Genomic DNA, 114,407 nt, shown 5'->3' on the forward strand with positions numbered 1-114,407 from the left:
GATCAACAAACCGGCGCTTGCGAAAGTGCAAAAGCATGTAGACGACGCGCTCGAGCATGGCGCGACAGTTCTGACAGGCGGCCGGCCGCACTCGCTCGGCGGGACGTTCTACGAACCGACCGTCCTCACGGACGCGAACGAAGACATGCTCATCGCGCAGGAGGAAACCTTCGGTCCGGTCGCCGCGTGCTTTCGCTTCGAGACCGAAGCGGAAGTCGTCGAACGCGCCAACGACACGCCATTCGGCCTATCCGCGTATTTTTACACGCGCGATCTCGGCCGGGCGTGGCGCGTCGCGGAAGCGCTTGAAAGCGGCATGGTCGGCATCAACGAAGGAATCATTTCGACGGAGGTCGCGCCGTTCGGCGGCGTCAAACAGTCGGGCCTCGGCCGCGAAGGATCGAAGTACGGGCTCGATGAATACGTCGAACTGAAATACATGATGATCAGCGGTCTCGGCCGCTAAGTGATCCACGGCTGGCGCCGCGCAGCAATGCGCGGCGTCCGTCGCATGAACGCAATATAAGGAGACGCCGATGCGCCAACAAGACATACCAGTCGCCACGCCAGGAATGGTCGCCCAGCCGTCAATCGCCACGTTTGACCCGCAACGGTTGCCGGAGCCGCATCATCCAACCGATTCCGTCGCGCTCGACGATCTGCCGCTCAACCGTTTTCACCTCAAGATCGCGGGATTGACGTTCGGCGCGCATTTCACCGAAGGTTACGCGCTCGGTACCGTCGGCTATGCGCTGGCCTCGCTGAACCGGCAGATTCCGCTCGATTCGTTCTGGATGGGCGCGATCGGCAGTTCCGCGCTGATCGGCATCTTCCTCGGCAGCTTGCTATTCGGCTGGCTTTCCGACCGTCTGGGGCGGCAGCGCATCTTTCTGACGAGCTTCGTCATCATCACGCTGGCAGCGTTTTTGCAGTTCTTCGCCACCTCGCCAGTCGAACTGTTTTTGCTGCGCGTCCTGATCGGTATTGGCATGGGCGGCGATTTCACGGTCGGTCACGCGATCCTCGCGGAATTCTCGCCGCGCAAGCATCGTGGCGCGCTACTGGGTTCGTTCAGCGTCGTGTGGACGATCGGCTACGTGGCCGCGAACGTGCTCGGCCTGCACTACAGCGACGCCGTTCCGGACGCGTGGCGCTGGCTGCTGGCATCGGCGGCGGCGCCCGCGCTGATCGTGCTTCTGTTGCGCTTCGGCACGCCGGAGTCACCGCGCTGGCTGCTCGGCAAGGGACGCGCCGCCGAAGCGAACGACATCGTTCGCAAGCACTTCGGCCCCCACGTCACGCTCGACGCAGACAGCCCGCACCCCGAGCACAGCAGCAAACGCGGTTATGCGCGCCTGTTCGGCCGCGATCTGATCCGCCGTACCGTGTTCAACTGCGCGTTTTTCGTGTGTCTCGTGATTCCCTATTTTGCGATCTATACCTTCCTGCCGGCCATTCTCAAGGTCGTCGGACTGAGCGAAGGCTTCGGCGCCGACCTGCTGCTCAACGCGATCCTCGTCATTGGCGCGGTGCTCGGCATCTGGCTCACGATCAAGCTGCCGCGCAGGCACTTTCTGATCGGCTCTTTCGCCGTGACGTGCGCGATGCTCGTCGCGCTGAGCGTGTTGCCGTCGACAGCCGCGCTGGCGATGATTCTTGCGTTCGCTGTCTTCACGCTTACGATGTCGGCGTTCAGCAATCTCGTCGGCGTGTTTCCGCCCGAATGCTTCCCAACGGAAGTGCGTGCATGCGGCGTCGGACTGGCTATCGCATGCAGCAGGCTCGGCTCCGCGATCGGCACGTTCCTGCTGCCGGTCGGCATCGCACGATTCGGCTTTCACGCGACGATGATGGCGCTGGCCGGAGTCCTGTTGATCGGGATGATCGTGTCGATTGCGTGGGCGCCGGAGACGAAGAACCTGACGCTGCGGGATGCGAGCCACGGCTGAGCCGGTGAAATGGCGGGCGCCAACAGCGCCGCCATTCAATCCACCTCAGTTCATTTCATTCTTTAGGGATTTGGGAAAGCAGCCACGCGGCCACGGCGTTCACATGCGGCGAATCCATGTTCCGCGCCGGCACGTCAAGCCAGTAACCGAACGGTCCGCTCACCTCGACATCCGACATTTTCACGAGAACGCCTTCAGCGAGTTCATCGACGATCATGTTCAAATCGACGACAGCGAGCCCGACGCCTCGTTTCGCCGCCTGGATCGCCTGTTCGAGGTTGGAGAATTCGATGCCGTTCTCCGCGAGTCGCTGTGGGGAATGCGCCGCAGCGAGCCAATTGGGCCAGAGTTCGAGGCGGATATCGTCGTGAAGAACATGCAGCGCGGGCAGACGTTCGAGCAGCATGTCGACGTGCTCTCCCGCGAGCGACGCGGAACCCACGAGCGCGTGGCGCTCTGTCATCAGCAGTTCGGAATGCCCTTCCGTGAGCGGGTTGCGCCCGAACCGGATCGCGCAATGACACGCATCGCTCGGCTGCGTTCGCAGCGATAGCTCGACGCCCGGCAATTGCACGGCCAACAAGTTGAGGCGTGGCGAAAGCCACTGCGTCGCGAAAGTGGGCGGCAGGCACATGATGAGGCGCTTCCGGCCCGACGTACCGGCAAGCGCGCGCGTGCCGCGCTCGATGGCATCGAATGCTTCCGCGACGGATGCGTTCAGCACTACCCCGGCGGGCGTCAACCGAACGCCTCGTTGATTGCGTTCGAACAACTTCACGCCAAGCGATTGCTCCAGTTGCCGAATCTGCCGGCTGACCGCGCCCTGCGTGACGTAGAGCGCGCGCGCCGCGCGATTGAAGCTCAACTGGCGTGCCGATTCCTCGAAAAAACGCAACCCGACCAATGATGGCAATTGCCGCATGTTTCTCCCACCCTCCGCCGGTCTGACCTTGTTTCGTGAACTGCAGCTTCGCACGGCCGAGCGCAGGTGTCGCCTCGTCCGAACGGCCAGCGCACCGTCTCGCGACGTGCAGCGCCGAGCCGAAACGATACCGGCTTAATCAACCATTCAGGTAAATTTTATTCCAAACAGGATAAATTCGGGCGAGCGGCTACATAACTTCCCGGCCAGGCGATGCGAGAAACGTCAGTCGAACGCGAGCGCCCGCGCGGCGTCGAGCGCATGCCGCGCCTGCACGAGCGACGTGCGCGCGGCGCGCGCATCGGAGGCGAGCCGCAGCAGCGCGCCGAGTTGAGACGGCTGGCGCAGCAATTCCCGCAGAATCGGCGCGATGGCCGTGTGGCCGTCGTCGCGCAAGCCCACCGTCGCCGCGCTCGGCAAGGTGCGCCACGCCGGATCGACGATCGAGCGGCACACGGCGAAGGGCAGTCCGCGCGCCGTCGCGATCGCGCCCGCGATGTGCGATTCCATGTCGACGGCGAGCGCGCCCGTCGACTGGTACAGCGAGCGCTTCGCCTGCTCGCTCGTGACCGGCGCGGTGACGGCGGCGATCGTGCCGCGACGCGTCAGGGCCGCGAGCGGCGTGCCGGCGAAAGATTCGACGATGCGCTCGGACCAGTCGATGTCGGTGACGAGCCGGCCGAACGGACCCGAAACCGCATCCGCGACGACGAGCGTGCCCGGCTGCAGGTCCGGCGCGAGGCCGCCCGCCGTGCCGAAGCTCACGATGCCCGAGCAGCCGCGCGCCACCGCTTCGGAAAGCGCGCGTTCGAGCCAGTCGGCGCGCGCCGCGAACACGACATCGACGCCGCGTCCGCGCACGATCTTCGCCTCGAACGCCATGCCAGTGACCGCGACGACGGGCACGCCGCCCGGGCCGCGCGCATCGCGAAAGCGGCGCACGTCGCGCGCGCTCACATCGCCGCCGTCACGCGCGAGAGGCCTTCGCGCGTCAGGTTGCGATAGCGCGCGAGCGCCCACAGCGGGAAGAACTTGCGATAACCGTGGTAGCGCAGATAGAACACGCGCGGAAAACCGGTCGCGGTGAAGCGCGTTTCGTCCCAGAGGCCGTGTTCGCGCTGGGTCGCCTGCAGATACGCGACGCCGCGCGCGACCGCCGGATGATCGACGACGCCCGCCGCCATCAGTCCGAGCAGCGCCCACGCGGTCTGCGACGCCGTGCTCGGCGCCTGCTCGTAGCCGCAATAGTCGAGCTTATAGCTTTCGCCGTCCTCGCCCCAGCCGCCGTCCGCGTTCTGAATGCCGATCAGCCATTCCGCCGCGCGCCGCACGCGTGAATCGGTCGGCGGCAGGCCGGCCGCGTTGAGCGCGCAGAGCGCCGACCACGTCCCGTAGACGTAATTCAGGCCCCATCGGCCGTACCAGCTTCCGTCGCGCTCCTGCCCGCGCAGGATGTAGTCGAGCGCGCGCCTTGCCGGCTCGCTGTTCGATGGCGTCTCGCCGAGTTCGGCCAGCATCGACAGACACCGCGCCGACACGTCGACCGTCGGCGGATCGAGCAGCGCACCGTGGTCCGAAAACGGGATGTTGTTCAGGTAATACTGCGTGTTTTCCGGCTCGAAAGCGCCCCAGCCGCCGTCGCTGCTCTGCATGCCGACGACCCACTCGCGACCGCGCGCGATTGCTTCGTCGTACAGGGCGGTGCCGTTCTCGCGGTCGGCCCGCTGCATCGCCATCGCGACGACCGCCGTATCGTCGACGTCCGGGTAGTGCGGATTCGCAAACTGGAATGCCCAGCCGCCAGGACGCACGTTCGGACGACGCGAGATCCAGTCGCCGCGCACGTCGAGAATCTGCAGCGGGCGCAGCCATTCCAGCCCGCGCGACACCGCCGCGCGCGCCTTCGGCATGCCGGTTTCGAGCAGCGCGTGCGCCGCGAGCGACGTGTCCCACACTGGCGAAAGGCACGGCTGGCAATACGCTTCGCCGTCGGGCGATGCGTCGACGACCAGCAGCTTCTCCAGCGAACGGCGCGCAATTGCGCGATTCGGGTGGTCTGCCGGATAGCCGAGCGCGTCGTACATCATCACGGAATTCGCCATCGCCGGGAAAATCGCGCCGAGGCCGTCCTCGCCGTTCAGCCGCTCGTCGACGAAAGTTACCGCCGCCTGGATCGCGCGTTCGCGACTGTCGTGCGGAAGCAGGCCGTCGACGGCGCGCAGCAACGTATCGACACAGCGAAAGAACGCGAACCAGCCCTTCTTCTGATGCGGCGCGCGGGCGAGCAGGCCGACGTTGACGGGCGCGTCGTCGAAAAGCTCGTCGATGCGCACGCCGCGCGGATTGCGCGCCGCCGGCCGCCGCGCGTTCAGCACGAGCAGCGGCACGATCACCGTGCGCGCCCAGTACGACACCTTCGACAGGTGGAACGGGAACCACATCGGCAGCAGCATGATTTCGACGGGCATCATCGGCACCGCGCGCCACGGCACCACGCCGAACAGCGCCAGCAAAATGCGCGTGAACACGTTCGACTGCTCGGCGCCGCCCGCAGCCAGAATCGCGCGGCGGGCGCGCTGCATGTGCGGCGCCTCGGGCGAATCGCCGATCATCTTCAGCGCGAAATACGCCTTGACGCTCGCGCTGACGTCCATCGCGCCGTCGGCGAACAGCGGCCAGCCGCCGTCTTCGCGCTGGATACGTCGGAGATAGCGCGCGATCTTCGCCTCGAGTTCGACGTTGGCCGTCTCGCCGAGGTAATGCACGAGCAGCACGTATTCGGCGGGAATCGTGGCGTCGGCTTCGAGTTCGTACAGCCAGTAGCCGTCGGCGTGTTGCGCGGCGAGCAGCGCGTCGGTGGCTTTCGCGACCGCCGCTTCGAGCGCGGCGGGGGAAACCGGCCGGGGCCGGTCAGGGCCCGGCAGGGAAGTATCGTTCATCATCTATCCATCGATGGGTTCATCAGCGCGTCCGCGGCCTTCTGGCCGGAGCGGATCGCGCCTTCGATCGTCGCGGGGAGGCCCGTGGCCGTCCAGTCGCCCGCGAGCATCAGATTCGGCCAGCGCGTGCGCGTAGCCGGGCGCAGCCCCTCTTGCGCGGGAAGCGCGGCCAGCGTCGCGCGCGGCTCGGCGGCGATCTGCCAGGGCGGCATCGGCGCGGCGGCCATGCCGGCGGCTTTCGCCGTCTCGGCCCACAGCGTGCGCGCCAGTTCGTCGTGCGGCGTGTCGAGGAAGCGGCCCGCGTCGCAGACCGTCACCGAAAGACGACCGTCGAATGCGAAAAGCCAGTTGGCCGTGCCGTTCAGCAGGCAGGTCGCGGGCGCGAAACCGAACGGCGGATCGACGGCGAAGTGCGCCGTGACGATCGCCCGGTATTCGGTCGGCGCGGTGAGCCCCGGCACCAGCATTCGCGCGACGTCGGGCGGCACCGCGAGCACGACGCCGTCGCTCGGCGCCACCGCGATCGGGCCGTCGGCGAAATCGAGCGCACTCACGCGCTGTTTCGAATCCGCGCCGTTAAAGCCGATGCCGGACAGGCGCGCGCCGAGCCGGATGTCGGCGCCGCCGTATTGCAGATGGCGCAGCGCCGGATCGACGAACGCATGGCCGAGGCCGCTGCCCGCCACGAGCGGGCGGCACGCCTGCCCGCCCGCGACCAGCGTCTCGCGCAGCAGGTTGCCCGCGACGAGCGCGCTGGCTTCGGCCGGATCGGTGTTGAGCGCGGAGAGCAGCAGCGGCCGCAGCAGCGCGTCCCAGACGCGGCCGTGCGCGCGCAGCGACTGCGCGATCGTGCGGCCGGGCTTCGCCCAGAGCAGCGACGCGAGCGACAGATAATCGGCGGGTTGGGTGCCGGGCACGCGCGACGCGGGATCGAACACCCACTTCGGCAGCCGGCCCGACGACAGCCGCACGGTCCAGCGCGCGTCGTTTTTCAAGTCGACGAACGGGTAGTCGGGGCGCGTCGGGCCGAGGAGATCGTCGGCGGCGCCGATCGCGCGCGCAAAACCGAGCATCGCATGATTGCCCGACAACACGAGATGGTTGCCGATGTCGACGGTCGCGTTGAGCTTCCCGTCGAAATACGAGCGGCAGCGCCCGCCCGCGTGCGGCGCCGCTTCATGCAGCACGACCCGCGCGCCGCGACGCTGCAATTGGACCGCCGCGGCGAGGCCGGAAAGGCCCGCGCCGATCACATGAACGAGCCGGGACATCAGAACACGTTGCGCGCGACAATCCACAGCAGGCGCGAACGCGGCGTACGGACTTTCGTGCGAGGCTGGTCGAAGCCGCGTCTGAGATTGGCGTCGAGCACGCACCGGTACGCGCCCGCCATGATGCGCGGCGCGCGAACCTGCGCGCGCGGCGAGGCCGCCATGATCGCGTCCGACTGCGCGAAGTGGCCCTTCGCGCGTTCGGCGAGGACGGCGCACACGCGCGGCAAACGCGCGTCGGCGACGATCGAGGCGGGATCGGTCGTGGAAATGCCTTCGCGCGACAGCAGTTCGCGCGGCAGGTACACGCGGCCGATGGCGGCGTCTTCGTCGATGTCGCGCAGGATGTTGGTCAGTTGCAGCGCGCGGCCGAGATGGTGCGCGAGACGGCGGCCGGCGTCCTCGTGCATCCCGAATATCCTCACCGATAGCCGTCCGACCGCGCTCGCGACGCGATCGCAGTAGGTGTCGAGCGTGGCTTCGTCGGGCGCGACGATATCGCCGGCGGCGTCCATCGCCATGCCGTCGATCACGGCGTGAAAGTCGTCGCGCGAAAGGTGGAACGCGTGGATATGGCGCGTGAGCGCTTCGAGCGATTTTTTCGGCGTGCCGGCGTAGCAGGCGTCGATGTCGGCGCGCCAGCGGTCGAGCGCCACCGCGCGCTCGCGGCGCGGCAAGGTGCCTTCGTCGGCGATATCGTCGACCGCGCGGCAGAACGCGTAGATCTGGTACATCGCGTCCCGCTGCGCGGCCGGCAGGATGCGCATCGCGAGGTAAAACGAGCTGCCCGACGTCACCTTCGCGGCATCGGGTTCGGCATCGTCGACGATCAGGTTGGAAACGGCCAAGACGGACTCCGCTGTGGCGCCCCCAAGGGCAATGTTAGGGATTGGCGCCGGCTGTCGGGCGGGCCGCAAGCGGCGCGCGTGGGTGGCGCACCGCACGGTCAAACCGGCGCTCGCCGGCTCTGTACGGCCGGAAGCGGCAAAAAGTATAGCAATCTTTGGCATCCGCCGCGCTGACGGCCGCGGGGCAAGGCGGACCGGGCGGCGTCAGTTGAAGCCGATCGAGCGGTTGCGCCCCTGGCGTTTCGCGCTGTAGAGCGCGGCGTCGGCTTCGTTGATGAGCGCCTCGTAGGACGACGTGACGTCTTTCTTCGCCTGCGCGCCGCCGAAGCTCGCCGTGACCGGCACGCGGGCGCCCTGCACGTCGATCGGCGTCTCGCAGATCGCCCGCCGCACCTTCTCGGCGACGGCCATCGCGTCCGGAAAGCCGGTGCATGGCAACAGAAGCGCGAATTCCTCGCCGCCGAAGCGGCCGAACAGGTCCTGCACGCGGGTGGTCTCCGCGACGCGCCCGGCCGTCACGCGCAACACCGTGTCGCCGACCAGGTGGCCGAATTCGTCGTTGATGCGCTTGAAGTGGTCCAGATCGAAGAGCACCAGCGAAAGCGCGCCGCCGTAGCGCTGCCAGCGCGCGAATTCGTCGGCGAGGCGCAGTTCGAAATAGCGGCGGTTGGCGATGCCCGTCAGGCCGTCGCGGTCCGCGTATTCCTGCAGTTTCGCGACGGCTTCGTCGCGGGCGCGCTGCATCATGCTCGCGTGCGTGACGTCCGAAATCGTGACGCACACGGCGACCACTTCGCGCTCACGCACGAGCGGCATGAACGTGCAGTCCTGCTGCATGTAATCGACGCCGCCCGTGATCGGCCGGTCGTGATCGAATTTGAAGAGATACGGGCGCTGCTCCCACGAACTGAACGCGAAGCTGCCGAGCTGGAACACGCTTTCGACCTTGCGCGTGAGCCACACGCGCGGCAGTTCGGGAAAGCTCATGAAGATCGAGCGGCCGATCACCTGCTCTGCCGTCTTGCCGCTGTGGTCCTGCATGAAACGGTTCCACATCACGACGTTCAGGTCGCGGTCGAGCACGAAAATCCCGAACCCGACGCGTTCGACGACCAGTTCGGAGAGCACGTGCCGCAAGTCGTTCATAAGCTGGAGAGGAGCGCGTCGAGCGCCTCGTTCATGCGCAGGATCGAATCTTCCGCCATCAGCATCACGAGATGCGCGCGGAAACTGTGGTCTTCGAGCGCGAAGTTCACTTCCAGCAGAAGCGCCGTCTTCCACGCGAGCGAGGCGGGATGGAACACGTCGTCGAGCGCGAGCGCCGTGCCGAGCATGCCCGGCGGCGAGAAGATCGGCGTGCGCCCGAGCCGGTCGAAGATGCATCCGACGCACGCGCCCATCAGCACGTTCGCGACGTCGAAAATCAGCTCGGCCTGCGACGTCGCTTCGTAGGTCGATTTGGTGTACGGGTCGTCGACGAGCGCGCAAAGTTGCTCGACGCTGCCGCTGCGGCACAGCACGATCGCCTCGCCCTTGATGTCGGAGCGAAAGCCCTGACGCACGGCGGTCACGGTATCGGTGATGCCGGTCATCGCGGCGAGCGCACTGGACGCCTCCGCGACGCTGACCACCCGCACGCGCGGCACCGACAATTCGATGAACGTGCCGAGCAGCTTCGACAGGCGCGTCGCGGCCTGCCCCATCGCCATGTTGGCGACTTCCTGCAGCGCGTCGCGCTGATCTTCGTTCATGGCTGGTTCAGACATAAAGACCGAACTCCTTCAGGACGGGGCGCAAGGCCTCGGGCGACACGGGCTTCGGCAGGAAGGCGATTGCGCCGAGCGCGCGCACGCGCTCCTGCGCCATCGGCTGCACGTCGGCCGAAACGACGATCACGAACGTGTTCAGGTCCTCGTGCTGGAGGGCGTCGAGCACCTGATAGCCCGTCATGTCGGGCATCGTGAGATCGAGGAACATGACCGCCGCGCGGCCTGCGCGATAAAGCTCGAGCGCTTCCCGGCCGTTGGTCGCGTAGGAAATCTCGACGTCCCAGTCCTCGGGCAGCGCGCGCGTCAATACCTTGCGTGCAAGCAAGGAATCGTCGGCAATAACAATCGGCAAGGGCATGGTCGGCGGGATCGAATAACGGTTTATCGGGCTGTGCGCACCCGAACGACGCGTTTTACGCATTCGTTTACGGCGCAATGGCGATGTTCTTTACAGGAATCGAATGAAAAAACGCGAATCGAAACGCCTAAAAATGCGCCGGAAACGCCGACAACGGCCGCTCGTGGGAATTGCGCAGATTCAGCGGGACGCCTGAATAAACTCGTCGCTGTCGTGCGCAGGTGGTCGCGCGCGCATCGGTGAAAGCGCGCTGCGTGCGGCGCAAATGCGCATATGCGCGCCATGCGGCAGGCGTGCGCGGCGTGGTCGGCGCGCGCGCAGCAATGACGGTTTCGTTCGGCATCATGGAAGCCAGCCCCGTACAGGATTCGCGCCTTGCGGCCGAATCGTTTCTCGTTTTCCCTCGCGCTGGCGCGGCGCTGGCGGTTCGAACCGCTTCTAGCCGTAATTTCCTCGGAACGCCCGCGCGAAGTCCTCGCCCTGCGGTGTGCGCTCTCTCAGGCGCATGACCATCAGACGAATCAATTGTCCGGCCAAAGGGATGTCAAAGCAACTCACCAAAACCCCAAGATCATCCATTTTTCATCATCTCGGCGGGATCTTGAGTGAATTTTTTTCGTAAGATCAATTGTCGTATATTTTTCATTCTTTTGTGTACGTTTGCGCTTCCGGAAATCTCGCTGATTTCATTTTTTACAGCAGTTGGTATTTTATTTGCGCCAAATCAGAATCTCGTTTTTCGGCACGCTTTATGCGAACCAATAAAATCCCGCTCTTCCGACTGCAGTATTTTTCGCGAAAATCAGAGCCAAACGTTTGCTTCGCGTTTCTAATCGGTGCGTATCGGCTTTGCGTTTAAGATGACACGCCCGAATTTGAATAAAACCTGCACCCATTTCCAATGACGCCGCCACGTGACGAGCCTGAGGCCGGGCCTGCCGCCGAGTCCTGGGAGGACGAACCGCCGTTTCCGGTGGTGCCCGAGCGCAACTTCGCGGCCCAGCGGCTCACGCTCTATGCGCTTCTCGTCGCGGCCATCGTGCTGCCGTGCATCTATGTGGCGATGACGGCTTACAACGACTACCGCGGGCGCATCGCCGCGGCGACGGACGTCGTGTCGCGCAATGCACGCGTCGCGGAAGAGCACGCGCTCAAGGTCTTCGACATGAACGTGATGCTCAACGAGCGCGTGCTCGATCTGGTCGACGGCCTCGACGACGCCGCCATCCGCCACGACGACGTAGCAATCTACAAGCGGCTCCGGGCGATGGGCGGCACCTATCCGCAGGTCGCGGCGGTGTCGATCTTCGGCGCCGACGGCAGCCTCGTCGCGACGAGCCGCACCTATCCAACGCCGTCCGTCTCGATCGCGAATCGCGAGGATTTCGCCGGCATGCAGCGCGGCCATCCGATAGAGCAGTTTTCACGCGTGATGCAGGGCCGCGTCGCGGGCGAAAGCGTGTTCAACACCGCCGTGACGCGCCGCAAGGTCAACGGCAACTTCAACGGGATCGTGTCGATCGCGCTGCGTCCGGCGTACTTCAGCGCGTTCTATCGCGAACTGCTCGGCGACCAGCCGACCGTCACGCTCGGCCTCACGCGCGCCGACGGCGAAGTGCTCGCGTGGTATCCGCCGCGCCCGGCCGGCAGAAACTCGCTTTCGCCGACCTCACCGCTGCGCGCGGCCTACGCCCAGGGAATGCGAAACGGCATCGTCCAAATGCGCTCGGGGCTCGACAACGAGATGAAGATCGTCGCGTTCCGGCGCGTCGGCGTCTATCCGGTGTATGTGTCGAGCGGATATCCGATTTCGACGGTCTGGGCCGAGTGGTATCGCCACGTGAGCGTGCTCGCGCTTTCCGTGTTCGCGCCGTGCATCGTGCTGTGGGGCGTGATCTGGCTGTCGTTGCAGCGGCTCGCCACCGAAGAGGACGCGTGGGAGCGCTGGCAGGCGGAAGCGTCGATGCGCCGTTCGATCGAATCGGCCTATCGCCAGGCCCGCAAGATGGAAGCGCTCGGCAATCTGGTCGGCAGCGTCGCGCACGACTTCAACAACCTGCTGATGATCGTGTCGACCAACGTGCAGATTGCGCGGCGGCGCGGTGCCGCCAGCCTCGAACGCGAACTCTCCGCGATGGAACGCGCGCTCAAGAGCGGCCAGTCGCTCACGCGCCAACTGCTCGGCGTCGCGCGCAAGCAGCCGCTGCGTATCGAGAACATCGCGATCGGCAAATGGGTACCCGCCGCGCGCGAACTGCTGCGGGCGTCGCTCGGCGCGAAGGTCGCGCTCAACGTCGAAGTCGAGGCCGACATCTGGCCGATCCGCGTCGATCCCGCCGAACTCGAACTCGCGCTGATCAACATCGCCGTGAATGCGCGCGACGCGATGCCCAATGGCGGCACCTTCACCGTTCATGCCGACAACATCAGCTTCCGTCACGAAGACGGCTTTCCGATCGTCGGGGACTTCGTGCAGCTCTCGCTGGAGGACACCGGCGCCGGCATGAATTCCGACGTGCTGAACCGCGCGTTCGAACCGCTCTTCACGACCAAGCCGAAGGGACTGGGCACGGGTCTCGGGCTGCCGCAGGTCTTCGCTTTCTGCGAGCGCGCGGGCGGTCTCGCGACCATCGACAGCGCGATCGGCGCGGGCACGTCGGTGCGGCTCTATCTGCCGCGCACGGGCGCGGCGACCGCGCCCGCCGCGACGGTCAAGGAAGAGGCCGCCGTGCCCGTCGAATCGCACGCGTTGAACGTGCTCCTCGTGGAAGACAACGAGGAAGTCGCCGCCGGCACCGAGGCGCTGCTCACGATGATGGGCCATCGCGTCACCTACGTATTCAACGCCGACGCCGCGCTCGCACTGCTCGAAACCCATCGCAACGCCTTGCCGCCCGGCAGCACGCTGCCCTTCGACGTCGTGCTGTCCGACATCCACATGCCGGGCAAGCTGAACGGCATCGACCTCGCTGAAATCCTGCAGTCGTTCGAGCCGCGCGTGCCGGTGATCCTCGTCACCGGTTACGCGGAGGAACTCGACCGCGCGCGTCACGTGGATGCGCGCGTGCTCTCGAAACCCTTCGACATCGCGCTGCTCGACGCCTTGCTTCAGTCGATCAAGGAAGGCGGCACGGCGGCAAAACACGCGTCGCGTTCCGCCGACCGCGCGACGGGCAGCGCCGCGCTCTGACATCCGGCCGCGTTTCACCTTTCTACCGGTTTTGTAAAAACAGCGCATTTTGCGAAATCCCGCCCGACGCGGCGCCCGCGCACGGCCGTGCCGCGCCTGGCGTCCGGCACGCGAGTTGCGTGAGAGCATTGACATACGCCGCACCGGTTCGCGCGTGCTGCGTCCAGAGATCTCACCCATTCGAAGGAGGCAACCATGCGGCATACCGTCATCGGTGTTTTCGACACTTACGTGCAAGCCGAGCAGGCGCGCTCGGCGCTCACGGCCGCGGGCTTTTCGCACGGCGACATCGAATTGCAGGCGAACCCGAAACGCGACGACGCCGCCGAACCGTCGCTCGCGCCGGACGCCGAGACGCATGCCGAACCGGGCGTGCTCGCGAATATCGAGCGCTTTTTCTCGATGCTGTTCGGCGGCCGCGATCAGCCGCCCGAAGTCGCGCATTATTCCGAAGCGGTGCGGCGCGGTGCCGTGCTCATCGCGGTGGATACGAACACCGAAGCCGAAGTCGATATCGCGCGCACGACGCTCGCGGATCAAGGCGCGGTCGACATCGACGAACGCGCCGCGAGCTGGGGTGCGCTCGCGCACGGCGCAACGGCCACGGAGGACGACCGCGATCATTCCATTCTCGACGAACTCGGTCTCGGACGCGGCAGCGCCGTGCCGGGGCGCGATCCGCTGGATACGGAGCGGTCCGCCGCGCGCGCCGACCTGAACCGGGCGCGGGCTTATCCGCGTGCGGACGTCGGCGATCCGGCCGTCGAACCGATGCTCGATCCGCTAGGAGACCCGCTCGGCAATCCGCTGCGTCCGCAGGACCCGGCGACGCTCTCGTCGCGCGACATCTTCACCGAAACGCCTGCCGAGCCGCTCGGACCGCTCGACATGCCCGCCACCCGCGAAGACTCGCTCGCGCGCGGCACGGCCGGCCGCGATCCGCTCACGGCAGAAAATATCGGCTCCCCCGCGCAGCGCGACTCGCTGTCACCGACGTCGCTCTCCGAGCGCGATGCGCTCGTCGGCGCCGATCCGCTCGCGCCGCTCAAGCCCGCCACGCCGGCCAGCGACACCCTCGCACGCGACGCGCTCGGCGAACGCGATGCGCTGACGGGCCGCGATCCATTGTCTGCGGGCAACGTCGGTACGCCGGCGCAGCGCGATCCGATATCGCCGGCATCGGGTTCGCCCGCGACGCCCGCGAGCGACGCGCTCGGCGGCCGCGACGCGACATATCGCTACGACCCGCAAGCCCAACGCGATATGCCGGGCGCGTCCGGTCGCTCGATGGAGGGCGGTTCCGTTCCAGGCGGCCCGTTGCCGGGTACGAGCGCGGAGTCGGCGCGCGACTGGCGTCCGGTCAATTCGCTCGACGAAACCGATGCGGCCGCGAACGATGCCTTCGCGCCGCGCGTATCGGAGCCCGACGCGCCGGATGCCGCGCGCATGGGGGCGCCCTCGGCCTCGGGCCGTGCGCCCGGAGCGCTCGGTCCGCAGACCATTCCCGACGAATACATGGAGTATTCCGACGACTTCCGCAGCGATTACGACTCGAAGTATGCGACGACGGGTTCGCCCTACGAGGATTACGAAGGCGCCTATCGCTATGGCGCGAATCTCGGCAACGACGAGCGCTTTCGCAGCCGTCAGTGGGACGATCAGATGGAGTACGAGTTGCAGCGCGACTGGGAAAGCCGTCATCCGGAAGGCGGCGATACCTGGGATCGCTTCAAGGCCGCGATCCGTCATGGCTGGGATCGCGTGACCGGACATCATCACGTTTGATCCTGCTTTGCAGCTTGTGTCGTGCAACGGCCCGCTCGCGCGGGCCGTTTTTTTGGGCGCGCGCCGGACGCCGTTTCAGACGTTCGCGTGGTCCCTCACCCACGCGACGTACTTGTCCATGAAGCCTTGCAGATACTTGCGCGTGTCTTCGCTGACGATCTTCCCGCTCGCATCGATACGCTTCTCGTCGTGCTTGATGTACATCTCCGGCTGCCCGAGCAACGCGATGTCGAGGTAGGCGCACACGACGCGCAAGTGCGATTGCGCGAGCGCCGTCCCGATCGCTCCGACCGACGTGCCGATGACCGCGCCGGGTTTGCCGCCCCAGGCGCTGTGTCCCCACGGCCGCGAACCCCAGTCGAGCGCGTTTTTCAGCACGCCCGGCATCGAGCGGTTGTATTCGGGCGTGACGAAGAGCAGCGCGTGCGCTTCGGAAATCTTCTGCTTGAGCGTGCGCGCGGCTTCGGGGAAATCGGCGTCGTAGTCCTGGCTGTAGAGCGGCAGGCTGCCGATGTCGAGGAATTCGAACGAGAAATCGCCCGGCGCGAGCGAGATGAGCGCGTGCGCAAGCCGCCGGTTGAACGACTCACGACGAAGGCTTCCGACGACAACCGCAACTTTGTAGGTCATGGCGTGTTCCCCTAATTGAGTGGAGACGAGGCATCGATGGACTGCTGTCCGCCAGCGGGCGGCGCAAAAGGACGGGCCGCCGGCGCCGTCGTCATCGCGATCCGCCCATCATAGGCGCCGGATTGCGAACCTGCCACGCACAGACGCCCGCCCGATGCGCAAGCGCGGTGCAACCCGGTCGATAGCGCGAGCGCGCGCCCTTGAGCCATCGATTTCCACACAGTTATGCACAGAAAATGTGGATAACTTGGGGAGATGTCTGTGCATCGTTTAGTTCTGGATCGGTAAACGCAAGCGAGAGCGCTTGCGGCCGCTTTCGCATTTTTCCGTGGTCGAACCGGCGGATATGGCGCGTCTTACTGTCCGAAAAACACGTTGCATTGCGATGCCGGACCTTGGCAGCTCTGCCGCTGCGAATCGGCGGCTTGAGCGGTGCCTGCGGCGGCCAGCAGAGCGATGGAAGCGATATTCGCAGCAACGGGCTTAGCGTGCGCGTTCTGCGCGTTGCCGCGTGCCAGCATTTCGCGCCAGCCGCACAACAATCTGTTGGCTCAATCGCCATTAATGTTCGATAGCTTCTCTCCTACACTCCGTCCATCGATGCATTCAGGAGAGTTCGACATGAAACGCGCACTGATCAACGGATTGCTGATTTCCGCGCTCGTCGCGGCCGCTCCCGCCTTCGCCGGCGATGTCGTTCAATCGTCCGGCACGGACACTGCAAATGTCACCGGTAAAACTCGCGCAGAAGTCAAAGCCGAACTGGCGACCGCGCGTCGCAACGGTGATCTCGAAGCGGTCAACGAGCGCACCTATCCGCAATTGCTGCCGTATCAGCAGCGCCGCGCTCAACTCGTCGCGAGCCGCGTCACGAAGACACAGTAACGCGGAACGAAACCGGCCTCCTCCACCCATCGTTTCGATGGTGGGTTCGCCCGACGCATCGCGCCGGGCGTTTTTTCGCCGGACACGCGCTTCAGAGCATCGCCGCCAGACACAGCGTCACGGTGACGAGCGACACGAGCGTCGAAAACAGAATCGCGCTCGATGTCACCGCCGCCTCCCGCCGATAAAACTCGGCGAGCATGAACGGTCCGGTGCCCGTCGGCAGCGCGCTCAGGATCACCGCCGTCTTCGCCCACAACGGCGGCAGCGCGAACACGTGAAACGCGAGCCACCACGTCAGCAGCGGCTGCGCGACGAGCTTCAGCGCGACCAGCGCGCTCGCGGTCTTCGCGTGGCGCACGCCGGCCTGCTCGCCGAGAAAAAGCCCCAGCGCGACGAGCGCACCCGGGCTCGCCGCGCCGCCCAGCAACTTGAGGAACGCTTCCGCGCCGCCCGACACATGCATCCCCGCGCCGCTCCACAACGCGCCCGCGAGCGGCGCGACGAGCAGCGGATTCGTCGCAAGCGACTTCGCCACCCGGCCGAGCGTCGCACCGATATGCCGCTCGGTCTGCAAGCCGAGTTCGATCATCACGATGGCAACCGCGAACAGCACGCACACGGTCATGATGGTTGCGATGACGGCCGGCGCGAGGCTCGGCTGGCCGAACGCGAGCAGACACAGCGGCAAGCCGACGAAGCCCGTATTCGGATAGGCCGCGTTGAGTCCGTCGATGCTCGCATCGGCGAGATGGCGCGACTGCCTGAGCCGCACGAGCACGGTCGCGGCGAACACGACCCCCGAACCGATGCCGAAGACCGCGATGAACGCGGGCTGGTCGAGCATGCTCCACGGCGTTTTCGCCATGATGTCGAAGAGCAGCGCGGGCAGCGCAAGATAGACGACGAAACGGTTCAGTTCGGACGATGCGCTGGGTCCGAGCTTGCGCAATCTCGCGGCGGCGAAGCCCGCGAAGATCAGCCCGAAGATCGGCAGGATGATGGTAAGAAGCGGCGTGAACAGCGATGAAACCAATGGCGGCATGAAGGGAAACGGCCAGGCGGCGGATGGTTGGGTGAAGGCAAGGATACCGTCTGATGCAGCCGGCCGCAGGTCGAGTCGCGGCCAAAGGTGAGACGTTTCGGGAGCCGCCGCAGGGTGAGTCGCCGAGACTCACCGAAGCTCACGATTACGCGATTCACAGTATTTCTAAGCATCCGCGCGAGCCGTCGACGGTTTGTTTAGTTTTCCCTCAAGCCCTTGTTCCATAAGGCTTTGCGCGATTCGACAGAGCTCGCTCGACACGCTCACGCATGGATCGTTGCATACGCAACGGTTTCTTCGACGCCGCGCATGCGATCGCTTATGGACGCTTCAGGTGAGCTAATACGGGACCCGCGTTTGATTGCCGGACTCGCCCATCGCATGCGAGAAGAAGCGTTCCTCGCGCAGATGCGTAAATTCAATTGCATCAATGATTTGCACGATTCATTCGAAGTGCTTTACGCAGATTGAACGTGCGGTCGCGCACACACTCCGGACAGCCCGCACGCCGCAAAGGTGAGCGCTTTCGGGAGGTCGGAACGAAGCTTGCTGCACCGACATTCCCTTCGTCCATCAGCGCGGAATAACGATGACCCTGAAACGTCCCTGGCTTTATGGCGCCGCGGCAGTACTCGCGATCGGCGCCGTCGGCCTTCTTGCTGCCTGCGCCACGCAAGGCGCCAACAAGAGCGGCAACGCAAAGGTGCCGGAACCGGCGAAGCCCGTCGATCTCGATCGCTACCTCGGTCAGTGGTATGAGTTCGCGCGCTATGAGAACCGCTTCGAGCGCAACTGCGAAGCCGTCACGGCCAACTATGCAAGACGCGACGACGGCCTCGTTTCCGTCGTCAACGCATGTCGCGTGGGCGGGCTAACCGGACCGTACAAAGCATCCGAGGGACGCGCGAAGATCGTCGCGGGGTCGGAGAATGCGAAGCTGAAGGTGTCGTTCTTCGGACCGTTCTATGTCGGCGACTACTGGGTGCTGGATCACGCCGACGACTATTCGTGGTCCATCGTCGGCGAGCCGAGCGGCCGCTATCTGTGGATACTGACGCGCGAGGCGCGGCCCGCTGCCGCCGAGCGCACCGCGCTGATCGAGCGGGCACGCAAACTCGGCTACGACGTGACGATGCTGCGCGAGACGCGGCACGACTGACGGCCTTCGCGCGCTCGCACCGGCGCTATTCGATGAGGAAGCGTTCCTTGTTCTTGCCCGCGAGCCATGCGGGCGTGCGTCCGCGTCCGCTCCACGTTTCGCCGGTCTTCGGGTTGCGGTATTTCGGCGGCAGCGGCGCCTTTTTGGCAACGGCTGCGCCCCGGCCGCGCGTCGCGCGAAAGCCGAGTTCCTCGGCGGTCAGCCCGTATTCGGCGATCTTCGTTTTGATCTCTTCGATAGCGTCGGCGACTTCCTTTTCGCGCGCCGCCGCGACTTCGGCTTGCAGTTTTTCGAGTTGTGCCGTGAGTTGCCTGTAGGTCGCCATGAATCCTTGCTCCGCAGTATTCGGATGATCAGCAGACCGCAAGCGGCTCAAAAAGTGCCGGGATTCATCAGTTCTTTTGGTTTAATCGTCGATGGCGTCGTAAAGCAGATGTTCAAACTGCTGCGCCATCGGGAACGGCTCCTCGGCGCGCCGCTGGATCATGAAGATGCCGATCATGTCTTCCACCGGATCGGCGAACCAGCTCGTGCCGAGGGCGCCCGGCCAGCCGAAGGTGCCCGGCGAACGATAGCCGGCGCGCAGTTGCCGCGCGGCGTCGTCGACGATCGCGAGGCCCAGGCCGAAACCCTGGCTCGCCCAGACGGGATAGCCGAACGCCGGAATGCGGCGCTGCTCGGCGCTGAGAAAGTTCGAGCGCATCAGGTCGATCGACTTGTGCGAGAGCAGGCGCGGGCCGCGCATGCGTTCGCCGGCATCGCCTTGCAGCCGGCCGCGCCCGAGCAGCATGCGGGCGAATCGCAGATAGTCGTCGGCGGTCGAAACGAGCCCGCCGCCGCCGCTCTGGAAGCGCGCGGGGTCGATCCAGCGGCTCGTCGCGGGATGATCCTCGGGTGCCTGCCGGCGGCTCGCGGTATCGACGACGTAAGAGGTCGACAGCCGGCCGACCTTCTCCTGCGGCACGACGAAGCCGGTATCCGGCATGCCGAGCGGCTCGAAGATGCGCGTGCGGAAGAAATCGTCGAGCGACATGTCCGCGACGCGCTGGATCAGCACGCCGAGCACGTCGGTCGTGATGCCGTAATGCCAGCGCGCGCCCGGCTGATACATGAGCGGAAGCTCAACGACATGTTCCAGCCAGCGCGCCGGATCGACCATCACGTCGAAGCCGTTGAAGACTTTCTCGTAGGCGTCGGCGAGCGCGCCTTCCGCGGTGAAGTGATAGGCGAAGCCCGCGCGATGCGTGAGCAGGTCGAGCAGCGTGATCGGCGCGGCCAGCGGCTCGGTGCGGTCGAGCGGCGCGTCGGGCGTGGCGAGCACCGCGAGCTTGTTGAGTTCCGGCAGCCACTTCGACACCGCGCTGTCGAAATCGAGCCGCCCTTCTTCGATCAGCATCAGCGCGGCGACGCTCGTGACAGGCTTGGTCATCGACGCGATGCGAAAGAGCGTGTCGCGCGTCATGGGCGTTTGGGTGTCGAGATCGCGCCAGCCGAGCGTGTCGGCGTGGGCGATCTCGCCGTGCCGCCACGCGAGCGTGACGATGCCGGCGACATCGCCGGAGTCGACGAAGCGTTGCAGCGCGCCGGTGAGGCGCGCGAGGCGTTCTGGGGCAAAGCCGGCTTTCGACATCGGTTCTCCTGTCGTTTGCTATCGACCCTTACTGCGGCTTGCAGGCGATCAGCAGTCCGTTCTGGCCGTTGTCGAGCGACTGTTCCAGCACGTCGTAGTTCGCGCCCTGACAGGTGGCGCGCGCGTTTTGCGTGCACAGACTCCAGCCGCCGGCAGCCGGGCACTGGATCAGCGTAGTCGGACGGCCGTCGGCGGAAAAGAGAGGCGGTGCGCTGCTGCACGCGGCAAGCACCGATGCCATCGCCGCAAGCAAAACCGAAACGCCGAGCCGTATCCCGATCTTCATGCCAACCCCTTGTTCTCGCTGTATTTTTTGATCCCCGGAGTATGCCACGCGGATATCGAACTGCGCGGCGCTACACGTCGATCCCGAGCGCCACGATCTTCTTGTAAAGCGTCGCCCGGCCGATACCGATCCGCTTTGCCGTCTCCGTCACGCGGCCGCCGCTCGCGCGAAGCGCATCGACGAGAAAGGTCTTTTCGAAGCCCGCCATCGCGTCCGCGTAGGACGTGACGGGTTCTTCGACGCTCACCGACTGCTCGCCCGCAGGCTGCACGCGCGCCGAGCCGATGAACGGCGCGAGCGCGCGGGCGTCGATATGCTCGCTGTCCGACAGCATCAGCGCGCGTTCGAGCGTGTTGCGCAACTCACGCACGTTGCCGGGCCACGGATACGCGCAGAGGAGCCGCAGCGCATCGTCCTGCAGCACGGCGTGGCCCGCGTGGCCGGGGCGCGCCTCGGTCGCGAGTTCTTCGAGGATCGCGTAGGCGAGCGCTTCGATGTCGCCGAGCCGTTCGCGCAGCGGCGGCGCGTGAATCGTCAGCACGTTCAGGCGATAGAACAGGTCCGCGCGAAAGCGGCCCGCCGCGACCAGCGCGGGCAGATCGGCGGAGGTGGCCGCGATGATCCGCACGTCCGCGCGCACGATGCGGTTCGAGCCGAGCGGCTCGAACTCCTTGTCCTGCAACACGCGCAGCAGCTTGCCCTGAAGCGGCAGCGGCATGTCGCCGATCTCGTCCAGAAAGAGCGTGCCGCCGTCGGCCAGTTCGAATTTTCCCACGCGCCCCTTGCGATCCGCGCCCGTGTAAGCGCCCGGCGCCGCGCCGAAGAACTCGACTTCGAGCAGCGTGTCGGGAATCGCCGCGACGTTCACGGTGACGAGCGGCCGGGCGGCGCGCGTCGAGGTGCCGTGGATCGCGTGCGCGAGCAGTTCCTTGCCGGTACCGGTTTCGCCGAGCAATAGCACGGGCGATTCGACCTGCGCGGCGCGGCGCGCCTTGCGCTTTACTTCGAGGCTCGCCGCGCTCGTGCCGACGAAACTCGCGAAGGTGTACTTCGCCCGCCGCGCCTGTGCAAGCGACTGACGCGTCGCGATCAGTTCCTGCTGAACGCGCGAGTAATGCGCGAAGAGCGGCGTGAGCGCCTTCATCTCGTCGAAGAGGGCGAAGCCGATCGCGCCGACCGTCGCGCCGTTGTCGTCCTTGAGCGGCAGGCGCGTGACGACGAGCGGCTCGCGGTCGGTTTCCAGCACGTCGAGCAGGATCGGCTTGCCGGTCGTCACGACTTCGCGCATCAGGCTGTGCGGAATCACGGCTTCGCAGTCGCGGCCGATCGCCTGCGCTGGATCGGAGAAGCCGAAGCGCGCCGCATAGCGCTTGTTGATCCAGACGACGCGGGCGTCCGCATCGACGATGAAAGTGCCCTCGCTCAGGTTCTCGAAGGTCTTGAAAAGCGAGTCCATCGCGCGCCGCAGCACGTCGCTGTAATTCGCCGGCACGGTGGTCCAGTCGTTGTGCATCGATGCGTGTCCCATGTTTATCGTTAGAGCGATCTCTTTATTGAGACAGAATATCTCATAACGGAGACAGCGCGCAATGCCATGTTCATGCTTTGAATGGAGCATTCACGGATGATATTTCGTCACGCGCGGCTGTCTCGCTTCGTGGACATTTCAGTACAATCGCTCATCGATTCGCGCGGGGTCGGGCCCGCGAGGCGCGCGAAACCGACACTGGCACGGAACCTGCCTACGGTGACGCCCGTCGCGTCATCGTCCGCACACACTGGCTTTCACGAGAAGCCGCCCACAACAACATCAACGGAGACTCAATGTCCTTCATCATCGTGCTCGCCGCCCTGGCGTTCCTGATGCTGGCCGCCTATCGCGGCTACAGCGTCATCCTCTTCGCGCCGATCGCAGCACTCGGCGCGGTGCTCCTCACGGAACCCGCCGCCGTCGCGCCGGTCTTTTCCGGCATCTTCATGGAGAAGATGGTCGGCTTCGTGAAGCTGTATTTCCCCGTCTTCCTGCTCGGCGCCGTGTTCGGCAAGGTGATCGAACTGTCGGGATTCTCCGAGTCGATCGTCGCTGCCGCGATCCGCTACATCGGCAGGTCGCGCGTGAATGCGGTGATCGTCGTGGTATGCGCGCTGCTCACCTATGGCGGCGTGTCGCTGTTCGTGGTCGTGTTCGCGGTCTATCCGTTCGCGGCCGAGATGTATCGCCAGAGCAATATTCCGAAGCGCCTGATGCCCGGCGCGATCGCGCTCGGCGCGTTCTCGTTCACGATGGATTCGCTGCCCGGCACGCCGCAAATCCAGAACATCATCCCTACGACCTTTTTCAAGACCACCGGCTGGGCCGCGCCGTGGCTGGGCGTGATCGGCTCGCTGTTCATCATCGTGGTCGGGCTGACGTTCCTCGAATGGCGCCGCCGTTCCGCGATGGCGAAGGGCGAAGGCTACGGCACGTCGCTCGTGAACGAGCCGGAGCGCGTCGAGGCGAAGTCGCTGCCGAATCCGCTGCTCGCGATCGCGCCGCTGGTTCTCGTCGGCGTGGCGAATTTCGCGCTGACCAAATGGATTCCGACGTGGTACGGCGCGAGCTACACGGTCGCGCCCGACGTGCTGCCGGGCGTCCACGCGCCGGTGACGACGGCGGTGAAGACGGTCGTCGCGATCTGGGCCGTCGAGGGCGCGCTCCTGCTCGGCATCGTGCTCGTGCTGCTGACGGCGTTTGGCCGCGTGAAGGAGCGTTTCGCGGTAGGCACGCGCGCGGCGGTTTCGGGCGCGTTGCTCGCGGCGATGAACACGGCGTCGGAATACGGCTTCGGCGGCGTGATCGCGGCGCTGCCGGGGTTCATCGTCGTGAGCGATGCGCTCAAGAACATCCCGAATCCGCTGGTGAACGCGGCGGTGTCGGTGAGTTCGCTCGCGGGCATCACGGGATCGGCGTCGGGCGGGATGAGCATCGCGCTCGCGGCGATGTCGGATACCTTCATCAAGGGCGCCGAAGCCGCGCACATTCCGCTGGAGGTGCTGCATCGCGTGGTCGCGATGGCGAGCGGCGGCATGGACACGCTGCCACACAACGGCGCGGTCATCACGCTGCTCGCGGTGACGGGGCTCACGCACCGCGAGTCTTACCGCGACATCTTCGCGGTGACGATCATCAAGACGCTGGCGGTGTTCTTCGTGATCGCGGTGTATTACATGACAGGGCTTGTTTGAGCTGAACGTGCGCCGGTTCGTCGATGCTGGCGCACGCGGCGTTTGGTAACGTATGCCGGCCGTGATCGCCTGATTCATCCCACTACAGGAACCGCCCATGACCATCGCAGCAAACCCGTCCCTCAGCGGCAAGACCGCCCTCGTCACCGGCTCGACGAGCGGCATCGGACTCGGCATCGCGACCGCGCTCGCCGCGGCCGGCGCCAATCTCGTGCTCAACGGCTTCGGCGATTCGCAAGCCGCGCTCGCGCAGATCGAAGCCCTCGGCGTGCAGGTCGCCTACCACGGCGCCGACATGTCGAAACCCGACGAAATCGAAGCGATGATCGCGTTCGCGGCCGAGCGCTTCGGCGCCGTCGACGTCCTCGTGAACAACGCCGGCATCCAGCACGTCGCGACCATCGACACCTTCCCGGTCGAGCGCTGGGATTCGATCATCGCGATCAACCTCAGCTCCGCGTTCCACACGATGCGCGTCGCGTTGCCCGCGATGCGCGAGCGCGGCTGGGGCCGCGTCATCAATATCGCCTCGGTGCACGGGCTGGTCGGCTCGGCGGGCAAGTCGGCGTATGTGGCGGCGAAGCACGGCATCGTCGGGCTGACGAAGGTCGCCGCGCTCGAAAACGCGCGCACCGGCGTGACCGTCAACGCGATCTGCCCGGGCTTCGTGCTCACGCCGCTCGTGCAGAAACAGATCGACGACCTCGCCGCCCGCGAATCGCTCTCTCCCGACGACGCGCGCGCGAAGCTGCTCGGCGAAAAACAGCCGTCGGCGCAGTTCGTGACGCCGCAGCAGATCGGCGAGATGGCCGTGTTCCTCTGCTCGAACGCCGCCAGCGAAATGCGCGGCGCGGCGCTGCAGATCGACGGCGGCTGGAGCGCGCAGTGACCATCGCGCAAGACTGAAGCCTCGTTTACCCGAGCGCGTTAGTCGGATTCCCCTCAAGATTGTAGGGTTAATCGCCGTTATGCCTTGTATGCAGATACCGGCGCGCCGCGGTCGCGGCGCGCCAGAACGACGATACAAGGACACGCGCATGCGCAATAACCAGCCCGTCAGCCAGCACGAATACGACTATCCCGCGTCGCAAATGCTCGTCTCCGCGACCGATCTCTCCGGCAACATCGAATACTGCAATCCGGCCTTCGTCGCCGTTTCCGGCTATTCGAAGGAAGAACTGACCGGCCAGCCGCACAACATCATCCGCCATCCCGACATGCCGCGCGAAGCGTTCGCCGATCTCTGGTCGACGGTGGGCATCGGGCGCTCGTGGACCGGGATCGTCAAGAACCGGCGCAAGAACGGCGATCACTACTGGGTGCGCGCGAACGTCACTCCCGTGATGCAAAACGGCAAGGCGGTCGGTTATCTGAGCGTGCGCGTGAAGCCGAGCCGCGACGAAGTGAAGCAGGCCGATGCGCTCTACGCGACGATGCGCGCGGGCGCGCTGCGCGGCGCGCGGCTCGAACACGGCGTGCTGAGGCGAACTGGCGTCGCGGGAGCGTGGCAACGACTCAGACAGATGCCGTTTTCGGCGCGGTTGGTCGCGAGCCACGCGGCCGCGCCGCTCGCGCTCGCGGTGGCGGGCATGGCGGAGTGGGGCGGCGCACCGCCGCTGCCGTTCTGGATCGCGCTCGCGGCGGGCGCCGCCGCCGCCGCGTGCGGCTGGCTGTCGCTCTCGCGCCAGATCGGCACGCCCGTGCGCGCCATGTCCGGTTTCGCCGCGCGCATGGCGTCGGGCGATCTGACCGTCGAAACGCAGGCCGGCGCCGAAGGCGATCTCGGCGACGTGCAGCGCGCGCTGAACCAGTTGAAGGCGAATCTCTCGGCGATCGTCTTCGACGTGCGCGGCCAGATCGGCGGATTGCTCGACTCCGCGCGCGAAATTTCGAGCGGCAACACGGAACTGTCGCGCCGCACGGAATCGCAGGCGCACTCGCTGCAGGACACGGCCTCCGCGATGGAGCAGATCACCGCCGCCGTCGAGGGCAATGCCGACGCCAGCGCGCGTGCGCTCGACGTCGTGAGGGAAGCGCTCGCCGCGGCCGACGACGGCGACCGGATCGCGAGCCAGGTCGAAGAGAAGATGGCGGGTATCAACGCGGCCGCGCGGCGCATCGCGGACATCACCGACGTGATCGACGGCATCGCGTTCCAGACCAACATCCTCGCGCTGAACGCCGCCGTCGAGGCCGCCCGCGCGGGCGAGGCGGGCCGCTCGTTCGCGGTCGTCGCGAGCGAGGTGCGCAATCTCGCGCAGCGTTCGGCGGCGGCGGCGAAGGAAATCGAAGGCGTGGTGAAGGCGAGCGCCGCGCAGATCGAGGCCGGAACCGGGCTCGTCGCGCGCACGACGAGCCAGATGCGCGCGATCGACGCCGCCGTCAACCGCGTCTCGGCGATCATTCTCGAAGTGGCGAACGCGAACAGCGAACAGGCGCTCGGCATCCGGCAGGTGAATCAGGCCGTCGCGAATCTCGACGACGCCACGCAGCAGAACGCCGCGCTCGTCGAACAGGCGGCGGCGACCGCGCAGAGTCTCGTCGACCGCGCGGGCGTGCTCGACGCGGCCGTGCGCCTGTTCACCGTCAAGGAGATCGAGGAGCGCCCGCGCGTCGGCGCGTAGCGGAAGAGGAAGAGGAACGGCAGCGCAACGCAGAGCCGGAGTCGGCATCGCTTGGTACTATCGGAGCATTACCACCGAGGAGTATTCGATGAGCGCTGAAAATAATCGCGTAGAAGAAGCGCGGGCGATGGAACGCATCGTGAACGCGACGAAGCAGGTGCAGACGGCATTCACCGCGCTTCAGACGCAGTTTCCGCCGGAAGGCGACGGCCGCCCGTCGCAGATGGCGCTGCAGACGTTCGACGCCGCGCTTCAGGAACTGGAAGAAGCGCAGGCGGCGTTCGACACGATGCTGAACGATCTCTTCGACGGCAACCGCTGAACGCGCGCCCGGCGGGCGCCGAGTTCAGGCGCTGAGTTCAGGCGCCGCGCAGCACGGGCACGCGCGGCGCGTCCTGCGGTTTGTCCTCGACCGCTTCGTCGGGCGGATTGAGCCCGGCCCACGACACGCCGTCGTTCGACTGGCGGCGTGCGGCGGCGACACAGGCATCGACGAGTTCCTTGAACGACGTCGCCGCCGAACTGGTGCGCACGAGCGCTTCGCCTTGCAGCGAGCTTTCCGGCACCACGAGCCCGACGATCAGCTCCGCCGACGGCGCCCGCTGATGCAGCCGCCGCAGCAGATTGCGCAGATACGGCGGCGATTCGGCGGCATCGAACGAGACGACACACATGATCGACACGCCGCTCAGGTCCACGTCCGCAAAGCGGTTGCGCGAGAAGCGCTCGTAGGGCGCGAGGTCGGCGCTCATGCCGTGCTTCCTGAAAAGCTGCACGGCGATGGTCGCGGCGAGATCGTCGAGTTCGCCGCGTCCCGCGATGCACAGCACCGACGCCGTGTGCCCTTCGCGCGCGGCATCGAAGCGCTCGGAAGGCGATTCCGAAGCGATCCCCGTGCGCTCGCTCGCGCTTTCGAGACTCGCGGGCAGCTCCTCCTCGGGCGCGCGCGCGGTCACGAGATCTTCGGCGTCTTCCAGACCTTCGACGATGTCGAGCGCCGATTCGTTGATCCGCCGCAACTGGTCCACCGTCACCACGCCGCGCATCACGTCGTTGTGCGCGAAACGCAAACCTTCGAGCGCGACTTCGTCGTAATACGCCGTGAGCGAGCGCTCCTTCAGCAGCGACTCCGCCTGAATCAGCGCTTCGTCGGGATCGTTCGCCAGCAGGCGCTGATAGAAGTTTTCGGCAGGCGTGAGCGCGGGCCGGTCGCCGAACAGCACGTCGAGGAACTCGAGCCGGTCGACGTGACGTCCCAGAATCACGAGGCAGAGCGTGAGCGGCGTCGAGAGCACGAGGCCGATCGGCCCCCAGATCCAGCTCCAGAAAATCGCCGCGACGATCACCGCGAACGGCGAAAGCCCCGTGCTGTGGCCGTACAGCAGCGGCTCGACCACTTGCCCCGCGAGCACGTCGGTGACGCCGAACAGGACGATGGTCCAGATCAGCATCGACCAGCCGGGCCCGACGGCCGCCGCGAACACCACGGCGATCAGCGCGGCGATCCACGTGCCGACATACGGCACGAAGCGCAGCAAGGTCGCGATCACGCCGAACAGCAGCGCGCCGGGCACGCCGATGATCGCAAGCCCGATCGCGACAACGATTCCCACGCCCAGATTGATGCCGAGTTGCGCGAGAAAATAGCGCGAGAGACGGCGCGCGGCTTCGTCCATCGCGGTGGTCGCGCGGTGCAGATCGCGCGAGCCGAAGAGCCGGATCAGCCGGTCGCGCAGGTCCTCGCGCTGCAACAGGATGAAGATCGCGACGACGAGCACGATGCCGGTCGTCTCCAGCGGACTGATCACGGGCGAGAGGAAACGCTGCGCGAGTTCCAGCGGCGACGGCGACGGCTCGTGCACTTCGACCGGCATCGGCTGGTCGATCGGCGAGACGGTCTGATCGTTTTCGTCCTTGCGCGCTTCCTGCTCGCGCGCGGGCGAGAGACGCTTGAGCGCATGCGAAGCCTTGCCGAGAAACTCGTCGGCGCGACCGACCGTGATCTTCTGCACCGCTTCGATCTTGCGCTCGACCGCGACCTGATATTTCGGCAAGTCGCCGGCGAGCTGCGCGATCTGCGCGCCAATCAGCGCGCCGACCGCCGTCAGCACCGACAACGCCAGCAGCACCGCGACGATCACCGAAGGCACCTGGCCGAACTTGAAGCGCCGCAGCAGATCGACGAAAGGCGCGAGCAGGAAACTCAGGAGCACGGCGAGAATGATCGGGATCATCACCGCGCGCCCGAAGTAAAGCGCGCAGATCACGACGACGCCGGTCATGAGCGACGTCAGCGCCCGGATGCTCGGCACCTCGGGCGGCAGGACCTTGGCGGGCGGGCGGCGCGAGCCGGGCAGTTGCGGCATGGAGTCGTCCTCGTAGGGCGGCGGGAAGTCGCGGCACAAGCAGTGAAGCAAGCAACGTGCCGCTTCGTCGACAAGGTGAGCGCCTGCGGGAGAGCGACGGTGAGGTAATCCGGGAGCCGCGTCGCCCCGCGTTACTGCGGCGCGGGCGTCGCGACGATGCGCCGGATGCGGCTCGCCATCGATTCCAGCGTGAACGGTTTCGTGATCAGTTCCATGCCGGCGTCGAGGAAGCCGCTGCCGCGCGCCGCCGCTTCGGCGTAGCCCGTCATGAAGAGCACTTTCAGCGACGGCCGCGTGGCGCGCGCGGCGTCGGCGAGCTGGCGGCCGTTCAGGCCCGGCAGGCCGACGTCGGTCACGAGCAGGTCGATGCGCGCGGGCGAATTGAGCACGGCGAGGCCGGCCGGTCCGTCGACGGCTTCCATCACTTCGTAGTCGAGGTCGCGCAGGATTTCGCAGACGAGCTCGCGCACGGAAGCATCGTCCTCGACGACGAGAATCGCGTGCCGCTCCTGCGCGCGATGCGCTTCGCTCAGTTCCCCCACGGCTTCCACGCGCGCGGCGCCGCCCTGATGGCGCGGCAGATAGAGCCGCACCGTGGTGCCGGCGCCGGGTTCGCTGTCGATCGTCGCGATGCCGCCCGACTGCCGCGCGAAACCGTAGGCCATCGAGAGCCCGAGTCCCGTGCCCTGCCCGAGCGGCTTGGTCGTGAAAAACGGGTCGAACGCGCGCTCGCGGACGTCGTCGGGCATGCCGCCGCCCGTGTCCGACACCGACACTGCGACGTAAGACCCCGGCAGCACCTCCGGATGGCGCGCGGCGAACTCGGCGTCCAGTTCCGCGTTGGCGGTTTCGAGCGTGAGGCTGCCGCCGTCGGGCATCGCGTCGCGAGCGTTGATCGCGAAATTGAGCAGCGCGTTTTCGAGCTGGTTGGCATCGCAACGGGTGAGCCAGAGTTGCTCGTTGCGGATCACCTTGACGTCGATCGCCTCGCCCATCGTCCGGCGCAACAGGTCGTCGATGGAATGCAGCAGCTCGTCGGCGTTGACTGGCTTCGGGTCGAGCGGCTGGCGCCGCGAGAACGCCAGCAGCCGATGGGTGAGCGAAGCCGCGCGATTGGCCGCACCCATCGCCATCGTGATGAAGCGGTCGATTTCGTCGATGCGGCCCAACTGCACGAAGCGGCGAATCAGTTCGAGCGGCCCGGTGATGCCTTGCAGCAGGTTGTTGAAATCATGCGCGATGCCGCCCGTCAGTTGCCCGAGCGCTTCCATCTTCTGCGCCTGCCTGAGCACCTCTTCGGTCTGCCGCAGCGCGCGCTGCGTCTCCTTCTCGCGCGTGATGTCGCGTCCGTTGCCGTAGAGCGCGCCGCTTTCGCGCATCACGACCCACGACACCCACCGATACGTGCCGTCCTTGTGCCGGTTGCGGTTCTCAAAGCGCGCAAAGCCCGCGCCGATCGCGATTTCGAGCGCCGTGCGCGTCGCGTCGGCGTCTTCGGGATGCACGATCGCCTCGAACGTGCGGCCGACCAGTTCGTCCTCGGTGAAACCGAAAATCGACGTCCATGCCGGATTCACCGCTTCCAGCACGCCGTCCTCGCTCGCCACGAGGAAGAGATCGCGCGAATTGCGCCAGATGCGGTCGCGCTCGCGCGTGCGCGCCTCGACTTCGGTCGCGAGCGAATCGTTCAGGCGCCGCAACTGCGCTTCGCTCACGCGCAGCCGCTCCTCGACGCGCTTGTGCTCCGTGATGTCGTAGGACACGCCGAGATAGCGCTTGCCGAGCGCGCCGTCGATCGCCTCGCCGCGGCGCCCCATCCAGCGTTCCTCGCCCGTATCGGGACGGCGAATGCGGTATTCGAGATAATCGAGCGCGTGGTTCGGCACCTCGGGCGTGCCCGTCAGCACGTGCGCGCGATCCTGCGGATGGATCAGCGCGATCAGCTCGGTGATGTCGAATTCGGCGAGCACCGGCAGGCCCCACTGCCGGCAGAATTCCTCCGACAACGCGACGCGCCCGCGCTCCGGAAACAGCTCGAAGGTGCCGACGCGCCCCGCCTGCTGCGCGATGCGCAGCCGCTCCTCGCTTTCGCGCAGCGCGCGGTCGCCGTTATAGCGCTCGATGGCGAGCGCGGTCACGCTCGCGACGAACGCGATCTCTTCGAGATCGTCGTTCGACGGGCTTTTCGGAATCGGATAGTAGTTCGCGAAAGTGCCGAGCACGCGGCCATCGGCGGCGCGGATCGGCGCCGACCAGCACGCACGCAGACCGTGACTCAGCGCGAGATCGCGGAACGGCTCCCAGAGCGGATCGGTCTCGATGTCGTCGACGATTACCGGCACCGCGTTGTATGCCGCCGCGCCGCAGGAACCCGTCATCGGGCCGAATTCGAGGCCGTCGATCGCCTGGCTGTAGCTCGCGGGCAGGCTCGGCGCGGCGCCGTGCACGAGGTGCTTGCCGCTTGCATCGACGAGCAGGATCGACGCGTACATGCGCTCGCCCGAGAGCGCCTCCACGCGGTGGATCACGTGCGCGAGCACCTCGGCGAGCGGCATGCCGGCCACGACACGGCCAAGCACCGCACGCTCGAATTCGAGCCGGCTCAAGGTTGAAAAGACAAGTGGTCGCCGCATGTCATGAAGTGCCAGAGCGCACCAGCCGCGTTGGATCGCGCGTTATCACGCGATGATGATGCGCGCATCTTAGCATCGGAGAAAACGGCTTACCTGCGCTCGCGAAGGCCCGACCGGCCGCCCTCGCCTATGGATGCCATTGAAACAATCAGTTGGCCGGGCGGGCACGCGGCGTGCGAGATTGACCGTCCCGAAGCCGACCATCCGAGTGAACCGTTCATGGCCGTGGAATCGCCCTGCATCAGCATCTGCAAGTTCGACGAGAAGACGGGCTTTTGCATCGGCTGCCTGCGCACGAAGGACGAATGCAAGCAGTGGAAGAAGATGAAGGACAAACACCGGACAAGAATCATCGACGAACGCGGCAAGCGCAAACACAAGCTCAAGAAGCACGGGAAATGAAGGCGCGCGCACGAATTGCCGCGTTCGCCGGGACCGTGGACTAGACTGGTCTCAATGACCACGCCGCGGCAAGCCCGACGACACGACGCGTGGACCGGACACGAACCTCGTCATCTCCAGGGAGTTCAGTCATGAACGCTATCGTGCGCACGGCCATCGCCGTGTCGATGTCCACTGTTGCCTGCCTGTCGCTTCAGGTCGCGAGCGCCCAGTCGCTGTCGCGGCCCAATCCCGAAACCGACATGTCCGCGCCCGAGAACAACCCGAAGCTTCAGCCGAACGCGGCGCTCGGCAGCCAGTATCCTTCGCATGGCAATCAGCAGGCCGGCGAACTCAACCTGAATCCGACCGATCCGCGCGCGCAACTCGCCAACGGGCTGCCGAACAACGCGCTCGGCGGCGGTTATGGATCGCCGCTCGCGGGCAGCAAGGTGAACGTCAAGCCCGACGGACAATCGCCGGACTAACGAGGGGGCGTACTCTGCCCGCATCGTTCACCGTTCTCGTTTCGAGAATGGTGAATTGAATTTCGCTGGTATTCAACAACGCGCGCCGCGACCCCACACTTCGATCCAGCGCCAGGGAAAACGCCCCGGCCGCTCCACCGATCGAAGGAGTCGCACATGAAGCTCTATCACCACCCGCTGTCCGGCCACGCTCACCGCGCCCGTCTGTTTCTGTCGCTGCTCGGCGTGCCGCATGAAATCGTGCACGTCGATCTGGCGGCGGCCGAGCACAAGTCGCCCGAGTTCCTGCGCCTGAACCGCTTCGGCCAGATTCCCGTGCTCGTCGACGGCGACACGGTCATCGCCGATTCCGCCGCGATCCTCGTCTATCTCGCGAAGAAGTATGCGAAGGAAGACTGGCTGCCGACGGCACCCGCCGAAGCCGCCGCCGTGCAGCGCTGGCTGTCGGTCGCGGCGGGGCAAATCGCTTTCGGCCCGGCGGCCGCGCGCCTCGTCACCGTGTTCGGCGCGCCGTTCAACGCGAAGGAAGTGATCGCCCGCGCGCACGCCGTGCTCAAGCTGATCGACGAAGAACTGGCCGGCCGCGAATGGCTCGCGGCCAACCATCCGACCATCGCCGACGTCGCGCTCTACAGCTACATCGCGCGCGCGCCGGAAGGCAATGTCGATCTCGCCGGCTATCGCAACGTGAATGCGTGGCTCGCGCGCGTCGAGGCGCTGCCGGGCTTCGTCGAGTTCCAGCAGACGCCCGCCGGGCTCACCGCAGCCGCCTGAGCGCGTCTGGCCGTTTCAGTTTCATTCACGTCGAAAGGCGAATCATCATGTCCAGCACCTTGGCAGCGAGTCTGCGTTCACCGTGGCACGAAGGCGAACTCGCGTTGCAGCGCAGCGCGGGTGTCGTGGAGCGGATGGACGGCCCCGGGCGCCGCTTCGTGCGCGATTATCTGCTCGACCAGCATCGGCAGTTCTATCCGCTGCTGCCGTTCATCGTGGCGGGCTCGGTCGATGCCGAGGGCGATGCCTGGGCGACCGTGCTTGCGGGCAAGCCGGGCTTCCTGCAGGCGCCGACCCCCGCGATGCTGGACGTGAACGCCGCGCGCGATCCCGACGACCCCGCCGACGCCGGTTTCGGCGACGGCGCCGCGATCGGCCTGCTCGGCATCGACCTCGCGACGCGGCGGCGCAATCGCCTGAACGGCGTGATCCGGCGCGACAGCGACGCGGCGTTCGGCGTCGAAGTCGTGCAGAGCTACGGGAACTGTCCGCAGTACATCCAGTTGCGCGACTTCGAGTCGGTTCGCGATCCGGCCGTGCGCACGTCGACTGCGCCTGAACGGCTCGACCGGCTGTCCGCACGCGCCGCGCACATGATCGCAAACGCGGACACGTTCTTCGTCGCGTCGTACGCGGACCGCGAGAACGGCGAACGGCAAGTCGACGTTTCGCATCGCGGCGGCAAGCCGGGCTTCGTGCGTCTCGCGCAAGACGGCGTGCTCACGATCCCCGATTTCGCGGGCAACCTGTTTTTCAATACGCTCGGCAACATCCTGGCGAACGGCAAGGCGGGTCTGCTTTTCGCCGATTTCGAAACCGGCGATCTGCTGCAACTCTCGGGCGACGCCGAAGTGATCCTCGATTCCCCGGAGATCGCCGCGTTCCAGGGCGCGGAGCGGCTGTGGCGCTTCACGCCGCGCCGGATCGTCTATCGCGCTGACGCGCTGCCGCTGCGCTGGCATGCCGACGTCGCCGGCCAGTCGTCGAATTCGCTTCTGACCGGAAACTGGGACGAAACCGCCGAGCGCCTGAAGGCGGCCGCACTCGCCCGCGCGTGGCGGCCGTTTCGCGTCGCGAAGATGTTCGACGAGAGCGACGCGATCCGCTCGTTTTATCTGGAACCGGCCGATGGCGCGGGCATCGTCGCGCACGCGGCCGGCCAGCATCTGCCGATCCGCGTGACGCCCGCGGAAGGCGGCCCGCCCGCGATCCGCACGTACACGCTGTCCGTCGCGCCGTCGGACGGCTTCTATCGCATCAGCGTGAAGCGCCAGGGGCGCGTGTCGGCGCATCTGCACGACACGCTGCGCGCGGGCGGCATCGTCGAGGCGCGCGCTCCGGCGGGCGACTTCACGATCGACGCCAGCGAGACGCGCCCGGCCGTGCTGCTCGCGGCGGGCGTCGGCGTGACGCCGATGCTCGCGATGCTGCGTCACCTCGTCTATGAAGGCGAGCGTAAGCGGCGCGTGCGGCCGGTGTGGCTCTTCCACGCGGCGCGTTCGCTCACGGAGCGCGCTTTCGCCGATGAAATCCGCGGCCTCGCCGAACGCGCGGGCGGCGCCGTGCGCGTGATCCGCTCGCTGACGGATACCGAGGGCGCGCGCGAAGGCGCCGACTACGACATCGAAGGCCGCATCGACATCGACATGCTGAAGGGCATACTTCCCTTCGACGACTACGACTTCTATCTGTGCGGCCCCGCCGCCTTCATGCAGTCGATCTACGACGGCCTGCGCAGCCTGAACGTCGCCGATGGACGCATTCATGCCGAAGCGTTCGGCCCGTCCGGGCTCGTGCGCAAGCGGGACGAAGGCGCATCGAAGGCGCCTGCCCGCCTTCCCGCGACCGAATCCGTGCCGGTGGCGTTCGTGAAGTCGTCGAAGGAAGCGCGCTGGACGCCCGCCGCCGGCACGCTGCTCGAACTCGCCGAAGCGCGCGGCCTCGCGCCCGAATTCAGTTGCCGCGGCGGAAGCTGCGGGACGTGCAGGACGCGCGTCGTCGAGGGCGAAGTCGCGTATCCGGTCGCGCCGTCGTTTCAGGTCGGCGACGACGAGGCGCTCATCTGCTGCGCCGTGCCCGCCGCGTCGCACGCGGGCCCGCTCGTGCTCGATCTGTAAAAGCGCCTCGCCATTGCTCGGCGGCGTCGCATGTCTGAGAATGCACGTCACCGCGGGCACAGAGAGAGCGAGATGGACCGATTCCAGGCGATGGCGACGTTCGTGACCGTAGTCGAAACCGGCGGCTTTGCGTCCGCCGCGCGCAAGCTCGACGTCTCGCCCTCGGTGGTGAGCCGCGTCGTGACGGAACTTGAAGAGCGGCTCGGCGTGCGGCTCCTCACGCGCACGACGCGCGTCGTGCGGCTGACCGAGGTCCGCACGGCCTATTTCGAGGACTGCCGCCGCATCCTCGGCGAAGTCGACGACGCCGAGCTCTCGGCGACCGGCACGCACTCGACGCCGCGCGGCCAGTTGACCATCACCGCGCCGATGCTGTTCGGCAAGTACTTCGTGATGCCGGTCGTGATCGACTATCTGTCGCGCTATCCGCAGGCCGATGTCAACGCGTGGTTCATCGACCGCGTGGTGAATCTGGTCGACGAGGGCATCGACGTCGCGGTGCGCATCGGCGAGATGCCCGATTCCACGCTGCAGGCGATCCGCGTCGGCCGCGTGCGGCGCGTGCTGTGCGCGTCGCCGGCCTATCTGAAGGCGCACGGCACGCCGCGCCGCCCCGAAGACCTGAGCGGCCACACGACGATCCTCGCGAGCGGCATCTCGACGACGCCCGAATGGCGTCTCTTCGATGACGGCAAGCAAACGGTCGTGCGCCTCCAGCCGCGCCTCACGACCACCACCAACGACGCCGCGATCACGGCCGCCGTCGCGGGCTTCGGCATTACGCGCCTCTTGTCGTATCAGATCGCGCAGCATTTGCGCGACGGCACGCTCGACATCGTGCTGCCGGATTTCGAGCCGCCCGCGCTGCCGATCCACGTCGTGCATCGCGAAGGTCGGCATGCGACGCAGAAGGTCCGCGCGTTCCTCGATCTCGCCATCGATACGCTGCGCGCCGACCCGTCGCTGAATTAACCGGACGCGGAGTCGGTCGCGACATTTTGAAAGACGGGGCCGGCCCACGGCCGCGCCACGCGGCGCGCAGGAGGTGTTGCGTGCAAAAAGACCGCAAAGCATGCAACATAGCAATCTTCGGACCGTTCTGAGCTTGCCTCTTCAATCGGCCTTTCGCGGCCCCTTCAACCGGCGACCCTACGCACCATGACGACACAGAACCCATCCGCCACCGACCGTCCCGTCGACATGATCATCTTCGGCGGCGGCGGCGACCTGTCCGCCCGCAAGCTGCTGCCCGCGCTCTACATGGCGCATCTGCACTGCAACCTGCCGCCCGAGACGCGCATCATCGCGATCGGCCGCAAGGACTGGTCGCGCGACGACTACCTCGCGTTCATGGAAGAGCACTCGCGCCCGTTCGTCGACGCGAAAGCGCTCGACCATCAGGCGTGGGACAAGTTTCTCGCGCTCTTCGACTACGTGCGCATCGACATCGACAGCGCCGCCGACTTCGAGCGGCTCGCGCAGGTGTCGCGGCCGAACGCGCTGCGCGTCTTCTATCTCGCGACCGCGCCCGATCTCTTCACGACGATCTGCGACAACCTCGCGAACGCGGGTCTCGTCGACGAGCATTCGCGCGTCGTCCTCGAAAAGCCGCTCGGCCACGATCTGGCCTCGGCGCAGGCGATCAACGCATCGGTCGGGCGGCATTTCAAGGAAGCGCAGATTTATCGCATCGACCACTATCTCGGCAAGGAGACCGTGCAGAACCTGATGGTGCTGCGCTTCGGCAACGCGATCTTCGGGCCGCTCTGGCAGGCGCCGTACATCAAGAGCGTGCAGATCACGGTGTCGGAGACGGTGGGCGTCGGCAGCCGCGCGGGCTTCTACGATCAGACGGGCGCGCTGCGCGACATGGTGCAGAACCACTTGCTGCAACTGCTGTGCATCGTCGCGATGGAGCCGCCCGTGTCGCTCGATCCCGACGCCGTGCGCGACGAAAAGCTGAAAGTGCTGCGCTCGCTCAGGCCGATGTCGGTGGCCGACATCGCGCGCGATACCGTGCGCGGCCAGTACGCGGCGGGCGCGATCGGCGGCGAGCCGGTGAAGGGTTATCTCGAAGAGGCGAACGTGCCGCAGGACAGCCGCGCCGAGACTTTCGTCGCGATCCGCGCGCATATCAACAACTGGCGCTGGGCCAACGTGCCGTTCTTCCTGCGCACCGGCAAGCGGTTGCAGAAGCGGCAGTCGGAGATCGTGATCGATTTCGCGGACCTGCCGTTTTCGATCATCCCGAGCGGCCCGCGCAACTACGGCAACCGGCTCATCATCCAGTTGCAGCCGGAAGAGTCGATCCAGCTTCAGATGCTCGCGAAGGAACCGGGCAGCGGCATGCACATGTTGCCGGTGAACCTGAATCTCGACTTGCAGCAGGCGTTCACCGAGCGTCGCGCGGAAGCCTACGAACGTTTGCTCATCGACGTGATTCGCGGGCGTCTCACGCACTTCATGCGGCGCGACGAACTCGAAGCCGCGTGGGCGTGGGTCGAACCGATTCTGGGCGGCTGGAAGGAGCTGAACGACCGGCCGCGCACCTACACGGCGGGAACGTTCGGGCCGGCGGCATCGTCGGCGCTGATGGCGCGCGAGAACATGGCCTGGGCCGAAGAGGCCTGAGCCACGTTCTGCGGCGGCGGCAACTACAGATATTCGACGTTGCCGTCCACGCTGATCGCCTGCCCCGAGATGTTGCGGCCCGCGGGCGATGCCAGAAACAGCGTCATCGCGGCGATGTCGTCGACGCTCACCATGCGCCGCAGCGAGATCTTTTGCAGATACGCGTCGCGCATGGCGTCGACTGAAATGTCGAGCGATTGCGCGCGCGCCGCGATCACGCGGTCCATTCGCTCGCCTTCGACCACGCCGGGAAGGATCGCATTCACGCGGATGTTGTCCGGCCCGAGTTCCACGGCGAGCGACTTCACCAGGCCGACGATCGCCCACTTGGTCGCGGCGTAGGGCGTGCGAAACGCGTAGCCGAGACGGCCCGCCACGGAAGACATCGCGATGATGGCCGGCGCGTCGGAGGTCTCCTTCAGCACGGGCACGGCTTGTCGCAGGAAGTAATACTGGCTGTTGAGATTGGTCGCGACCGTGCGCTCCCACTCGGCGGGGTCGATCGACTCGACCGCGCCCGTCGGACCGGCGATGCCCGCGTTGTTTACGAGAACGTCCAGTCCGCCGAGCGTGCGGCGCGCATCGTCGATGACGGCGTCCACCTGCTCGCGATTCGCCACATCCGCGACGCCCGCGCGAAGACGCGGATGACGCGCCTTCGCGCGCTCGACGGCGGCCGCGTCGACGTCGCAGATATAGACCGCTGCGTCCGCTTCGAGGAAGGCCTCGGCGATGGCCGCGCCGATGCCCGTGGCGGCGCCCGTCACGAGAACCCGAAGGCCCGGCGCCGGCTTGAGAAGATCGAGTACGCTCATAGCGACATGCCTCCCGATGCCTCGATCACCGCGCCGTTGATGTAGCTGGCCTCGTCGCTTGCGAGGAACGCGTAGATGCTGGCGATTTCCTCGGGTTTGCCCAGACGGCGCAGCGGAACCTGCTCGCGCATCTTCGCCATGACTTCTTCGGGCACGGTCGCGAGAATGGGCGTGTCGATGAAACCCGGCGCGACAGCGTTCACGCGAATGCCCTTCGGCCCGAGTTCGCGGCTCCACGTTTTCGTGAAGCCGATCACGCCGAACTTGGCCGCCGCGTAGTTGGTCTGGCCGTAGTTGCCGTAAATCCCCACCACCGAGCTTGCGTTCAGGATGACGCCGCTTCGCTGCTCCACCATCGTATCGACTACCGCTTGCGCCGCATGAAAGACGCCGCGCAGATTGACGTCGATGACGTCGTCGAACTGTTCGAGCGTCATCTTCTGGAGCCGGGCATCGCGCGTGATGCCGGCGTTGTTCACCAGCACGTCGATCCGGCCATGCGTCGCGAGCACGCGTGCCACCATCTCGTTGACCGACTTCCGGTCCACGACATCCACGACGAAGGCGTCGGCTTCGCTGCCCGCTTCACGGCCCGCTTCACGGCAGGCTTCGACCACGTTCGACAACGCCTCGCGATTCACGTCGCATGCCGCGACCACCGCCCCTTCTCGAGCAAACTTCAGTGCCGTCGCCGCGCCGATTCCCTGGCCCGCGCCGGTCACGATCGCTACCTTGCCTTTCAGTCTCATTCCCTGCTCTCCACTCATTTTTGAATTTGAACTCCGCACGCCTCGTCACGCATCCACTTCGAGCGCGGGCTGGCCGAGCGCGTCCGGGCGCGCTTCGAGCCGGATCGCCTTCGCGAGCAGCGGCACGAGCACGAGGCCCAGCACCGCCGCCGCGACCACCACGGTGAAGCCGGAGGCGCTTTTGCCCGACGCCGTCTCGGCCATGCCGAAGACATACGGACCCACGAAGCCGCCGATCAGCCCGATGGTATTGATGAACGCGAGCCCCGCCGCGGCCTGGATGCCTTGCAGCCGTTTCATCGCGATGGCCCAGTAGGAAGGCAGCACGCCGCCGCCGAAGAAGGCGGTTGCCACGAAGAGCGCGATCTGGACCACCGGACTCGTCGACGCGATGAACGCCAGGCCGCTCGCGACCAGCCCGGCCGTCAGCACGCCGAGGTACAGGCAGTCGCCCTTCATGCGGCGATGGATGCGCGGAAGGATCAGCACGCCCAGCAAAAAGCCGATGCCGACACTGCTCGACAGCAGCCCGACGACGATCGGCGTTTTCACGTGCATCTGCTGGATCATGGCCGGCGTGAAGAACACGAGGCCGACGAACGCCACCTGGTTCAGAAAGTAGATCAGCCCGATGAGGATGGTGCTCGGACGCTTGAGCGCCGCGATCCAGTTCGCGGACGACAGGTCGGCGTCGCCGTGCGTGTCGATGACCGCGTGCGTTTCAAGCGAGCGCGCTTCGGCCGGGGAGAGCCAGCGGGCGTCGCGCGGCCGCTCGGGCAGCTTGAAGTACAGCAGCACGCCGACGACGATCGTCGGCAGGCCTTCCAGCAGGAACATCCACTGCCAGCCGTGCAGACCGCCCGTACCGTCGAGCTGCATCAGCGCGCCGCCCAGCGGATTGCCGATCACGAGCGCGATGGCCGGCGCCGTGTAGATCCAGCCGACGGCCACCGGACGGTCCTTCGGCGCGAACCAGAGCGTGACCATGTACATCAGCGCGGGAAACAGACCCGCTTCGGCGATGCCGAGCAGCACGCGGATCGCGTAGAACGAATACTCGCCTTTCACGAACATCATCGCGGCGGAGAGCGCGCCCCACGTCACCGCGATGCGCGCGATCCAGCGGCGCGGCCCGACCCGGTGCGCGGCCAGATTGCTCGGCACTTCGAGCAGCGCGTAGCCGATGAAGAAGATGCCCGCGCCGAGCCCGTAGGCGGCGGCGCTGATGCCCAGATCGGCCGCGAGTTGCGCCTTGGCGAGCGCGACGTTGGTCCGGTCGAGATACGACATGAAATAGATGGCGCACATCAGCGGGATGAGCTTCTGCATCGCCTTGAGCGTGGCGATCCGATGCGTGTCGTCCGTGCCGTGTCCGGTGGAATGCGTAGTCATGGTGTCTCCTGCAAGGAATCTGCTTGTATGCAGCTTGTTTGTATTGAGCGGCGGATGTCAGAGCGCGGTCTTGCCCGCGCCCTTCAGGCCGAGCATCTGGCGGGCGTCGGCGGGCGTCGCGATCTCGAACGAGAGCTCTTCGAGGATTCGCCGGATCTTGCGGACCTGTTCCGCGTTGGTCTTCGCCTTCACGCCCTTTTCGAGGTACACGCTGTCCTCCAGCCCGACGCGCACGTTGCCGCCGAGAATCGCGCCCATCGTCACGAGCGACATCTGGTGGCGGCCCGCGCCGAGAATCGAGAAGTGGTAGTTCTCGCGACCGAAAAGCCGGTCGGCGGTCGAGCGCATGAGCGCCACGTTTTCGGGATCGGGGCCGAGGCCGCCGAGAATCCCGAACACGGACTGGATGAAGAACGGCCCCTTGATCAATCCCTGATCGACGAAATGCGCCAGGTTGTACAGATGCCCGACGTCATAGCATTCGAACTCGAAGCGCGTGCCGTACTCCTGAAACTCCGCGAGAATATTGCGGATGTCCCGGAAGGTGTTGCGGAAGATCATGTCCTCCATGCCTTCGACGTAGTCCTTTTCCCAGTCGAAGCGCCACGATTCGATCTTCGCCGCCACCGGATGCAGGGAAAAATTCATCGATCCCATGTTGAGCGAACACATCTCGGGCCGCGCGATGCGCGCATAGGCGAGCCGCTCGTCGAGCGTCATGCGCGTGCTGCCGCCCGTCGTGATGTTGATGACGGCGTCGGTCGCCTGCGCGATCGCGGGCACGAACTCGCGGTAGACGTCGGGGCTCGGCGTCGGCCGGCCGTCGCGCGGATCGCGCGCGTGCAGGTGAAGGATCGCGGCGCCGGCTTCGGCCGCTTCGATCGCCTGTGAGCGGATGTCCTCCGGCGTGATCGGCAGATAATCCGACATCGACGGGACATGCGCGGAACCCGTCACGGCGCAGGAAATGATGACCTTGCGGCTGGTAGTGCTCATGGCTGAATGCTGTCTCCGGTGTTTTCTATGAGAGGTGGCGTGGCATGCGGACCGCTCCCTTGTGATACCGATGGTAGTGGGATAGCATGGCGTCGGTAAGGTCATTTCCGGACAGATGGATAGCTGCCGGGGACATTCTCGGAGGCAGGCCGTGTCGTCGAAATATCCGCTGCTCAACGAGCGCATCTACGCGCCCTACAAGATCGCGGCGCTGGTGGAAGTGCTTGCGGAGCAAGGCATCGCCCCGGAGGACAGCCTGAAAGGCAGCGGCGTGAAGGCCGAAGAAATTGACGACGCCGCCACGCTCACTTCGGTGCGCCAGTACGCGGCCGTGTGCAAGAACGCGATCCAGTTGTCCACCGATCCGGCCACGCCGTTCGAAGTGGGCTCGCGCCTGCACCTGTCCGCCTACGGCATGTACGGCTACGCGCTGATGTCGTGCCTGTCGTTGCGCGATTACTTCAGGCTCGGCGTGAAATACCATCGGCTCGCGACGCCTACCGTCACCATCGCCTGGACCGAATATCCCGATAAGGGCGTCTGGACCTTTCCCGACGCGTTCATCTCCAGTCCGTCGCGCGAACTGCGCGAGTTCGTGATCGAGCAGCAATTCACGCAGCACGTCACGCATTTGCAGGACGTCGCCGGCCGAAGCTGCCCGCCCGTGAAGGCCTGCTTTTCCTATCCCGCTCCGGCCCACGCCGATCTCTATCCGAAGTATCTTGGCTGCCCGTGCGAGTTCGATCAAGACCAATGCGAGCTGATCTACGACAGCGCCATCCTCGGCCAGAAGCCGCAGCTCGCGCATCTGCATTCGGCGGCGCTGCTCCAGGAAACCTGCGACCGTCTGATCGGGCAGGCGAAGACGTCGGTCGGCGCGTCCGGCGAGGTCTATCAGGTGCTGATGCGTGAACCCGGCGTCTTCCCGAGCATGGAAGAGGTCGCGCAAGTCCTGAAGATGACGAGCCGCACGCTGCGGCGCCGTCTGGAGGCGGAGGGAACGTCATTCGTCGCGATCGTCGACGACGTGCGCTGCTCGCTCGCGACGGAATATCTGAAGACGACCAAGATGAGCACCGACGATATCGCGATGCTGCTCGGTTTCAGCGATGCGGCGAACTTCCGGCGGGCGCTCAAGCGCTGGACGGGGAAAGGACCGGGGGAACTGCGTCACTGATTCGCGCGGGCCGTCTGGAAGCAGTATTTAACAATGACGCCGTGCTTGTCGATCGCATTGATATGTCATACTTAATATCTCTCCGTCACGTCTCTATGCTCCGCAAACATGGTCCGAAAACTCCGCAGGCAAGCGATCGCCTTCTGCTTCGTGGCGCTGGCGCCCTGGGCGGCCGCGCAGGCGCAAAACGTGTCGTCGGGTGCGGGCTGTCATCTGGATACCGAAGCAAAGCTGCCGCTGACTGACATCGGCAAACACTACGCCGTGCCGGTCGGCTTCAACGGCGAAACGCGTCTGTTCATCGTCGATACCGGTTCGGACAAAACGCTGCTTTCCGCCGACGCGGCCGACGCGCTGCAATTGCCGCGCAATATCGCGCATACCGAGCAAGTGAACGGTCTTGGCGAAAGCGCGGAGCATGACTATCCGCGCATCGTCGATTCGCTGAAGCTCGGGCCGGTGGAATGGACCCGTCTCGTCACGCCGACAGCAAAAATGAGCTTTCCCACGCAAGGCAGGACGACCTCCGTGATCGGCATCCTTGGGAACGATGTCCTGTCGCGTTTCGACGTCGAACTGGATTTCCCGGCGAAGACGATGACGCTCTATTCCGCGCGCAACTGTCGCGGCCGCTTCGCGCCGTGGAGCAGTGACTACCAGGCGTACTCGGCGGAATACACGTCGCGTCATCGTTTCATCCTGACGCTCGGGCTCGATCGTCACCGGATGCGGGCGCTGCTCGACACTGGCGCGGAATCCACGGTCGTGTCGCGAAAGGCGGCACTCGACGCCGGCGCCGACATCACCGCGAACGATCCCGCAAGCTCGGGCCGGGCCATCAACGGTAAGCCGTTGGACGTGCGCGTTCACCAGTTCAGGGAGATGACGGTGGGAGACCGTGCATTCGGAAATGCACGTGTCGGCGTGATCGACACGCCCATGTCGACCGACATGCTGCTGGGCATGGATTTCTTGCAGTGGCGCCGCATCTGGTTGTCTTATTCGACCGGATGGGTCTTCATGCAGTTGGGCTCGGCCCGCGGCGAGATCGGCGCGGTGGCGGCAAAGCCCGAACCATCGCCGTCCGTGCCGCTCTACATGCCGGGTCAATTGGCGGCAATCAGCAAGGACGACGCCGCTTCGGATGCGCTCCCGGCCGATCGCCTGCGCGCGTTTTCAACTCACTCGCACATCACGTATCAGGTGATGCCGCGCGTGGTCGAAGTGCCGCGCCTGTCGCCCGAGGCGCATGCGCCCGTGTCCTTCGTGCCGATCCATTAGTCGCCGCGTTCAGAGCGCGTCGCTGCTTTCGCGGGCGAGCGGCAGCCGGCTCATCGCGAGCATCACGGCGGTGAGCACGACGACGCCCATCAGGATGCCCGACAGGCGCATGAGCGCCGGCAGCGGATCGGCCGACCAGCGATGGTCCTGCACGAACACCATGATGAACGCGATGGTGAACTGCCGCCCGACATAGCTCGCGCCTTCCTTCCCGGTCTGCACATGGCAACCGGACCACACACCGGCCGACAGCGCGATCATCGAAAGCCAGGCGTGATCGCCCAAAAGCGGCAAAAGCGCCACGCCGATCAATCCCGCGAGCAGACAGCCCGCGAAGCGCTGGACCATCCGTTCGGCGACGGGTCGTCGCGTGTGACCGGCCAGCGACGCCGCCGGCAGAATGAGCACGGCCATCGCGGTGACCATCGCCTGCGCGAAACCGGGCAGCTTCAGGATATAGATGAGCGCCGCCAGGATCGCGATCGATGCCGCGCCCTGCCACGCGAGCAGCTTGCGCGCGGCGCGAATCGACTCCGGCGACGGCTGCGCGACCGACGCGGCGAGCGCCTCGACGGCGGCCAGCGGACGATACCGGCGATACTGCCGCTCGCCGGCGTGAAAGACGCCCGACACCGGCACGCAGGCCAACGTCCCGACGACGACTTCCGACACGCGCAGCGTCGCGAACGAGGCGGTCGCCGCGAAGGTGGGGAGCGTGTGCGCCTCGAAGATCACCATCAGCGCGGTGGCGCCGCCGAGCACCCACGCGTAGCTGAATTCCGACGCGAGCGCCCGGTACACGGCGACGCCCCCGATCGCGCCCATCGCCGGCACAAAGAGCCACGGCAGACCGCCGAGCGCGGGACCGGCCAACGCGCCGAGCAGGCCGCCGAGCACCGTGCCGAGGATCCGATGCAGCCCGCGCCGCGCGGACGCGGCGAAGCTCGTCTGCATGACCGCGAAGCCGCTGATCGCCGCCCACCAGGTGTTGGACAGGTCGAACGCCCGCGCGAGCGCCACCGCGAGGGCGACCGACGCCACCGCCTGCGCGGCGAAGCCGGCGCGCTCCGCCGAGGGCTTCCATGCCGCCAGTTCGCGGCCGAGCGCCGTCAAGGCGTCGCGGGTGATACGGATGAGCGTCGCGAACGGCGAAGGGCGCGGGTCGGGCGGGCGAGCGTTCATGGTCAGCGTGCGTCGATCGACTTTCACCGAAGGATGGAAAACGCAAACTCTGCGCACGGGATGCGACTCGGCCTTACATCATCGTCAGCGCCGCCACCGCGACGTAGCGTCCCGTCTTCGCGATGGCGACGATCAAGAGGAACGACGGCAGCGGCTCGCGCAGCACGCCCGCGATCATCGTGAGCGGGTCGCCGATGACGGGCGTCCATGACAACAGCAGCGTCCAGCGCCCGTACCGACGATACCAGCGTTCCGCGCGATCGAGCGCGACCGGCTTGATCGGAAACCATCGGCGGTCGCGGAACCGCTCGATCGAGCGCCCGAGTACCCAGTTGATTGTCGAGCCCGCGATGTTGCCGACGCTCGCCACCGCGACCAGCAGCCACGCCGGATGCCCGCCGTGCAGCAGCAAGCCGACGAGCAGCGCTTCGGACTGGAGCGGAAAAATCGTCGCGGCGACGAGCGCGACGACGAAAAGCCCGCCGTATATCGACAGATCGGTCATGGGGCATGGCGGCGTTCGCGGAACATGCACGATACACGCGTTCGCGGCGTCGTTCGGGGTTAACTCCAATTAGCCGAATATGAAAGACATCGCCATTGGCGACGCCAACGTTTGCGTAAAAGATCGACCAGTTTCGTAGAGGAATTCTTACCGGACTGCGTTTGTTACCCAACGAAATCGCATGTTGGATTTACTCCGCTGCGATATGGCAGTGCTATTCTTGGCGCACAGTTCCTGGTATCGCACGCCGTACGCAAATTCCAACAAGCCTAATTGATTAGGAGTCACGCGATGTTGCGAAAGGTGGTAGATCGGGTGAGACAATTCCGGCGCAGCGAAGGATTCAAGCATTCCGTCGCCACGCCGATCCGGTTCTCGCTGCATGCACGCCAGCGTTTGAACCGCAGCGTATTCGCCATCGAGATCAGGGAAAACTCCGGCTTCTTTTCCGTGATGCAGATGGTCCTGTTCATTCTCATGCATTGCGACGAAAAGCGGCTGACACCGCGCATCTCGGCGCGCGGCGGGCTTTACGGCGATCCGGAAGGCAAGATCGACTGGTTCTCGGCGCTCTTCGAAACCGTGCGGCCGTCCGCCGGTGCGCCCTCGCCGCGCAAGGTCCGCACATCCACCGTGCGCGATCTGGTTCAACTGGGTTTTCGCCAGCGTTATGAGGCGGGACTTCGCCTGCACGGCGCGAGCGAACTATTCCGGTCTTATTATCGGCCGGCGGCGTCTGTTCGCGAAGAAGTCGAATCGATATGTAAAAGACTCGACATCGGCGAATCGACTTTGGGCGTGCATTTCAGAGGCACCGATAAAAAGATCGAAGCCATGACGGTGCCGTGGGGCGATTTTTGCCGGCTGGTCGAACAGACGCTCGCGCTCAATCCGCAATTGACGAATATATTCGTTTCAAGCGACGAACAGCCGTTCATCGATTTCTTTTGCGCGTGGCCTTTTAGCCGCCCCGTTAAAGTGGCGCCCGCGAAACTGCTTTCGAACGGCGATAAGCCGATTCATTTCAGCGGTTATCCAGGACTCGAAATCGGACGCGAAGCGCTGGTATCGAGCCTGCTGCTTTCGAATTGCGGTTATCTCGTGAAAATGCCGTCGTATTTATCGGCGTGGTCGAAGATATTCAATCCCGATTTACCGGTCACGCTCGCCGCGCCGCCGAGGCCGGACGCCTTCTGGTTTCCCGACAGCCAGATCTGGGCCGGGCAGGACGTCGGCGGCAAAGCGGCCTGAAGCGCGCTAAACGAAGCCGAACAATTGCGCGGGCGTGGTCGCCAGCACGGCGCGTCGCTCGCGCGCGTCCGGAATGAGCGTGTGCAGGACGCGCAGCGCGTCGCCGAAACGCTCCGCCCGCTCGAACTGCGTGTGCGGCCAGTCGCTGCCCCACACGAGACGGTCCACGCCGAACGCCGCTTTCAGCGCGTCGGTTGCCGCTCGCGCCGGCGCGAGCCCGCCGATCCGGTAGACGCCGGACACCTTCACCCAGACTCTCCCCGTGCGTCCGAGCGAGAGCAGATCGCGAAAACCCGGATCGCCGACGCCCAGCGACGGCTCCGGCCGCCCGAAATGATCGACGACGATGCGCACCTCGTAATCCAGGAGCGGCCGGACGATGCCCGCGAGCCGCGCCGCCTCGACATGCAATTCGACATGCCATCCGAGCCGCGCGATCTGCGCGAGCGTCGCCCGCCATGCCGGATCGTCGAAATGCGGGTCGGGCGCTTGCAGGAGATTCAGCCGGATGCCGACGACGCCCGCGCGATCCATCGCCTCGAAAGTCGCGGGCTCGCACGACGGATCGATTACGGCGACCCCGCGCAAACGCCCGGGCGCGCGCGCCAGCGCGTCCAGCAGATAGCGGCAGTCGGTGCCGAGGAAGCTCGGCTGCACGAGCACGCCGTGCGAGATGCCGTGGGCGTCGAGTCTCGCAAGATAGTCCGCGAGCGTCGCGTCGTAATCCGGCGCGTAGCGGCGCCGCGCCGCCAGCGGCAGTCCGCGCTCGAAGACATGCGCGTGCGCATCGATGGCCGTGATCGCCGCGTCGTGTTCCTGCTGGTTCGCCATGTTGCGTCGGCCCGCTTCAGCGCCGATGCGCGCGCGGCAGCGGCACGATCGTCTCGGGTTCCGGAAAGTCGTCGGCGAGCGTCCTGCCGCGCGTTTCCGGCAGCATCAGCACGGCCACGACGACGATCGAATACGCGATCGCCGCGTCGATGCCGATCGCCATGCCGAGCGACATGTTCGCGGACATATGCCCGACCAGCACCGGAAAGCCCGCCGAGACGACGCGCCCGACGTTGTAGCAGAAGCCCACGCCGGTGCCCCGCGTGCCGCGCGGATAAAGCTCCGAGAAGAGCGCGCCCATGCTCGCCGGGATGCCGGCCGCGAAGAAGCCGAGCGGAAAGCCGAGCACGAGCATCGCGGCATTGCCGAGCGGCAGAAACAGATAAACGACGACCGTCGCCACGCAGCAGATCGAGAACAGCAGGATCGTCGCGCGCCGGCCGATGCGATCGAGCAGGTGCGCGCTCACGAGACACCCGCAAAAGAACGCGACGATGATCACCGCGAGATAGCCGCCGGTGCCGAGCACGGAGAGATGGCGCTCGGTCTTGAGGAAGGTCGGCAGCCACGTCATCAGCGCGTAATAGCCGCCGTGCGCGCCGACGCCCAGCAACCCGCCGACGAGCGTCATGCGCAGCATCTGCGGCGCAAAGATGCTGAAGAGCGGCATGCCTTTCGCTTGCACGTCGCGGCGCGCCACCGGCTCTTCGACGCCGCGCCGCACATAGAGGATCAGCAGCGCCGGCAGGATGCCGATGCCGAACATCACGCGCCATGCGGTGTCGGCGGGAACGAGCGAGAACATGAGCGCATAAAGCAGCACGGCCGCCGCCCAGCCGACCGCCCACGCGCTCTGCACGGTGCCCATTGCCTTGCCGCGATGCTCGGGACGAATCGCTTCGGCCATCAGCACGGCGCCGGCGGCCCACTCGCCGCCGAAGCCGAACCCTTGCAGGCTCTTGAGCACGAGAAACATCGGATAGGTCTGCGCGAACGCGCAAAGGAACGTGAAGACCGAGAAGAACGCGACGGTCCACTGCAACGTCTTCACGCGGCCGATGCGGTCGGCGAGCATGCCGGCGACCCATCCGCCGATCGCCGATGCCACCAGCGTCGCGCCGCCGACCAGCCCCGCCTGCGTGCGGCTGATCGACCATTCCGCGATGATCGCCGGGATCACGAGGCTGAACATCTGCACGTCGAGCGAGTCGAGCGCCCAGCCGCCGAAGCACGCCCAGAACGTGCGCTTCTCGTTGCCGGATATTTCCCTGAACCATCGGAACATCGTTGACTCCTGGCTGCGCCCGCGCTGGATCAGCGGATCTCGGCGGTGTAGATGAATTCGCTCGCCGGACCGCGCGAGCGTCGCCATTCCAGCGGCTGGCGATCGTAGCCGTAGGCAAGACGCTCGATGACGACCGTCGGCGTGCCCGGCTCGATGCGCAGCAGGCGCGCATGCAACGGCCCGATGGACTCGACGGTCAGCGTCTCCGTCGCCGATGCGATGACCTGGTTGCACTGCGCCTCATAGACCGGATAGAGCAGGTCGCCGATGTCGTCGATCGGCAGTTGCGCGAAGGCCGCGAAGCGCTCGAACGGCAGCCAGATTTCCTCGGCGAGCATCGGCACGTCGTCGATCAGGCGCAGCCGCGACAGGCGGATCACGCGTGCCTTCGGCGCGATTTGCAGCGCGGCCGCGACGGCCGACGGCGCCTCGGTGATTTCCCGCCGCAGAATCCGACTCTCGGGGATGCGCCGCTCGCCTTGCTTCGTCTGAAAGCGGAAGAAGCGGAACAACGAACTGTCGAAGCTCGCGCGCCGCACGAAGGTCCCGCGGCCCTGAAAGCGTTCGAGCAAGCCTTCGTTCACCAGGAGATCGACCGCCTTGCGCACCGTGCCGACGGCGACGTCGTAGCTCTTGGCGAGCGCCTGTTCGGTCGGGATGGCTTCGCCCGGACGCCAGTGGCGCGCGGCGATCTGCGCGATGAGTTCGTCGCGCAGACGCTGGTAGCGGGGGAGTCGGTTGTCGGCTTGCATGTCGGTTCGTGTCGTGAATTCATGTATATGTTTGCATGTTTTTACCGTCGAGGTCACGTTAAGACAAACCCTAAAAAGCAACTTCGCCGGGTAATTACTGATTGTCGCGCCGTCGGATTCAACCAAACATATATATGAATTTCACGGAGAGACCGCATGACCCCGACGACTTCCCTCAGCGAACAGCAGGTCGTGACCAAGACCGCATGGCGATTGATGCCTTTGTTGATCGTCATGTTCCTGATCGCGTTCATCGACCGGCAGAACGTCGGTTTCGCCAAGTTGCAGATGGTGCACGACCTCGGCATGACCGAGGCATCGTACGGGCTGGGCGCCTCGCTGTTCTTCATCGGCTACCTGCTGTTCGAGGTGCCGAGCACGCTCGCGCTGCATCGATTCGGCGCGCGGCTGTGGCTCGCGCGGATCATGCTGACATGGGGCGTCATCACGGTCCTGATGGCCTTCACGCATTCGATGGGCCTCTTCTACGTCTTTCGCTTTGCGCTCGGCGTGGCCGAAGCGGGCTTCTATCCGGGCGTGATTTTTTACCTGACGCTGTGGTTTCCGCAGAGCCATCGCACGCGCATGCTCGGGTTCTTCACGCTCGGCAGCGCGCTTGCCAACATGCTCGGCTCGCTCGCGGGCGGGTTGCTGCTCTCGCTCGACGGCAACTTCGGCCTTGCGGGCTGGCAATGGGTGTTCGTCGCGACGGGCGCGCCGGCGATCCTGGTCGCGGGCGTCGCGTTGCGCTTTCTGCCGAACTCGGTGGACGACGCGCCCTTTCTCTCCGACGACGAAAAGCGCGTGATGAAGAGCGCGTTGTTGCGCGAGGCGTCACCCGAGGCAACGTCGACCCATCCGTGGCGCGCGCTGATCGATCCGCGCGTCCTGATGTTCGCCGCCGCGTACATGCTGATGTCGACGTCGCTGTACGGCGTGACCTACTGGATGCCGACGCTGCTCAAGAGCGGCGGTGTACCGTCGTCGCTCAATGGCTTGTTGAACATGATTCCGTGGGGAATCGGCGCGCTGCTGCTGCTGTGGCTGCCCGCGAAACTCAAGCGTGAGGGCGTCGTGCTGAAGGCGATGGCGATCGTCGCGGGCGTCGGGGTGGTGGGTTTCGCGCTGAGTCTGGCGTTGCCGACGCTGCCGCTGCGCTTTGCCGCGCTCGTGCTCGGCGGGGCGTGCATTCCGCTCTTGTATCCGTGCTTCTGGTCGCTGCCGCCGCGCTTCTTTTCCGGCGCGCGGGCGGCGGCGAGCGTCGCGGCGATCAATTCAATCGGCAATCTCGGCGGGTTCTTCAGCCAGAATCTGATGCCGTATGTCGGGAAGGTCGCGGGCAACGCGGGCGCGCCGATGGTCGTGCCGATGGTGTGCCTCGCGACGCTCGGGATCGGGATGACGGTTGCGTGGGGGATGTCGCAGCGTCGGGGGATGGTGCGGGCGGCGGCGGGGCGGTGAGTGTTTGGGCCGGTCTTTCACCGGCCCAAACCGAACACCCTCCGCGGCGTGTCCCACCACACGCGCCGCCGTTCCCCTGCATCGGGAACAATGTGCGCGAACAGTTCCAGCAACGGCCCATAATCCAGCCTCGACGTCGCGCGCAGAAACGGCCAGTCCGATCCCCACACGCACGCATCCGGCCCGAACGCGCGCAGCAGTTCCCTCACATAAGGCTGCGCGTCTTCGTAGGGATGATCCTGCTTCGAGAACTTTTGCCATCCCGACAGCTTGACCGTCACGCGCCCGCCATCCGCAAGACGCAGCAGCGCCTGAAACCCCGGCTGGTTCAAGCCGTGCTCGACTTCCGGCCGCCCGCAATGGTCGATCAAAACCCGCATCCGCGTGCGTTTAATCATCGGCAGCAACGCCACCAGTTGATCGCCGACGACCTGAATCTGCGCGAACATGTCGAAGTCGGCGAGCATGTCGAGGAGCGCGCCGGCATCGTTGAAAACCGACGCGCCTTCCATCGCCGGATTGAACGCGACGCCGACCACACCCGCCGCCTTCAGCGCTTGCAGTTCGCTGCGGCCGATATCGTTATCGACCACCGCGATCCCCTTGAACCGCCCCGCTCCCTGCACGATCGCATCGAGCATGCAGCGATTGTCCGTGCGATAACCGCTCGTCGGACCGACGAGCAGCGCGTGACGCACGCCGTGAGCGTCCATCACGCGCAGGAACTGGCTGGCCGTGCCGATCTCCTGGCCCGAAGGCCGGTAGACCGTGTCGTCGCGATAAGCGAAGCGCGCCGGATCGAAGATATGGTTGTGGCAGTCGATCTTGTCTTCTTCGTGGATAGCCATGCTCACGCGCCCATCACCTCCGGCGGATGCTTCGCCACGTAGCGCCCCGGCGCGGGCTCGATCGGCTTGAACTTGGCGTTGCCGAGCTTCTTCGGCGCGGCGACCTGCTTGCCCGCATGCGACTGCAACCAGGTGCTCCAGTGCGTCCACCAACTGCCCGGCTGCGACGTTGCCGACGCGAGCCACGCTTCGGCATCGTCGTCGAGCTTGCCGTCGGTCCAGTAGGAGCGCTTGTTCTTCGATGCCGGATTGATCACGCCCGCGATATGCCCGCTTGCGCCGAGCACGAACTGCGTCTCGCCGCCGACGAGTTGCGTCGAACGATAGGCGCCCTTCCACGGCACGATGTGATCCTCCTGCGTGCCGAAGATGTAGCTCGGCATGTCGATGCGCGAAAGATCCACCGGCGTGCCGCACATCGTGAGTCGTCCGGCCTTGCACAAGTTGTTTTCGAGGTACATGTTGCGCAGATACCAGGCGTACATCGGTCCAGGAAGATTGGTGCCGTCGGCGTTCCAGTAGAGCAGGTCGAACGCCTGCGGCGCGCCGCCCTTCAGATAATTGTTCACGACATACGGCCAGATCAGGTCGTTGGCGCGCAGCGTCTGGAACACGAAGCCGAGTTCGCTGCCGGCATAGATGCCGCCCTTTCCGATGCTCTGCTCGCGCTGCGAAACGCCCTGCTCGTCGATGAACACGCCGAGATCGCCAGGATCGCTGAAATCGAGCATCGTCGTGAGGAGCGTGAGGCTCGCCACGGTGTCGTCGCCGCGCGCACGCAGCACCGCGAGCGCCGACGACAGAATCGTCCCGCCGACACACCAGCCCACCGCGTTCACCTTGTCGGCGCCGCTGACCGCGCGGCCCACTTCGAGTGCCTTGAGCGCGCCCTGCTCGACGTAGTCGTCCCATGTGATGTGGCCGAGGCTCGCATCGGGATTGCGCCACGAGACGAGGAACACGGTATTGCCCTGTTCGCACGCGAAGCGCACGAACGAGTTCTCCGGCTGCAGGTCGAGGATATAGAACTTGTTGATGCACGGCGGCACGATCACGAGCGGCCGCTCGGCGACCTTGTCCGTGAGCGGCGAGTACTGGATCAACTGGAACAGATCGTTTTCGAAGACGACCGAGCCCTTGGACACCGCCACGTTGCGGCCCACTTCGAAGGCCTTTTCGTCGGTGATGGAAATGCGTCCGCGCTTCAGGTCTTCCAGCAGGTTCGCAAAGCCCGCGCGCATGCTTTCGCCATGCGTTTCGACGGCGGTCTTCATCGCCTCGGGGTTGGTGGCGGCGAAGTTGGCGGGGCTCATGGCATCGATGAACTGACGCGCGTAGAAGCGCAGCTTGTGCTTCTCCTTCGCGCCGACGCCCGCTGCCTCGACCATGTCGTTGATGAGCTTCGAATTGAGCAGATAGGTCTGCTTGAGCAGGCTGTACCACGGGTTGTCGCGCCATGTGTCGGCGGAAAAGCGGCGGTCGCCGCGCTCGGGCTGCACGGCGGGCTCGGCGGCCTGCCCGGTGGCGCTCGCCATCATGCCCATATAAAGCGCCATCTGCTGCTGCCAGTAATGCGCCTGCGCCTGGGCCAGCGCGAGCGCCGGCATCTTCGGGGCGGCCGCAGGCTGAACGCCGGTTTCTCCGGCTGCGCCCGTATAGGCTTGCAACAGCGTCTGCCCCGATTTGAAGAAACCCCGGACGAACTCGTCCGGCATGTTGAACGGCGCGGTCATGCTTTCTCCTTGGGATTGCAGAGTCAAAAGGCCTCCGGCGCGTCGCTCGCGCGACGCGCTTCGCCACCGGCGCCGGCTCGCCTTTAGCGCGACGCCGGCGTGGGCCCGCGCTATTTGCGCTGCAGCATCTTCTTGATCTCTTCCATGTGCTCGTTGGCGCGCTGCGTGATGCTCGTCATCGCATCGGTCTGCGATTTGCGCGCGATCTCGGCCAGATCCTTGATATCTTCGAGCGCCTTGACACACGCGTTGCGCGCCACTTCAGTGTGTTTAGTCGGATCGGCGCCGGCGGTCGCGGCGGCCTGGATGTCTTGCATCGCGCGGGTCAGCATCTCGGTCTGCTTGCGCGCCACCGCCTGCATCGAGTCATAAGCGGACTTGTTCGCCTCGACGATCGCCTCGATGTCTTTCTTGCGCGACTCCATCAGCGCGGACATGTCGACGCCGGGCACCTTGAACTGTTCGAGCATCTTGGTCAGATCGCCAAAGGGATTCGTTTGCTCAGCCATGACTGTCTCCTGGGTTCTCGCGTGGGCCGCGAGCGATTCGCGTGGGATGATGCATTCGAGCAACACTCATGCCGCTCGCCGGGCGTCGCGGGGCCGCGTCACGAACGCGGTGCCGCGCCAACACTTTACCCCGGCCGCGCGAAGCATGGTCGGCGCGGTGCGGCGTTTTTTCCGCTTGCACGGCAGCCGCGCCGATGATGGCGCGCCGGCTGTTCAGTAGCTGCTGGGGTCGGCGGTGAGCAGAATGGTCTGTTCGATCGCCATGCGCCTGAGCAATTGCTCGTGATGCGCGAGCATTTCCTTCAGCAGGTCGCCGATGGAAAGCATGCCGATCACCTCGCCGTCCGCCACCACCGGCAGATGCCGGATGCGCTTGCCGGTCATCAGTTCCATGCATTGCGGAACCGTGTGCTCGGGGCTCACGAAATGGACCTCGGCGGACATCACGTCGGCGACCGGCGTCTCTTTCGATGTCTTGCCGGTCAGCACGATCTTGCGCGCATAGTCGCGCTCGGAGAACACGCCGACGAGCTGCCGCCGGTCCAGCACGACGAGCGCGCCGACATCCTTATCCGCCATCGTCTGCAAGGCGGACAGCACGGACGCGTCCGGTGCCACCGTGTAGGCGCCGGGCGGCTTGCCCGCCAGCAGTTCGCTAAGCGTTTTGTAGCGCAGCAATTGCTCGGGGCTCGTAACAGTCTGCTTCATGATGCCGGGTCCTCCGGGCGCGCAAACGCCCCGCGTGGCCCGCGCGCGCGTGGGACTGCGCTTATCGTCAAAGGAATGGCGATGCGGGCGGTCATGCATCGACATTAGACCATCGGTGCACGACTTTCCATCCGAGGAAGCCTCATGAACCGGCCGCCGGCGCGCTGCGCAAGCCGTGCATCCACACCGCGAGTCCGCGCGCGCCGCTGCGGTTGCCCACCGATAACACGGCGCGATGCCGCCGCGCGATCCGCGACGCGATCGCGAGGCCCAGCCCGCTGCCCTGTCCCTGCGCGCCCGCGCCGCGATAAAAGCGGTCGCAGACGCGCTCGATTTCCTCGGCGGGAATGCCGGGGCCGTCGTCGAGCACCGCGAGCGCGATGCCGCTCTCCTCGCGCCGCAACGTCACGTCGACGCGCCCGCCGCGCGGCGTGTGGCGGATCGCGTTGTCGAGCAAGTTGTTGAGCAGCACCGCGAGCGCGTGCGCGTCGCCGATCACCCTGTAATCGTCGGCGGGATCGCTCGCCTGTTCCAGTTCGAGGCCGAGATCGATCGCCTTCGTTTCGGCCAGCATCGAGAAATCGCCGACGCAGAGTTCGCACAGACGCCGCAAGCTCACGGGCTTCATCGACGTTTCGCGCTCGGCGTCCTCGCGCGCCATCGTCAGCAACTGCTGCGCGAGATGGATGATGCGATTCAGGCGCCCTTCGATGCGCGCGAGCGTGTCGCCGCTGCCCGCGAGCGAGCCGTCGCGCACGGCGGCCTGCATCTGCAGCTTGAGCGCCGCGAGCGGCGTGCGCAGTTCGTGCGCGGCATCGGCGACGAACGTGCGCTGCGCCTGCGAAGCGCCCGCAAGACGCAGCAACAGTTCGTTGAGCGCATCGACGAGCGGACGGATTTCGGTCGGCACGGGCTGTTCCAGCCGCACCGGTTCGAGCGATTCGAGTGCGCGGCTTTCGAGCGCCCGCGACAGCCAGCCGATCGGCGCAAGCCCGCGCGCAACGACGAAGAGCACGAGCCCGATGGTGACCGGCACCAGCACGGCGAGCGGCCAGAGCGTGCGCAATGCCAGCTTGAGCGCGAGTTCGTCGCGCACGAAGTACGGCTGCGCGACCTGCACGAAGCGGTCGCGCTGCTCGATGCCGAACACGCGCCACCGATAACCTTCGCGATCGACCGAGCGAAAGCCCTCGCCGATGCGCGGCAGCGCCGGCTCCTTGAGCGGGTGATAGACGAGCCGGCCGGTCTTGTCCCAGATGTCGATGACGAGACGATCGTCGGCGATGCCCTTGAAGTCGTGGCTCGCGTGATCGCTGCTGTCGGCGGACGTGATGTTGGTCGGCAGCGAAATCGCGACGGTGCGCAGTTCGTAGTCGAAGAGTTCGCTCGCTTCCCCGCGCGCCGTGTGAAAGATCCCGTAGCCCGCGACGAGGCACGCGGCCGCAAGACCGAAGATGAGCCAGCCCAGCAGCCAGCGGCGGATCGACGTCATCCGGGCCTCTTCAGCCGGTAGCCGACGCCGCGCACGGTCACCACCTGCTCCGCGCCGATCTTGCGGCGCAGGCTGTGCACATGGACTTCTATGGTGTTGCTGCCGACCTCATCGCCCCAGCCATACAGCTTCTCTTCCAGCTCCGCGCGCCGGAATACGCGGCGCGGCTCTTCGATGAGCGCCTGCAGCAGCGCGAATTCGCGCGGCACGAGATTGAGCGCGACGCCGCTCTTCTTCGCCTCGTGCGCGGCGGGATCGAGCGTCAACTCGCCGTGCGTGTAGACCGGGTGCTTCTGTCCCGTGCGGCGCCTGAGCAGCGCGCGCACGCGGGCCGCGAGCTCGTCGAGGTCGAAAGGCTTCATCAGGTAGTCATCGGCGCCGGCATCGAGGCCGCGGATGCGGTCGTCGACCGCATCGCGCGCGGTCAGGATCATCACGGGCGCGTCACCGCCCGTTCGCCGGTAAGCGTTCAGCACGTCGATGCCGTCGCGCTTCGGCAAGCCGAGGTCGAGCAATACCAGATCGTAGACGCCGTTGCTGAGCGACAGCTCGGCCGCGCGGCCGTCCTGCGCCCAGTCGACCGCATAGCCCGTGCGCCTGAGCGATTCGAGCACCGTCTCCGCGATCATGTCGTCGTCCTCCACCAGTAAAAGACGCATGGTTTTCTCCGCTTTTTTGGCCGCCGAGGCCCTGTAGGAACGCCGATTGTCCCGCCCGCAAGCTTAAGCCTTACTTAAGCGTTCCTTAAGCGTTCCTTAAGCTCGCGCTCCATAGAATCGGTCGCTCCTCGACGTGCGCGGCACGCCTTCGCCGCATGCATGTATTCGATTATCTCCACGGAGCCCCGCTTGCACCCTCGCCCAACGCTTGAGCGCCTGCGCTATGTCGCGGTCATGGCCGCGTGTCTGTCGATGCTCGCGAGTTGCACATGGTACCGGCGCGAGCCGCTTTCGCCGCGCGACACGTCGACGACGCTCGAATCGCTCGAACGCATCCGCATCGATCCCGCGACGATGCCGCTGCCCGAACTTGCCGCGCATCGCTTCGATCCATCCGATGGACTCGACATCGAGGAAGTCGCGATGCTCGCCGTCGCCAACGATCCGGACCTCACGCTCGCACGCGCCGATCTCGGGATCGCCCGCGCGCAGGCGTTCTCGGCGGGCCTCCTGCCCGATCCGCAAGTGGCGATATCGAGCGACTATCCCGGCGCCGAAGGCACGACCCGCGCGTTCAATTATGGCTTGAGCATGGACGTGATGGCGATCGTCACGCGCGGCGCGAACCAGGCGTCCGCCGATGCGACGGTCGTCAAGACCGACCTCGGTCTGCTCTGGCAGGAGTGGCAAGTGATCGCGCAGGCGAAGCAGCTCTTCCTGAAAGCGAGGTTGCAGGCGACCACGCTGCCGCTTCTGCAACAACAGCGCGACCTTTCGCGCACGCGCTACGAGCGCATGGCCGAAGCGCAACGCGAAGGCAACCTGACGGAAGACTCGCTGACCGCCGCACTCACCGCCTACAGCGACGCGCGCAAGCAATATACCGACGCCGAGCGCGCCGCCGAGCAGACGCACCACGATCTCAACGCGCTTCTCGGCATCGCGCCGGAAGTGACACTGAAGCTCGTGGCGGGCATCGACGGCACGGCTTCGGCGCCCGACGACGCGCAGATCGACGCCGCGCTCGCCGCGTTGCCGAAGCGGCGGCCCGATCTGCTTGCGCTGCAGGCCGGCTACGAGGCGCAGGAGCAGAAGTATCGCGCGGCGATCATGAGCCAGTTCCCGAGCCTCACGGTCGGCTTCAACCGCGCGCGCGACACGTCGAACATCTACACCACGGGCTTCCAGATCAGCCTGAGCTTGCCGATCTTCAACCGCAATCGCGGCAACGTCGCGATCGAATCGGCGACGCGCGCGCGCATGCGCGACGAATACCAGATACGCCTCAATCAGGCGCACGCGGACGTCGCGCACCTGCGCGCGGACGCCGCGATCCTCGCGCGGCAGCTCGCGCAGGCCGAATCCGCGCTGCCCGGGGCGCAACAGGCCGCGCTTCACGCACGCGAAGCCTACGACCAGCACGACCTCGCACTCGGCGCCTACACCGACGCGCAGGCGGCCGCACTCACGCGCCGCGTCGACATCGCGACGCTCGCCGAGTCACTCGCGGAACAGCGCGTGGGCTTGCAGGCGATTCTCGGCAGCGCGATCCCCGATGCCTTTCTCTCCGACCAGACTTTCATCGATTCCCATGCGAAATAACCGCCTCTCGCTCGTCATCTCCCTCATGGCGCTTGCGATGCCGACGGCATGGGCCGACGACGCGACCGTCGCCGTGACGACCGCCGCCGTCCATCGCGATGCCATTGCGCAGCCCGTGCGCGCGTATGGCGTCGTCGCGGCGTCGGCGGCGAATCTCACCACGATCAACCTGCCCTACGTCGCGCGCATCGTGCAGATGCGCGTGCAGCCCGGGCAGACGGTCTCGCGAGGGACGCCGCTCTTCGTGGTCGAGGCCGATCCCGCCGCCGCGCTCGCCGCCACGCAGGCAAAAAGCGCGGCCACGCTCGCCGACGGCGAACTGGCCCGCACGCAATCGCTCTACGACAAGAGCCTCGCGACCGCCTCGCAACTCGCGGCCGCGAAGAAGGCCGCGCTCGATGCGCATCAGGCCTTCGCGGCGCAGGAGAAAACCGGCGTAGCGAACGGCAACAAGCCGATCGCCGCACCGGCCGACGGCGTCGTGCTGCAGGTGCAGGCGAACACCGGCGATCAGGTGCAGGCGGGCGCGCCGATCCTGCAACTCGTCGCGTCGGGCACCGGCAACGACAAGCGCGGCAACGTCACGCTCGGCGTCGATCCCGCCGACGCCGCCGCGATCCATCCCGGCGACAACGTCACGCTGCGCGGCCTCTCGACGGCCCTCGCGAACAACGCGGTGCAGGGTCGCGTCGTGCTGGTCGGCGCGTCGATCGACCCGCAAACGCAACTCGTCAACGTCGGTGCGAACGTGCCGCTCGGCTCGACCGCGTTCATTCCCGGCACGCGGGTCGCCGCCGATATCGCGACGTCGAATGGCACGCACTGGATCGTGCCGCGCACGGCCGTCCTGAAGGACGACAAGAGCGCCTACGTGTTCCAGGTCACGCCCGCGAAGAAGGCGCGCCGCGTGAATGTGTCGATGAAGACCGAGGACGGCGCGCGCTACGGCGTGGAAGGCCCGCTCGACGCATCGCAGCCGCTCGTCGTCACCGGCAACTACGAACTGAAGGACGGCATGACGGTGCGGCCCGCAGGGGGCGCCGTCAAATGAATTTCGGTCAATGGATGCAGGCGCACCGGCGCTCGCTGCTGTTCGTGATCGCGTTGTCGGCCATCGCGGGCGCGCTCACCGCGTTTCGCCTGCCGATCTCGCTCTTTCCGAACGTCGCGTTTCCGCGCGCGGTGGTCTCGCTCGACGCCGGCGACCGGCCGGCCGAGCAGATGGCGACGCTCGTGACGATGCCGGTCGAGGAAGCGCTGCGGCGCGTGCCCAACGTGCGCGATGTCGAATCGAAGACGAGCCGCGGCGCCGCCGAGATCTCGATCAACTTCGACTGGGGCACCGACATGGCGCAGGCCACGCTGCAGGCGCAGTCGGCCATCGGCGAGATACTCGGCACGCTGCCGCAAGGCACGTCGATGCAGGTGCGGCGCATGGACCCGACCGTGTTCCCGGTGCTCGCCTATAGCCTCACGTCGAAACAGCAGACGCTTTCCGCGTTGCATGACCTCGCGCAATTCCAGATGCGGCCGCTCTTGTCGTCGGTGGAAGGCGTCGCGCGCGTCGACGTGACGGGCGGCGCCGAGGACGAATTCGAAGTCGCCATCGACCCCGCCCGGCTCGCGGCCTACAAGCTCTCGCTCGCCGATGTGTCGAAGGCGATCGGCGCGAGCAACGTGCTGATGGCGACGGGCCGCATCGAGGATCACTACAAGCTCTATCTGGTGATCGCGAACACGACCATCACGCGCATCGACGAACTGAAGAACGTGGTCGTGCAGGCGAACGGCACGGCGCAGGTCCGCCTCGGCGACATCGCGACGGTGCAAAAAGGCGTCGTGCCGCAATGGATGCGCGTGACCGCCGACGGCCAGGACGCGGTGCTCGTGAACATCTATCAGCAGCCAGGCGCGAACAGCGTCGCGATGGCGAAGGCGATCCGCGCGAAGCTCGCCGACTTTCAGCACCAGATGCCGGCGGGCGTGCATCTGTCCAATTGGTACGACCAGAGCGAACTCGTGATCGCGTCGGCCACGAGCGTGCGCGACGCGATCATGATCGGCGTCGTGCTCGCGGCCTTCACTCTCTTCGCGTTCCTGCGCAACTGGAAGATCACGGCCATCGCGGTCGCGCTCGTGCCGGTCGTGATGGCCGCGACCATTCTTCTGCTCGATGTCTTCGGCATGGGCTTCAACATCATGACGCTCGGCGGCATGGCGGCGGCGGTCGGCCTCGTGATCGACGATGCCATCGTGATGATCGAGCATATCGTGCGGCGCATGCGCGAAGGCGGCGCTAAAGCGTTTCATGGACGCGTGATGTCGGCGGCGCTGGAGTTCACGCGGCCGCTCGCGGGGTCGTCGGCGGCGACGCTCATCATCTTCGTGCCGCTCGCGTTTCTGTCGGGTGTGACGGGCGCGTTCTTCAAGGCGCTCTCCGTGACGATGGCAAGCGCGCTCTTCATCTCGTTCCTCGTGACCTGGCTGGCGGTGCCGATTCTGTGCGACCGCTGGCTCAAGCCGCGCGACGCGGAGGAGCATCGCGAAACGCGCCTCGCCGCATGGATGAACCAGCGTTACGGCTCGCTCGTCGAGCGCGTGAGCGCGCGGCCCTGGCTCGTGCTGGTCGGGCTCGTGCCGCTTGCGGTGGTCGCGGCGATCGCGTTCATGCGCGTGGGCAGCGGCTTCATGCCGACGATGGACGAAGGCGGCTTCGTGCTCGACTATCACACGAAGCCGGGCACGTCCGTCAGCGAAACGGACCGGCTCATGAAGCAGATCGAGACGATCGTGAGCGCGAACCCGAACGTCGCGACCTATTCGCGCCGCACGGGCGCGGGGCTCGGCGGCGACCTCAACGAGCCGAACAAGGGCGACTTCTTCGTGCGGCTCAAAGCGGGCGGTCGCGAGCGGATCGAAACCGTGATGGAGGAAATCCGCTCGAAGGTCGAAACGCAGGTGCCCGGCGTCAGCATAGAGCTCGCGCAACTGATGGAAGACCTGATCGGCGACCTGACCGCCGTGCCGCAGCCCGTGCAGATCAAGATCTATTCCGACGACCAGACGACGCTCGACACGACCGCGCGCAAGGTGGCCGCCGCCATCGGCAAGATTCAGGGCGTGGTCGACGTGAACGACGGCATCAATCCGGCCGGCGACGCGCTCGAACTGCACATCCGTCCGGACGCCGCGGCCGCCGAAGGCATGGACCCGCAGGCGATCGCGCAGGCGGTGTCGGACATGATCGAAGGCAGTGTCGCGACGCAGTTTCAGAGCGGGCCGAAGACGGTCGGCGTGCGGGTGCGCGTCGCGGGCGCCATGAAGCTGACCGACACGCAACTCGGCGAGTTGCAGATCCGCGCGCCGGACGGGCACCTGTTCGCGCTCAGGCGCGTCGCGGAGCGTGTCGCGGTGAGCGGTCAGCCCGAGATCAGCCGCGACAATCTCAAGCGCATGGTGGCGGTGACGGCGCGCATCGACGGACGCGATCTCGGCTCGACCATCGCCGACGTGCAGAAGGCGCTCGGCACGGCGGGCCTCCTGCCGAACGGCGTGTACTACGAACTCGGCGGTCTGTATCAGCAGCAGCAGATCGCCTTCAAGGGGCTGATGAGCGTGTTCGGCGCGGCGGTCGCGCTCGTGTTCGGCCTGCTGCTCTTCCTGTACGAACGCTTTCGCTTCGCGCTCGCCGTGCTCGCCATGCCGCTCTTTGCGACCGGCGCGGTGTTCATCGGGTTATGGCTGACCGGCATCGAACTGAACATCTCCGCGATGATGGGCATGACGATGATCATCGGCATCGTGACCGAAGTCGCGATCTTCTATGTGTCGGAGCTGAATGGCCTGACGCGGGAAGAAGGCGTGCCGTTCGAGCGCGCACTGATCGAGGCCGGACGCAACCGCTTGCGCCCCATCGCCATGACGACCATCGCCGCGATTCTCGCGCTGTTGCCGCTCGCGTTCGCGCTCGGCCAGGGCTCGGCGATGCAGCAGCCGCTTGCCATCGCGATCATCTCGGGCCTGATCGTTCAGTTGCCGCTCGTGCTGCTCGTGCTGCCGGTGCTCCTGAAGCTGCTGATGCACCGCAATAAGTAACACGTCGTCCGCTTAAGGGTCTCCTAAGGTAGGCGCCCGCACCATGACGCAAAGCGATCCTCATGCGTGCCGTTCGGGAGACAACCATGCAAGTGCCCACTTTCGTTGCGATCCGCGCGAATCTGGTGCTGTTCGCGCTCGCGGTGGCGCTGTCCGATGCGGCTTGCCTACTCGTGACCGTGCTGTTCGGCCGGCCGGACACGATGAGCCAGCCCGCCGCGCGCATTGCCGCGCTGGGCGGCGCGGCGGCGCTCGCGATGCTCGTCAGGCGGCGGGCGCGCCGGGCCTTCGATGCCGCCGAATCGTCGCGGCAACTCGCATGGTCCGCGAACGGGTGCGACGAGCCCGGCATCGCCGCGACATGCCGCGAGGACTGGCTCGTGCAACTGCACATCGAGCTGAACCGGGGTGCGGCGCAAGGGAAGGCGGCCGCCAAAGGATAGCGGCTTTCCGCCATGGCGGTTCAACCGGCGTGCGGCCTAAGTCTGATCTAAGTCTGGCCGGTCAGAGTGGATTTTGCGGAGGCGCCATGTATCTTCGGCGACGCGCTTCGAAGCGACACCCCCCACGCGGACGGCCGCGGCCTCGGAATCGTGACCGTCCTCTTCAGCCCGGCGAAAGCCGGGCTTTTTTTGTTTGCGCGTGTCTTTTCCGGAGTGCGTTAGCGAGCTTAAGCGTTTCTTAAGCATGGGCGAGGCAGCCTTTCGACCTTGCGAAATCCGCGACAGTCCAGGCAAACCGCAATGCAAAGGGAGCCGCCGTGTTCAACAGCATGACGACAGCAACGCTCGCAGTCATCCGTAAGCGGAATCATCCTTTCCCGGCCGGGCGGAAGGCTTCATGATGACGCCGTCGCTGCCCTTCGCGGAATGGGTGATCATCGTCCTGTGCTGCATCGCGAGCTGCTACGTGGCCGTGGCGTCGCTTCTGCGTCCTGCCGTGCGCGAGACGGCCGCCGGAACGCGTGAAGCGCGTTGCCCGTCGAGGACCGCGGCGGTCAGCGTGCTCAAGCCGCTGTGCGGCGCGGAACCGCGCCTCATGCAGAACCTCGAAACCTTCTGCGTGCAAACCCACCCGTCGTATCAACTGCTGTTCGGCGTGGCGTCGGCGAGCGATCCGGCCGCGGTAGTCGTCGCGCGTCTGCGAAGCGCCTATCCGCATCTCGACATCCAGCTCGTGGTCGATGACTCGCATCACGGCAGCAACCGCAAGGTCGGCAACCTCATCAATCTTGCGGCGCACGCGCGGCACAACCTGCTCGTCATCGCCGACAGCGACATCGCCGTCGAGCCCGACTATCTCGCGCGCGTCACCGCGCCGCTCTTCGAGCCTGATGTCGGCCTCGTCACGTGCCTTTATCGGGCGCGGCGCATCGGTGGCTTCTGGGCGCGGATCGGCGCGCTCTTCATCGACGAATGGTTCGTGCCCTCGGTCCACCTCGCGCACGCGGCGGGTTCGCGCAGTTTCGGTTTCGGCGCGACGCTCGCGCTCACGCGTGACACGCTCGCCGCGAGTGGCGGCTTTCGTGCGCTGCGCGACTGTCTCGCCGACGACTACCGCCTCGCCGAACGCGTCCGCGATCTGGGCCTCGCCGTCGTGCTCTCGGACGTGGTGGTCGCGACCGACGTGACCGAGCGCGACTTCGCTTCGCTCTGGCGCCGCGAGACGCGCTGGCTGCGCACGATCCGGTCCGTCAACCCGATCGGCTTCGCGTTCCTGTTCATCACTTTCACGTCGCCGTGGCTCGTCGCGAGCGGCCTGCTTGGCGTCGGCATGGATGCGAGCGGCGGCGCGATCGAGCATTCGTATGTCGACACCATCGTCGACCTGAGCACGTCGCTCGGCTTGAGCGCGCGTCTGCTGTTGCACTGGCGCAGCGCGCGCAGCTGGCGCGGCTTCTGGCGCGACCTGCCGCTCCTGCCGTTGCGCGACGCGCTGCTCGGGCTGGAATGGCTCGCGGCGGGGTTCGGCAGCAGCGTGTCATGGCGCGGTGCGCGCGTGCGTGTCGACAGCGCGCGAACCGCGAGCGAGCCGCATCTGCGTCCCGACTGCGACGCGTCCGATCTTCCGGATCGGCGATGAATCCCCTTTTCACGACAGAGAGTTCCGCCATGAAGACACTGTTCCTGCAGGTTCCGTCGTTCGACGGTTTCGATGGCGGCGCAGGCTCGCGCTATCAGGCCAGGCGCGAGATTCGCTCCTTCTGGTATCCAACCTGGCTCGCTCAGCCGGCCGCGCTCGTGCCCGATAGCCGCGTGCTGGATGCGCCCGCGGACGGCCTTGGCGTCGAGGAGACGCTCGCCATCGCGGCGCAGTACGAACTGGTCGTGATCCATACGAGCACGCCGTCGTTTCCTTCGGACGCGCTCTTCGCCGAGCGCCTCAAGGCGATGCGGCCGCGCGTGCTGGTCGGCATGGTCGGCGCGAAGGTCGCGGTCGATCCGCACAATTCGCTCACGGCGACGGATGCGCTCGACTTCGTCTGCCGCGAGGAGTTCGACTTCACCTGCAAGGAGATCGCCGAAGGCCGGCCGTTCGCTGCGATTCGCGGACTGAGCTATCGCCTGCCGGACGGTTCGATCGAGCACAACGAAGCGCGCCCGATCCTCGAAGACATGGACGCGCTGCCGTTCGTCGCGCCCGTCTACCAGCGCGACCTCAAGATCGACAACTACTTCATCGGCTATCTGAAGCATCCGTATGTGTCGATCTACACGGGGCGCGGCTGCCGCTCGCGCTGCACGTTCTGCCTGTGGCCGCAGACGGTCGGCGGCCATCGCTATCGCGTGCGCTCGGTGGAGAACGTGCTCGCCGAAGTGAAATGGATTCGCGACAACATGCCCGAGGTCAAGGAGATCATGTTCGACGACGACACCTTCACCGACTTCCGCCCGCGCGTCGAGCAGATCGCGCGCGGACTCGGCGAACTCGGCGTGACGTGGTCGTGCAACGCGAAGGCGAACGTTCCCTTTTCGACGCTCAAGGTGATGAAGGAGAACGGCTTGCGGCTCCTGCTCGTCGGTTACGAATCGGGCGACGACCAGATCCTGCTCAACATCAAAAAGGGCTTGCGCACCGACATCGCGCGGCGCTTCAGCGAGGATTGCCGCAAGCTCGGCATCAAGATCCACGGCACGTTCATCCTCGGGCTGCCCGGCGAGACGCGGGAGACGATCGAGAAGACCATCCAGTATGCGAAGGAGGTCAATCCGCATACGATCCAGGTCTCGCTCGCCGCACCTTATCCCGGCACGACGCTCTACCGGCAGGCCGTCGAGAACGGCTGGCTCGAAGAGAACAAGGTGATCAATCTCGTCAGCAAGGAAGGCGTGCAACTCGCGGCGATCGGCTACCCGCATCTGTCGCGCGACGAGATCTATCATCAGCTTGAAAATTTCTACAAGCGCTTTTACTTCAGGCCGTCGAAGATATGGGAGATCGTGCGCGAGATGCTCGTCAGCTGGGAGATGACGAAGCGGCGCCTGCGCGAAGGCGTCGAATTCTTCCGCTTCCTGCGCACGCACGAGGCCTGAGCGTGCGCGGCGTGATCGTCACCGCCGACGACTTCGGCCTGCACCCACGCGTGAACGAGGCGGTCGTGCTCGCGCATTGCGACGGCGTCTTGTCCGCGGCGAGCCTGATGGTCGGCGCGCCCGCCACGCAAGGCGCGATTGCATGCGCGCGCGAGTTGCCGCACCTGCGCGTGGGCTTGCACATCGTCCTCGCGGACGGCTACGCGACATTGCCGCATCACGCGATTCCCGATCTCGTCGACCGCGAAGGCCGCTTCGGTTCTTCAATGGCGCTGGACGGTCTGCGCTTCTTCTGCCTGCCGCATGTGCGCGCGCAACTCGCGGCGGAAATCCGCGCGCAGTTCGAAGCCTTCGCGGCGAGCGGCCTCGCGCTCGATCACGTCAACACGCACAAGCATTTTCATCTGCATCCAACCGTGCTTGCGCTGATTCTCGATATCGGCCGCGAGTTCGGCCTGCGTGCGATGCGCCTGCCGAACGAACTGCACGGCTCGATCGGACTGCGCCCGTGGATCGCGCTCGCGAAAGCGCGCATGGCGCGCGCGGGCGTCGACCATAACGATCGTGTCGCGGGCCTGGCGCTCACGGGCCGCATGGACGAAGGCGCGTTGCTCGCGGTGCTCGCGCAACAACCGGATGGCGTGCTGGAGATCTACTGCCATCCGGCGAGCGTGGGCACGGGCCCACTCACGTCGTCGATGCGCGGCTACCGGCACGCCGATGAACTCGCCGCGCTGCGCTCGCCCGCGGTCGCCGGGGCGCTCGCCGCGAGCGGCGCGATGCAGGGCGGTTTCGCCGACATCTTCGGCCACCAGGCGCGCGCCGCCGCGCGGGTGCGGGCATGAGACGCGGGCTCATGCTGTTGCGCTGGCCGGCGGCCTTCGCGCTCGTCGCCGCGATCGCGCTTCACGACGGCATCGCGGATGCGTGGCGCCTCGTCGAGCGAGCCGGCCCGCTCTTGCTGTGGCTCGTGCCGCTGCATGCGTTGCCACTCCTGCTCGACGCTCGCGCGTGGCATCTGCTGCTGCAGCGTCGTATCGCGCTGACGGTGCTGTGGCTCATCGCCGCCGTGCGCGAGGCAGTGAGCCGACTGTTGCCGGTCTTCGGCATCGGCGGCGAACTCGCGGGCATCCGGCTCGCGAGCCGCTTCATGCAGGACCCGTATCGCGTGAGCCGTGTCAGCGCGTCGGTGGTCGTCGAAGTGCTCGTGACGATCGCCGTGCAGTACGCGTTCGCGATGCTCGGGCTCGCGCTGCTCTATGCGGGCAGCACGAACGCGCAGGTCGGGCGGGCGGTCGGCGTGGCGCTCGCCGTCTCGCTGCCGCTGCCCTTCGTGCTGTTCGCGCTGCTGCGGCGCGGCGGCCTCTTTCACGGGCTCGCGCGCATCGCCACGCGTCTGCTGCCGGCACGCGACGCATCGTCGTCCGGCATCGACGGCCGCCAGCTAGATGCCGATATCCGCGTGCTGCTCGGCAAGCCGCGGCTGCTCGCCGCCGCGTTTGCATGGCAGTTCGCCGGCTATCTGCTCGGGTCCGCGGAGATCTATCTGGCGCTCGCGCTGCTCGGGCATCCCGCGAGCATCGGCGCGGCCATTGCGATCGAGGCGATCACCCAGGCCGTACGCCAGGCGGTGTTCATCGCGCCGGCCGGGCTCGGCGTGCAGGAAGCGACGGTCGTCGCGGTGGCCCGCGCGTTCGGCATCGGCGGGGAAGCTGCGCTCTCGCTCGCGCTCGTGCGGCGGATGCGCGAGATCGCCTGGGGGTGCATCGCCACCGCCGCCTGGCGGGTGGTCGAGGCGCGCGGTCTGCGCGAACCCGTCGCGATCCGGCGCCGCACGCTGCGCTGAAGGTTCCTCGGAGTCCGCTAAGTCTTCCTCGTTACGGTCGCAAACAATCACCCGCCCCTGGATGCTCATGGAATCACTCAATCAATCGCTCTTCCTCCTGATCAACGCCCCGGCGCATCCGAATCCTTATGCGGTGACAGCCGCATTCGTATTCGCCGACTACGCGATCTGGCTCGTGCCGCTCGCGCTCGTCATCGGCTGGCTGCGCGGCGACGATGCATTGCGGCGCGGACTGATCGAAGCGAGCGCCGCGGCGCTGGCTGCCCTGTTCTTCGCGCAGATCGTCGTGGCGCTGTGGCCGCATCCGCGACCGTTCATGATCGGACTCGGCACTCATCTGATGCCGCATATCGCCGACCCTTCGCTGCCGAGCGACCATCTCACGTTCCTCTGCGCCGTTGCAGCGAGTCTCATGCTGCATGAGCGCACACGCCGCGCCGGCGCCCTGCTCGCGCTCCTCGGCGTGCCGATCGCGTGGTCGCGCATCTATCTCGGCGTGCATTTCCCGTTCGACATGCTCGGCGCGGCACTCGTCGCGAGCGCGGCCGCCTGGCTCGCGGCGGCCACCGGGCGCTGGTTCCAAGAGCCGCTCCTGCGCATGGCGACGGCCGTCTACCGGCCGCTGTTCGCGCCGCTCATCCGGCGCGGCTGGGTGGCGCGATGACGCGCTCGCAAACGGTGGGCTATGCTCGGGCGTGGCGATCATGAACAAGCGGAGCGGCGCGATGAGGGTATTGCTAGTCGAGGACGACCTGATGATCGGTGAGGCCGTGGCGAGCGTGCTGAGGGACGCGAGCTACGCCGTCGACTGGGTGTGCGACGGACAGACCGCGCTCGCGAGCATCGAGACGCAGGTGTACGACGTGGTGCTGCTCGACCTCGGCTTGCCGAAGCGCGACGGTCTCGACGTGCTGCACACGGTGCGCGCGTCGATGAATCCGGTGCCGCTCGTCGTCATCACGGCGCGCGATACGGTGGAAGACCGCGTGCGCGGCCTCGACGGCGGCGCCGACGACTACGTGCTCAAGCCGTTCGAAATGACCGAGCTGCTCGCCCGCATGCGCGCGGTGATGCGGCGGCGCGGCGGGCAGGCGGCGCCCGTCATGACGAATGGCACGCTCTCGCTCGATCCGGCGACGCGCGAGGCAGTCGTCAACGGCCAGGCAACGCGCCTTTCCGGCCGCGAGTTCTCTCTCCTGCAGGCGCTCATGATCCGGCCGGGCGCGATTCTTTCGCGCGCCGAACTCGAAGACCGCATCTACGGCTGGAACGAGGAAGTGGAAAGTAACGCGGTCGAATTCATCATCTATTCGCTGCGCAAGAAGCTCGGCAGCGACGCCATCAGGAACGTGCGCGGGGTGGGCTGGATGGTGTCGAAGGAAGGGTGAGGCGCGCATCTCTTTCACCCTCTCTCACACGCGGTAACGGCAAGTAAGAACCCCCGGAAACCGCGCGTTTCTCGCTTCATCGGCGAGACGGTCCCTACGTGAAGATTCATGCATCGACGAGCCACCCGGCGCTTCGATCCAGACGACCCCTCTTCACGGAACAGGCCATGACCGTCAGCAACCCGATCGGCAATCACGCCCCGCAATCGCCCGCGCACACCCTGCCGCTTCAGCGCAACACCGTCACGTCCGGCGCGGCATCGACAAAATCGACGACGACGCCCGCGACCCCGGCGACGCCCACTCTCTCGCGGCCTTCGCATCTCGGCACGACCATCGACACGACCGCCTGATCCGCCGATGCTCGCCCGATACGCCTTTCGCGCCGCATGCGGCGGCGCGCTGATCGCCTGCACGTTGATGCTCGCCGACTCCGCTACGATGGGCTGGTTGCAGCGGCTCTTTTTGAGTGTGCTGACTTTTTAGGGGCTGGCGCGTCGGAAGCCTACGCGTGCCCTCGAACGCGCTCGGCAGCCCCCGTCTCACCGTGCGGCACGAAGATGTACCCCTGCCCCCACACGGTCTGCACATACCGCGGGTCCGAAGGATCGGTTTCGAGCAGCCGCCGCAGCCGCCAGATCGACACGTCGAGACTCCGGTCGCGATACGACCCCGCCTGTCCGCGCAGCTTCTCGTTCAGTTGCGAACGCGTGAGCACCATCATCGCGTTCTTCACGAAGATCTTGAGCGTCGCGAACTCGCCGGAACGCAGCGGCACGCGCTCGCCTGCGCGGCGCAATTCGCGCGCGCAGAAGTCCACTTCGAACGGCCCGAAACGATACGGCGGACGATTCTCCGGCGCGCCCGGCACGGCCGCATGACGGCGCCGCACCACCGAGCGGATCCGCGCCACCAGTTCGCGCGGATCGAACGGCTTCGCGAGATAGTCGTCGGCGCCGAGTTCCAGGCCGATCACGCGATCAACTACATCGGCGCGCGCAGTCAGGAAAATCACGGGAATGTCCTCGCCGCTGTCGCGCAACTCGCGCAACGCGCTGATGCCGTCGCGCTCGGGCATCATCACGTCCAGCACGACAATCGAGGGCCGCTCGGCTTCGATACGGCGCTTGAGGCTCGCGCCATCATGCAGCACGGAGACCGCGAAGCCATGCGATTGCAGATACTCGCGAACGAGGTCGCGCACCACGGGGTCGTCATCGACGATCAGTACATGTTGAGTCATGCGATTCATTTTAAGACGCATCGCGATCTTTCCGCGATACCGAACGGCTTTCCGATTCTTACTGCGCTCGTCTCGCCTGATGTAGGTGCGCGCGCACGCCCGAACCCGCGCCACGCGGGCCGACCGTAGTTTTTACCGCATGAAACAAGCGTTATTTTGGTCGCGAGACGAAGCGCGCAAACGCTTTCCACAAGACTGCGTAAGATTCGGTAATGCGTTCGCGCGCGCCCGGACGTCATCAATTTCGAGATGCGGTAATAAAATTTCGGGATGACTACATCGGTTCTGATCGTCGACGACGACCCCATGGTGCGCGACCTGCTGTGCCGCTTCCTGAGAACGCGCGGCTTCGACGTGTCGGTCCTGCACGACGGCCGCGGCCTGCGCCGGCGGCTCGAAGTCGAGCGGCCGTCCATCGTCGTGCTCGACATCATGATGCCGGACACGGACGGATTGCAGACGCTGCGTCAGTTGCGCGCCGCCGGCGACGACATCCCCGTGATCCTCGTCACCGCCTGCGGCAGCGTGACCGACAAGGTGAGCGGCCTCGAAGCCGGCGCGGACGACTATCTCGCGAAGCCTTTCGATCCGCGCGAGCTGCTTGCGCGCATCGAAACGGTGCTGCGGCGCCGCGCGCCCGTGGCGAGCAAGCCGGAGCCGCGCGCGCGCGAGCGCTTCGGCCGCTTCGAAGTCGACTTCGTGACGCGCTCGCTGATGTCGGGCGACGAGCGCATGCCGTTGCGCGACAGCGAGTTCGCGTTGCTGAAGGTGTTCATCAGGCACCCGTACAAGGTGCTCTCGCGCGTGCTGATTCACGATCTGGTACACAGCGACGATCTCGCGTTCCGCGATCGCGGGCTGGATGTGCCCATCTGGCGCCTGCGCCGCATCGTCGAGGACGATCCGTCGAATCCGCGCCACATTCAGACGGTGCGCGGCCAGGGCTACGTGTTCGTCCCGGACGCCGACGGCGCCGTCTTCCCCGGCACGGACGCGCCCTCCCGATGACCCTGCGAACGTCCCTGTGCCGCCCGTTCAACTCGCTGTTCGGGCGCATGGCGCTGATCTCCGTGACCGTGCTCGTCGTGGTGCAGGCGGGCTGGTTCACGCTCCTGGCGATCGAGCGTCCGCTGCACGACGCCGACGGCTACGCGCGCGGTCTCCTGCTCGTGATCGAGGCGGCCAACAGCGACGCGACGCTCGGCGGACGCCTCGCGCGCGCGATGCGCGTCCATCTCGTGCCGGTGTGGAACATGCCCGCATCGGTCGAGTTGCGCGATCCCGCGAAGACGCCGCTCGCGCCGCTCGCGCGTCAGCTCGCGGGCGACCTGCCGCCGGGCACGCAACTCGCGGTCGACGGCAACGAGGAGCGCCAGCCGCGCCTCTGGGTGCGCTATCCGAAGAGCAGCAACTGGATCGTCACGCCGATCGACCTGCCGCCCGCGCCGCCCTTCATGATGGAGTCGATCGCGATGCTAATCGGCGCCGTGGTCCTCTCGCTCTTCGCGACGTGGCAGTTGCAGCGCCCGCTCACGCGCGTCGCGCAGGCGGCCCGCCGCTTCGGCGCGGGCGAGCGGCCGGTGCCGGTCGGCGAGAAGGGCCCGCGCGAATTGCGCGACCTGATCGGCGCCTTCAACCAGATGATGCGCACGATCAGCGACGCCGATGACGACAAGGCCGTGATGCTCGCGGGCATCGCACACGACCTGAAAGCGCCGCTCACCCGGCTCAAGCTGCGCACGAGCATGCTCGTCGACGACGACACCGAGCGCGGTCACTTCATGCGCGACATCGACTCGCTCACGCGCATCGTCCAGCAGTTTCTGGAGTTCGCGGCGCGCTCGCCCTCGCACGGGCCGGAAGTCGGCGTCGATGCGTTTCTCGCCGAGCAATTCTCCTTGCCGGAGGACAGCGACGCGCCGCTCTTCGCGCTGTCGCTCGAAGCGGGCGACGCGTTTCGCCTGCCGCGGACGTTCATCGACCGGCTGATGACGAATCTGGTCGACAACGCGCTCGAACACGGCGAGCCGCCGGTCGAGATCCGCACCGCGCGGCACGCGGGCGAATGGATCGTCGAAGTGCGCGATCACGGTCCGGGCATTCCCGCCGACCGCATCGAGGAAGCACTCAAGCCGTTCGTGCGGCTCGATCCCGCGCGCAGCGGCGACGGCCATTGCGGGCTCGGCCTCGCCATCGTCGGCCGACTCGCGGGCGAGCATGGCGGACGCTGCGAAGTGCGCAACGCGGCGGGCGGCGGGCTGCTCGTGCGCATCGCGATGCCCGCCGCCGCGCGCCATGAAACACGCGTAGCCGAAATCGCCTGAAGCGATTGCCCGACCGATCACACCATCGACTTCGACATGCTCTCACTTTTCCTGCGCGACGCCCCGCTTTCGCGCCGCGCGTTCCTGCGCGGCGGCACCGGTTCCGCGCTCGCATCCGTTGCGGCCGGCGGCTTCGGCACGAGCCTGCTCGCGGCTTGTGGCGGCGCGAATGACAACGCGCAGGCAGTCGACACGCCGCGTCTCGCCTCGGTCGAAAACTTCCGCGACATTGCCGGCGATGCAAGCGGCTATCCGACCGCCGATGGCCGTCGCCTGCGACGGGGCGTGGCCTATCGCTCGGGCACCCTCGCGCCCGACGACAACGACGCCGCCGCGTTGAACCGCCTGCAAATCCAGGCGGTTCACGACCTGCGCACGCTCGACGAGGCATCGCTCGCACCGGACCGCGTGCCGGCCGGCGCCACGCGCGATCTCGCCGAGATCGCGCCATTCGACTTCGCCTCCGCCGCGCCCGCCAGCGCAGACGCCGCCAGCGCGTGGATCGCCGAAGCGCAGCGTCGTCTCGTGCTCGATGCGACGGCGCGCGCGCGGCTCGGCGTCGTCTTCACGCGCCTCGCGAACACGGCGGGGCCGCAGATCGTTCACGGGGCGACCGGCAAGGACCGCACCGGTTGGGCCGCCGCGCTGCTGCTCGCGATCGCGGGCGTGCCGCTGGATGTGATCGTGCAGGACTATCTGCTGACCAATAGCGTCGCGGCCGCGGCGATCCAGTCGCGCATCGATGCGCATGCGGCGCGCACGGGCACGGTCGCGGCCAACGTCACGCCGCTCTTTCGCGCGCAAAGCACGACGCTCGAAGCCGCGTTCGACCAGATGCAGCAGAGCTTTGGCACGTTGACGGACTATCTGGTGAAGGGCCTGGGCGTCGCAAGGGCGGACATCGAGATGCTGCGGGCGAGGTTCGTGCTCTGAAAGCGAGAAGCGCCGCGCGGATAAAAAGACGGTCCATCCCGGGAAGACCCGGGCGGACCGAAAAGGGATCGATATTGAAGCAACTACGACCCAAAGATAGCAGCGCGTGCCCGTCGCCATTGGCCGAAGTAAAGCTCGGGAAGAATGCAGGAAGCCCGCTTAGCGCGCCCTCGACTAGTCCGCCCGCGCGACCACCATCTTGTCGACGAGCGCGGCGAGCTTCTGACGCGCGCTCGCGAAGCGGTCGACGTTCAGTCCGTGCATCTCGTAGCGCGCCGTCACCAGAATCTGGCCTTGCTTCACGAGCGTGAGGTCGATGGCGGCCAGATACGAGGTCGGTTCGTCGCTGAACGCGCGGCGGTCCCAGTCGGTGGTCGCGGCGTACATGAGCATCGCTTCGCAGCCGGGCGGCGACGTGCCCGGGTTGTAGACCATCGAGTTCACGCCGCGCCGCTGCAACGCGAGTTGCAAGGTCGGCACGAAGTCGCTCGCGTTGACCGTCTGGTTCAGTTCAATGCAGACCGAGCGCAGCGTCGCGGGCGTGCCCGTGACGAACGACGGCGACGAATAGTTCGATGCCACCGTGAAACCCGCCTGCACGAGCGAGCCGGCGGCATCGGCGGCCGAGATGAGCGTCCACGCGCAACCCGAGAGCAGGTTCGCGCCCACGACCGACACGCACGCCGCCGCGCACTTCGCACGATTCATCGAATGCATCGCCGGCGCTTCAGCGCACGACGCGAAGGCGAAGCGCGTTCGGGCCGTCGATGGCCGCCGTCAGCGCGACGGCACGCGCGGCGCGGGCGCCGCTTTCGTCGTTCGCGCGAATCACGAAGCGCTGGCGCGTCGCGGTGTTGACGTCGTGTCTCACGTCGGGAAAGCACGCGGCGATATCGGCACCGAGTTCCTGCAGCGGATCGGCGACGACGCCATCCGCGCCCCAGTGCGCCTCCAGCGACAATCGTACGCATGGGCGCTCGCGCGGCAGATGCCTTGTCCGGGCGCGCCGGCGGGCATCGGCGGATGCGCGGCATCGAGCGTGCTGTTGAGCGCGGAGTAACGGGAATGGATACGAAGACGTGCTTGCATGGCTTGACGGTGCGTTTATCGAGGGTTGGCTTACATGGCGCAATCGACTGATCGCGCATCGTCATGTTCGGGCAACCTTGCACCGCGCAAAGCGGCAAGCAACGTTCGTCTTCGCGAAGTTCTTTCGAGGTGTTCGGCTATTGCAGAAACTTTCGCTCAGCAATCGAGCGCAAGTCCCACGCGGGCGCGTTGCAACATCCGCTGGCAGCGCGCGGACAGGTTCGTGAGCGTCAAGTGTTTGCCGGCCTTTTCATAACGCTCGTTGATGGCCTCGACCGCCGCGATGGCGGAATGATCGGCGAAACGCAGATGACTGCAATCGATCGTCACGTGCTGCGGATCGTTCAAAGGATCGAACAAGCTCTGGAACTGCGCGCTCGAAGCGAAAAAGAGCGTGCCATGCGGAACGTAGGTTCGCGCGCCTGCCTCGTCTTTCCTGTCGCTGCGGATTTCGCCCGCGTGCTGCCACGCGAAATTCAGCGCCGCGATCACGACGCCGCACAGGACCGCGATCGCCAGGTCGGTGAACACGGTGATCGTCGTGACCGCGACGATCACGAGCGCGTCGTTGCGCGGCACCTTGTTCAACGCGCGCAATGAACCCCACGCGAACGTCTGCTGCGCCACGACGAACATCACGCCGACGAGCGCCGCGAGCGGAATGCGCTCGATCAGCGGCGAGAAGAACAGGATGAAGAGCAGGATCATCACGCCGCTCGTCACGCCCGACAGGCGCGAGCGTCCGCCGGAACTCAGGTTGATCATCGTCTGGCCGATCATCGCGCAGCCGCCCATCGCACCGAACAGACCCGACACCACATTGGCCGCGCCGAGCGCGATGCATTCGCGGTTCGGCTGGCCGCGCGTTTCGGTCAGTTCGTCGGTGAGGTTGAGCGTGAGCAACGTTTCGAGCAGCCCGACGACCGACATCAGCACCGCGTAGGGAAACACGATGGAGAGCGTCTCGACGTTGAACGGCACGCTCGGGATCGCGAAGGTCGGCAGGCCGCCCGCGATGTGCGCCATATCGCCGAGCGTTCGCGCCGGCAGGTGCAGCAGTTGCGCGAACACGCCCACGCCCACGATCGCGACGAGCGCGGGCGGCACCGCCTTCGTCAGGCGCGGCAGCAGGTAGACGATGCACATCGTCAGCGCGACGAGGCCGCACATCAGCCAGAGCGCGTCGCCGTGAAGCCAGGCGGCACCGGCGGACGTCGTCTCCTTGAAGTGTTCGAGTTGCGCCATCGCGATGATGATCGCGAGGCCGTTCACGAAGCCGAGCATCACGGGATGCGGCACCATGCGGATCAGCTTGCCGAGCCGCAGTAGCCCGAACAGGATCATCAGCGCGCCGCCGAGGAGGACGGTCGCGAGCAGATATTGCACGCCGTGCTGCACGACCAGCGCGACGATGACCACCGCCATCGAACCGGCCGCGCCCGAAATCATGCCCGGACGGCCGCCGAAGAGCGCCGCGATCGTGCAGATGAAGAACGCGCCGTAGAGGCCCATCAGCGGGTTCAGTTGCGCGACGAGCGCGAACGCGATGCACTCGGGAACGAGCGCGAACGCGGACGTGAGGCCCGCGAGCACATTGCTGCGCATGTCCGAAAACCGGCTGGTTTCGGCGGTGAGAACTTCCATGAGATGTCCGGGAACTGTTGGGGCGAAGCGGGGAATGCGATGGGCTGGCGTCGCGAGGGGAACCACACGGCGACGCGATGAATCGACGGCGAAGGAAAGGATTTTACATTAGCCCGTCATTGCGCGCTGACGGCGCGTTGGCCGGCGCGGCGCGTATCATGGAGTATCCGGTTGTCCTTTAAGCTCCAACGCCATGCCAGTCTACGATTACGCGTGCGCCGACTGCGGCGCTTTCGAAGAGGTTCGCCGCATTGCCGAACGCGACGATCCCGCCCTCTGTCCACGATGCAAAGCAGCTGCGACGCGCGTCGTGATCGGCGCGCCGACGCTCGCAGGCGACTCGTCACGCATGCAGGACGACTCGGCGGGCAGCTACGGAATGCGCCATCGCGGCGGGTGTTCGTGCTGCGGATGAAGCCAAATGCAACGGGGACCCGCCGTGAGGCCGGGTCCCCGCATTGATTCAAGGCGCAAGCGAAACGCGCCTTAAACCGCCATCACCGAAACCGCCTTGGTGACGAGATACGCTTCCATCGCTTCCGGTCCGCCCTCGGACCCGTATCCGGAATCCTTCACGCCGCCGAACGGCATTTCCGGCGAAGGCGTGGCGGGCTGGTTGATCCACAGCATCCCGACTTCCAGCTGCTGCGACAGCAAATGCACGTTCTTGAACGACTTCGTGAACGCATAGCCCGCCAAGCCATACGGCAGACGATTGGCTTCGCCGATTGCCTCTTCCAGCGTGTCGAAGCCGCGCACGGCCGCCACCGGACCGAACGGCTCGTTGTTGAACACGTCGGCGTCCAGCGACACGTTGGTCAGCACCGTCGGCGCGAAGAAGTTGCCTTCCGAACCCACGCGCTCGCCGCCCGTCGCGACCGTCGCGCCCGTCGCGCGCGCGTTTTCGAGCACCTTGTCCATCGCCGTGAGACGGCGCGCGTTCGCGAGCGGCCCGAGCGTCGTGCCTTCCGCAAGACCGTCGCCGAGCTTCAGGCTTTCCGCGTGCTTCACGAGCGCCTGCACGAATTCCTCGCGGATGCTGTTATGCACGAGAAAGCGCGTCGGCGAAATACAGACCTGCCCCGCGTTGCGGAACTTCGCGCCGCCGGAAGCCTTGACGGCCAGCGCGACATCCGCATCCTCCGCGACGATCACCGGCGCGTGGCCGCCCAGTTCCATCGTCGCGCGCTTCATGTGCGAACCCGCGAGCGCGGCAAGCTGCTTGCCGACGGGCGTCGAGCCGGTGAACGTCACCTTGCGGATGACCGGATGCGGAATCAGGTAGCCGGAGATCTCGGCGGGGTCGCCGAACACGAGGCCGACCGTGCCGGCCGGCACGCCCGCATCGACGAACGCCTGCAAGAGACCAGCGGGCGACGCCGGCGTTTCTTCGGGCGCCTTCACGAGGAACGAGCAACCGCTCGCGAGCGCCGCGCTCAGCTTGCGCACGACCTGGTTGACTGGAAAATTCCACGGCGTGAACGCGGCGACCGGTCCGATCGGTTCCTTGATGACGAGCTGCTGCGCGGACAGGTTGCGCGACGGCACGATCCGGCCATAGACGCGGCGCCCTTCGTCCGCGAACCATTCGATGATGTCCGCGGCCGCGAGCACTTCGACGCGCGCTTCCGGGAACGGCTTGCCCTGCTCCTGCGTCATCAGGCGCGCGATGTCGGCGGCACGCTCGCGCACGAGGGAAGCGGCCTTGCGCATCGTCGTGGCGCGCTCGTTGGCCGGCACCTTGCGCCATGCCTCGAAGCCCTTCTGCGCGGCTTCGAGCGCGCGGTCCAGATCGGGGATGCCGGCGTGCGCGACCTTGCCGATGGGCTTGCCGGTCGCCGGATTGACGACGTCGAGCGTCTTGCCGCTCAGAGCGTCGCACCATTCGTTGTTGATGAGGAGCCGGGTGTCTGTGTAGCCTGAAGTAGCCATGTCGTGTTCCTTACGGTTGAAGGGTCGCCGCTCATCGAATGCAACCGGGACGCGGCGGCCCGATGATGCGGGACCAGCGTCGATCTTATCCGATTAAGCAGAAATGCTCAGGATCGCCATGCGGATTACAGCGAGGCGTCGAGCATCGTCAGATAGTCGTCGGGCGAGGCGTCGCGCGGATTGGTCTTGTGGCTGTGGTCCTTCAGCGCGCCCGCGACGATGCGCGGGAACATCTCGCGTGTCACGCCCAGTTCGGCGAGCCCGGCCGGCAGTCCGAGCTTCGCGGTCATCGCGCGGATCGCCGGGCCGACTTCCTCGCCGCTTGTGAGACCCATGGCCTGCGCGATGCGTTCGAGCTTGCCTTCTTCCTGCATCGACGAAGCCGCGCTGTTGAACGCGATCACGGCGGGCAGAAAGATTGCGTTGAGCGTGCCGTGATGCAGGCGCGGATCGATGCCGCCGAGCGAATGGCTCAGGCTGTGCACGCAACCGAGTCCCTTCTGGAACGCCAGCGCGCCCTGCATCGACGCGCTCATCATGTTCAGTCGCGCCACGCGGTCGCTGCCGTCGCGCGTCGCCCGCTCGATGTGACGCCACGCGCGCCAGAGGCCGTCGAGCGCGATGCCGTCGGCGGGCGGATTGAACGCCGGCGCCATGAAGGTTTCCAGGCAATGCGCGATCGCATCCATGCCGGTGGCGGCCGTGAGCATTGGCGGCAGGCCAGCCGTCAGGTCCGGATCGCAGATCGCCACCTTCGGCACGACATGGGGCGAGATCACGCCGACCTTGCGGCCGTCGTCGAGAATCAGGATCGCGCCGCGGCCGACTTCGCTGCCGGTTCCCGCCGTCGTCGGAATCGCGATGACGGGCGCGGTCGCCGACGTGATGCGCGCCGCGCCGCCTTCGATCAGCGCGAAGCTTTGCAGCGGACCTTCGTGCGTCGCGCACACGGCGACGCCCTTCGCCAGGTCGATCGACGAGCCGCCGCCGACCGCGATCACGCCGTCGCATTGACCAGCGCGGTAGGCGGCGACTGCATCGCGCACGGCGGATTCGTTCGGATTCGGCGGCGTGCCGTCGAACACCGCTGCGGGCGTCGCGTCCGGGAGTGCGGCGAGCACGGTATCGAGAATGCCGGCGGCACGAATGCCCGCGTCCGTCACGATGAGCGGACGACGAATGCCGATGCGCTCGCATTCGCCGGCAAGCAGCCGGATCGCGCCGCAGTCGAACTGGATCTGGGTGATGTAGTTGATGAGGGACATGGATGGATGACGCGAAGTTATACGGGCGGGGGAGAGTCACCCAGTATAGTGAGCAAACAGACGCCCCGATACTGACGACTTTTGATACCGTTATAACTTTCTCTCAAGGCAGGCGCTTCAGGCCGCATTCCGCATGACACCCACGCTCAATTCGATCATCTCCCGATTGCATGTCAAGCAACTGCGGCTTCTGATCGCGCTCGGAGAACATGGCTCGCTGCTCGGCGCCGCCAAGCAGCTCGCCCTGACGCAGCCCGGCGCGAGCAAGGCGCTGCACGAGATCGAAACGACCTTCGGCACGCCGCTCTTCGTGCGCACGAATCGCGGACTCGAACCCAACGCGGCCGGTCATTGCGCGCTTCGCTACGCGCGCCTCATCCATACCGATCTCGCGCATCTGCGCGAGGAGATCGTCGGCATCATGCGCGGCGCGGGCGGTCGGGTCTCGGTCGGCGTCATCATGGGCGCCGTGCCGCTCCTGACGGACGCGATCACCGCCGTGATGGAGGAACAGCCGGAGATGTCGGTGGAGATCGTCGAGGACACGAGCGCCACGCTGCTCAGCCTGATCGATGCCGGGCGGCTCGACCTCGCCGTTTGCCGCACCAGTGTGAGCCCGGCGCCCTATCTGTACGACAGCGTGTTCGTGCAGGACGAGACCCTCGCGGTCATCGCGAACACGGCGCATCCGCTCGCGCGGCGCCGCCGTCTTTCGCTCGGCGATCTCGCGCGTTACCGGTGGATCGTGTATCGCGCGAACATGCCGATGCGCGTGTTGCTCGAACGCGAATTCCACGATGCCGGGCTGCGGTTTCCCGCGCATCTGCTGGAGACGACGTCGGCGTTCGCGACGCTTTCGCTATTGCAAAAGAATGCGGCGCTGGTCGCGCTGGTTTCGGTCGACGTCGCGCGTTTTTGCACGGAGCATGGGGTTGCGTGCACGCTGCCGCTGAAACTGTCGTCGCAGAGCGAGGCATATGAGCTGGTGACGCGGCGCGACGCGCCGCTGTCGCCGGGGGCGAGGATGTTGATGGGGGCGATCGTGGGCGCGCGATCCTAGCGTATGGCGGCCACTCGCCTCTTCGCCAGCCACCTCACCGCCAGCAAACATCCGACCATCACGGTCAGCGACAACACCGTCGTCATCGTCCCGAGCGCGTAGATCACGGGCGTGGTGACGGACGTCGTCAGCCCCTGAAGTTCCAGCGGCAGCGTGTTCTGCTCGCCGATGGCCTGCGAGGTCCGCGCGATCTCGTCCCATGACAGCGTGAACCCGAACATCCCGACGCCGATGACTGAAGGCCCGATGATCGGCAACACGACGTGCCTGAACGTCTGCCACGGCGTGCTTCCAAGATCGCGCGACGCTTCCTCGTAAGCCGGATTGAAGCGGTTGAACACCGCGAACATCACGAGCAGCCCGAACGGCAGCGTCCACGTGAGATGCGCGCCGAGTGCCGAGGTGAAGAGCCCCATCGACGCCGTATAGCTGTCGGCAAACGACTCGAATCCGCAGGCCGGGGCGAGATACTTGATGCCGTTGTCCAGCAGCCGGAACGTCAGCCCGATCCCGAGCGACACGATGATCGAAGGCATGATGAGACTCGCCACCGACACATAGAACACGGCGGTATCGCCGCGAAAGCGCCGCCTGAACGCCAGCCCCGCCGCGACCGAGAACAGCACCGTCAGCACGGTCACCGCGAGCGCGAGCCGGACCGAACGCCAGAACGCACCCCAGATGTCGATATCGCCGACGCCGTTGCGCAGCGCCTCGAACCAGTGCAGCGACACGCCGCGCATCGGAAACGTCAGACCGCCTTCGGGGCCCTGAAACGACAGAATGAAGATCGTGATGACGGGACCATAAAGAAACAGCACGAAGAGCCCGAACACGAGCGCGAGCCAGTAAAAGCTCGCCGGCCGATGCTCGCGGTGATGCCTGAGCGCGCGCGCCGCCATGTCAAAGCTCCTTTCGAATGTCGACGACGCGCGTCAGCGCCCACACGATCATCAGCACGACCGCGAGCAACACCACCGCATTGGCCGCCGCCGCGGGAAACTGCAGATAGCCCGTCTGCACCTGGATGATCTTGCCGACCGATGCGATCTGCTGGCCGCCCATCACGCCGACCGTGAGGAAGTCGCCCATCACGATCGTGATGACGAAGATCGAGCCGATCACGATCCCGGTCTTCGAAAGCGGCAGCACCACGTCGCGCGCACGGGCGAGTTCGTCGTGCATCTGTCCGACGAGGCGATCGCGGAGAAGATGCATCGAATGCGGCGAGCGCTTCCCGCCGAACGTGAGCGAACTGGCCTCGGTCGGACTGACGCCGGTGGCAAGCTCGCGCGTCGCGCCGCCGCGCATCGCGGAAGCGCCGGTCGCGTTCGAATGCACGCTATGGGAGACGCTGGAAACGACGAGCCGGCACATCTTCATCGGCAAGGTGCACCGGCTGCATGCACGCGATGAATTGATCGACGTCGAGACTTGGCGCGTGCGGCTTCAGCACTACTTTCCTGTGGGTCGCTTTGGCGCGAGCGACTATGTGACGACGCGCGACCGGTTCACGCTGGGCTGAGCGAGCAAGACAAGCAAGCGGGGAAAGCGAGGCGTTTCGCATTGGCGTCGCGAGCGGGTTTGGCGGTGCTGCGTTTTTCTTCTGAACGCAACGCCTAAGACTGCCTGCCGGCGGCCAAGCGAAATCGTGGAGTTCATGAATACGCTCAGCGCGACGTGACGCGATAGGTTTCGAGCACGCACACGTTGACGTTATGTTCGTGGAGCACCTGCCCGCTGCGCATCACGGTCTTGAAGTCATAGACGCAGCGGTCGGTGCCGTCGTCGGTATTGACGACCATCCAGTAGCCGGGATGCACCACGTAGCGGTGAAGCAGGTCTTCGCCGTAGTAGCGGTCGTTGACGTTGCTCGCGCGGAACTCCACGATATCCTCATTCGCCGAGTTGATCAGTTTGACGCGGCGATCTTCCGCTTGCGCGACATTCGAGATCAGGACAGTGCAAGCAGCCACCATGACGACACGTCCAAGCAGATCGGTCAATTTGCTCATCATCATCTCCAGAGGAACCCAGGGGTCAATCGATCGGCAGATCGATGAAGGGCATTCTGGTAGCTGAACGACATCCGCAAAACCGTGCTTGTTGAGGGAGCCGGCCGCTTTTAAGGAGGGCCGTTTGACCCTCCACTAGCCGGGGTCGCGAGGCGCTTCCTATCGCCAGTCGAGCAGCGTGAACTGCGCCGCCACGATCGCGAGCCAGTGCGCATTGTTCTCGCGAAGCGACTGCAGCAACTCGGCCAGCATGGCAGCGTGATCGGCGTCGGCGCCGCGCGCGTCGAGTTGCTTCGGATACGCCTGCAACGCGCGGATTCTCAAGAGGTACTCTGAAGTCGCCGTCTCCACCTTCTCGGAGAGCGTTCTATCAAACAGCATCTGGAACGCCGATACACCGGGAATGCCGATCTTCTTCGACTCCTCCTGCACCTCGTCGTATTCCTCGATCACGGTTTCCGACATCGCAACGCACTCGTCTCGCGAAGGCGCACGGTACTTCGTCTCCAGAAAGCGCGGCTCCAGGATGTCAAAGCGAATCCGCAGGATCAGCCTGACGAGCAGGACGAACGTCGCGAGTTGGCCGGGCATCGCGTCCGGCATCTTCCATTCGAACATCGGCCGCAGCTTCTGGCTGTTCGCCTCGACGAACAGCACGGTCAGCCGACGCAACAGCGATTGCACGACCTCGCTCTTCGAGATCAGCGGAATGAAGATGCCGTGTTCATTGGCAAAGGGCGAGAGATGCGGCGGCAGCGCGCCCGAAACAAGCGACGGAATCTCGCGCTCCAGTTCGGCCGGCCACTCGACTGAATCGCCCAGCATCGCCGAAAGCGCCGACCAGCTCACCGTCGCGTCGGGCCGCATGCCGATCAGCTTCATGCCCTCGCCGTTGCCCTCCACCTGCGACTGCGCGGGATCGAGCTTGTGGTTCCTGTCATAGGCGAGCGAGAGCTGGATGCGTCGCGTGTAGTACTGCGGCTTGATCGACGCGTTCGCGAACAGTTCCGCGAGTTCGCGGGCCGCCGTGCGGGCAGTGTCGTAGTAATCCCCGGCGACGTTGCCGACTTCATCGTTAAGCGGCTCGCCTTTGCTGAACAGGCCCTTGACGAAGACATCGCGGAGGAACTTGAGGATGCTTTCCTCGGTGGCCTCGTAGCCCTGATACTGGTCGAACATGCCCGGCAGCTTCAGATCGGGATTGCGGATCGACACGACCGTCTTCTCGTCGACGACCGTGAAGCGCGCGAGTTCGTAGCCGGGCCAGCCGTTGTCGACGGCCGCGCTCGGGTATAGGTAGATGAAGGCGTCGGCGTCGCGCGTGTTCAGGTTGATCCACTCGCGCCACTTCGTGCCGCCGGGCATTTCCTCGTTCACGCGCACGTCGATCAGTCCCGGCGATGGACACAGCGCGAGCATCGACATTCTCAGGCTCTTCGCGATGTGCGCGAATTCCGATGTATGGCTGAGGAAGATCTTGGCGGGCATGTGCGTCTCCTGGGTCGCCCTGCTCGCCTGCCGATGCGCGAGCCAGTGCGCGGCGTTCGCCGGCCTTCCTACGATAGTGTTCCTGAGCAGCGTCCATACGCCAAAATCGCGCTCCCAGACGCAATCGATTGCGGCGACGCTTCCCGGTTATCTGCGCTAGGATGTAAATGCACCCTAGCTTCTCCCATCCACCTTCGATTCGTCCCGACGGTCACCATGTCCGAACGACGCCGTTATCGCCGCAAACCGGATCAATTCGTCGTCGCCGTCCCGTTGCGGCTGGAGACGGACGGCTTCGTGTTCCGCAAATGGGGCGGCGAGCAGCGCTGCAAGCAGGGCGACTGGATCGTCGACAACAACGGCGAGATCTATACGGTCGACGCGCAGGTTTTTGCGCAGACCTATCGGGAGGTTCATCGCGGCGCGTATCGCAAGATCACGCCGGTGTGGGCCGAAGTCGCCGAAAACGCGGGACAGGTGTCGACCAAGGAAGGCCAGACGCATTACGAACGCGGCGACTACCTCGTCTTCAACAACGAAGACGGCACCGACGGTTACGCGATAAAAGCCGAGAGATTCCAGTCGAGCTACGAACTGGACGAATAAGGCGGCGCCACGCTGCGCGCCGCCCTTCACTTCAACTCACCCGCTCAGGGACTCATCGCACTGCCACCTTCGGCCGCGCGCCCATCTTGCGGACTCGACACCTTTTCGAGCGCCGTATCGTGATGCAGCAGCAGCACGGCCGCCACGCCGACCAGCCCCGCGCCCGACAGACACAGAAGGCCCGCGCCGAAGCTGCCGGTGCTGTCCTTGATCCAGCCCATCGCGTAGGGCCCGAAGAAGCCCGCGAGGTTGCCGAGCGAATTGATGGCCGCGATCCCGCCCGCCGCCGCCGCGCCCGAGAGGAACGAAGCGGGCAGCGTCCAGATCACCGGCAGGCAGCCGAAGATGCCGAAACCGGCGATCGACAGCGCGATCATCTTCATGACCGGGTTGTCGAGCCCCGCCGATGCCGCGATGCCACCCGCCGCGACCAGGAGCGCGATGGCGACGTGCCATCTGCGTTCGAGCTTGCGGTCGGAATGACGTCCCCAGAGCACCATGCTGATCACGCCGACGATATACGGCAGCGATGTGACGAACCCCGTCTGCACGTTGGTCAGGCCGAACGCCTTGACGATCTGCGGCAGGAAGAAGCTGAGGCCGTAGTTGGTCGCGTTGGCGCCGAAGTAGATGAGCGCGATCGCGAGCACGCGGCGGTTCAGGATGGCTTCCTTCACGCTGAAGCTATGCACGGACTCACGGTGCGCGCGCTCGTGCGCCTGACGGGCCACGAGCCATTCGCGTTCGTCGGCGGGGAGCCAGTGCGCATCGGCGGGCTTGTCGGTCAGGTAGAAGAACACCACGAAGGCGAGCAGCAGCGCGGGCATCGCTTCGATCAGGTACATCCACTGCCAGCCCTGCATGCCGGCGATGCCGTCCATCTGAAGGAGCGCGCCCGAGATCGGCGCACCGATCACCGTCGACAGTGGAATCGCCGCCATGAAATACCCGACGACCCGTCCGCGATAAGCGGCCGGAAACCAGAGCGTCAGCAGGAAGATGATGCCGGGGAAGAACCCCGCTTCGGCCACGCCGAGCAGCACCCGCAAGCCGTAGAACACATACGCCGGAGACACGCCCATCGATCGCGAAATCTGCGGGATGTACGCCATCGCGGCGGCGAGGATGCCCCACGTGAACATGATCCGCGCAATCCAGCGTCGCGCGCCGAATCGTTCGAGCAACAGGTTGGACGGAACCTCGAAGAAGAAGTACGCGATGAAGAAAATCCCGGCGCCGAAACCGAACTGACTTGCTGAGAAGGCCAGCGCCTTGTTCATCTGCAGTGCAGCAAATCCGACGTTGACGCGATCGAGATAAGCCACGAAATAGCAAAGGATCAGAAACGGCACGAGCCGGATCATGACGTGCCTGATTGTGCGGTTCTCCAACTCCATCGGTGTCTCCTCCGAAATGGGTTCGCTGATTGTTTTGAATCTCGTCGAGACTACTCTTTCAGCGCCGATTACAGAAGGGGTTTTTGCCCGGGCTGCGCACGCGTTCCAGTAACTGGGAAACCGCGACTTCGACGACATTGAACGTCGCCCGGACCCCAAACGACGACGCCCGCCGATTGCTCGGCGGGCGTCGAATGCACGCGCTGCTGGCTCGCTTTCTATCGCACGAGACACGGGCGCTTGTTGTCGAACTTCCAGTTCGGGATCAGGTATTGCATCGCGACGCCGTCGTCGCGCGCGCCGAGCCCATGCTGCTGATACAGCGCATGCGCTTTCTCGATCTCGTCCATATCCAACTCGACGCCGAGCCCCGCCTTCTGCGGCACCTTCACCTTGCCGCCCACGATTTGCAGCGGATCGCGCGTCAGGCGTTGGCCGTCCTGCCAGATCCAGTGCGTGTCGATCGCGGTGATCTTGCCGGGCGCCGCCGCCGCGACGTGCGTGAACATCGCGAGCGAGATGTCGAAGTGATTGTTCGAATGCGAGCCCCACGTGAGGCCCCAGTCGTTGCACATCTGCGCGACGCGCACCGAACCCTGCATCGTCCAGAAATGCGGGTCGGCGAGAGGAATGTCGACCGACTGCAACTGGATCGCGTGACCCATCTGGCGCCAGTCCGTCGCGATCATGTTGGTCGCCGTCGGCAGGCCGGTCGCGCGGCGGAATTCCGCCATCACTTCGCGGCCCGAATAGCCGTTCTCGGCGCCGCACGGATCTTCCGCGTAGGCGAGCACGTCGTGCTGGTCGCGGCACAGGCGGATCGCTTCCGCGAGCGACCACGCGCCGTTCGGATCGAGTGTCACGCGCGCGTCCGGGAAACGCTCGGCGAGCGCCGTCACCGCTTCGATTTCCGCATCGCCCGCGAGCACGCCGCCCTTCAGCTTGAAGTCGTTGAAGCCGTAGCGCGCCTTGGCCGCCTCCGCGAGACGCACGACCGCCTCGGGCGTCATCGCTTCCTCGGTGCGCAGACGCTCCCAGTCGTCGCGGCCGTCCGCGCCGCTCGCATAGGGCAAATCGGTCTTGCCGCGATCGCCGATGTAAAACAGGTAGCCGAGCATCTCGACTTCCTCGCGCTGCTGCCCCTCGCCGAGCAGCGCCGCGACGGGCACGCCAAGATGCTGTCCGAGCAGGTCGAGCAGCGCCGCTTCGAGCGCCGTGACCGCGTGGATGGTCGTGCGGAGGTCGAACGTCTGGAGGCCGCGGCCGCCTGCGTCGCGGTCGGCGAATTGCGTGCGAACCGTATTCAGCACCGCTTGCAGATTACCGATCGACTGGCCGACGACGAGTGCGCGCGCGTCGTCGATGGTCTTCCTGATCGCCTCGCCGCCCGGCACTTCGCCGACGCCCGTGTTGCCCGCGCTGTCCGTGAGAATCACGATGTTGCGCGTGAAGAACGGACCGTGCGCGCCCGAGAGGTTCATCAGCATGCTGTCGCGCCCGGCGACCGGGACGACGCGCAATTCGGTGACGGTCGGCGTGGCGTTGCGTTGGATCGTGTTCGTGGTGGGCATGGGAAAAGTACCTGTCAGGTTGAAAAGCCGATCGGCGCTTCGGCGTGGACGGTTTTGGACTCGTACCGCGTATGTGTTACGTTGTCTGACGACAGTCTACTTTTTCCTTCCCCGTTTTCCAATCGCGCGTTTACCCTCGGCGTCCGCGCCTCATATCCGACAAGGATTTCAGCGCGATGACGAAGGGTGAACGCCTATTGAATCGGTTGTCGGCGAGACATCAGATGACTTCCCGGCGTCACCGCGACGCGGTTGTACGACGTCCGAATGTTCGACGCGGGCGTTTCCGGTTCGAACATCAAACCTAGACCGATTGCACTTGTCTCCTCCGCGTCACCTGTTATACGATGACTGATGTTGTTACCATCGAATTCAGGAGACGAAATGCAGATTACCGGCGAAATGCTGATTGGCCGTCAGGCCGTGCGCGGCACCGACAAACCCCTGCGCGCGTTCAATCCCGCGACGGGCGAAGACATCGCCGCGCCGGTTTTCGGCAGCGGCACGCAAGACAACGTCGCGGCGGCATGCGATCTGGCAGCAAAGGCATTCGACGCGTACCGCAACCTGCCGCTCACGGTGCGCGCGGAATTTCTGGAGCGCATCGCCGACGGCATCGCGGCACTCGGCGACGCGCTCATCCAGCGCGCCCAGGAAGAGTCCGGCCTGCCGAAGGCGCGTCTCGAAGGCGAGCGCGGCCGCACGACCGGCCAGCTCAAGCTGTTCGCGCAAGTCGTGCGCGCCGGCCAGTGGCTCTCGGCCACGCTCGACTCGCCGCTGCCCGACCGCAAGCCGCTGCCGCGTTCGGACCTGCGCATGCAGAAAATCGCGCTCGGCCCCGTCGCCGTGTTCGGCGCGAGCAACTTCCCGCTGGCATTTTCGGTGGCGGGCGGCGATACGGCCGCTGCGCTGGCCGCGGGCTGTCCCGTCGTGGTAAAGGCGCATAGCGCGCACCTTGGCACGTCCGAGATGGTGGGCCGCGTGATCCAGCAGGTCGCGCGCGACATGGACCTGCCCGAAGGCGTGTTTTCGCTGATCGTCGGCGCGGGTCGCACGGTCGGCGAGGCGCTCGTCGCGCATCCGGCCATCAAGGCGGTCGGCTTCACGGGTTCGCGCGCAGGCGGCACGTCGCTGATGCAGGTCGCGGCACGCCGCCCCGAGCCGATCCCGGTCTACGCGGAAATGAGCAGCATCAACCCGGTGTTCCTGTTGCCGACGGCGCTGGCGACGCGCGGCGCGGCCATCGCGCAGGGTTTCGTCGATTCGCTCGTGCTCGGCGCCGGGCAGTTCTGCACGAACCCCGGACTTGCGATCGCCATCGACGGACCGGACCTCGTGAAGTTTGTCGAGGCGGCATCGGCGGCACTGAGCGCAAAACCCGCGCAGACGATGCTCACGCCGGGCATCCACGCGGCGTACGGGCAAGGCGAGAGCCGCCTCGCGGGCACCGCGGGCGTCGAAGCGGTCGCGCACGGGCAGGCCGCGAGCGGTCCGACGCAGGCTTGCGCCGCGCTCTTCGTCACCGACGCCGCGACGTTCCTCACGAAGGCCGAACTGGAAGACGAGGTGTTCGGACCGGCGTCGACCATCGTGCGCTGCAAGGACGAACAGGAACTGGCGCGGGTCGCCGAGCATTTCGTCGGCCAGTTGACGGCGACGATCCAGATGGACCGCGACGACCTGCCGGCCGCGAAGAAACTCGTACCGGTGCTCGAACGCAAGGCCGGACGGATTCTCGTGAACGGTTTCCCGACGGGCGTCGAGGTGTCGCACGCGATGGTTCACGGCGGCCCGTTCCCGGCGACGTCGGACAGCCGCGTGACCTCGGTCGGCACGACGTCGATCGAACGCTTCCTGCGTCCGGTGTGCTATCAGGATTTCCCGGCCGACCTGCTGCCCGAAGCGCTGGCCGATGCCAATCCGCTCGCGTTGTGGCGTCGTCGGGATGGCGAGATCGTGAAGGGTTGAGTGCTTCGCGCTTCAGACGAAAAAGCGGCCTCGGCCGCTTTTTTCACATTCAACGCGCACCGCCCCGCCTTGACGCGACTCGCACCGTCGCCGAGACTGCGAGTCATCGGACGACTGCGGTGGCGGGCGTTCCATCGCCCTCCGCGACGTCCGATCACCCTTCAACCGCATTCGACATCACGCCCATGAGCAGTCTCACCGACAAAGTCGTCACCATGCTGCGCGAACAGATCGAGCGCGGCATGCTCCGGCCCGGCGACAAGATTCCGACCGAAGTGGCGCTCATGAAGGAACTGTCGGTGAGCCGTTCCGTGGTCCGTGAGGCGGTTTCGCGCTTGCAGGCGGCGCATGTGGTCGCGACGCGCCACGGCATCGGCACCTTCGTTCTTGCGCCAGCGGACAAGGAAGACGCGCTGCGGCTGCCCGAAGCCGATCTCTCCAGCATGCTCGACGTGATGGCGATCATCGAATTCCGGATCGATCTGGAGGCCGCGGCGGCCGCGCTCGCCGCGCAGCGCCGCACCGACCAGCATCTGAAGCAGATCGCGCAGGCGCTCGGCCGCTTCGAGGCGGAGCTGGCGAACGGGAGCACCGACACGCTCGCCCACGACGTCGAATTTCATCTGCAAATCGCGCGCGCGAGCGGCAACCGCTATTTCTTCGACGTGCTGAGCCAGATGGGACCCGGCGTGAGCCCGCGCACGCGGCTCGGCAAGGCCGAAATCGCGCAACTGGATCAGATCGAACGGCTGCGCAACGTGCTCAACGAGCATCGGCTGATCTATCAGGCGATCCTCCGGCAAGACGCCGACGACGCCCGCGCCGCGATGCGCATGCATCTGAGCAACAGCCGCGAACGGCTGCGGCGCGCGCACGAATCGACGGCGAGCTAGGCCCGCCGCCGCTTCTTACGCCGCTACGCGCTCTTCCTGCGCGAGATGCAGGCCGTCCTTGCGCACCTTGTGCTCGTCGATCAGCCGGTAGACGATCTCGCCCGGCACCGTTTCCGATTCCAGCAGGCGTTCCGCGATGGCGCGCAGCACCGGCTCGTTGTCGCGCAAAAGCGCCTGGCAGGCCTCGTTCAGATCCTTGAGCAGGATGTTGGCGTGCTCGATGGCCGCCTTCATTTGCAGGCCGGCATACTGGGGCGGCAGCGCGGCCAGGCTGAAGAGATTGCCGTCGGCGTTGAAGCCGAACTTCGACACCATGTCGAGGCTGATCCGCGACGCCTCCTGCAAATCCTGCGCGGCCCCGCTCGACGCTTCCGAGAACGTCAGCAGTTCGGCGTTCCGGCCGCCGAGCAGCACCTGGATTTCGTTGCGCATTTCGGTTTCGCGATACAGGTGCTTGTCCTGCATCTTCGTGATGAGCGCGACGCCCAGCGCGCCGCCGCGCGGCAGGATCGTCACTTCTTCGAGCACGCCCGTGCCGAGCAGCGCGGCGACGAGCCCGTGACCCGCCTCGTGGACCGCGATCCGCGTGCGCTCGTCCTCGTTCAGCGCGCGTTCGGCGCCGCTCACATCGCCGATCCGGGCGATCTTGATCGCTTCCAGGAAATGCTTCGCCGCCACCGTGCTCTCGCCCGCCTTGCGCGCGACGAGCCCGGCCTGATTGACGATCATGGAAAGCGTCGCGGGCGACAGCCCCGTCGAGAGGCGCGCGAGCTGGTGGAAATCGACGTCGTCGGCTTTCGATTTCAGCTTGTCGGCATAGAAACGGAAGATTTCGGCGCGGTCGTCGAGATCGGGCAGGCGCACGTGCACCGTGCGATCGAAACGGCCCGGACGGCGCAGCGCTTCGTCGATGTTGTCCGGATGGTTGGTCGCCGCGACGATGATCACGCCCTCGTTCGACTCGAAGCCGTCCATCTCCGCCAGCAACTGGTTGATCACGCGGTTGCTCTCCGCTTCCGCCGGGCCGTTGCCCGTGTCCGTGCGTTTGGCGAGGCCGTCCGCTTCGTCGATGAAAATGACGGTCGGCGCATTCTTGCGGGCGAGTTCGAACAGGTGCTTCACCTTCTGGACGCCAACGCCGTAGTACTTCGCGCTGAAATAGCTGCCGGTGATGGAGATGAAATTCGCGCCGCATTCGCCGGCGAGCGCCTGCGCAAGCCGCGTCTTGCCGACGCCCGGGCCGCCGACCATCAGCACGCCGCACGGCGCGCGCACGCCCATGCCGGTGAACTGCTTCGCGTTGGAGAGATACGCCTGGATGTCGGAGAGCGCGGCTTTCGCTTCGCCCGCGCCGATGACGTCCTGGAACGAGAGCGTCGGCGCTTCGCCGAGCAGCTTCGCGCCGCCCGTCATCTCGCGGCGCATGAACCAGACCATGCCGCCGATCAGGAGCAGCGGCAACACGAGCCCGAGCACGTCGCGCGTGCGGTCGAAGGTATCCATCCAGAGCGCGGCGTCCGAACGGATGTTCGCATCCGGCAGCCAGACGAGCTGATACGGCGGACGCGCATCGACTTTCATTTCACCGAGCAGGAGCGCGTTCGAGAACGCGCCGTTGTGATCGGTGACGAAATACTTCGCGCCCGCGCGCGTCGAGACGAGGATCGCGTTGGGGCTCACGCCGATGGCCGTCACGTCCTGCGTGCGGATGTCGCGCAGCATCTCGGATGCGTCTTTCTCCTGACGCGTCCAGAGCGCGGTGTCGGTGCGCATCTGGCTCGCGACGCCGTCGAGCGCCGAATCGAGTTTCGCGCTGCGCTCTTCGTGGCGCCAGAGCGCGAAAGTGAGGACGCCGACCAAAGCCGAGGCGGTCACGCCAAGCGTCACGTAACGTCCATATCTGGACCAGAACGAATTTTTTGCCGGTTTCATTCCTTGAATCCTAAAGCGGGCCACATCGCGGCGGCTGACGCGCGGTCAGCGTTGAAGAGGAACGCGGGACGGACGATCGAAACGGGTTTTGTCAGCCGAAAACGGACAATTGCATTGATCGATTCAGATAGGCGTCCACACGTGGCCGGAAACGGACTCGCTTCTGCTTCCCATTTAACCGACCCGGTACACCTGAGGCATTATGCACGGCTTACTTTCGTTTCAAATCGTCGAAACGGTGCTCAGTTAGGTGTCAATTCGACGATCGGTAAATTTTGGATTTTGGGGAAGGAGTCACGAGCGGGTTTCACTAAACGCCACGCGTTCGCGTCACATAATCGCCCCCTTCGCGCCAAGACCAAACGCGCTCCCGACGCGCTCCAACAGCCCACGCCGCCGACAATCCGTCATAATTTGGGTTTTTCGATCTTTCACCACGATTTGGCGGCATCTACATGACCACGATTCTTGAAAGTCTTCCGACCGGCCAGAAGGTCGGCATCGCGTTCTCCGGCGGTCTCGACACCAGCGCCGCGCTCCACTGGATGCGCATCAAGGGCGCGGTTCCCTATGCCTACACCGCCAACCTCGGCCAGCCGGACGAGGACGACTACGAACAGATTCCGCGTCGCGCGACCGAATACGGCGCCGAAGGCGCGCGGCTGATCGACTGCCGCGCGCAGCTCGTCGCCGAGGGCATCGCGGCGCTGCAATGCGGCGCGTTCCACATCTCGACGGCCGGCGTCACCTACTTCAACACGACGCCCATCGGCCGCGCGGTCACCGGCACGATGCTCGTCGCGGCGATGAAGCAGGACGGCGTCAACATCTGGGGCGACGGCAGCACCTATAAAGGCAACGACATCGAGCGCTTCTACCGCTACGGCCTTTTGGTGAACCCGGATCTCAAGATCTACAAGCCGTGGCTCGACCAGACGTTCATCGACGAACTCGGCGGCCGCGCGGAAATGTCGGAATTCATGAGTAAGGCGGGTTTCGCGTACAAGATGTCGGCGGAAAAGGCCTATTCGACCGATTCGAACCTGCTCGGCGCGACGCACGAGGCGAAAGACCTCGAAAGTCTCGAAAGCGGCATGCAGATCGTCAATCCGATCATGGGCGTGGCGTTCTGGCGCGACGACGTGCAGATCGCCCGCGAAACGGTGACGGTCCGCTTCGAGGAAGGCCGTCCGGTCGCGCTCAACGGCGTGGAATTCGCGGATTCCGTCGAACTGCTGCTGGAAGCGAACCGCATCGGCGGGCGCCACGGCCTCGGCATGAGCGACCAGATCGAGAACCGCATCATCGAGGCGAAGAGCCGCGGCATCTATGAAGCGCCGGGACTCGCGCTGCTCTACATCGCGTACGAGCGGCTCGTGACGGGCATCCACAACGAAGACACGATCGAGCAATACCGCGAAAACGGCCGGCGCCTCGGCCGCCTGCTGTATCAGGGACGCTGGTTCGATCCGCAGGCCATCATGCTGCGCGAAACCGCCCAGCGCTGGGTCGCTCGTGCCGTGACCGGCGAAGTGACGATCGAACTGCGCCGCGGCAACGATTATTCGATTCATTCGACCAAATCGCCGAACCTGACGTATCAGCCGGAACGGCTGTCGATGGAAAAGGTCGCGTCGACGTTCTCGCCGCGCGACCGCATCGGGCAACTCACGATGCGCAATCTCGACATCACCGATACGCGCGACAAACTGCGCATCTACTCGCAGGTCGGTCTGTTGAAGACCGGCGAGGCGTCGGCGCTGCCGAGCCTCAAGGACGAGACGGAGTAACGCTCGTCGCGCAAGAACGCCGCCTTCGGGCGGCGTTTTTGTTTCTGCCGCCCCTTCCGTTCTCCCGCCGAATCCCATTCGGCGCGGCCGCGCACCCCGCATCCCATACCAAAATCGGTATCGCCGATAAGAAAAAATGGATTGGACCGTCATGAGACCGAGGTCTACGCTTGCGAGCAGGGTCGACCCCGTACCCTCAACCGATGACCACAAAAACACATGGACCAGAGTCGGCGCAAAAAAAGGCCAACGCTGGTCGACAGGAGACGACAATGAAATCCAATCGACGGGCAGTTCTCGGTACGCTTCTCTGTTCCACGCTGATCCTCACGACCGGCCTCAGCGCCCACGCCGACGAGAAGAAAATCACGCTGGGCTTCGCCCAGGTCGGCGCGGAAAGCGCCTGGCGCACCGCGAACACCGTCTCGGTGAAAAGCGCGGCGCAGCAGGCCGGCATCAATCTCAAATTCTCCGACGCCCAGCAAAAGCAGGAAAACCAGATCAAGGCGATCCGCTCGTATATCGCGCAGAAAGTCGATGTGATCGCGTTCTCGCCGGTCGTCGAAACCGGCTGGGAGCCGATCCTGATCGAAGCGAAGAACGCGAAGATTCCGGTGATCCTGACCGACCGCAACATCGACGTGAAGGACAAATCGCTTTACGTGACGATGATCGGCTCGGACTTCCTCGAAGAAGGCCGACGCGGCGGCAAGTGGCTCGAAGATCACTATAAGAACGATCCGGGCCCGATCAACATCGTCGAATTGCAGGGCACGGTCGGCTCGGCGCCGGCGAACGACCGCCGCGCGGGTCTGCTCGAAGTCATCAAGAACGATCCGAAGTTCAAGGTAATCGCGTCGCAAAGCGGCGACTTCACGCTCGCGGGCGGCAAGCAGGTGATGGAAGCCTTCGCCAAGACCTACGGCAAGCAGATCAACGTGGTTTATGCGCATAACGACGACATGGCGCTCGGCGCGATCCAGGCGATGGAAGAAGCCGGCATGAAGCCGGGCAAGGACATCACGGTCGTCTCGTTCGACGCCACCAAAGGCGGATTCGAAGCGATGGTCGCGGGCAAGATCAACGTGGACGTCGAATGCAGCCCGCTGCTCGGGCCGCAGCTGATGAGCGCCGTGAAGGACGTGGTCGCGGGCAAGCCGTTGCCGAAGCGCATCGTCACGGAAGAGACGATCTTCCCGATGAGCGTCGCCGCCCAGACCTTGCCGCAGCGCAAGTACTGAGCGCCTGCCCAAGCCCAAGCCCGCCGCCGCGCGCGGCGGGCGCCTTCGTCCTGCTTCTTCCCACGCGGAACTCGCACATGAGCGGCGCTGCACTGCTTGAAACCATCGGATTGTCGAAGACCTTCCCCGGCGTGAAGGCGCTGAACGCCGTCGATTTCCGCCTCTTTCCCGGCGAGATCCACACGCTGATGGGCCAGAACGGCGCGGGCAAATCGACGCTCATCAACCTCCTGACCGGCGTTCACGAACACGACGCGGGCGAAATCCGCCTGGCCGGCAAGCCAGTCAGTTTCGCGACGCCGCTCGAGGCCGAAGCCGCCGGCATCCGCACGCTGTATCAGGAAGTGAACCTGTGCACGAATCTCTCGGTCGCGGAGAACGTGTTCGCCGGGCGTCATCCGAAGCGGCGCGGCGCGATCGACTGGAAAACGATTCACGCGCGCGCCGAGGCCGCGCTGGCCGAGCTGAACGTCTCGCTCGACGTCACCAAGTCGCTCGATACCTACCCGATCGCCGTGCAGCAGATGGTGGCGATCGCGCGCGCGGTGTCGGTGGACGCGCGCGTGCTGATCCTCGACGAACCCACGTCCAGTCTCGACGACGGCGAAGTCGCGCGGCTCTTCACCGTGCTGCGCAAGCTGAAGCAGTCGGGCATCGCGATCTTGTTCGTCACGCATTTTCTCGAACAGACCTACGCCATCTCGGATCGCATCACGATCATGCGCAACGGCGAGCGCGAAGGCGAATATCTGGCGAAGGACCTGCCGGTCGAGTTGCTCGTCGCGAAGATGGTCGGCCATGAACGGATGACCGAACGGCTGAAGCGCGCCGAATCGGAGCAGCCTGCGGAAAAATCGGCGGTGCCGCCGTTTCTCGAAATGCACGGCGTCGGACGGCGCGGCCTGATGAATCCCGTCGACATCGACGTTCAGCCCGGCCAGATACTCGGCCTCGCGGGCCTGCTCGGCTCGGGCCGCACGGAGACCGCGCGGCTTTTGTTCGGCGCCGAGCGTCCGGATGCCGGCACGATGACGGTCGGCGGCAAGGAAACGCGGCTTCGTTCGCCGCGCGACGCGGTGCGCCACGGCATCGGTTATTGCCCGGAAGACCGCAAGAAGGAAGGGATCATTGCGGATCTGTCGATTCGCGAAAACATCATTCTCGCGTTGCAGGCGCGGCGCGGCTGGTGGCGTCCGATCCGCCGCGCGAAACAGCGCGAAATGGCCGACGATTGCATCAAGCAGCTCGGCATCAAGGCGCGCGACGCCGAACAGCCGATCGGACTCCTGTCGGGCGGCAACCAGCAGAAGGCGCTGCTCGCGCGCTGGCTCATGATCCAGCCGAAAATGCTGATCCTCGACGAACCCACGCGCGGCATCGACATCGGCGCGAAGTTCGAAATCATGGATCGCATGCTGGCGCTCTGCGCGAAGGGACTCGGCATTCTGTTCATCTCGTCGGAAGTGAGCGAAGTCGTGCGCGTGAGCCATCGGATCGCGGTGCTGCGCGACCGGCGCAAGGTCGCCGAAGTCGCGGGCAACGAGGCGTCGGAGGATCAGGTGTATCGACTCATTGCGGGAGAACAGCGATGAAACGGCTCGCAGCCCATCCGCTCGTGTGGCCGTGCGTGACGCTCGTGCTGCTCGTGCTGCTCGATCTCTCGCACAACCCGGCGTTCCTCTCGATTTCCGTCCTCGACGGCCATCTGTTCGGCGCGCCCATCGACATCCTGAACCGCGCGGCGCCGCTCGTGCTGGTGTCGCTCGGCATGACGCTCGTGATCGCCACGCGCGGCATCGACATCTCGGTCGGCGCGGTGGTCGCGATTGCCGGGGCGGCCGCGGCCAGCATCCTCGCCGCCGATCCGTCGCAAGTCGGCATGGCGATCGCAGCCGCGCTCGCCGCCGGCTTGCTCGCCGGCATGTGGAACGGCTTGCTGGTCGCGATCGTCGGCATGCAGCCGATCATCGCGACGCTGATTCTGATGGTGGCCGGACGCGGCGTCGCGCAATTGCTGACGGGCGGCCAGATCATTCCGATCGGCGCGCGCGACTATCTCTTTCTCGGCGGCGGCTATCTGGCCCTGATTCCGTGCTCGATGTGGATCGCGGCGGCGGCCATCGCGGTGACGACGCTCCTCATGAACCGCACCGCGCTCGGGCTCTTTATCCGCGCGATCGGCATCAATCCGGTCGCAACGCGCCTCGCCGGGCTGCGTTCGAGCGCGATCGTCTTCGGCGTGTACACGTTCTCCGGGCTGACGGCGGCGATCGCGGGAATCCTGGCGAGTTCGAACGTGCGCAGCGCCGACGGCAACAACGCCGGCCTGCTGCTCGAACTCGACGCGATTCTCGCCGTGACGCTCGGCGGCACGTCGCTGCTCGGCGGCCGGTTTAGCCTCGCGGGCACGGTGCTGGGCGCGCTCATCATCCAGACGCTGACCTACACGACCTACTCCATCGGCGTGCCGCCCGAAGCGACGCTCGTCGTCAAGGCGGCGGTCGTGCTGATGGTGAGCGTGATCCAGTCGGCGAGCGCGCGCGCGTTCATCGCACGGCAGGTGCGGCGCGCGTTCCCGGTCGCGGCCAAAAGGACATTGACGGAGGGCGCGCAGTGAACAAGCTCATCGATCCGCGCACGCTGCCCATCGTCGTGACCATCGCGCTGTTCGCGGCGCTGCTCGCCTTCGGCTCCGTGATGTACACCGGATTCTTCTCGCTGCAAGTGTTCGCCGGCCTTCTGATCGACAACGCGTTTTTGCTGATCGTCGCGATCGGCATGACGTTCGTGATCGTGTCGGGCGGGATCGACCTGTCGGTCGGCTCGGTCGTCGCGCTGACGACGATCCTCTGCGCCCTCTTCACCGAACGGTTCCACTGGCCCGTGTGGATCATCCTGCCGCTCGTGCTCGCGTTCGGCGCGCTCTACGGCGCCGCGATGGGCGCGCTGATCCACTTTTTCCGCCTGCAGCCGTTCATCGTGACGCTGGCCGGCATGTTCCTCGCGCGCGGCGCGTGCTTTCTCATTACGACGCAGTCGATCACGATCAGCAATCCGACGTTCCGCGCGCTCTCCGCGTTCCATCTCGACCTCGGCGGGGCGTCGCTCACGACCGGCGCGCTCGTCGCCATTGCGGTGCTCGCCGCCGCGGTGTTCGTCGCGCATTACACGCGCTTCGGGCGCAACGTCTACGCGATCGGCGGCAACGAGCGATCCGCGGTGCTGATGGGCCTGCCGGTCGCGCGCACCAAGGTCGGCGTCTACGCGCTCTCGGGATTCTGCTCGGCGCTCGGCGGCGTCGTGTTCACGCTCTACGTGCTCTCGGGCTACGGCTTGCAGGGACAAGGCATGGAACTCGACGCCATCGCGGCCACCGTGATCGGCGGCACGCTTTTGACGGGCGGCGTAGGCTATGTCGTCGGCACGCTGTTCGGCGTCGGCATCCTCGGCACGATTCAGACGCTGATTACCTTCGACGGCACGCTCAGTTCGTGGTGGACGCGCATCGTGATTGGCGCGTTGCTCTGCGCGTTCTGCCTGTTGCAGCGGCTCATCGAACGGCACGCCGGGCGCCGCAGGTCGAACGGCACGATGACGGGCGAGCGCGCCGGCGCCAAACGACCGCGCCGCGCGCCGCTGTCGACCGATGTCGAGAACAACGCCGCTGAATCGCTGACACCGAAGGAAAGCACTTGAAACTCCACCAAACGATAGACGGAACTCCGCATGTCCAGTGACGAAAAACGCCCTCTCCGCTCCGCCCGCTGGTTCGGCACGGCCGACAAGAACGGCTTCATGTACCGAAGCTGGATGAAAAACCAGGGCATCCCGGACCACGAGTTCCAGGGAAAGCCGATTATCGGCATCTGCAATACGTGGTCGGAACTCACGCCGTGCAACGCGCATTTCCGCAAACTCGCCGAGCACGTCAAGCGCGGCGTGTCGGAAGCCGGCGGCTTTCCGGTCGAGTTTCCGGTGTTCTCCAACGGCGAATCGAACCTGCGCCCGACCGCGATGTTCACGCGCAATCTCGCGAGCATGGACGTCGAGGAATCGATTCGCGGCAATCCCGTCGATGCCGTCGTGCTGCTGGTCGGCTGCGACAAGACCACGCCCGCGCTTCTGATGGGCGCGGCCAGTTGCGACGTGCCCGCGATCGTCGTGAGCGGCGGTCCGATGCTGAACGGCAAGCACAAGGGCCGCGACATCGGCTCGGGCACGGTCGTCTGGCAACTGAGCGAGCAGGTGAAGGCGGGCAAGATCACGCTGCACGAATTCATGTCGGCGGAAGCGGGCATGTCGCGCTCGGCGGGCACCTGCAACACGATGGGCACGGCGTCCACGATGGCGTGCATGGCCGAAGCGCTCGGCGTCACGCTGCCGCACAACGCCGCGATTCCTGCCGTCGACTCACGTCGCTACGTGCTCGCGCACATGTCGGGGATGCGGATCGTCGAGATGGCGCTGGAAGATTTGCGGCTCTCGAAACTGCTGACGCGCGAGGCGTTCGAGAACGCGATCCGCGTGAACGCGGCGATCGGCGGATCGACGAATGCGGCGATTCACTTGAAGGCGATCGCGGGGCGCATCGGCGTGAATCTCGAACTCGACGACTGGACGCGCATCGGCCGAGGCACGCCGACGCTCGTCGATCTTCAGCCGTCCGGGCGCTTCCTGATGGAAGAGTTTTATTACGCGGGCGGTTTGCCGGGCGTGATCCGGCGGCTCGGCGAGGCGGGGCTGATTCCGCATCCGGACGCGCTGACGGCGAACGGCCAGTCGCTCTGGGAGAACGTGAAGGAAGCGCCGATCCACGATGAAGAAGTGATTCGTCCGCTCGACAAGCCGCTCGTCGACGATGGCGGCCTGTGCATCGTGCGCGGCAATCTCGCGCCGAACGGCGCGGTGGTGAAGCCGTCGGCGGCGACGCCCGCGCTTTTGAAGCATCGCGGCCGCGCGGTCGTATTCGAAAATTTCGACGACTACAAGGCGCGCATCGCCGATCCCGAACTGGACGTCGATGCGAACTCCGTTCTCGTGCTGAAGAATTGCGGACCGAAGGGTTATCCGGGGATGGCGGAAGTCGGCAACATGGGCTTGCCGCCGAAGCTGCTTGCGCAAGGCGTGACGGACATGGTGCGGATCTCGGATGCGCGCATGAGCGGCACGGCTTACGGCACGGTGGTGCTGCACGTCGCGCCGGAAGCGCGCGCGGGCGGGCCGCTCGCCGTGGTCAGGGAAGGCGACTGGATCGAACTCGATTGTCTCGGCGGCACGGTGCATCTGGACGTGAGCGATGCGGAACTGAGCGCGCGTCTCGCCGACTGGGCGGCATCGCAGACGGCCGTGCCCGAGGATGCGAGCGGGTATCGGAAGCTGTATGTCGAGCACGTGCTGCAAGCCGATCAGGGATGCGATTTCGATTTTCTGGTCGGATGTCGGGGCGCCGAGGTGCCGCGGCATTCGCACTAGCCACTACCGGCCTTTTCGTTGCTTTCCTTGGCCCGGTCGCATTGCGACCGGGCCGTCAAAACGAAGGCTCGCCGGCTTCGCAATAGTGTGTTACTGGCGTGCGGCCAACCTGCTGCCGCAAGGACTCAACATCGACTTGCTTCAGGTAATGCAGAATGTTTTTCCAGATGGCATGGAACCCGAAGCCGCCGTTGAGCAGCTCATCGAACGCGGCGTCCTTGCTCCAATCCTGGTAAACGATGCGATAAAGCGCGCAAATCAGCCCGGTGCGATCCGCGCCGTGCTGACAATGGATCAAGACCGGACCATCGCATTCCGCGTGGCGCAACGCATGTAGCGCCGCCAGCACTTCCTTGTCGCAGATATTCCATGTGTTGATGGGAATGCGTTGCGCTGAGATTCCGGTGCCGGCGAGAATGCGACGATCGGAATGGAATGCGCGAAAACTGATTACCTTGCGTATGCCGAGTTGCCGCAAATGGGGCACGTCCCTTCTCGACAGCTTCGCGCTCCGGAAGAGCGACGGCGTGAGGCGAAACAGATTATTCACAGCCATGACTCGGTGTCCTGTAAGCGTGGACGCGATCGCGCGAAACGAAAAAAAGCACGATTGCCGCGGCGCTCATGGTCCAGTAGTCGATAGGGGCGAAGCCGAACCAATGGATGTGCCATGGTATGAAGGCGGGCTTGAAGCGGGCGAGCCCGAACGCGGGATTCAGCACGAACCAGAGGAAGTCCTCGGTGAGCCAGAAGAGCATGGTGCAGGCGATGATGCGAGCCTCGATTCGCCAGGACCAGTGAAAATTGAAGATGGGCGGCAGGTGAAAGAACAGCGCGATAAGCGGGAACACCCAGGCGTGATAGCCCGTCATTGGCCGGCCGCCCCAGAAGAGGTCGAGCATCCAGTGCTTCTCGATACGCCACGTCGGCAAATTCGCGGCCCAGCCGGCGCTTCCTTCGATCTGGATTTCGACGTTGGCAAAAAAGAAGCCTAGCAGTATCACCCATGCCATCAGTACCAACGTGCGCCATGACGGCACGAAGTCGGCGACCGTCATGAAGCCGCGTCCGTGCCAAGCACGCGATCCAGTACGAAGCGGGCGGCGAGCGGTCTGCCGAGCGGCGCAATGCGCCGGCGCATCGCTTCAAGACGCTCCGGTTCATCCAGCAAAGCGCGAACGCGATAGACGAGTGCGTCGTCGTCGACTGCCTTAAGGGCCACGCCTTGTTCAAGCAGGAAATCGGCATTGCGCTCTTCTTGCCCTGGTATCGGCGAGTTGAGCAGCATCGGCTGTTTCATCGCGAGACATTCCGAGGTCGTCAAGCCGCCGGGTTTCGTGATGACAAGATCGGAGCAAGCCATCAGACGCTCGACCTCGCGCGTGAAGCCGTGCGGAAACAGTCGGCCCGGATGATCGCTGGCGAGTTTCCCGAGCGCCGCGAGCAAAGCCTCATTGCGGCCGGCGAGCACGATCAACTGGAAGTCGGCGCCCATGGCGAGAAGGCGCGCTGCCAGCTTGTCCTTTGGACCGAGTCCTGCGCCGCCGGACATCATCAGCAGGGTACGGCGCTGCGGATCGAGGCCGAATGCGCGAGCGCAGGCCGGGGCTCCATGGATTGGCTGAATGCCGGCATGACCGGAATGCCGCTCACATGGATAGCGTCATGCGGAAGGCCACGCATGCGCATCCGCCAGGCCACTTCGTCGTTCGCGGCAAAGTAGCCGTGCAGGTTCGGCACAACCCACAGACGGTGGAGATCGAAGTCGGTGACCTACACCCATACCGGGATGTCGAGTCGTGCCTTGCGGATTTCGCGCGAGAGGATTTCGGCGGGCAGGAAATGCGTGCAGATGATGGCATCCGGCCGACAACGCGCGATTTCCGCGAGCAGTGCGCGGCAGTTGAGCCGTTCGACCGCGCGCCGGAGTTTTTGGGAAAGCGCGGCCGGATCGGCCTCGTCAGTTCTTTGGTACAGGTAACTCCAAAGCGCCGGCTGCGAACTCACGAGCGCGAGATAGAAGTCCGTGTAGATTTTGCGGAATGTGGGCGGCACGAAATCCATGACGTCCAGATGGGTGGCTTCGATACCTGTCGGGTGGATGGCCGCAAAGGCACGAACGGCTTCGGCAGCACGCGTATGACCGGCCCCCGCGCTGATGCTCAGAAGCAGGATGTTTTTGGGTGGTTTGACCATCTGATGTTTGTTTGATGTTCGTGCGCGTCGTCAGCTTAACTAAACATCACAGCGTCGTACCACGCATTGTTTTACCGAAATGGGCCGCTTGCGCTGCGGCATTTTATTTGGCTTTGTTAATCGCAAGTTCGCACTAAAAGAAATTTGACATACATCGAATGCGACGTGAAATTATGCGAATACGACGCTGTGGTGGCTCTGTGCGATGAGCGCCGCGTGATGACAGTCTGGCGCGGCGACGATATCAATCCAGCGTGCTGCCCTAATGCGATCCAGAGAATAGGCTGAACAAAAACAGCATGGGCCTGAATAAAACCGGCTTCGCATCGGGATCGAGAGACAGGCGCAAGCTGTACACGGCAAAGGCCGGCACCTCTCTCCAGCTTGAATACAGGTCACGCACGCGAAACGAGCGCGGTAATGTTCCATACACCGTCTGCGCACCTGTCCGCGCGAACGCAAGCTGCGCTCTCACAAGGTGGTAATACTGGCTGATCAGCATCACGCGCGATACCTGGTGTGCCTGCATATATCTGGCGGCATGTCGTGCCGTGGCGAGCGTGTTGATGCCTTGATCGTCAACGACGATCCGGTTCGCCGGAACGCCGTGCGCCAGCAGATAAGCCTCCATGGCTGTTGCTTCATTCAGACCCGGGCCGTCGATACTGCTGCTCACAAAAAGAGTCGAGCAATATCCCGTTCGATAGCATTGCACTGCGGTGTCGAGGCGCGCCATCAGGATCGGCTTGGGAGTGCCGTTGTCTTCGAGTGCATTGCCAAAGACTACCGCAACATCGGCCTTGTCATAGGGGATACTCAGGCTGCGCACGCAGATGAGTATCGCAGCGAGAAGCCACACTATGGCAAGCGTAATAAGGAGCTTGAGGAGTATCGATTTCGGACGGAGATGCATCAACGAATAATTGTTAAGATCAAAACAAGGTGGCAAGGCGAAGGGCAAGTCGAGTCACCGCGACGGTCGGCTGGCACGGCCTCGCTCCTTTACCGTTGTCCGGTTCAATGAACCCTCCATCATGACGAGATAGGCGAGGCAGCAAAGCACCGCCATATTCTTTGTCAAAGGACCGAACGGATGAAAAAGGAATGACGGAATCCACACGGCGATGACGATCGAGTAGAAGACGACCACGACGAACTGCAATCGCCAGATTCTTCTTGAGGGAAAGAAGCATGACATCACCCCCATGGCTAGATCGAAAACGCACGCAGCCAGAAACGCTGAAGCGGCCCCGTGCGTCAATCCGACCCGCCGCAGCCAGTCCAGCGATTCCGCGCGCGGATAGACGAACCATGAAGCGAACGCGGTCCATGCCGCCCATATGAAAGCCATTGTTATCCGCATGGCCCAATAAAGTCGAACGAGATTTTTCCCAGAATCGTTCGAGTTTGGATCATGCTCAGGACTCTTGATCTGTTCATCGACCGTTTCGACCCGCGTCGGCGCGCTCGACGTGTTGCGTGGCGAATTCATGGGGTGGGTTTGAACACCATTAGCCAATACACTCCGACGAGCGCAATAAAGGCCGGAACGCCAAGCCAGAACCAGACGCGCGCATATCGCCAGTACTGGCGCGGGAGCGCGGTGTGTTCGGTATCGGCGATCCGCGCCATATCGCGCATCCGTACTTGCAGCCACACGACCGGAAGCCAGCAGCACGCTGCGAGCAGGTACAGGCAGATCGCGTAGAAGATCCATCCGCTAAACATTGGATAGCCAGCAGGATAGACAAGGCCCAGGCCGGTGAGCGGTTGCAGGATGACGGCGGGGGTCGTGAACATCCAGTCGGCCAGCACCGTGCGTTCCGTCACGATGCGGATTGCCCTGACGTCCCCGCTGCGGTCAGTCACCCACTTGAAGAATGCGATGCCGATTCCGGTGCCGAACAGCACGGTCGAACTGAGGATGTGAATGCATTTGAGGACGAGATAGGCGTTCATGCGGGCATTTCGTGGATATCGAATCTCCGCAGCGCGGCGAGGTAGTCTTCAACAGTCAGCAGGCCAACGCACGGCATAGCGCCATGGGGCAACGCCTCCCCTCGCGCCAGTTTCTGTGCGAGAGCAATGGCCGCCCCGCACGGAATGTGCGGGCCGTGGTTTTTTGCGGCGACGAGATGCCAATCGAGTTTTTGTGGTTTGCCGTCAAGACCGAGCCCTTCCAGCGAGACGAACATCGCCCCTTTGTCGCTGACGAATGGCTCCAGCCAGCGGCTTATCGCATGTAAAGGTCCTGCGAGCGGCAGGATGCTGGAGAGCAGGCCGAGGCGCACCAATTGCGAGGCCGCCCACACGAAGAGGTGCCCGGGAGCGCTCGCGAAGCCGGCATGGAACGTCACGGTGCGCACACCGGGATACCGACGGGGGAACAGGACCAGATCGGGTACATCGCAACTGCCGAGGAAGCGCTTGCCGACTGGCTCAGGGAACGGGTAGCGCTGTAAATCGAGCCAGCCACGTGTGGTTTGCCAGTGCCCCTCGACCAACCGGCAAAACGGTCTGCCGCAATACCCGAACACGCCTTGCATCGTGGCAAGCCCAGGGGATCGCGCACCGGAACCAATGCCGTGACGAATGGAATCGAGACGGGAGAACCGGCTCAGGTAACGATCGACCACGGCTGACGATAACGCTGGCAGCGAGCTCGCGCCGCTTGTCACGAAGACGCGGCGTTCGCGAGCCGCGGTATCCAGTTGTTCGATGCCGGCGACGAAATCGCGGCCATCCGCCAGATCGATGTAGTTCGCGCCGGCCGCGATCGCCGCACGGGCCACCGCATAGTCCTGGTTTTGAAAAGGACCGGCCGTATGAATCACCGAGTCGACCCCGAGTTTGAGAAAGCGCTGCATGAGATCCGTCGCACGGGCGTCGATGGCGATGCCCTGCGAGGACTGCAAGCCGAGCCCTTCAGCGACCGCTCTGGCTCGTGTGGCGTTGCGCCCGCCGATCAGCAGGCGGATACCCGCGGTCTGTGCGAGAGCGTTGCAGATGCGTTCGCCAAAAAAGCCGTAACCGCCGATCACGAGAATGGTGTGCATGTTCTGTTGCTGCAGGTTAGCCCCTGACACGTCGCCAGTGCGGGAACCCGTCCGCTGGCCGGTATTCCGTGCGATAACATGGGCGGCAACGAAGAGCGGCATCGCAGCGCGCACGTCACTTCACGCTGGCGTCGCGTTGCTCGACGTTTGTCGCGTGCTCACCATCTGAGTGTGTTTAGGGCAACGCTGATTAGCCTTTTTTGCGCCCCGCGAAGCCTTATGGCTACGTAGCTGCCCCCGAACATTCGATACTTCTTTAGCGTTGCCTTAAGATATTTGAATAGCGAAGGACAGCCTCATGAAGCCCGACTATTTTCGTTGCTTTCGGGTTCGACCGCCAACACGATAACTCTGATATTTTCGGATAACCAAGTAAATTTGTACTTGATATGGAGAGGATCAAGCATCTTCGAACGGCAGAGCCCTGGTCAACGCCTCACGCAGGCTCCATCCCATGCGCAAGCTTGGCCGACTCCGCCTGCGTCGACGCAAGAAACGCGATCAACGCCCTGGCCGCGTCCGGCAGCGATGACGCCGTGCAGATCGCAGCCGAAAAAACCGTCGTCGCCTGAATCCCGGGCGGCAGCGCCCCGATCACCTCGATGCCCGGCACGTGAATCAGTTCGCTCGTCTGCTGGAATCCGAGTTCCACTTTGCCGCGCGCGATGAGCGCACCGACCGGCACGCCAGGCGGCGCCTGCACGATGCGCGGCGCGATGGTCCCGGCGATGCCCCAGCGCTCGAAGAGACGCGCGAGGTGTGCGCCGCTCGGCCCGGTCGAATAGCCGATGCTGCGGGCGGCCAGAATAGCGTCGCGCACGGCCGCCTCCGAGCCGATCTCCGGCCGCGCCGCGCCCGCAGCCACGGCAACCGCGACACCCGAACGCGCCAGATCGACGCGACTGCCGGCATCGACGCAACCCGCCGCCGTGAGCCGCGCGATCGCGTCCGCCGCGAGCACGACGACGTCGAATGGCTCGCCGTCCTGAACGCGCGCAAGCGCCGCGACGCCGCCCACCGACTGGACGACCACCCGCTGCCCCGAGCGCCGCTCGTATTGCTCGACGAGGTCGGCCAGCACCTGACGCGTCGCCATCGAAGAGATGACGGTGATTTCCTTGCTCATGGTCCGAAGCCGCTCAGTCGATATAGCGCAGCCCGGCCTCGCGCAACGGCTCGCGCATGCTGTACATGTCGAGTCCGAGCACGCCGGACGCCAGTTTCGCGCGCTTCTCGCCTTCGTTGGCCTCGCGCGCGAGCGCCTTGTCGAGCACCTTCTGCGCCACAGCCGCCGGCACCACGACCACGCCGTCATCGTCCGCGACGACGACATCGCCCGGGCTCACTAGCGCGCCCGCGCAGACCACCGGAATGTTCACCGAGCCGAGCGTCGCCTTGACCGTGCCCTTCGCGGATACGGCACGGCTCCACACCGGAAAGTGCATCTCGCCCAGCACGCGCACGTCGCGCACGCCGCCGTCGATGATGAGCCCGCGCGCGCCGCGCGCCTTGAAGCTCGTCGCCAGAAGGTCGCCGAAGTAGCCGTCGGTGCAGTCGGTCGTGACCGCCGCCACGACGACGTCGCCCGGCTGGATCTGTTCCGCCGCGACATGCAGCATCCAGTTGTCGCCCGGCTGCAGCAAGACTGTCACGGCGGTGCCGCTTGCCTGCGTGCCGGCGTGAATCGGCCGCATGTAGGGCTTCATCAGGCCGACGCGGCCGAGCGCCTCGTGCACCGTCGCGGTTCCGAGCGCACCGAGTTTCGCGGCGACGTCGCCGTCCGCGCGTCGAATGTTGCGATACACCACTCCGAGTTCGTACATGATCAACGTCCCTTGGTTTTCAGCGCGGCATCGAGACGCGGATAGACGCGTCGCGCATTGCCTTCGTAAATCTTGAACCGCTCTTCAGCATCGATGTAAGCCGCGTCGATGTAGCGCTTGGTATCGTCGAAATAGTGGCCCGTTTCCGGATCGATGCCGCGCACGGCGCCGATCATCTCGCTTGCAAACAGGATGTTGTCCACCGGAATCACGCGCGTCAGCAGATCGACGCCCGGCTGATGATAGACACAGGTATCGAAGAAGACGTTGTTGAGCAGATGCTCCGTCAGCGGCGGCTTCTTCATCTCCTGCGCGAGCCCGCGAAAGCGTCCCCAGTGATACGGCACCGCGCCGCCGCCATGCGGAATCACGAAGCGCAGGGCCGGGAAATCGCGGAACAGGTCGGAGGTGAGGCACTGCATGAAGGCGGTCGTGTCCGCGTTCAGGTAATGCGCGCCGGTCGTGTGAAAGCAGGCGTTGCAGCTCGTGCTCACGTGGATCATCGCGGGGATGTCGTACTCGACCATCTTCTCGTAGACCGGATACCAGTAGCGGTCCGAGAGCGGCGGACTCGTCCAGTGGCCGCCCGACGGGTCCGGGTTCAGGTTGATCGCCACGTTGCCGTACTGTTCGACGCATTTGACGAGTTCGGGGATGCACGTTGCCGTGTCAACGCCCGGGCTTTGCGGCAGCATCGCGGCCGGAATGAAGTGATCGGGAAACAGCTGGCTCACGCGAAAGCACAGCTCGTTGCAGATCGCGGCCCACGTGCTCGACACCTCGACATCGCCGATGTGATGCGCCATGAAGCTCGCACGCGGACTGAAGATCGTGAGGTCCAGGCCGCGCTCGCGCATCAGCTTCAACTGATTGCTTTCGATCGACTCGCGCAGCTCGTCGTCGCTGATGTGCAGGTCCGATACCTTCGGCCGCTCGGACGGGTTGCCGATCGCCGCGATCTGGCGGTTGCGCCACGTTTCCAGCGCTTTCGGCGCGGTCGTGTAGTGGCCGTGAATGTCGATGATCATCGTCTTTCCCAAAACTGATTCGATTGTCGGCGCGCGGTCTTCACGCGCGCCGACGCTTCTAGTGCGCCGTGTTCGGCTGCGGCGCCGCTTCGCTCGCGTTCGTGCGCTGGGCCAGCAGGATCGCGACGGCGGCGAGCGTCGCGGGCACGGCCAGCATCGCCAGGATCGCGCCGAACTGCCAGCCAAAGCCGAGCAGCGCTCCGCCGATCGCGGAGCCGAAGATGCTGCCGAAGCGTCCCATGCCGAGCATCCAGCTGACACCCGTGGCGCGCGCCACGGTCGGGTAGCGGCTCGGCGCGAACGCGTTCAGGCCGGTCTGCGCGCCGCTCATGCAGAAGCCCGCGGCGAACACGAGCAGCGTGAGCGACGACGACATCGCGCCGATCCATCCCAGCCCGAGCACGCACAAACCGCCGCCGAGATACGCCGCGCTGATGACGGGCGCCGGCCGGACCTTGTCCATCAGGAAGCCGACCAGGATCGCGCCGACCGTGCCGCCGACCTGGAACATCGCCGTCACGTTGGCCGCCGCGGTCACGGTCAGTCCGGCGTCCTTCATGAGCGTCGGCAGCCAGCCGGTCAGCAGATAGATCACGAGCAGGCCCATGAAGTACGTGACCCAGAGCGCCGCCGTCATCAGGCCGTAGCCTTGCGAGAACAGCACGCCGATCGGCTTGCGGGTGGGCAGCGGCGGTTCGCTGGAGACGAAGACCTCGTCGCCCTGGAAGCGCGCGCCGCAGACCCGGCCCAGCACCGCGCCGATCCGGGCGGCGGGTGCGCCGCGCACCGCCAGAAGACGCGCGGACTCCGGCAGCAGCCACATTTGCAGGGGGATCAGCACGAGCGGCAGCGCGCCGCCGAAGATCAGGACCGAGCGCCAGCCGTGCACCGGAATCAGCCAGCCGGCCGCGAAGCCGATCAGCGCCGAACCGAGATTGAAGCCCGTGAACATGATCGTGATCATCAGCGCGCGCTTGCGCTGGGGCGCGTACTCGGAGAGGAGCGTCGTCGTGTTGGGCATCGCGGCGCCGAGGCCGATGCCGGTCAGGAGACGCAGCGCGGCCATCGACATCGGCGTGGTGGTGAACGCGGTCGCGATCGTGAAGATGCCGAAGAGGAACACCGACGCGATCAGCACCCACTTGCGGCCGATGCGGTCCGAAGCCGGCCCCGCCGCCAGCGCGCCGATCACGAGGCCGATCGGCGCCGCGCTCATCACCAGCCCGAACGCGGGACGCGAAATCGCCCAGTCGTGAATGATCGACGGTGCGACGAAGCCCATGATGGCGACGTCCATGCCGTCGGCGGTCACGATGAGAAAACACAGCGCCACCAGCAGCCACTGGTAAGGCGAGATCGGTCGCTCGTCGATGAAGCCCTTGATGTCAATCATTTTCCCGCTTGCCATTGTTGTCTCCACTTTGCCTATGATTTTTTGGCTTGGCCGCAAGGGTCAGTTCTTGCCCTTTTCCGCGCTTTCCCAGTCGAGCTTGCCGGCACTCTTGCCCGCCACCGAGTAGAGCGCGCCCGGCGCATTGCGCGTGCGCTGGAACGCTTCCAGCGACTGCCCGCGCATTGCGGCATAGATGTGCAGATTCGACACGCCGGTGACAGCACCGAGTTTTTCGAGCATGAAAAAGATGACGCCGTAGTGCAGCAGCGCGCGCCAGTCGCGGCGGCGGATCATGTCGCGCTCTTCCTCGCTGAGGCCCGCGGCTTCGAAGCTCGTTTCCGGATCACGCATGAACGCCTCGCGATGCGCCGGCTCGACCATGCGATGCAGGTAATCGTTGATCCGGTACGCGCGCACGGCCGTTTCGATCGAGAACGGATACGTGCCTTCGAGCTTCTCGACATCGGTCAGCTGAAGCGCCATGCGCTGTCGATGACGCTCGACGATGGCCGGCTTGGTCTCGCTGTCCTCGCCTTCGTAGATGGCCGTCGCGATGCCCGCCATCGACGGCAGGTAATAGCTGCGGTGCTTGCACACGACGTTGTTCGACAACGCGCCGCGCATCGTCAGCCACATCACGACTTCCGCGCCTTCATAGCCGCCGAGTTCCGCGTATTCCGCGATGGTCATGTCGGCGAGTTGCTCGGGGTCGCGTTCGAACAGGTCGAGAAAGCGCTGGTCCCACGCCATGTTGTTAAAGCCCGCCCGTTCGCCATGCACCTGATGCGAGAGGCCGCCGGTCGCGAGCACCGCGACCTTGATGTCCTCCGGATAGCTTTCGATGGCACGGCGCAGCGCCTGTCCGAGCTTGTAGAAGCGGCGCGCGCTCGGGATCGGCAGTTGCAGCACGCCCATTTGCAGCGGCACCAGCTTCACGGGCCACTCCGGCTTGTGCGGAACGAGCATCGACAGCGGCGAGAAACAGCCGTGGTCGAGCGGCTTGTTCTGGAAGAACGACATGTCGAATTCATCGGTCATCAGCGACGTGCCGATGTGCGCCGCCAGCGCCGGATGTCCCTTGATCGACGGCAGGTCGCGCGCGCCGCCGCCTTCGTCCGCGACGTGCCATTCCGGCCCGACGCCCAGCGTGAACGCCGAGTAGTGGTCGAAGAAGAAGGACGTGACGTGGTCGTTGTAGATGGTGAGAATCACGTCCGGTTTCTTGTCCGCGAGCCAGTCGGCGACGGGCGCGAAGTTCTCGAAGATCGGCGCCCAGACGGGATCGTCGCGCTTGTTCTTGTCGAAAGCAAAACCGATGGTGGGCGTGTGCGAGGCGGCGATGCCTCCGATGATGCGTGCCATGCTTGTACTCCTTCAAAACTTGTTTCAACCGGGCTTCGACGCTTTCGAGGTTTCTGGGTCGATCCGGCCGGCCGCTACTGTGAATCGCGACGATAAGAGAAAGCGTCCGCCTGTCGACAGCCGGTGTAAACCAGATGTCCGGCGCGCCTGCAACGGTATGCGATCCCCTTTCCTGCTCTCCGGTCCCCGCTGGATGCGGTTCTGCCTCCGATCATCGTCGTTACATCTGACATAAACAAATTAGATGGCTCGGGAAAGGAGTCGCAAGACGGGTGGAAGGACCATGCTGCGCGTCAAGCCTGGCGTCCGCCATTTGCGCGTGCTTTCTTCTTTTCGGCGATGATGGCGCACGCCCGTCGAGCGGCCTCTCATCAGGCGCGTCGAGGCCGGTTCTCGGCGTGCCCCTTCCCCAACCCCTCTCAAATTTCCCAAACATGATGAAAGCCCACGCATATGCAGCGCAATCGGCGGAGTCGCCGCTTGCGCCCTTCTCGGTCGAGCGTCGCGACGTCAAGGAACACGACGTGCGCATCGACATTCTTTATTGCGGCGTGTGTCATTCCGATCTGCATATGGCCCGCAACGAATGGGGCGCGACCAATTACCCGGTCGTGCCTGGACACGAGATCGTCGGCCGGGTGTCGGCGGTCGGTTCCGAAGTGACGAAGTTCAAGGTGGGGCAACTCGCGGGCGTCGGATGCATGGTCGATTCGTGCCGGACCTGCGCCGCCTGCAAGGAAGGCCTCGAACAGTATTGCGAAGGGCCCGACAGCTTCATCCAGACCTACAACTCGCCCGACAAGCACTCAGGCGGCGTGACGTTCGGCGGCTATTCGACATCGGTTGTCGTCGACGAGGCGTTTACGCTGTCGATTCCGGAAAACCTCGAACTCGCCGCCGTCGCGCCGCTCTTGTGCGCGGGCATCACGACTTACTCGCCGCTCAAGCACTGGAACGTGCAAAGGGGGCAGAAGGTCGGCATCGTCGGGCTGGGTGGCCTCGGGCACATGGGCGTGAAGATCGCGGCGGCGCTGGGCGCGCATGTCGTTCTGTTCACCAGATCGCCGGGCAAGATCGAGGACGGCAAGCGCCTCGGCGCGCATGAAGTCGTGATCTCGAAAGACCCCGATCAGATGGCGGCTCACGCGAACAGCTTCGACTTCATCCTGAACACGGTGGCTGCTTCCCACGATCTCGATCAGTTCATCGCGCTGCTCAAGCGCGATGGCACGATGACGCTTGTCGGCGCTCCCGAACATCCTCACCCTTCGCCGTCGGTGATGAGCATGATCTTCAAGCGGCGCTCGCTCGCGGGATCGCTGATCGGCGGCATCGCGGAAACGCAGGAAATGCTCGACTTCTGCGGCAAGCACGGCATCACGTCCGACATCGAAATGATCCGCATGGATCAGATCAACGAAGCGTATGAACGCATGCTGAAGAGCGATGTGAAGTATCGCTTCGTCATCGACATGGCTTCGCTTGCCGGCTAATGCAGTCCGCTCGCGAGGCGCGCTCGATAAGGCGCCTCGCTGCTTCTTCTCAGACCACGTTGATGACGACGTCGATGTTGCCGCGCGTCGCCTTCGAATACGGGCAAGTCTGGTGCGCGGCGTCCGCAAGCGCGCGGGCGACTTCGCGATCCACGCCCGGCAGGCTCACGTTCAGTCGAGCCTGAAGGAAGTAGGCGC

100 protein-coding genes and 4 pseudogenes (2 of these 104 cut by a window edge) are annotated in these 114,407 nt (G+C 65.5%); 47 read left to right on the forward strand and 57 right to left on the reverse strand.

Annotation, left to right across the window (positions count from 1 at the left end):
- Nucleotides 1-466: the end of an NAD-dependent succinate-semialdehyde dehydrogenase gene (locus AWB66_RS00250; RefSeq protein ID WP_087628260.1), read on the forward strand. The gene continues 971 nt to the left of window position 1, outside the view; 466 of the gene's 1,437 nt are visible here — the last part of the coding sequence; its start codon lies beyond the left edge, outside the window; it ends in the stop codon at nt 464-466.
- A 70-nt stretch (nt 467-536) separates the two neighbouring features.
- Complete coding sequence (locus AWB66_RS00255) at nt 537-1,949, forward strand: MFS transporter (protein WP_087628261.1); 1,413 nt, start codon at nt 537-539, stop codon at nt 1,947-1,949.
- Between the two features lie 55 nt (nt 1,950-2,004).
- Here the strand turns inward: AWB66_RS00255 and AWB66_RS00260 are convergent, their stop codons facing one another.
- The 8 genes from AWB66_RS00260 to AWB66_RS00295 form a co-directional block, all read right to left on the reverse strand.
- Complete coding sequence (locus tag AWB66_RS00260; protein ID WP_087628262.1) at nt 2,005-2,871, reverse strand: LysR family transcriptional regulator; 867 nt, start codon at nt 2,869-2,871, stop codon at nt 2,005-2,007.
- Between the two features lie 225 nt (nt 2,872-3,096).
- The gene (locus tag AWB66_RS00265) at nt 3,097-3,753 is read right to left on the reverse strand and encodes a phosphorylase (RefSeq protein ID WP_087628752.1); all 657 of its coding nucleotides are present in this window, start codon (nt 3,751-3,753) and stop codon (nt 3,097-3,099) included.
- A 71-nt stretch (nt 3,754-3,824) separates the two neighbouring features.
- Nucleotides 3,825-5,810: a squalene--hopene cyclase gene (gene shc / locus AWB66_RS00270; RefSeq protein ID WP_087628753.1), complete on the reverse strand. Its 1,986-nt coding sequence runs from the start codon at nt 5,808-5,810 to the stop codon at nt 3,825-3,827.
- The gene (hpnE, locus tag AWB66_RS00275) at nt 5,810-7,081 is read right to left on the reverse strand and encodes a hydroxysqualene dehydroxylase HpnE (protein ID WP_087628263.1); all 1,272 of its coding nucleotides are present in this window, start codon (nt 7,079-7,081) and stop codon (nt 5,810-5,812) included. Before hpnE ends, shc begins: the two co-directional genes overlap by 1 nt.
- Complete coding sequence (gene hpnD / locus AWB66_RS00280) at nt 7,081-7,929, reverse strand: presqualene diphosphate synthase HpnD (RefSeq protein ID WP_087628264.1); 849 nt, start codon at nt 7,927-7,929, stop codon at nt 7,081-7,083. Before hpnD ends, hpnE begins: the two co-directional genes overlap by 1 nt.
- Before the next feature lie 204 nt (nt 7,930-8,133).
- Nucleotides 8,134-9,075 (reverse strand): sensor domain-containing diguanylate cyclase, encoded by a 942-nt coding sequence (locus AWB66_RS00285; protein ID WP_087628265.1) that lies wholly within the window; start codon nt 9,073-9,075, stop codon nt 8,134-8,136.
- A complete protein-coding gene (locus AWB66_RS00290; protein ID WP_087628266.1) occupies nt 9,072-9,695 on the reverse strand; it encodes a chemotaxis protein CheC in 624 nt (207 codons plus the stop codon). The genes AWB66_RS00285 and AWB66_RS00290 overlap by 4 nt, the downstream gene beginning before the upstream one ends.
- Nucleotides 9,688-10,056 (reverse strand): response regulator, encoded by a 369-nt coding sequence (locus AWB66_RS00295; protein WP_087628267.1) that lies wholly within the window; start codon nt 10,054-10,056, stop codon nt 9,688-9,690. The genes AWB66_RS00290 and AWB66_RS00295 overlap by 8 nt, the downstream gene beginning before the upstream one ends.
- 901 nt (nt 10,057-10,957) lie before the next feature.
- Between AWB66_RS00295 and AWB66_RS00305 the strand changes: the two genes are divergently transcribed.
- Nucleotides 10,958-13,246, forward strand: coding sequence for a hybrid sensor histidine kinase/response regulator (locus AWB66_RS00305; protein ID WP_087628269.1), 2,289 nt, complete (start codon nt 10,958-10,960; stop codon nt 13,244-13,246).
- Nucleotides 13,247-13,441: 195 nt separating this feature from the next.
- Nucleotides 13,442-15,031 (forward strand): hypothetical protein, encoded by a 1,590-nt coding sequence (locus AWB66_RS00310; RefSeq protein ID WP_087628270.1) that lies wholly within the window; start codon nt 13,442-13,444, stop codon nt 15,029-15,031.
- Between the two features lie 75 nt (nt 15,032-15,106).
- Here AWB66_RS00310 and AWB66_RS00315 read toward each other — a convergent pair whose 3' ends face one another.
- On the reverse strand, nt 15,107-15,661 hold the full coding sequence (locus tag AWB66_RS00315) for an NADPH-dependent FMN reductase (RefSeq protein ID WP_087628271.1): 555 nt from the start codon (nt 15,659-15,661) through the stop codon (nt 15,107-15,109).
- A 456-nt stretch (nt 15,662-16,117) separates the two neighbouring features.
- Between AWB66_RS00315 and AWB66_RS34175 the strand changes: the two genes are divergently transcribed.
- Nucleotides 16,118-16,546, forward strand: a complete 429-nt coding sequence (locus AWB66_RS34175; protein WP_235020933.1) for a DUF4148 domain-containing protein — start codon at nt 16,118-16,120, stop codon at nt 16,544-16,546.
- Nucleotides 16,547-16,637: 91 nt separating this feature from the next.
- On the opposite strand, the gene AWB66_RS00330 is transcribed toward AWB66_RS34175, so the two are convergent.
- Nucleotides 16,638-17,591: an AEC family transporter gene (locus tag AWB66_RS00330; protein WP_087628274.1), complete on the reverse strand. Its 954-nt coding sequence runs from the start codon at nt 17,589-17,591 to the stop codon at nt 16,638-16,640.
- A gap of 589 nt (nt 17,592-18,180) precedes the next feature.
- On the opposite strand from AWB66_RS00330, the gene AWB66_RS00335 reads away from it, so the two are divergent.
- Entirely contained in the window at nt 18,181-18,750 is a 570-nt protein-coding gene (locus AWB66_RS00335; RefSeq protein ID WP_087628275.1) for a lipocalin family protein, read from the forward strand.
- A gap of 25 nt (nt 18,751-18,775) precedes the next feature.
- Here AWB66_RS00335 and AWB66_RS00340 read toward each other — a convergent pair whose 3' ends face one another.
- From AWB66_RS00340 to AWB66_RS00355, 4 genes are all read right to left on the reverse strand, one after another.
- Nucleotides 18,776-19,075 (reverse strand): H-NS histone family protein, encoded by a 300-nt coding sequence (locus AWB66_RS00340; RefSeq protein WP_087628276.1) that lies wholly within the window; start codon nt 19,073-19,075, stop codon nt 18,776-18,778.
- An 81-nt stretch (nt 19,076-19,156) separates the two neighbouring features.
- Nucleotides 19,157-20,380 carry a serine hydrolase domain-containing protein gene (locus AWB66_RS00345; protein ID WP_087628277.1) on the reverse strand — a complete coding sequence of 408 codons (1,224 nt, stop codon included), beginning with the start codon at nt 20,378-20,380 and terminating at the stop codon, nt 19,157-19,159.
- Between the two features lie 28 nt (nt 20,381-20,408).
- The gene (locus AWB66_RS00350) at nt 20,409-20,666 is read right to left on the reverse strand and encodes a hypothetical protein (protein ID WP_235020934.1); all 258 of its coding nucleotides are present in this window, start codon (nt 20,664-20,666) and stop codon (nt 20,409-20,411) included.
- 70 nt (nt 20,667-20,736) lie between these two features.
- Nucleotides 20,737-22,179: a sigma-54 interaction domain-containing protein gene (locus AWB66_RS00355; protein WP_087628755.1), complete on the reverse strand. Its 1,443-nt coding sequence runs from the start codon at nt 22,177-22,179 to the stop codon at nt 20,737-20,739.
- 311 nt (nt 22,180-22,490) lie between these two features.
- Here AWB66_RS00355 and AWB66_RS00360 point away from each other — a divergent pair, with 311 nt between their 5' ends.
- The 4 genes from AWB66_RS00360 (at nt 22,491) to AWB66_RS00375 (ending at nt 26,837) form a co-directional block, all read left to right on the forward strand.
- Nucleotides 22,491-23,891: a GntP family permease gene (locus AWB66_RS00360; protein WP_087628278.1), complete on the forward strand. Its 1,401-nt coding sequence runs from the start codon at nt 22,491-22,493 to the stop codon at nt 23,889-23,891.
- Nucleotides 23,892-23,988: 97 nt separating this feature from the next.
- Complete coding sequence (locus AWB66_RS00365) at nt 23,989-24,780, forward strand: 3-hydroxybutyrate dehydrogenase (protein ID WP_087628279.1); 792 nt, start codon at nt 23,989-23,991, stop codon at nt 24,778-24,780.
- Between the two features lie 148 nt (nt 24,781-24,928).
- Nucleotides 24,929-26,515, forward strand: coding sequence for a methyl-accepting chemotaxis protein (locus AWB66_RS00370; RefSeq protein ID WP_087628280.1), 1,587 nt, complete (start codon nt 24,929-24,931; stop codon nt 26,513-26,515).
- Nucleotides 26,516-26,603: 88 nt separating this feature from the next.
- Nucleotides 26,604-26,837: a hypothetical protein gene (locus tag AWB66_RS00375; protein WP_062638405.1), complete on the forward strand. Its 234-nt coding sequence runs from the start codon at nt 26,604-26,606 to the stop codon at nt 26,835-26,837.
- A 37-nt stretch (nt 26,838-26,874) separates the two neighbouring features.
- On the opposite strand, the gene AWB66_RS00380 is transcribed toward AWB66_RS00375, so the two are convergent.
- Nucleotides 26,875-28,881 carry an AI-2E family transporter gene (locus AWB66_RS00380; protein WP_087628281.1) on the reverse strand — a complete coding sequence of 669 codons (2,007 nt, stop codon included), beginning with the start codon at nt 28,879-28,881 and terminating at the stop codon, nt 26,875-26,877.
- Nucleotides 28,882-29,012: 131 nt separating this feature from the next.
- The gene (locus AWB66_RS00385; protein WP_087628282.1) at nt 29,013-31,514 is read right to left on the reverse strand and encodes a PAS domain-containing protein; all 2,502 of its coding nucleotides are present in this window, start codon (nt 31,512-31,514) and stop codon (nt 29,013-29,015) included.
- A 219-nt stretch (nt 31,515-31,733) separates the two neighbouring features.
- Here AWB66_RS00385 and AWB66_RS00390 point away from each other — a divergent pair, with 219 nt between their 5' ends.
- From AWB66_RS00390 to zwf, 6 genes are all read left to right on the forward strand, one after another.
- Entirely contained in the window at nt 31,734-31,916 is a 183-nt protein-coding gene (locus AWB66_RS00390) for a DUF1289 domain-containing protein (protein WP_087628756.1), read from the forward strand.
- 131 nt (nt 31,917-32,047) lie between these two features.
- Nucleotides 32,048-32,383: a hypothetical protein gene (locus AWB66_RS00395; protein ID WP_407642239.1), complete on the forward strand. Its 336-nt coding sequence runs from the start codon at nt 32,048-32,050 to the stop codon at nt 32,381-32,383.
- 156 nt (nt 32,384-32,539) lie between these two features.
- Complete coding sequence (locus AWB66_RS00400; RefSeq protein ID WP_087628283.1) at nt 32,540-33,157, forward strand: glutathione S-transferase family protein; 618 nt, start codon at nt 32,540-32,542, stop codon at nt 33,155-33,157.
- 47 nt (nt 33,158-33,204) lie between these two features.
- On the forward strand, nt 33,205-35,274 hold the full coding sequence (locus tag AWB66_RS00405; RefSeq protein ID WP_087628284.1) for a 2Fe-2S iron-sulfur cluster-binding protein: 2,070 nt from the start codon (nt 33,205-33,207) through the stop codon (nt 35,272-35,274).
- 72 nt (nt 35,275-35,346) lie between these two features.
- Entirely contained in the window at nt 35,347-36,246 is a 900-nt protein-coding gene (locus AWB66_RS00410) for a LysR family transcriptional regulator (RefSeq protein ID WP_087628285.1), read from the forward strand.
- 186 nt (nt 36,247-36,432) lie between these two features.
- Nucleotides 36,433-37,905: a glucose-6-phosphate dehydrogenase gene (gene zwf, locus AWB66_RS00415; protein ID WP_087628286.1), complete on the forward strand. Its 1,473-nt coding sequence runs from the start codon at nt 36,433-36,435 to the stop codon at nt 37,903-37,905.
- A 23-nt stretch (nt 37,906-37,928) separates the two neighbouring features.
- Here zwf and AWB66_RS00420 read toward each other — a convergent pair whose 3' ends face one another.
- Genes AWB66_RS00420 through AWB66_RS00435 form a run of 4 tightly spaced genes read right to left on the reverse strand, consistent with a single transcriptional unit; the run spans nt 37,929 to nt 41,857 of the window.
- Nucleotides 37,929-38,720 (reverse strand): SDR family oxidoreductase, encoded by a 792-nt coding sequence (locus AWB66_RS00420; RefSeq protein WP_087628287.1) that lies wholly within the window; start codon nt 38,718-38,720, stop codon nt 37,929-37,931.
- Nucleotides 38,717-39,469: a 3-oxoacyl-[acyl-carrier-protein] reductase gene (fabG, locus tag AWB66_RS00425; RefSeq protein ID WP_087628288.1), complete on the reverse strand. Its 753-nt coding sequence runs from the start codon at nt 39,467-39,469 to the stop codon at nt 38,717-38,719. The genes AWB66_RS00420 and fabG overlap by 4 nt, the downstream gene beginning before the upstream one ends.
- A gap of 45 nt (nt 39,470-39,514) precedes the next feature.
- On the reverse strand, nt 39,515-40,861 hold the full coding sequence (locus AWB66_RS00430) for an MFS transporter (RefSeq protein WP_087628289.1): 1,347 nt from the start codon (nt 40,859-40,861) through the stop codon (nt 39,515-39,517).
- A 57-nt stretch (nt 40,862-40,918) separates the two neighbouring features.
- Complete coding sequence (locus AWB66_RS00435) at nt 40,919-41,857, reverse strand: 3,5-dioxohexanoate:acetyl-CoA acetone transferase (RefSeq protein WP_087628290.1); 939 nt, start codon at nt 41,855-41,857, stop codon at nt 40,919-40,921.
- 151 nt (nt 41,858-42,008) lie between these two features.
- Between AWB66_RS00435 and AWB66_RS00440 the strand changes: the two genes are divergently transcribed.
- Together AWB66_RS00440 and AWB66_RS00445 are read left to right on the forward strand one after the other, a co-directional pair.
- Nucleotides 42,009-43,034 (forward strand): AraC family transcriptional regulator, encoded by a 1,026-nt coding sequence (locus AWB66_RS00440; protein WP_087628291.1) that lies wholly within the window; start codon nt 42,009-42,011, stop codon nt 43,032-43,034.
- Nucleotides 43,035-43,142: 108 nt separating this feature from the next.
- Nucleotides 43,143-44,315, forward strand: coding sequence for a retroviral-like aspartic protease family protein (locus AWB66_RS00445; RefSeq protein WP_087628292.1), 1,173 nt, complete (start codon nt 43,143-43,145; stop codon nt 44,313-44,315).
- Between the two features lie 9 nt (nt 44,316-44,324).
- Here the strand turns inward: AWB66_RS00445 and AWB66_RS00450 are convergent, their stop codons facing one another.
- Nucleotides 44,325-45,497, reverse strand: coding sequence for an FUSC family protein (locus AWB66_RS00450; protein WP_087628293.1), 1,173 nt, complete (start codon nt 45,495-45,497; stop codon nt 44,325-44,327).
- A gap of 73 nt (nt 45,498-45,570) precedes the next feature.
- Complete coding sequence (locus AWB66_RS00455) at nt 45,571-46,002, reverse strand: YqaA family protein (RefSeq protein WP_087628294.1); 432 nt, start codon at nt 46,000-46,002, stop codon at nt 45,571-45,573.
- A 291-nt stretch (nt 46,003-46,293) separates the two neighbouring features.
- On the opposite strand from AWB66_RS00455, the gene AWB66_RS00460 reads away from it, so the two are divergent.
- Complete coding sequence (locus AWB66_RS00460; protein WP_087628295.1) at nt 46,294-47,253, forward strand: O-fucosyltransferase family protein; 960 nt, start codon at nt 46,294-46,296, stop codon at nt 47,251-47,253.
- Nucleotides 47,254-47,259: 6 nt separating this feature from the next.
- On the opposite strand, the gene AWB66_RS00465 is transcribed toward AWB66_RS00460, so the two are convergent.
- Genes AWB66_RS00465 through AWB66_RS00475 form a run of 3 tightly spaced genes read right to left on the reverse strand, consistent with a single transcriptional unit; the run spans nt 47,260 to nt 50,121 of the window.
- Nucleotides 47,260-48,084 carry an amidohydrolase family protein gene (locus AWB66_RS00465; RefSeq protein ID WP_087628296.1) on the reverse strand — a complete coding sequence of 275 codons (825 nt, stop codon included), beginning with the start codon at nt 48,082-48,084 and terminating at the stop codon, nt 47,260-47,262.
- Nucleotides 48,085-48,100: 16 nt separating this feature from the next.
- Complete coding sequence (locus AWB66_RS00470; RefSeq protein WP_087628297.1) at nt 48,101-49,369, reverse strand: MFS transporter; 1,269 nt, start codon at nt 49,367-49,369, stop codon at nt 48,101-48,103.
- 29 nt (nt 49,370-49,398) lie between these two features.
- Nucleotides 49,399-50,121 carry a GntR family transcriptional regulator gene (locus AWB66_RS00475; RefSeq protein WP_087628298.1) on the reverse strand — a complete coding sequence of 241 codons (723 nt, stop codon included), beginning with the start codon at nt 50,119-50,121 and terminating at the stop codon, nt 49,399-49,401.
- Nucleotides 50,122-50,277: 156 nt separating this feature from the next.
- Here AWB66_RS00475 and AWB66_RS00480 point away from each other — a divergent pair, with 156 nt between their 5' ends.
- Nucleotides 50,278-51,582: an MFS transporter gene (locus tag AWB66_RS00480; protein ID WP_087628299.1), complete on the forward strand. Its 1,305-nt coding sequence runs from the start codon at nt 50,278-50,280 to the stop codon at nt 51,580-51,582.
- Nucleotides 51,583-51,599: 17 nt separating this feature from the next.
- On the opposite strand, the gene AWB66_RS00485 is transcribed toward AWB66_RS00480, so the two are convergent.
- The 6 genes from AWB66_RS00485 to AWB66_RS00510 form a co-directional block, all read right to left on the reverse strand.
- Entirely contained in the window at nt 51,600-52,430 is an 831-nt protein-coding gene (locus AWB66_RS00485) for an amidohydrolase family protein (RefSeq protein WP_087628300.1), read from the reverse strand.
- Nucleotides 52,431-52,432: 2 nt separating this feature from the next.
- Nucleotides 52,433-54,163, reverse strand: coding sequence for a PHA/PHB synthase family protein (locus tag AWB66_RS00490; protein WP_087628301.1), 1,731 nt, complete (start codon nt 54,161-54,163; stop codon nt 52,433-52,435).
- Nucleotides 54,164-54,273: 110 nt separating this feature from the next.
- A complete protein-coding gene (phaP, locus tag AWB66_RS00495; RefSeq protein WP_087628302.1) occupies nt 54,274-54,672 on the reverse strand; it encodes a TIGR01841 family phasin in 399 nt (132 codons plus the stop codon).
- Nucleotides 54,673-54,885: 213 nt separating this feature from the next.
- Entirely contained in the window at nt 54,886-55,380 is a 495-nt protein-coding gene (locus tag AWB66_RS00500; protein WP_087628758.1) for a CBS domain-containing protein, read from the reverse strand.
- A 142-nt stretch (nt 55,381-55,522) separates the two neighbouring features.
- Nucleotides 55,523-56,872 carry an ATP-binding protein gene (locus tag AWB66_RS00505; RefSeq protein WP_087628303.1) on the reverse strand — a complete coding sequence of 450 codons (1,350 nt, stop codon included), beginning with the start codon at nt 56,870-56,872 and terminating at the stop codon, nt 55,523-55,525.
- On the reverse strand, nt 56,869-57,531 hold the full coding sequence (locus AWB66_RS00510; protein ID WP_087628304.1) for a response regulator: 663 nt from the start codon (nt 57,529-57,531) through the stop codon (nt 56,869-56,871). Before AWB66_RS00510 ends, AWB66_RS00505 begins: the two co-directional genes overlap by 4 nt.
- 189 nt (nt 57,532-57,720) lie before the next feature.
- Here AWB66_RS00510 and AWB66_RS00515 point away from each other — a divergent pair, with 189 nt between their 5' ends.
- The 11 genes from AWB66_RS00515 (at nt 57,721) to AWB66_RS00565 (ending at nt 70,348) form a co-directional block, all read left to right on the forward strand.
- Nucleotides 57,721-59,133 carry a TolC family protein gene (locus AWB66_RS00515; protein ID WP_327353258.1) on the forward strand — a complete coding sequence of 471 codons (1,413 nt, stop codon included), beginning with the start codon at nt 57,721-57,723 and terminating at the stop codon, nt 59,131-59,133.
- Entirely contained in the window at nt 59,123-60,184 is a 1,062-nt protein-coding gene (locus AWB66_RS00520; RefSeq protein ID WP_235020935.1) for an efflux RND transporter periplasmic adaptor subunit, read from the forward strand. Before AWB66_RS00515 ends, AWB66_RS00520 begins: the two co-directional genes overlap by 11 nt.
- Nucleotides 60,181-63,228, forward strand: a complete 3,048-nt coding sequence (locus tag AWB66_RS00525) for an efflux RND transporter permease subunit (protein ID WP_087628307.1) — start codon at nt 60,181-60,183, stop codon at nt 63,226-63,228. Before AWB66_RS00520 ends, AWB66_RS00525 begins: the two co-directional genes overlap by 4 nt.
- An 86-nt stretch (nt 63,229-63,314) precedes the next feature.
- On the forward strand, nt 63,315-63,671 hold the full coding sequence (locus AWB66_RS00530; RefSeq protein WP_087628308.1) for a hypothetical protein: 357 nt from the start codon (nt 63,315-63,317) through the stop codon (nt 63,669-63,671).
- Nucleotides 63,672-64,071: 400 nt separating this feature from the next.
- Nucleotides 64,072-65,310 carry a bacteriohopanetetrol glucosamine biosynthesis glycosyltransferase HpnI gene (gene hpnI / locus AWB66_RS00535; RefSeq protein WP_087628759.1) on the forward strand — a complete coding sequence of 413 codons (1,239 nt, stop codon included), beginning with the start codon at nt 64,072-64,074 and terminating at the stop codon, nt 65,308-65,310.
- 29 nt (nt 65,311-65,339) lie between these two features.
- A complete protein-coding gene (gene hpnJ, locus AWB66_RS00540; protein WP_087628309.1) occupies nt 65,340-66,761 on the forward strand; it encodes a hopanoid biosynthesis associated radical SAM protein HpnJ in 1,422 nt (473 codons plus the stop codon).
- Nucleotides 66,762-66,763: 2 nt separating this feature from the next.
- Entirely contained in the window at nt 66,764-67,606 is an 843-nt protein-coding gene (gene hpnK, locus AWB66_RS00545) for a hopanoid biosynthesis-associated protein HpnK (protein WP_407642240.1), read from the forward strand.
- Complete coding sequence (locus AWB66_RS00550) at nt 67,603-68,607, forward strand: lysylphosphatidylglycerol synthase domain-containing protein (RefSeq protein ID WP_087628310.1); 1,005 nt, start codon at nt 67,603-67,605, stop codon at nt 68,605-68,607. Before hpnK ends, AWB66_RS00550 begins: the two co-directional genes overlap by 4 nt.
- A 67-nt stretch (nt 68,608-68,674) precedes the next feature.
- Complete coding sequence (locus AWB66_RS00555; protein ID WP_087628311.1) at nt 68,675-69,271, forward strand: phosphatase PAP2 family protein; 597 nt, start codon at nt 68,675-68,677, stop codon at nt 69,269-69,271.
- Nucleotides 69,272-69,332: 61 nt separating this feature from the next.
- Nucleotides 69,333-69,995 carry a response regulator transcription factor gene (locus AWB66_RS00560; RefSeq protein WP_087628761.1) on the forward strand — a complete coding sequence of 221 codons (663 nt, stop codon included), beginning with the start codon at nt 69,333-69,335 and terminating at the stop codon, nt 69,993-69,995.
- A gap of 167 nt (nt 69,996-70,162) precedes the next feature.
- On the forward strand, nt 70,163-70,348 hold the full coding sequence (locus AWB66_RS00565) for a hypothetical protein (RefSeq protein WP_087628312.1): 186 nt from the start codon (nt 70,163-70,165) through the stop codon (nt 70,346-70,348).
- Between the two features lie 152 nt (nt 70,349-70,500).
- Here AWB66_RS00565 and AWB66_RS00570 read toward each other — a convergent pair whose 3' ends face one another.
- Complete coding sequence (locus AWB66_RS00570; protein WP_087628762.1) at nt 70,501-71,238, reverse strand: response regulator; 738 nt, start codon at nt 71,236-71,238, stop codon at nt 70,501-70,503.
- A gap of 270 nt (nt 71,239-71,508) precedes the next feature.
- Here AWB66_RS00570 and AWB66_RS00575 point away from each other — a divergent pair, with 270 nt between their 5' ends.
- Genes AWB66_RS00575 through AWB66_RS00585 form a run of 3 tightly spaced genes read left to right on the forward strand, consistent with a single transcriptional unit; the run spans nt 71,509 to nt 74,495 of the window.
- Nucleotides 71,509-72,246: a response regulator gene (locus tag AWB66_RS00575; protein ID WP_087628313.1), complete on the forward strand. Its 738-nt coding sequence runs from the start codon at nt 71,509-71,511 to the stop codon at nt 72,244-72,246.
- Nucleotides 72,247-72,260: 14 nt separating this feature from the next.
- Entirely contained in the window at nt 72,261-73,562 is a 1,302-nt protein-coding gene (locus tag AWB66_RS00580) for an ATP-binding protein (RefSeq protein WP_200818909.1), read from the forward strand.
- Nucleotides 73,563-73,598: 36 nt separating this feature from the next.
- On the forward strand, nt 73,599-74,495 hold the full coding sequence (locus tag AWB66_RS00585; RefSeq protein ID WP_087628315.1) for a tyrosine-protein phosphatase: 897 nt from the start codon (nt 73,599-73,601) through the stop codon (nt 74,493-74,495).
- A 174-nt stretch (nt 74,496-74,669) separates the two neighbouring features.
- Here the strand turns inward: AWB66_RS00585 and AWB66_RS00590 are convergent, their stop codons facing one another.
- The 3 genes and pseudogenes from AWB66_RS00590 to AWB66_RS00600 form a co-directional block, all read right to left on the reverse strand.
- On the reverse strand, nt 74,670-75,203 hold the full coding sequence (locus AWB66_RS00590) for a hypothetical protein (RefSeq protein WP_087628763.1): 534 nt from the start codon (nt 75,201-75,203) through the stop codon (nt 74,670-74,672).
- 19 nt (nt 75,204-75,222) lie between these two features.
- A pseudogene (locus AWB66_RS00595) lies at nt 75,223-75,482 on the reverse strand (hypothetical protein); the annotation flags it as partial.
- A gap of 258 nt (nt 75,483-75,740) precedes the next feature.
- Nucleotides 75,741-77,228, reverse strand: a complete 1,488-nt coding sequence (locus tag AWB66_RS00600) for a SulP family inorganic anion transporter (protein ID WP_087628317.1) — start codon at nt 77,226-77,228, stop codon at nt 75,741-75,743.
- Nucleotides 77,229-77,421: 193 nt separating this feature from the next.
- Between AWB66_RS00600 and AWB66_RS00605 the strand changes: the two genes are divergently transcribed.
- Nucleotides 77,422-77,643, forward strand: coding sequence for an FmdB family zinc ribbon protein (locus AWB66_RS00605; protein ID WP_087628318.1), 222 nt, complete (start codon nt 77,422-77,424; stop codon nt 77,641-77,643).
- Nucleotides 77,644-77,714: 71 nt separating this feature from the next.
- Here the strand turns inward: AWB66_RS00605 and AWB66_RS00610 are convergent, their stop codons facing one another.
- Together AWB66_RS00610 and AWB66_RS00615 are read right to left on the reverse strand one after the other, a co-directional pair.
- The gene (locus AWB66_RS00610; protein WP_087628319.1) at nt 77,715-79,160 is read right to left on the reverse strand and encodes an NAD-dependent succinate-semialdehyde dehydrogenase; all 1,446 of its coding nucleotides are present in this window, start codon (nt 79,158-79,160) and stop codon (nt 77,715-77,717) included.
- Nucleotides 79,161-79,285: 125 nt separating this feature from the next.
- On the reverse strand, nt 79,286-80,425 hold the full coding sequence (locus AWB66_RS00615) for an iron-containing alcohol dehydrogenase (RefSeq protein ID WP_087628320.1): 1,140 nt from the start codon (nt 80,423-80,425) through the stop codon (nt 79,286-79,288).
- Nucleotides 80,426-80,558: 133 nt separating this feature from the next.
- On the opposite strand from AWB66_RS00615, the gene AWB66_RS00620 reads away from it, so the two are divergent.
- Nucleotides 80,559-81,485, forward strand: a complete 927-nt coding sequence (locus AWB66_RS00620; protein ID WP_087628321.1) for a LysR family transcriptional regulator — start codon at nt 80,559-80,561, stop codon at nt 81,483-81,485.
- On the opposite strand, the gene AWB66_RS00625 is transcribed toward AWB66_RS00620, so the two are convergent.
- Both AWB66_RS00625 and AWB66_RS34180 read right to left on the reverse strand, forming a co-directional pair.
- Nucleotides 81,482-82,387 (reverse strand): ABC transporter permease, encoded by a 906-nt coding sequence (locus tag AWB66_RS00625; RefSeq protein ID WP_087628322.1) that lies wholly within the window; start codon nt 82,385-82,387, stop codon nt 81,482-81,484. The two genes, AWB66_RS00620 and AWB66_RS00625, sit on opposite strands and share 4 nt — an antisense overlap.
- Nucleotide 82,388: 1 nt before the next feature.
- Nucleotides 82,389-82,646: pseudogene (locus AWB66_RS34180) on the reverse strand (ABC transporter permease); the annotation flags it as partial.
- Here AWB66_RS34180 and AWB66_RS00630 point away from each other — a divergent pair.
- A pseudogene (locus AWB66_RS00630) lies at nt 82,644-83,010 on the forward strand (flavin reductase family protein); the annotation flags it as partial. The pseudogenes AWB66_RS34180 and AWB66_RS00630 overlap by 3 nt on opposite strands.
- 145 nt (nt 83,011-83,155) lie before the next feature.
- Here the strand turns inward: AWB66_RS00630 and AWB66_RS00635 are convergent.
- The gene (locus AWB66_RS00635; protein ID WP_125469625.1) at nt 83,156-83,500 is read right to left on the reverse strand and encodes a hypothetical protein; all 345 of its coding nucleotides are present in this window, start codon (nt 83,498-83,500) and stop codon (nt 83,156-83,158) included.
- Nucleotides 83,501-83,659: 159 nt separating this feature from the next.
- Nucleotides 83,660-84,988 carry a TIR domain-containing protein gene (locus AWB66_RS00640; protein WP_087628324.1) on the reverse strand — a complete coding sequence of 443 codons (1,329 nt, stop codon included), beginning with the start codon at nt 84,986-84,988 and terminating at the stop codon, nt 83,660-83,662.
- 216 nt (nt 84,989-85,204) lie between these two features.
- Between AWB66_RS00640 and AWB66_RS00645 the strand changes: the two genes are divergently transcribed.
- Complete coding sequence (locus AWB66_RS00645; protein WP_087628325.1) at nt 85,205-85,594, forward strand: hypothetical protein; 390 nt, start codon at nt 85,205-85,207, stop codon at nt 85,592-85,594.
- A 44-nt stretch (nt 85,595-85,638) separates the two neighbouring features.
- Here AWB66_RS00645 and AWB66_RS00650 read toward each other — a convergent pair whose 3' ends face one another.
- Entirely contained in the window at nt 85,639-86,991 is a 1,353-nt protein-coding gene (locus AWB66_RS00650) for an MFS transporter (protein WP_087628326.1), read from the reverse strand.
- 218 nt (nt 86,992-87,209) lie between these two features.
- On the reverse strand, nt 87,210-88,562 hold the full coding sequence (gene gudD, locus AWB66_RS00655; protein WP_087628327.1) for a glucarate dehydratase: 1,353 nt from the start codon (nt 88,560-88,562) through the stop codon (nt 87,210-87,212).
- Nucleotides 88,563-88,946: 384 nt separating this feature from the next.
- On the opposite strand from gudD, the gene AWB66_RS00660 reads away from it, so the two are divergent.
- Both AWB66_RS00660 and AWB66_RS00665 read left to right on the forward strand, forming a co-directional pair.
- A complete protein-coding gene (locus AWB66_RS00660) occupies nt 88,947-90,530 on the forward strand; it encodes an aldehyde dehydrogenase (NADP(+)) (protein WP_087628328.1) in 1,584 nt (527 codons plus the stop codon).
- A 185-nt stretch (nt 90,531-90,715) separates the two neighbouring features.
- Nucleotides 90,716-91,423, forward strand: coding sequence for a FadR/GntR family transcriptional regulator (locus AWB66_RS00665; RefSeq protein ID WP_087628329.1), 708 nt, complete (start codon nt 90,716-90,718; stop codon nt 91,421-91,423).
- 15 nt (nt 91,424-91,438) lie between these two features.
- Here AWB66_RS00665 and AWB66_RS00670 read toward each other — a convergent pair whose 3' ends face one another.
- On the reverse strand, nt 91,439-93,355 hold the full coding sequence (locus tag AWB66_RS00670) for an AAA family ATPase (RefSeq protein ID WP_087628330.1): 1,917 nt from the start codon (nt 93,353-93,355) through the stop codon (nt 91,439-91,441).
- 455 nt (nt 93,356-93,810) lie between these two features.
- Between AWB66_RS00670 and argG the strand changes: the two genes are divergently transcribed.
- The 6 genes from argG to AWB66_RS00700 all read left to right on the forward strand — a co-directional run bounded on the left by argG (nt 93,811) and on the right by AWB66_RS00700 (nt 101,858).
- Nucleotides 93,811-95,145 (forward strand): argininosuccinate synthase, encoded by a 1,335-nt coding sequence (argG, locus tag AWB66_RS00675; protein ID WP_087628331.1) that lies wholly within the window; start codon nt 93,811-93,813, stop codon nt 95,143-95,145.
- A gap of 272 nt (nt 95,146-95,417) precedes the next feature.
- A complete protein-coding gene (locus AWB66_RS00680) occupies nt 95,418-96,386 on the forward strand; it encodes an ABC transporter substrate-binding protein (protein WP_087628332.1) in 969 nt (322 codons plus the stop codon).
- A 77-nt stretch (nt 96,387-96,463) separates the two neighbouring features.
- Nucleotides 96,464-97,978 (forward strand): sugar ABC transporter ATP-binding protein, encoded by a 1,515-nt coding sequence (locus AWB66_RS00685; protein WP_087628333.1) that lies wholly within the window; start codon nt 96,464-96,466, stop codon nt 97,976-97,978.
- Nucleotides 97,975-99,003: an ABC transporter permease gene (locus tag AWB66_RS00690; protein WP_087628334.1), complete on the forward strand. Its 1,029-nt coding sequence runs from the start codon at nt 97,975-97,977 to the stop codon at nt 99,001-99,003. Before AWB66_RS00685 ends, AWB66_RS00690 begins: the two co-directional genes overlap by 4 nt.
- The gene (gene yjfF / locus AWB66_RS00695) at nt 99,000-100,082 is read left to right on the forward strand and encodes a galactofuranose ABC transporter, permease protein YjfF (protein ID WP_407642241.1); all 1,083 of its coding nucleotides are present in this window, start codon (nt 99,000-99,002) and stop codon (nt 100,080-100,082) included. Before AWB66_RS00690 ends, yjfF begins: the two co-directional genes overlap by 4 nt.
- Nucleotides 100,083-100,112: 30 nt before the next feature.
- Entirely contained in the window at nt 100,113-101,858 is a 1,746-nt protein-coding gene (locus AWB66_RS00700; RefSeq protein WP_087628336.1) for an IlvD/Edd family dehydratase, read from the forward strand.
- A 55-nt stretch (nt 101,859-101,913) separates the two neighbouring features.
- Here AWB66_RS00700 and AWB66_RS00705 read toward each other — a convergent pair whose 3' ends face one another.
- From AWB66_RS00705 to AWB66_RS00760, 12 genes and pseudogenes are all read right to left on the reverse strand, one after another.
- Entirely contained in the window at nt 101,914-102,414 is a 501-nt protein-coding gene (locus AWB66_RS00705; protein ID WP_087628337.1) for a dual specificity protein phosphatase family protein, read from the reverse strand.
- Nucleotides 102,401-102,916: a hypothetical protein gene (locus tag AWB66_RS00710; RefSeq protein ID WP_087628338.1), complete on the reverse strand. Its 516-nt coding sequence runs from the start codon at nt 102,914-102,916 to the stop codon at nt 102,401-102,403. The genes AWB66_RS00705 and AWB66_RS00710 overlap by 14 nt, the downstream gene beginning before the upstream one ends.
- A pseudogene (locus AWB66_RS00715) lies at nt 102,913-104,054 on the reverse strand (MGDG synthase family glycosyltransferase). The gene AWB66_RS00710 and the pseudogene AWB66_RS00715 overlap by 4 nt, the downstream one beginning before the upstream one ends.
- A 262-nt stretch (nt 104,055-104,316) precedes the next feature.
- On the reverse strand, nt 104,317-104,967 hold the full coding sequence (locus AWB66_RS00720) for a YdcF family protein (protein WP_087628339.1): 651 nt from the start codon (nt 104,965-104,967) through the stop codon (nt 104,317-104,319).
- Nucleotides 104,968-105,021: 54 nt separating this feature from the next.
- Nucleotides 105,022-105,546, reverse strand: coding sequence for a DoxX-like family protein (locus AWB66_RS00725; protein ID WP_087628340.1), 525 nt, complete (start codon nt 105,544-105,546; stop codon nt 105,022-105,024).
- On the reverse strand, nt 105,543-106,013 hold the full coding sequence (locus AWB66_RS00730) for a DUF2269 family protein (protein ID WP_087628341.1): 471 nt from the start codon (nt 106,011-106,013) through the stop codon (nt 105,543-105,545). The genes AWB66_RS00725 and AWB66_RS00730 overlap by 4 nt, the downstream gene beginning before the upstream one ends.
- Entirely contained in the window at nt 106,010-107,110 is a 1,101-nt protein-coding gene (locus AWB66_RS00735) for a saccharopine dehydrogenase family protein (RefSeq protein WP_087628764.1), read from the reverse strand. The genes AWB66_RS00730 and AWB66_RS00735 overlap by 4 nt, the downstream gene beginning before the upstream one ends.
- 436 nt (nt 107,111-107,546) lie before the next feature.
- Nucleotides 107,547-108,236: a substrate-binding domain-containing protein gene (locus AWB66_RS00740; protein ID WP_087628342.1), complete on the reverse strand. Its 690-nt coding sequence runs from the start codon at nt 108,234-108,236 to the stop codon at nt 107,547-107,549.
- A gap of 13 nt (nt 108,237-108,249) precedes the next feature.
- Nucleotides 108,250-108,933 (reverse strand): 4-carboxy-4-hydroxy-2-oxoadipate aldolase/oxaloacetate decarboxylase, encoded by a 684-nt coding sequence (gene ligK, locus AWB66_RS00745; RefSeq protein WP_087628343.1) that lies wholly within the window; start codon nt 108,931-108,933, stop codon nt 108,250-108,252.
- A 2-nt stretch (nt 108,934-108,935) separates the two neighbouring features.
- Nucleotides 108,936-109,961: an amidohydrolase family protein gene (locus AWB66_RS00750; RefSeq protein ID WP_087628765.1), complete on the reverse strand. Its 1,026-nt coding sequence runs from the start codon at nt 109,959-109,961 to the stop codon at nt 108,936-108,938.
- Between the two features lie 58 nt (nt 109,962-110,019).
- Nucleotides 110,020-111,369, reverse strand: a complete 1,350-nt coding sequence (locus tag AWB66_RS00755) for an MFS transporter (RefSeq protein WP_087628344.1) — start codon at nt 111,367-111,369, stop codon at nt 110,020-110,022.
- Between the two features lie 45 nt (nt 111,370-111,414).
- A complete protein-coding gene (locus AWB66_RS00760; RefSeq protein WP_087628345.1) occupies nt 111,415-112,716 on the reverse strand; it encodes a gallate dioxygenase in 1,302 nt (433 codons plus the stop codon).
- Between the two features lie 434 nt (nt 112,717-113,150).
- Here AWB66_RS00760 and AWB66_RS00765 point away from each other — a divergent pair, with 434 nt between their 5' ends.
- Complete coding sequence (locus AWB66_RS00765; RefSeq protein ID WP_087628346.1) at nt 113,151-114,209, forward strand: NAD(P)-dependent alcohol dehydrogenase; 1,059 nt, start codon at nt 113,151-113,153, stop codon at nt 114,207-114,209.
- A gap of 49 nt (nt 114,210-114,258) precedes the next feature.
- Here the strand turns inward: AWB66_RS00765 and AWB66_RS00770 are convergent, their stop codons facing one another.
- Nucleotides 114,259-114,407, reverse strand: partial view of an organic hydroperoxide resistance protein gene (locus AWB66_RS00770; RefSeq protein WP_087628347.1) — the 3' end only. Its footprint extends 268 nt past the window's final position; the window shows 149 of its 417 coding nt (coding positions 269-417); the start codon falls outside the window, past its right edge; it ends in the stop codon at nt 114,259-114,261.

The sequence above is a fragment of the Caballeronia telluris genome (assembly GCF_001544495.1).
Taxonomy (GTDB): Bacteria; Pseudomonadota; Gammaproteobacteria; order Burkholderiales; family Burkholderiaceae; genus Caballeronia; species Caballeronia telluris.

Bases quoted from the DNA above. Each gene is read 5' to 3' on its own strand.
- AWB66_RS00255 (WP_087628261.1), top strand. From the start codon at position 537: ATGCGCCAACAAGACATACCAGTCGCCACGCCAGGAATGGTCGCCCAG.
- AWB66_RS00260 (WP_087628262.1), bottom strand. From the start codon at position 2,871: ATGCGGCAATTGCCATCATTGGTCGGGTTGCGTTTTTTCGAGGAATCG.
- AWB66_RS00265 (WP_087628752.1), bottom strand. From the start codon at position 3,753: ATGGCGTTCGAGGCGAAGATCGTGCGCGGACGCGGCGTCGATGTCGTG.
- shc (WP_087628753.1), bottom strand. From the start codon at position 5,810: ATGAACGATACTTCCCTGCCGGGCCCTGACCGGCCCCGGCCGGTTTCC.
- hpnE (WP_087628263.1), bottom strand. From the start codon at position 7,081: ATGTCCCGGCTCGTTCATGTGATCGGCGCGGGCCTTTCCGGCCTCGCC.
- AWB66_RS00285 (WP_087628265.1), bottom strand. From the start codon at position 9,075: ATGAACGACTTGCGGCACGTGCTCTCCGAACTGGTCGTCGAACGCGTC.
- AWB66_RS00290 (WP_087628266.1), bottom strand. From the start codon at position 9,695: ATGTCTGAACCAGCCATGAACGAAGATCAGCGCGACGCGCTGCAGGAA.
- AWB66_RS00295 (WP_087628267.1), bottom strand. From the start codon at position 10,056: ATGCCCTTGCCGATTGTTATTGCCGACGATTCCTTGCTTGCACGCAAG.
- AWB66_RS00305 (WP_087628269.1), top strand. From the start codon at position 10,958: ATGACGCCGCCACGTGACGAGCCTGAGGCCGGGCCTGCCGCCGAGTCC.
- AWB66_RS00310 (WP_087628270.1), top strand. From the start codon at position 13,442: ATGCGGCATACCGTCATCGGTGTTTTCGACACTTACGTGCAAGCCGAG.
- AWB66_RS00315 (WP_087628271.1), bottom strand. From the start codon at position 15,661: ATGACCTACAAAGTTGCGGTTGTCGTCGGAAGCCTTCGTCGTGAGTCG.
- AWB66_RS34175 (WP_235020933.1), top strand. From the start codon at position 16,118: ATGGAAGCGATATTCGCAGCAACGGGCTTAGCGTGCGCGTTCTGCGCG.
- AWB66_RS00330 (WP_087628274.1), bottom strand. From the start codon at position 17,591: ATGCCGCCATTGGTTTCATCGCTGTTCACGCCGCTTCTTACCATCATC.
- AWB66_RS00335 (WP_087628275.1), top strand. From the start codon at position 18,181: ATGACCCTGAAACGTCCCTGGCTTTATGGCGCCGCGGCAGTACTCGCG.
- AWB66_RS00340 (WP_087628276.1), bottom strand. From the start codon at position 19,075: ATGGCGACCTACAGGCAACTCACGGCACAACTCGAAAAACTGCAAGCC.
- AWB66_RS00345 (WP_087628277.1), bottom strand. From the start codon at position 20,380: ATGTCGAAAGCCGGCTTTGCCCCAGAACGCCTCGCGCGCCTCACCGGC.
- AWB66_RS00350 (WP_235020934.1), bottom strand. From the start codon at position 20,666: ATGAAGATCGGGATACGGCTCGGCGTTTCGGTTTTGCTTGCGGCGATG.
- AWB66_RS00355 (WP_087628755.1), bottom strand. From the start codon at position 22,179: ATGCACAACGACTGGACCACCGTGCCGGCGAATTACAGCGACGTGCTG.
- AWB66_RS00360 (WP_087628278.1), top strand. From the start codon at position 22,491: ATGTCCTTCATCATCGTGCTCGCCGCCCTGGCGTTCCTGATGCTGGCC.
- AWB66_RS00365 (WP_087628279.1), top strand. From the start codon at position 23,989: ATGACCATCGCAGCAAACCCGTCCCTCAGCGGCAAGACCGCCCTCGTC.
- AWB66_RS00370 (WP_087628280.1), top strand. From the start codon at position 24,929: ATGCGCAATAACCAGCCCGTCAGCCAGCACGAATACGACTATCCCGCG.
- AWB66_RS00375 (WP_062638405.1), top strand. From the start codon at position 26,604: ATGAGCGCTGAAAATAATCGCGTAGAAGAAGCGCGGGCGATGGAACGC.
- AWB66_RS00380 (WP_087628281.1), bottom strand. From the start codon at position 28,881: ATGCCGCAACTGCCCGGCTCGCGCCGCCCGCCCGCCAAGGTCCTGCCG.
- AWB66_RS00385 (WP_087628282.1), bottom strand. From the start codon at position 31,514: ATGCGGCGACCACTTGTCTTTTCAACCTTGAGCCGGCTCGAATTCGAG.
- AWB66_RS00390 (WP_087628756.1), top strand. From the start codon at position 31,734: ATGGCCGTGGAATCGCCCTGCATCAGCATCTGCAAGTTCGACGAGAAG.
- AWB66_RS00395 (WP_407642239.1), top strand. From the start codon at position 32,048: ATGAACGCTATCGTGCGCACGGCCATCGCCGTGTCGATGTCCACTGTT.
- AWB66_RS00400 (WP_087628283.1), top strand. From the start codon at position 32,540: ATGAAGCTCTATCACCACCCGCTGTCCGGCCACGCTCACCGCGCCCGT.
- AWB66_RS00405 (WP_087628284.1), top strand. From the start codon at position 33,205: ATGTCCAGCACCTTGGCAGCGAGTCTGCGTTCACCGTGGCACGAAGGC.
- AWB66_RS00410 (WP_087628285.1), top strand. From the start codon at position 35,347: ATGGACCGATTCCAGGCGATGGCGACGTTCGTGACCGTAGTCGAAACC.
- zwf (WP_087628286.1), top strand. From the start codon at position 36,433: ATGACGACACAGAACCCATCCGCCACCGACCGTCCCGTCGACATGATC.
- AWB66_RS00420 (WP_087628287.1), bottom strand. From the start codon at position 38,720: ATGAGCGTACTCGATCTTCTCAAGCCGGCGCCGGGCCTTCGGGTTCTC.
- fabG (WP_087628288.1), bottom strand. From the start codon at position 39,469: ATGAGACTGAAAGGCAAGGTAGCGATCGTGACCGGCGCGGGCCAGGGA.
- AWB66_RS00430 (WP_087628289.1), bottom strand. From the start codon at position 40,861: ATGACTACGCATTCCACCGGACACGGCACGGACGACACGCATCGGATC.
- AWB66_RS00435 (WP_087628290.1), bottom strand. From the start codon at position 41,857: ATGAGCACTACCAGCCGCAAGGTCATCATTTCCTGCGCCGTGACGGGT.
- AWB66_RS00445 (WP_087628292.1), top strand. From the start codon at position 43,143: ATGGTCCGAAAACTCCGCAGGCAAGCGATCGCCTTCTGCTTCGTGGCG.
- AWB66_RS00450 (WP_087628293.1), bottom strand. From the start codon at position 45,497: ATGAACGCTCGCCCGCCCGACCCGCGCCCTTCGCCGTTCGCGACGCTC.
- AWB66_RS00455 (WP_087628294.1), bottom strand. From the start codon at position 46,002: ATGACCGATCTGTCGATATACGGCGGGCTTTTCGTCGTCGCGCTCGTC.
- AWB66_RS00460 (WP_087628295.1), top strand. From the start codon at position 46,294: ATGTTGCGAAAGGTGGTAGATCGGGTGAGACAATTCCGGCGCAGCGAA.
- AWB66_RS00465 (WP_087628296.1), bottom strand. From the start codon at position 48,084: ATGGCGAACCAGCAGGAACACGACGCGGCGATCACGGCCATCGATGCG.
- AWB66_RS00470 (WP_087628297.1), bottom strand. From the start codon at position 49,369: ATGTTCCGATGGTTCAGGGAAATATCCGGCAACGAGAAGCGCACGTTC.
- AWB66_RS00475 (WP_087628298.1), bottom strand. From the start codon at position 50,121: ATGCAAGCCGACAACCGACTCCCCCGCTACCAGCGTCTGCGCGACGAA.
- AWB66_RS00480 (WP_087628299.1), top strand. From the start codon at position 50,278: ATGACCCCGACGACTTCCCTCAGCGAACAGCAGGTCGTGACCAAGACC.
- AWB66_RS00485 (WP_087628300.1), bottom strand. From the start codon at position 52,430: ATGGCTATCCACGAAGAAGACAAGATCGACTGCCACAACCATATCTTC.
- AWB66_RS00490 (WP_087628301.1), bottom strand. From the start codon at position 54,163: ATGACCGCGCCGTTCAACATGCCGGACGAGTTCGTCCGGGGTTTCTTC.
- phaP (WP_087628302.1), bottom strand. From the start codon at position 54,672: ATGGCTGAGCAAACGAATCCCTTTGGCGATCTGACCAAGATGCTCGAA.
- AWB66_RS00500 (WP_087628758.1), bottom strand. From the start codon at position 55,380: ATGAAGCAGACTGTTACGAGCCCCGAGCAATTGCTGCGCTACAAAACG.
- AWB66_RS00505 (WP_087628303.1), bottom strand. From the start codon at position 56,872: ATGACGTCGATCCGCCGCTGGCTGCTGGGCTGGCTCATCTTCGGTCTT.
- AWB66_RS00510 (WP_087628304.1), bottom strand. From the start codon at position 57,531: ATGCGTCTTTTACTGGTGGAGGACGACGACATGATCGCGGAGACGGTG.
- AWB66_RS00520 (WP_235020935.1), top strand. From the start codon at position 59,123: ATGCGAAATAACCGCCTCTCGCTCGTCATCTCCCTCATGGCGCTTGCG.
- AWB66_RS00525 (WP_087628307.1), top strand. From the start codon at position 60,181: ATGAATTTCGGTCAATGGATGCAGGCGCACCGGCGCTCGCTGCTGTTC.
- AWB66_RS00530 (WP_087628308.1), top strand. From the start codon at position 63,315: ATGCAAGTGCCCACTTTCGTTGCGATCCGCGCGAATCTGGTGCTGTTC.
- hpnI (WP_087628759.1), top strand. From the start codon at position 64,072: ATGACGCCGTCGCTGCCCTTCGCGGAATGGGTGATCATCGTCCTGTGC.
- hpnJ (WP_087628309.1), top strand. From the start codon at position 65,340: ATGAAGACACTGTTCCTGCAGGTTCCGTCGTTCGACGGTTTCGATGGC.
- AWB66_RS00550 (WP_087628310.1), top strand. From the start codon at position 67,603: ATGAGACGCGGGCTCATGCTGTTGCGCTGGCCGGCGGCCTTCGCGCTC.
- AWB66_RS00555 (WP_087628311.1), top strand. From the start codon at position 68,675: ATGGAATCACTCAATCAATCGCTCTTCCTCCTGATCAACGCCCCGGCG.
- AWB66_RS00560 (WP_087628761.1), top strand. From the start codon at position 69,333: ATGAGGGTATTGCTAGTCGAGGACGACCTGATGATCGGTGAGGCCGTG.
- AWB66_RS00565 (WP_087628312.1), top strand. From the start codon at position 70,163: ATGACCGTCAGCAACCCGATCGGCAATCACGCCCCGCAATCGCCCGCG.
- AWB66_RS00570 (WP_087628762.1), bottom strand. From the start codon at position 71,238: ATGACTCAACATGTACTGATCGTCGATGACGACCCCGTGGTGCGCGAC.
- AWB66_RS00575 (WP_087628313.1), top strand. From the start codon at position 71,509: ATGACTACATCGGTTCTGATCGTCGACGACGACCCCATGGTGCGCGAC.
- AWB66_RS00585 (WP_087628315.1), top strand. From the start codon at position 73,599: ATGCTCTCACTTTTCCTGCGCGACGCCCCGCTTTCGCGCCGCGCGTTC.
- AWB66_RS00590 (WP_087628763.1), bottom strand. From the start codon at position 75,203: ATGAATCGTGCGAAGTGCGCGGCGGCGTGCGTGTCGGTCGTGGGCGCG.
- AWB66_RS00600 (WP_087628317.1), bottom strand. From the start codon at position 77,228: ATGGAAGTTCTCACCGCCGAAACCAGCCGGTTTTCGGACATGCGCAGC.
- AWB66_RS00605 (WP_087628318.1), top strand. From the start codon at position 77,422: ATGCCAGTCTACGATTACGCGTGCGCCGACTGCGGCGCTTTCGAAGAG.
- AWB66_RS00610 (WP_087628319.1), bottom strand. From the start codon at position 79,160: ATGGCTACTTCAGGCTACACAGACACCCGGCTCCTCATCAACAACGAA.
- AWB66_RS00615 (WP_087628320.1), bottom strand. From the start codon at position 80,425: ATGTCCCTCATCAACTACATCACCCAGATCCAGTTCGACTGCGGCGCG.
- AWB66_RS00620 (WP_087628321.1), top strand. From the start codon at position 80,559: ATGACACCCACGCTCAATTCGATCATCTCCCGATTGCATGTCAAGCAA.
- AWB66_RS00625 (WP_087628322.1), bottom strand. From the start codon at position 82,387: ATGGCGGCGCGCGCGCTCAGGCATCACCGCGAGCATCGGCCGGCGAGC.
- AWB66_RS00635 (WP_125469625.1), bottom strand. From the start codon at position 83,500: ATGAGCAAATTGACCGATCTGCTTGGACGTGTCGTCATGGTGGCTGCT.
- AWB66_RS00640 (WP_087628324.1), bottom strand. From the start codon at position 84,988: ATGCCCGCCAAGATCTTCCTCAGCCATACATCGGAATTCGCGCACATC.
- AWB66_RS00645 (WP_087628325.1), top strand. From the start codon at position 85,205: ATGTCCGAACGACGCCGTTATCGCCGCAAACCGGATCAATTCGTCGTC.
- AWB66_RS00650 (WP_087628326.1), bottom strand. From the start codon at position 86,991: ATGGAGTTGGAGAACCGCACAATCAGGCACGTCATGATCCGGCTCGTG.
- gudD (WP_087628327.1), bottom strand. From the start codon at position 88,562: ATGCCCACCACGAACACGATCCAACGCAACGCCACGCCGACCGTCACC.
- AWB66_RS00660 (WP_087628328.1), top strand. From the start codon at position 88,947: ATGCAGATTACCGGCGAAATGCTGATTGGCCGTCAGGCCGTGCGCGGC.
- AWB66_RS00665 (WP_087628329.1), top strand. From the start codon at position 90,716: ATGAGCAGTCTCACCGACAAAGTCGTCACCATGCTGCGCGAACAGATC.
- AWB66_RS00670 (WP_087628330.1), bottom strand. From the start codon at position 93,355: ATGAAACCGGCAAAAAATTCGTTCTGGTCCAGATATGGACGTTACGTG.
- argG (WP_087628331.1), top strand. From the start codon at position 93,811: ATGACCACGATTCTTGAAAGTCTTCCGACCGGCCAGAAGGTCGGCATC.
- AWB66_RS00680 (WP_087628332.1), top strand. From the start codon at position 95,418: ATGAAATCCAATCGACGGGCAGTTCTCGGTACGCTTCTCTGTTCCACG.
- AWB66_RS00685 (WP_087628333.1), top strand. From the start codon at position 96,464: ATGAGCGGCGCTGCACTGCTTGAAACCATCGGATTGTCGAAGACCTTC.
- AWB66_RS00690 (WP_087628334.1), top strand. From the start codon at position 97,975: ATGAAACGGCTCGCAGCCCATCCGCTCGTGTGGCCGTGCGTGACGCTC.
- AWB66_RS00700 (WP_087628336.1), top strand. From the start codon at position 100,113: ATGTCCAGTGACGAAAAACGCCCTCTCCGCTCCGCCCGCTGGTTCGGC.
- AWB66_RS00705 (WP_087628337.1), bottom strand. From the start codon at position 102,414: ATGGCTGTGAATAATCTGTTTCGCCTCACGCCGTCGCTCTTCCGGAGC.
- AWB66_RS00710 (WP_087628338.1), bottom strand. From the start codon at position 102,916: ATGACGGTCGCCGACTTCGTGCCGTCATGGCGCACGTTGGTACTGATG.
- AWB66_RS00720 (WP_087628339.1), bottom strand. From the start codon at position 104,967: ATGCATCTCCGTCCGAAATCGATACTCCTCAAGCTCCTTATTACGCTT.
- AWB66_RS00725 (WP_087628340.1), bottom strand. From the start codon at position 105,546: ATGAATTCGCCACGCAACACGTCGAGCGCGCCGACGCGGGTCGAAACG.
- AWB66_RS00730 (WP_087628341.1), bottom strand. From the start codon at position 106,013: ATGAACGCCTATCTCGTCCTCAAATGCATTCACATCCTCAGTTCGACC.
- AWB66_RS00735 (WP_087628764.1), bottom strand. From the start codon at position 107,110: ATGCACACCATTCTCGTGATCGGCGGTTACGGCTTTTTTGGCGAACGC.
- AWB66_RS00740 (WP_087628342.1), bottom strand. From the start codon at position 108,236: ATGAGCAAGGAAATCACCGTCATCTCTTCGATGGCGACGCGTCAGGTG.
- ligK (WP_087628343.1), bottom strand. From the start codon at position 108,933: ATGTACGAACTCGGAGTGGTGTATCGCAACATTCGACGCGCGGACGGC.
- AWB66_RS00750 (WP_087628765.1), bottom strand. From the start codon at position 109,961: ATGATCATCGACATTCACGGCCACTACACGACCGCGCCGAAAGCGCTG.
- AWB66_RS00755 (WP_087628344.1), bottom strand. From the start codon at position 111,369: ATGGCAAGCGGGAAAATGATTGACATCAAGGGCTTCATCGACGAGCGA.
- AWB66_RS00760 (WP_087628345.1), bottom strand. From the start codon at position 112,716: ATGGCACGCATCATCGGAGGCATCGCCGCCTCGCACACGCCCACCATC.
- AWB66_RS00765 (WP_087628346.1), top strand. From the start codon at position 113,151: ATGATGAAAGCCCACGCATATGCAGCGCAATCGGCGGAGTCGCCGCTT.